The organism is Kitasatospora sp. NPDC001527, from assembly GCF_040298605.1.
Lineage (GTDB): Bacteria > Actinomycetota > Actinomycetes > Streptomycetales > Streptomycetaceae > Kitasatospora.
The window spans coordinates 1-113,803 of record NZ_JBEPAM010000025.1 but is presented as its reverse complement, the minus strand read 5'-3'; the positions used below and the strand labels follow the sequence as shown (position 1 = coordinate 113,803).

Below are 113,803 nucleotides of genomic sequence, written 5' to 3'. Positions count from 1 at the left end.
CGCCCTCTACCCCTGCGGGGCTCCGCCCCGCCGCCCCCCCCCCCCCCCCCGGCGCCCCCCCCCCCCCCCCCCCCCCCCCCCCCCCCGGCGCCCCCCCCCCCCCCCCCCCACGCCCGTGCCGGGCGGAGGACGGACCTCCGCCCGGCACGGGTGCGGTGAGCGGGCCGGGTCCCGGACCGCGCTCACGGCGGGAGGCCGTTCCCCGCGCGCGCTCGGTGAGGACACCGAGCGGCTGGACCGGATCCGGAAGGCCGGTCGCGGGTAGGCGTTCCTCGAAGGGTGTCTGGTGATCCGGGGGCCGGGCGGCGTTGCTGCCCGGCCCCCGGGTCGTGTCCGGGCACCCCCGCCCGCGGTGCGCCGGGGCGGATCGCGTGATCAAAATTGGTCTACTCCAATTCTGTCCTGAATAGGTCGTCACAACCGGCCCCCCTGTGCCGTTCACTGTGTCTCCCGAGCAGCCGGGTCCGCTGGCCGCACGACCGGTTGACATGGGAGACCGAATTGCTGACTGCCCTACGCTGTCTGATCGTTGGAGTGACCGCCGCCGCCGGTGCGGGTGTGCTGGTCGCCGTGCACGACGGCGGCCGGATGCCGCTGGTGGCCGCGCTGTGCGTGGACGGCTTCGTCGGGATCGGCTGGCTGTCGATCGCCGCGCTGGCCCTGCCGCGGCGGCGGCCCGCGGGCGGCCCGGCGGAGGACGGCGTCGATCTCCCGTACCGGACGAACGGCGAGCCGCGCGCCACCGTGCGCTGGAGAGCCCGCCACTGGCCGTGATCCCGACCGTTCGAAAACCGGCCGAGATCACTTCGCACCCTTTCCGCGGTGGTCGGCTCCTGCCACGATGGCGCGAGACCACAGAAGCGAGGGAGAGCTACGGTGCCGACGGTGCGCGTGAGTTCGGCGGTCATGACCCACCCGGTCCGCCTGGTCCAGGCCCGTGAGCTGGCCGACCGGCTCGGGCTGGACGGCCTGGCGCTCGACCCGGAGCCGGACGGTCCGCCCTCGGCGCTCCGCACGGCCCTGGTCGCCTGGGCGGCGGCGGACGCCGGGGGGAGCCATCACCTCGTCGTCCAGGACGACGTGACCGGCCCGGACAACCTGCTGGCGCTCGTCGGCCGCGCGGCCGCCCGGTTCCCCGACGAGGCCCTGGTGTTCTACACGAACTGGCACGCGCGCAACGGCGGCGCCTCCCGGCTCGCCGCGCTCGCCGGCGCCGCCTGGGTGCGCGCCGTGCCCGACGAGTTCACGCCGTCCCTCGCCGTCTGCCTGCCGCTCGACACGGCGGAGGACTTCCGCCGGTTCGCCACCGGCAGCGCCGAGCGGCACGACGACGAGCTCTTCTCCGTCTTCTTCCGCGCCCGCGGCCGGATGGGCCTGATCGCCGTGCCCAACGTGGTCGAGCACATCGGCACCAGCAGCATCAACGGCCATGCCACGCAGGGGATCCGGCTCGCCGTCTGCCCCACGGAGGCGGTCGACGCCGGTCCGCTGCTGGCGCGCGGCCGCGTCCTGGAGGAGCCGGGCTGGATCCCGTACATGCGGTACGGCGAGGGCTACATCCGGCTCGTCGGCCAGGAGAACGGCCCGGACGGCGGGCGCGGCCACCACCGGTGGCGCGACGCCCTGCCGGCGACCGGCATCGCCGAGGACGCCGTGCACGACGCGGTGGCGAAGGACATGCCGGCGGACCTCGCGGCCCAGGTGGCCGAGCGGTTCGGCCGCGGCTTCGCCGAGGAGCTGTGGATCCACTGCCTGCTGCTGGGCCGGCAGGCGGCCGAGGCCGCCCGCCGGCTGGGCGACGGCCCCGGCGACGTCCCGCCGGCCGTCCTCGCCCGGCTGCGGGACTCGGCGGTGTCCACCGCCGGTCCCGCCGGTCTGCCGCCGGAGCGCCGCCCGGAGGCCGGGCCGGACGAGGTGCGGCTGATGTCCGCCTTCGCCTGGACCGCCGTCAGGGCCGGGGAGAAGTGGCCCCCGGCGTGAGCTCCGGTGCGGCCTCGGGCGCGGCCGGGTGGGTGATCCACACCGCGGGCTCCCAGTACGAGCCGAGGTCGCGCTCACGCTCGATCCGCAGCGTGGTAAGGCCGCCGGGGAAGACGTAGTCGCCGTCCTCCGGGTAGGCGAGCCCGGTCCAGCGCTCCCATTCGGCCACCGTGCCGGTGATCCGGGACGAGCGCTCCGAGGCGCCGGCGACCGTACCGCCGGCGCCCACCTGGGTGCGGATCCAGGGGTCGAACGGGGCACCGTCCTCGCGCCGCCAGGCCGCGTAGCGCTCGATCGGCACCAGCGGGTACCGGTCCTTCCAGGTGGGCCGCACCGGCACCAGCACCGTCTCCAGTCCGGCCCGCCGCGCGACCTGGCGCATCCCGCCGAGGAGCACGCCGGAGAAGCCCCGGCGCTGGTAGTCCTCCGCGACCTCGATGCCCAGCGCCACCAGGGCGCCGGCGGGCCGGCCGGCCTCGCGGTCCGCGAACGCCCGGGCGATGGAGTCGTCCAGGCCGGGGCCGAGGTCGGCGGCCGTGCCGTCCCAGCCGCGCGGCAGCGAGCGCCCGGCGCCCGCCACCACCTCGCGCTCGTCGTCGTAGAGGACGAACTGGTACTCGGCGAAATCCGAGAACAGCCGGTCCCAGTAGGAGTCGTTGACGTCGCCGTGCAGGTTGTACTCGGGCACGATGCCGGCGAACCGTTCCGGCATGCGGTCCCACAGCTCGGGCTTCTCCGCGTGGGTCACCACGACCAGGGCCATCGGATCCTCCTCCTCTTCTCGTGGGCCTACGCGGGGACTTCGACGTCCCAGACGATGACGATCGGCAGCCCGTCCCAGGCCGCCCGGGCCGCGTCCGCGATGAACTCCTCGTAACCGCCGGGCGCCAGACGGCCGTTGAAGAGCGGCTCGTGACAGGCCCGGACCCGCAGCCCGGCCGCCGTGAACGCCTCCAGGTACCGCCCGGGGAGGTGGACGTGGTTGCGGACGAACGCGAGCTCGGAGCCGTGCACGAAGACGCACTGCCCCTGGAGGGCGATGACGAACGGGTGGAGGTCCGAGACGACGATCCGCCCGCCCGGGCGGACCACCCGGGCCAGCTCGGCGACGCCCGCCGCGAGGTCCGACAGGTGGGTCATGGCCAGCGAACAGACGGCGAGGTCCACCGAGTCGTCCTCGAGCGGCAGGCTCTCCAGGCGCCCGACCCGGAACTCCGCCTGCGGGGCGCGCTCCTCGGCCTTGGCCAGCATCTCGGGCGACTGGTCCACGCCGATGGTGCGGTGCCCGCGGGCGACCAGGGCGCCGGTCTGCCGCCCGGTGCCGCAGGCGGCGTCCAGGGCGGTGCCCGTGGGCAGGGTGTCGAGGATCCCGTGCAGCACCGGCTCCTCGACCTCGATGTACGAGCTGGGCAGCGAGTCGTACACCGCCGACCAGGAGGCGTAGCCCTCCGAGGCGCCGAGTTCGCTGATGCCGGCGCCCCCGTCCGGCAGCTCACCGTCGCCCCCCACGAAGCGCCGGATGTCCTCGACACGTTCCTTGAGGAACTTCTCGTCGCCGTCCAGGGCGTTGCGCAGCAGCGCCAGGCCCTCGATTCCCAGGACGAGTTCCCTCACTCGAAATTCATTGCTCATGCCAACGCCTCGTTCTTTGCCGGAGGTGACGGATTTGTGGAGGCCGGTCGGGATCGGCCGAATTCCGCCTACCCGGCCAGGCGGTAGAGGATTCTCCCCATCCGGTTCGCTGTCCGAAAAGGAAGCCCTGGATGACCGGTTTCACGGCACCGTTGCCCGAAATTCCCGCAACCCCCTACGATGGCGGGCCGAAGCGGCCGGACACCTATTCACCGGCCGACCGTTCTGCAGGGGAGACGGAATGATCGAGGGATATCTCGGCCGCGAAAGCGTCGCCTCCGGCGGGCGGCTGACCGTCCACGTCTCCACCGACGCCGCCCGGTTCCGGCTGCGGTTCCACCGGCTGGGCGGGAACGTGGAGCGGGTGGCGGAGAGCGACTGGTACCCCGGCTCGCTCCACCTGCCGCCCCCGCACCCCGACGGCGTCCCCGGCCGGGTCTCCCCCGCCCGGGCCTGGGACTGGCCGGCGCTCACCCTGCCCGTGCCCGAGGACTGGACCCCGGGCATGCACGTCGTCCAGTTCGTCGAGGACGGCGAGGACCCGCCGCCGCTGGACGCCGCGGGCCTTGAGGGCCCGGCCCGCGAGTTCTTCGTCGTGCGGCCCCGCCGGGCCGGCGGCCGCTCACGCATCCTCTACAAGAAGTCGACCTTCACCCGGCACGCCTACAACCGCGCCGACCGGCCGGGCGAGGACCGCGGCGCCAGCCTCTACGACCACCCGGTGTACCTGCCGGACGCCCTTCCCCGCGGACACCGGGTGAGCCTGCACCGGCCCGGTGGAATCATCGACCTCGCCTACTGGGACGCCCCGTTCATCGCCTGGCTGGAGCGCCACGGATACCCGGTCGAATTCTGCACGGATCTCGACCTGCACGAGGATCCGGATCTGCTCTCCTCGTACGATCTGCTGCTCAGCGTCGGCCATGACGAATACTGGAGCGAGGCGATGCGCGCCCACGCCGAACGATTCGTCCGGGACGGGGGGAACATCGCCTTCCTCAGTGCCAACACCTGCTGGTGGCGCATTCATCCGACCGAACGGAACACCGCCTTCGTCTCGGACACCGACCACCACGTGGGCGAGGAGTATCCGCATCTTCCCGCGAGCGACCAGTGGTGGCCGGCCGCGCCCGACGGGGTGGGCCGGCCGGAGAATTCCCTCACCGGGGTGAGTTTCCGCAACGGCGGCATGTGGGCGAGCACCGAATGGCCCGGGGACCGTCCGCGCGACGGGTACACCGTGCAGCACGCCGACCACTGGCTCTTCGAGGGCACCGGGCTGCGCGACGGCTCCGACGGCGGTGAGCCCGACCGGCTCGGCGCGGGCACCGCGCTCATCGGGTACGAGTGCGACGGCGCCGCCTACCGCCGGGACGAGCGCGGCGTCGCCCGGGCCACCGGCGAGGACGGCACTCCCGCCTCCTTCCTGATCCTCGGCATCCACGTCCTCGAACCGGTCCACGAGGACTTCCACGACTTCAAGTGGGACCACTGGAACGGCCCGGCCCGGGAGCCGGGCATCACCAGCCCCCGGGCCGCGACCATGGGCCTCTTCACCGCAGGCGGCACCGTGTTCAGCGCGGGCACCACCGACTGGCCGGTGGTCTGCGGGAAGGACGAGGACGCGGGCGTCACCCGCGTCACCCGCAACCTCCTGGACCGGCTGCGGCACCGCTCGCCCCGGCCCTGAGCAGTTCCCCGAGCCCGCGGATCCGGGCCGCCCCGTCCGGCAGGGGCGGCTCGGTCCCGAGCACCGCCGGGTCCGGCCGGCACAGGTGGACGGACCGCATCCCGGCCGCGAGCGGGCCGAGCACGTCCGGCGCCCACATGTCCCCGACGAACAGCACCTGCCCGGGCGGCAGTTCGCACCGCTCCAGCAGCGTCCGGTAGATCAGCGGGTGCGGCTTGCGCGCTCCCGCCCGGGCGGAGCCGACCACGAGGTCGACCGCCCCGGCGAGGCCGACGTCCTCGACGCGGTCCTCCAGGTTCCAGAACCAGTTGGAGCAGACACCGACCAGCAGCCCCCGCCCGCGGAGCTCTCCGAGGACGGCGCGGGCGTCCTCGAAGAGCTCCAGCCGGACGGCCTTCATGGCCCGGTCGATCTCCTCGACCAGTCCGTCCAGCTCGTGCCGCGGCACCCCGCAGCCCAGGGCCCTGCGCCGGAGCCGGTCCAACTCCCAGGCATGGTAGGTGAGTTCGGAGGCCGAGTAAGCCGCATGCTCCTCGCCCTCGGCGGGGCCCACCGCCCACTGGTCACCCCAGCGGGCGCCCTGGGCGGCCAGACCCCGGCGTTCGAAGATCGCCCCGTGGTCGGGCGGCAGCGGCTCGACCATCCGCACCAGCGTCCCGTAGAAGTCGAAGACGACGGCGCGGATCTCCGGCGCAAGCAGGGACGGCACGGGACCGGCCTCAGTACCGGCCGTGCCGGCGCGGGAAGTAGTCCTGCAGCCCGCCGTCCCGCTCGATGTCGACGGTCGCACAGTGCAGCCCGCCGCCGAACGGCCCGACCGCCCGGAACGGCACCGGGACGATCTCGAAGCCGTAGGAGGACAGCTGCTCCGAGAGCCGGACCTCCTTCTCCTCGATGCACAGGGTGTTCTCGTCCAGGTTCAGCATGTTCCCGGCGAGCCACGGGCTGCAGAAGGACAGCTTCGGCGGGTGGTCCCAGCTCGCCGGCTGCACCGCCTCGATGATCTCCCAGTCGTTGAGCCGGAAGAACTCCATCAGCTCGGCGTCCGCGAGCCGCTCGCCGCAGTGCAGCACGAGGCCGGGGCGCAGCGGCACCCAGGTGGCGTCGATGTGCAGCGGGTGGGTGTTGGTGGAGGTCACCACGTGCACCCGGTGGTCGGGGAAGTGGCGCTTGAGCCACTGGTGGCCGCTGCGGTTGGTGACGAAGGACAGCTGGACGAAGAGGTCCTTGCCGAAACGGGCGACGTCGGCGGCGTCGAACAGCGGCTCGGCCTCGGTCAGCGCGAGGTCGTAGTCGCGGACCCGGGCCAGCTGCTCCTCGGTCGGCAGGTCGTTGTAGGTGTCCCAGAACTTGGTGTTGTAGGAGGCGTCGGTGAGCCGCGGCTTCGGCGCGGCCTCCCAGCGCATGTTCTCGTCGGAGTCGAACAGGTTCTGCAGCACGGGCCGGTAGCACAGGTACTCGTGCCAGCGGCTGCGGTAGGACATCGTGGCCTCAAGGACCTCGTTGCCGACGGTCAGCAGCAGGTCCCGGGGCGGCATGCAGCCGAACATGGAGTCCTGGGTCCACTCGGGCGTGGAGACCTGCTGGTTGAAGTCGATGGGGGTGGGGCGGTCCACCCTGATGCCGCGGCGGCGCAGCATCTCGGAGAAGTTGTCGAGCTGCTCCTCGGCCTCGGCGACCATGTCCTCCGGCATCGGGCCGTAGGTGCCCAGGGGGAAGCCGTCCTCGGGGTAGTCCCGGCGCACGGCGTGCTCGGGAGCCTGGACCACGGTGCCCTCGGCGCGGCCGACGATCACGTGGCGCAGCGGGTCCCAGCCGTTCCAGGCGTTGACCCGGATCGGCCGGGCGGGGGCGTCGGGAGTCTCATCGGTCGAGGTGGTCGTCTGCTCGCTCACGTGACAGGCCCTTCGATCGGGATCATGGGGGACGCAGAGGCCTAACCTGCGGGTACCGCCCGGGCGGCGTCAAGCGTTGATCTCTATGCGGGACACTGAACGTCATCTTCCGGCCGAATGTCTAAACCTCTGCGACTCTTGGCGATCAGACGGGTAATCAGATGAGTACCCCCATAGCGAACTTGGAGACCTCATGGCCATTCGCATGTCCTATCGCCCCCTTATCCTCACGTTTCTCCTGTCTCTCGCCGCCACCGGCTGTAGCTCCGGGTCGGGCAGTGGCTCCGGGTCGGGCGGCAAACTGACGGTGTGGCTGGCCGTGGACGCCCAGGAGAGTTGGCCGCAATTGGTCCAGTCCACCAATGAGCGCTTCACCAAGGCCCACCCCGGGGTCTCGGTGGACGTCCAGTACCAGCAGTGGACGACGAAGAACCAGAAGCTGGACGCCGTCCTCGCCGGGAAGAACGTTCCCGACGTGGTCGAGATGGGCAACAGCGAGACCACCAACTACATCGTCAACAACGCCTTCGCCCCGGTGGACCCGGCGCGCTTCGACCAGTCGGACACCTGGCTGCCGGCGCTCGCCGACGCCTGCCGTGCCGACGGCAAGACGTATTGCGTGCCGTACTACGTCGGGGCCCGGATCGCCATCTACCGCACCGACCAGTTCGCCGCCGCCGGTGTCGCCGCCGCCCCGAAGAGCTACCCCGAGCTGCTCTCCGTGCTGGACAAGCTGAAGGCCACCCTGAGCCCCCAGGACCCCAACTACTCGGCGCTCTACCTCCCCGGCCGCTACTGGTACGCCGCCATGGCCTTCGTGAAGGACGCGGGCGGCGAGATCGCGGTGAAGGAGGGCGACAAGTGGAAGAGCACGCTGTCCTCGCCGAAGTCCGTGGCCGGGCTCACCGAGTGGAAGCGGCTGATCGACACGTACTACGTCGGTGACCGCGCCAAGGACAACAGCGACCAGCCGGCCGTCGTCGGCCAGGGCCGCGTGGGCGTCTTCTACGGCAACACCTGGGAGTCCGACATGGCCTCCGACGAGCGCTCCGGCGGCGACCCGAAGCTGAAGGACAAGTTCGGCACCTTCCCCTTCCCCGGCCCGTCCGGCAACCTGCTGCCGCCGTTCCTCGGCGGGTCCACCCTGGCGGTGCCGGCCAAGTCGACCCGCAAGGACCTGGCCGCCGACTGGATCAAGATGTTCACCGACCGGGAGTCGCAGAAGACCCTGATCGAGGTGAACACCCTGCCCAACAACACCGGCCAGCTGGCCGAGGTCGCGGCGGGCGGCATCAACGGCCCGGCGGCCCAGGCCGCGGCGACCGGCGGCTGGATGACCCCGTTCGCGCCCGGCTGGACGTCGGTGGAGAAGTCCAACATCCTGCCGGAGATGCTGGAGCGCATCGCCAACGGCAAGCAGTCCGTCGAGGAGGCCGCCCGTGCGGCCGACCAGCGGATCAACGAAGTGATCAATGAGCGCTGACCGGGGCCGGCGGCGGCGTCCCGCGCTGCTGCCGTACCTGCTGATCGCCCCCACCGTCCTGGCGCTCGTCCTGGTCCTCGGCTACCCGCTCGTGGACATGGTCGTGCTCTCCTTCCAGGACATGACCCGTGAGCAGCTCTTCAGCGGCGACGCGCCGCCGTGGGCGGGGCTCGACCAGTTCGGCAAGATCCTCGGGGACGGCTTCTTCTGGACGGTGGTGGGCCGCACGGTGCTCTTCACCGCGGTGACCGTCGTGCTCACCGTGGCCCTCGGGCTGTTCACGGCGCAGCTGATGCACCGGGTCTCCCCCTGGGTGCGCGCCGTCATCTCCGGTGTGCTGGTCACCGTGTGGGCGATGCCCGCGATGGTCGCGGCGTCGATCTTCCGCTGGCTCTTCGACACCGACTACGGCGTCACCAACTGGGTGCTCTCCAAACTGCCGGGGATCGACATGACCCACCACAACTGGTTCATCGACCCCTGGCAGGGGTTCTCCGTCATCGTCGCCGTCGTGGTGTGGGGCTCGCTGCCGTTCGCCGCCATCACCCTGCGGGCCGCGCTGGCGCAGGTCCCGCACGAACTGGAGGAGTCCGCGGTCCTGGACGGCGCCCGGCCGTGGCAGGTCTTCCGGCACGTCACCGTCCCGGTGATCAGACCGGTCCTGCTCATGGTCACCACGCTGAACGCGATCTGGAACTTCGGCGTCTTCAACCAGATCTGGCTGATGCGCGGCGGCCTGCCCGAGCGGGAGTACTACCTGCTCGGCGTCTACTCCTTCATCGAGTCCTTCGCGGTGAACCGGTACAGCACCGGGGCCGCGATCGCGATCGTGACCGTCGTGCTGCTGCTCGCCGGATCGGTCGTCTACCTGCGCCAGATGCTCAGGACGGGAGAGCTCGATTGAGACGGCAACGCTCGCTCGGCCACGACCTCCTCGGGCTTCTCGTCGCCGCGGTGATCGGCTTCCCCATCTACTGGATGGTGCTCACCGCGTTCCGGCCCGCCAACGAGATCCTCAGCCTGCCGCCGAGGTTCTGGCCGGGCCGGCCCTCGTGGGACAACTTCTCCCGGGCCCTGGGTTCGGAGACCTTCTGGGACAACGTCCGCTCCAGTGTGCTCATCGGCCTGGGCACCGTCGTGGTGTCGCTGGTCATCGGCACGCTCGCGGCGTTCGCCCTCGCCCGCTTCCGGTTCACGGGCCGCAAGGCCTTCGTCGTGGTGATCCTCGTCGTCCAGATGGTGCCGTTGACGGCACTGATCATCCCGCTGTACCTGCTGCTGAACGACGCCGGGCTGACCGACAGCCTCAGCGGGGTGATCCTCACCTACCTGGTGTTCACCCTGCCGTTCACGGTGTGGATGCTGCGCGGATTCATCGACGGGGTGCCCGTGGAACTGGAGGAGGCGGCCATGGTCGACGGCTGCGGCCGCCTGGGCGCGTTCCGCCGGGTGGTCCTGCCACTGCTCGCCCCCGGCATCGTCGCCACCTCGGTCTTCGCACTCGTCCAGGCCTGGAACGAATACGTCCTCGTCTACATCCTGTTGTCCACTCCCGAGAAGCAGACCGTCAGCATCTGGCTGGTCTCCTTCACGACCAGCCGAGGGACCGACTACGGCGGACTGATGGCGGGTGCCACACTCACCGCCCTGCCCGTCGTGGTCTTCTTCCTGATCATCCAGCGCCGGATCGCCTCCGGCCTCGCCGCCGGCGCGGTGAAGGGCTGACCCAGCACATCCGTACCCGGCTCCCCCCGGTCGCACCCCGTTCACGTCCACAGGAGGACACCGTGACGCACGACCGTCTCGACCTCGTCTCCAAGCTGTACCAGCCATCGGGCTGGCCCCGCGTCCTGCAGGTGGCCGAAGGTGCCGCCTCGGACGCTCCGCTCGTCGTCGACCTCGACCCGACGACCTTCTGCGATCTCGCCTGCCCCGAGTGCATCAGCGGCAAGCTGCTCAACCAGGGCCGCTTCACCCCCGAGCGGCTCGCCGCGCTCGCGGAGGAACTGGTCTCCATGTCCGTCCGCGCCGTGGTCCTCATCGGGGGCGGCGAACCGCTCGCCCACCGGGGCACCCGCCGGGTCCTGCGCATCCTCGGCGAGGCCGGCCTGGCCATCGGGGTCGTCACCAACGGCACCATGATCGACAAGAACCTCGACGAACTCGCCGCCTACGCCTCCTGGGTCCGTGTCTCCATGGACGCGGGCACCTCGGAGACGTACGGCCTCTTCCGACCCGACCGCAAGGGCCGCAGCGTCTTCGACAAGGTGGTCGCCAACATGCGGCTGCTCGCCGAGGCCAAGACCGGCGCCCTCGGCTACTCCTTCCTCGTCATGACCCGCCAGGAGCCGGACGGGCGGGTCGTCAGCAACCACACGGAGGTGCTGCAGGCGGCCGAACTCGCCCACGACATCGGCTGCGACTACTTCGAGACCAAGGCGATGTTCGACGAGGAGCACCACGTCATCCAGGTCTCCCAGGACCTCCTCGACTCGGTCGACAGCCAGCTCGCCGAGGCCGCCCGGCTGGAGAGCGACACCTTCCAGCTCATCAACTCCTCGACGCTCACCTCGCTGCGCCGGCACACCGGGCCGGTCCAGCCCAAGGACTACCACCGCTGCTCGATCGCCGAGCTGCGCACCCTGGTCACCCCGTCCGGGGTGTACATCTGCTCCTACCACCGGGGCAACCCGCTGGCCCGGATCGGCGACGCCGTCACCGACAGCCTGCCCGACATCTGGAAGACGTCGGACCGCGGCATCATCGACCCGAGCCGGGACTGCCGCTTCCACTGCGCCCGGCACCGCTCCAACCTGGAGCTGGAGCAGATAGCGGAAGGAACGGGCGCAGTCCCCCCTGGAGAGGACTACGACCCGTTCCTGTGACCGTGGCCGGGGCCGTCGTCAGCCGGTGCTGACGACGGCCCGGTTCCCCGCCCGGGCACTCCGGCTCCCCGGAGCCGCCCGGGCGGGGATCACGCGTGCCCCGGGGAAGGGGCCGCGCAGCGCGTCGGCGAGCCGCGCGGCCACCCCGGGCAGGTCGGCCGCCGGGCAGACGCCGACCAGTGAACCGCCGCCGCCGGCGCCGCTGAGCTTGAGCGGCAGCGCGGCGGAGCGCAGTGCCAGCGCCCGCAGCTCCTCCAGGAGCGGGGTCGACATGCCCTGGAAGTCCCGCATCGCCGCGTGCGCCCGGCTCATCGCCTCCCCCAGCGCCTCGTGGTCGCGCCGGCGCAGCGCCGCCCAGGCGGCGCCCGACGCGCGGTCGGCCTCCGCCCGGTAGGCGGCGAGGTCGGGGTCGCCCGCCGCGAGCTGCGCCCGCACCGTGCGGATGTGGTCGGCGGTGTTCTTCCGGGTCCCGGAATCCACCACGACCACCCCCCAGTCCTCCGGGAACTCCAGCCGCTCCCGGACCACCGGCAGACCGCGCTCACGGCCGTCGATCAGCAGGGCGCCGCCCTCGGCGACGGCGAGGTGGTCCATGCCGCCGCCGTTGAAGCGGGCGAACTCGAACTCGTACGCCCACTGGACGAGTACGGCGTCCGGCGTCCTGTCCGGCCCTGCCTCCTCCACCGCCTGCGCGAACGCCCGGAACAGCGCCACGATCAGCGCCGTGGACGAGGACAGCCCGCTGGCGGCGGGCGCCTCGCTGCCGACGCGCACGGCCGGCGGGGGGCCGGCCGCCCCGGCCAGCCGCTCGCCCAGGAACGCCCACACCTGCTCCGGCCAGTCGCCGTCCGTCCGCTCCGGCGCGCCGGACGGCCCGTCCGGCAGGACCTCCACCGTGGTCGGCAGGTCGAGGGCCAGGCTGACCGAGCGGCCGTCGCCCAGCCAGTCCAGGTCCTCCCCCGACAGACACGCCCGGCACGGCACCGCGACGCGGATCGGTTGTTCTTCGCTCACCTTGCCTGGAACCTCCCGTCGGTGACGAACGCGCGGTACATCCCGAGGACGATCCGCGTGGGCGGGTGCAGCGGCGCCGGCGGGTCGTCGAGGGACCGGAACTCCGCCCGGCGCACCTCGTCCGCCCCCGGGGAGAGCTCCCCCGACCAGCGCCGGGCCGCGAAGCACAGCGCGAAGCAGTGGTTGACGTCCCCGTTCGGGTAGGTCACGGTGTGCACGGCCGGCTCGGACAGCGACCCGAAGGCGACCAGGTCCTCCTTGGCGACCCGCAGCCCGGTCTCCTCCGCCACCTCCCGGACGGCGGCGTCGGCGAAGCCCCCGTCCTCCTCGCAGGCGCCCGCGGGAAGCTCCCACACACCGTTGTCGACCCGCTGCTGGAACAGCCCCCGGCCCGCCCCGTCGAGCAGCAGGACCTGGGCCCCCGGCACCAGGAGCCTGGCGCCGCCCATCTTCTGACGCAGCGACCAGACGTACGACCCGACGTAACCCATGCGCGCACCGCCTCCTCCGGCCTCCGCCCCACGGCGGACGGCCACGGCGCCACAGACTGTCACGCGCCGTCCTCGGCGAGCCAGCGCGGCACCGCCTCCGGCGTCTTCTCCAGCCAGCGCACGTACCGGTCCACGCCCTCCGCGACGCCGATCCGGGCCTGCCAGCGCAGCAGCTCCCGGCTCCGCTCGGTGTCGGCGAACCCGCCGAGCGGGTCGCCCTCGGGGCGCGGGGTGACGATCCGGCGGGCCTCCGGGAAGTAGGGCATCAGCAGGTCGGCGACCTCCCGGACCGCCGTCGGCCGCCCGGTCCCGACGTTCACCGTCTGCCCCGCCATCCCCTCCTCGACGAGCGCGAGCGCCGTCGCCTCGGCCACGTCCTGGACGTGGATCATGTCGCGCACCTGGACGCCGCCGCCGTTCAGGCGCATCGGCCGGCCGAGCTTGGCCTGCAGGGACAGCCAGGGCACCATCCAGGAGTGGCTGCCCGGCTTCGGGATCTGCGGATCGCCGTAGACGGAGAAGTAGCGGACGATCGCGTACTCGGTGGCGGACGAGGCCCCGAGCATCAGCCGGGTCTGGTGCTCCGCCCACAACTTGCCGTTGGCGTACACCGACAGCGGGAACAGCGCCTGGTCCTCGTGGAACATGTGCGGACCGGGCGAGTCGGTCGGGCCGTCGCCGTACACGGACGCGGAGGAGACCAGCACCAGGCGGCGCACGGCCGTCCGGGCCAGCTCCTCCAGGATCACCTGGGTGCCCTGCACATTGGCGCGGAAGGCGATGTCGGGGTCCCGGGTGCAGGCGGCCACGTCCGCGTAGGCGGCGGCGTGGACCACGTAGTCGGCGTCCCGGAGCAGCCCGGCGACCGCGTCGCGGTCGCAGACGTCCCCGACGACCAGCTTGGCCCCGGTCTTCTCGACCCCGAATATCGCGTGCCCGTCCTCGGGGTAGGCGTCCATCCGGTCCAGGACGGCCACTTCGGCACCGACCCGGCACAACAGGGCGGTGAGCCGGCTTCCCACCAGGCCCCCACCTCCGGTCACCACGATGCGGGCATCGCGGAGCTTCTCCAACCGGGACTCGACGCTCTCCCCCGCGTCGGGTGCGGACTCGTTCGACGGCGCGTGCGATCCAGCGGACATATGGGGTTCCCTCCGTGAAGACGGCGAACTCTAGAAAACGCGCTCACACACAGCCACATGCTTCCCACGGAAGGTGGCGTGTCCGTCCAGCATCCTTGGGACACCAACCGTGACGCCAGTGCCAATTCGGCACTCTTGCCAGCCCACGGCGCGATCCGTACTGTCCGGAATCGATGGCACCCGCAGTATTCGCTGGTTCCAGAAGTGCCATCAAATCCCGTATGTCCCACCGGTGAAAGGGTACAAAAGTGACGAGCCATCAGCTCAGCGGGGTGGTCATGACCCACCCCAAGCGCCGGCCGGACGCCGAGCGGATGGTCCAGACCTCTCCCCCGGGCGCGCTACGCGTCGTCATGGACCCGGACCCGACCGGGACTCCCTCGGTGCTGCGCACCGCGCTCGCCGCCTGGGAGGCCATCGAGGACGGCGCAACCCACCAACTCGTGATCCAGGACGACATGCTGTTGTCCGAATCGTTCTTCGAACGGGTCAACCTCGCCATCGAGGCGATGCCGGACGCGGCGCTGGCCCTGTTCGCCCTGTGGGACTCCCGCAACGGGGCCGCGATCCGCTTCGGCGCGATGGCCGGCGCCCGCTGGGCCGGCGCGGTCAACGAGTACTTCCCGTGCGTCGCGATCGTACTGCCCCGGGCCGTCGCCGACGGCTTCGTCCGCTACGGCCGCGCGCGGCTCGGCGCCTGGCCCGACGACATCCTGATGCACCGCTACCTCACCGACCTCGGCGTCCCCCGCTACGTCTCGGTGCCCAACCTCACCGAGCACCAGGACCACGGCTCGATCTCGGGCAACGCCTTCCGGGGGCCGCGCCGCTCGGTCTGCTTCCTGCCCGGCGACCGGCCCGGCGACGACGAGGGGCGCCGGCTGACCGGCCTGACCGTCCTGCCGTTCTTCAAGTACGGCGTCGCGCGCTGCGCCGTCCGGGTCCCCGGGCCGGGCCCCGAGCGGTGGCTGCACATGGACTGCGAGCAGTACCTGCGTGGTCTGGACCTGCCCGACTCGCTGTTCACGCCGCCCGGACCGGAGTCGGACGCGCCGGACGTCCGGGGGACGTGGCTCACCGCCCTCGCCATGGGCCACGAGGCCGCCCGCCTCGGCCTGGACGTCGACGGCTCCGCGCCGGAGGTGCGGCCCGAGGTGTACGCCGAGGCGGTCGCGACGATCGGGCCGGGCGGCATCAGCAACACCAGCACCGAGGAGCGGATCGCCGAACGCCGCGAGGCCCTGGCGGCCGTGGCCCGACGGGCCCTGACCGCCGGTCGCGAGGCCGCCGACCGCCCGGCCCCCCGCCGGCCCCGGCGGCGGGGCGGCCTCACCGTGCGCGGCGGCGCCTCACCGCTCGGCGAGCACCTCCTCCGGCGGCTGGCCGACCTCACCGACCCGGCCGACACCGGAGCACTCGACGCCGTCCTCGACCTGACCGGCCTGCGCGAGGGCGCCCCGGCCCGCGAGCTGCGCATCCACCTGCCCGGCGACCCGCGGCCGTACACCCTGGCCGTCGGCGAGGTGTACGGCCCCGGCTGCTCGCGCGACACCCTCATCGGCCGCATGGTGTGGGACGCCCTGCGCAGCCAGCCGGTGACCGTCCAGGGCGACCCCGACACCGAGATCCACCCCGTCTACGTCGACGACCTCGCCGACGCCGTCCTCACCGTGCTCCGCACCCGCCCGGCCACCCGCTCCCTCACCGTCGCCCCCGAGAAGCCCACCACCCTCGCCGACCTGGCGAACGCCGTCCACGCCTCCGTCCGCCCCGTCCCCGTCCACACCCACCCCACACCCCCCGCCCACCCCACCCCCGCCCCCGACCTCACCAACACCCCCCGCCCACCCGCCTGGACCCCCACCACCGCCCCCACCAAGGGCCTCCACGCCTACGCCCAATGGCTCGCCTACGAGGGCACCCTCCTCACCACCATGTGACCCCCGCCCCCACTCGCCGCTCTCGCCCGCTCGCCTCGGGCGGGAGCGCGGGCAGGGGTGGGCCCAGGCCGGGCGGGGGCCGGCCTGGGCCTGGGGGGGTGCGGGGTCAGGGCAGGTAGCCCTTGGAGGCGAGGTTCTCGCCGATCTCGTCGTAGACCGCGGGGTCGTCGGGGGTGATCGCGGCGAGGCCGTCGACGTAGCGGTTGTACATGCAGAACGCGGAGGCGATCAGCACGGTGTCGTGGATGGTCTCGTCGTCGGCGCCCGCCGCGCGGGCGGCGGCGATGTGCTCGTCGGTGACGGCCAGGCCGCTGACCTGGACGTGGCCCGCGAGTTCCAGCAGCGCGCGCATCTTCTCGCTGACCGGTGCGGTCGCCAGGTCGCGCTTGACGGCGTCGACCACGGTGTAGTCGCCTCCGCTCAGCGTGTGCGCGGCGGCCGCGCTGTGCGAGCCGGTGCAGTAGCGGGTCTCGTTGCGGGCGGAGACGAACGCGGCGATCAGCTCGCGCTCGCCCACGGTGAGCGGGGACTCGCCGCGGAGCAGCTGCTCCGCGAGCTCACTGAGTGCGCGCCCCGAGGCGGGCTTGCTGGCCATCAGCCCCCGGATGCCCGGTCGCTGGTGGGGGACGGCGATGTGCGGCATGCGAATCAGCCTCCGTAGCACGTTACTTGTTGAACCACGAGACGGTCGTCTCATCCGTGCTGAACTGGTTCAGCAGCATAGTGGCGACCTTCTGCTCGCCGGTGGGACCCGGGTGCACCAGGTCGCCTTCGAGGTCCGAGCACTTCCACTCCAGGCCGTCGCCGCGCCCGGGGACGCCGCCGGCCGCGTTGTCCGCGCCCAGGCCGTCGGCCCACAGGTACGGGCCCCAGGAGAGCCAGGGGGCGACGCCGCCGGCGCCGTACGCGAGGGTGGGGTCGCCGTTGATCTGCTGCTCGATCAGCCACTTGACGGAGAAGCCCTGCTGGTAGGCGCCGGCGCTGCGGGCGGGGTTGTAGGTGTAGATGCGGCTGGCGACGTAGCCGAGTGCCAGATTGGCGTACTCGGCGCGGGCGTTGCGGGCGATGGCGGCGAGGCTGTCGCGCAGGGACCGGGCACCGGCCGGGAAGGCGCCCAGGTTGTCGCCCACGTACTGCTCCTTGATCCAGACGGCCTGGACCTGGGCGGCGGTCACCCCTGCGGCGTTCAGCCGGCCGGCCAGCACCGACCAGGTGGCGCTCGCCGGGTCCTCCCAGGCGTGGGCGTCCTGACCGCCCTGGGCGCCGTCGACGATCACCAGCCGGCTGTTGAGGTCGGCGTACCGGGTGGTCCTGGCGATGAAGGCCTGGAACTCCTGGGTCGTGTTGGACATGCCGATCGAGATCAGCACCACCTTGCCGTTGACCGGGTCGACCTGGCCGGCGGCGTTGCGGGGAAGCACGTGCTGGAGCGCGATGTCCTTGCCGGCCCGGGTGTGCGCGGCCGGGCGGGTGTTGCTCGCGCCGGGGTACAGTCCGCCGGACTGGCCCTGGTAGGTCGAGCCGCCCATGTCCACCAGCGGGGTCTGGTTGCTGGAGGTGTAGGAGCAGCCGGCGGCGGCCGAGGTCGTCCCGGGTGCGACGACGACGGCCGCCGAGGCGGCGGTGAGCAGGAACGCGGTGAGTCCGTGGCGCAGCTTCATGCGGCATCCCTCCCTACGTGGCAGTGCCGGTTTCTCCGTACGGCCGGCCCGGACGCGCCCGGGGGCGCCGGAGGCGGGGGCGGCGGAACACCAGGTAGAGGGCGCTCGGGAGCAGGACCGCGTCGGCGCAGAGCAGCAGGACGTTCCAGGCCCCCTCGATCCCGTGCTCGTGGGTCGGGCTGCCCTCGTCCGCCGGGTCCGCGACGGGGCGGCTGTCGGTGGCGATGGCGGTGGCGGCGCCGACCCCGAAGGCCGTCGTGCCGGAGACCTCGCGGCCGCCGTCCAGGACGAGCCGGTAGGTGACCTGGTAGGTGCCCTCGGCGTCGATCCGGACCGGCGAGACCAGGCGCCGGCCGTCCAGCCGGGGGCTGCCGTCACTGACGGGCAGGCCGTTGGGCCCGTTGACCTGGAGATAGACCGATCCGGGCTGGAAGTCGTCGCCGGAGAAGGTCAGAGCGACCTCGCTCGGGGCCTGGGCGAGGCCGCTGCCGTCGGCCGGAGTGACGCTCGCCAGCCGGACCGGCTGGCGAGCGCTGATCCAGAGCAGCCCGACGAGGAGCAGCACGACCACACCGACGCCGAGCGCGACGGCGCGCTGGAAGGACTGCGTCGATCCGGTGCCACTCACGCGGTCGCCGCGGCCTCGTGACGGTGGACGGCGTGCTTGCAGCTGCACGTCATCTCGGACAGCTCGTCGTGGTTGGGCCGCAGGTGGTAGTACATGCCGATCACCATCGGGATGAAGACGACGGTGTTGTAGAAGAGGTGCAGCTCGACCCGGGGGAACACCAGCTGCAGCACCGAGACCGCCGCCGTCTTTCCGAACAGGAAGTGCCCGGTCTGCGCCTGCAGCAGCAGGAGCAGGTGCTCGATGTGGTGCCAGAACTGGATCACCAGCGCCACCGTCCACCAGGTGCGGCCCCGCCCGACGAACCCGGGGCGCAACAGGAACAGCCCGATGATCATCACCAGGGCGTAGCCGTAGTGCATCCACTCCGACGTCACCAGCCACGGGAACTGGAGCCCCAGCAGACCCTTGGACTTCGGAACCGACCAGCCGAGGCCCCAGATCTGGTACGCCTGGGTGAGGTGCTCGGCCCAGTGGGCGAGCACCACCACCATGAAGAGGTTCAGCGCGGCGCGGTGCGATCCGTGGCTCAGCCGGCTCAACAGCTTTCTCGAGCCGGGGTTCGACGGTGCGGTGTACGTCGTCATCAGTCTGGTTCTCCTACGGGGGGAGGATGCCTGGGAGCCCTCGCGCCGACGGGGCGGCGAGGCGGTGGGACGGCGGGGCGTGCCCCAGACTGATGGCCTCGCGCCGGAAGTGCTTCTCCCAACGTGCTCAGTTTGTCAGATCGACGCGCTCGGGATGCAGGACCCGGGTCAGTTCGGCGGTGCACATCATGTAGCCGTCGGGGGTCGGGAGTTGGGAGAGGTAGTGGGCGAGGTCGGTGCCGAGGGAGAAGACCCGGACCGGGATGCCGGCGGCGCGGGCGGCTTCGACGACCCGGCGGACGCCGTCGAGGACGGCGGGATGGCGGGTCTGGTAGGAGTCGGCGACGAGGTGGTTGCCGCGATCGGCGGCCAGGTAGAACTGGACCAGGTCCTTGACCCCGACGAAGAGCTCGCTGGCGCCGGCGGCGCAGATCTGCGGGGTGGCGTGGACCGCGGCCGGGGTCTCGATGAACGCGGAGAGCGAGACGGTGGCGGGGAGTTCGAGGTGGGCCCGTAACTGGGCGTACTCGTCCGCGTCGTTGAGGAACGGGACGGAGAGGTGGACGCGCGCCGCCTCGTCGCCGAGCCGGGTGCGCAGGGTGTCGAGCACCGTGTGCAGGGCGTCCCGGTAGGCGGTCGAGCCGAGCAGCCACCGGGCGCCGTGCAGGCCCAGCTCGGGGTTGGGTTCGACGGCGACGGCGGACTGTTCGGTGACGCTGGCGGCGTGGTCGGAGCGCAGGTCGAGCAGGCGCAGGATGAGGCGCTGGTCGGGGAGGAGCTCGTCGACGAAGGCGACGAGGCGCTCGGCGATGGCCCGCCCGTAGCGGGTGATCTCTTCGGGTCCTCCGTCGAGGGCGTCGAGCGGGCTGAGCCCGGCGGCCAGGCAGAGGAACTCCTCGCGGATGAAGAAGGAGTCGACGCGCTTCGCGTTCGGCCCGCAGGAGTTGACGGTCCGGATGTCCTGGAAGTCGGCGATGACCGCGCAGGCGGCGCCCAGCTGCTCCGCGGTGGGGGCGGCCGGACCCGGCGCGGGGGCGGACCCCGCGGCCGGGTCGGGTTCGAGCAGGATCGCCCCGTTCTCCAGGTCGAGGGTGACCTCGCCGACCAGGGCGGCGAGGTCGGCCTCGTCGACCCTGAGCACCGGAATGCCGCGGCCGCGGCAGAGCGACTGCATGTGGCCGGTCTGGCCGCCTCCGCCGCAGACCACGGCGTCGGCCGCGACGATGGCGTCGTACAGGCCCGCCTCCAGATGGGGGGCGATCAGGATGGATCCCGCCTGCGGGTGCCCGGTGCGGTTGCAGGTGCCGCGCAGGGTCGCTCGGGTGCCACCGGTGAGCATGAAGCCCTGGATCCGTCGCCCGTTCAATTAGTCCTCCATGGACTCGTAGGTGTCCGCGCTGTCCGGGATCCCCAGGTGAAGCCGAAGTTGGCGTGGCGTCACGGAGACGTCGGTGAGTCTCCGGACGGCCGACCGGCCGACCGCCGTCCGCAGTCGGCGGCGGTGTCCGGGGTCGTCCGGGGCGGTGGAGGAGCCGATCAGGGCGTCCAGGCGGGCGTCGATCCGCTCCCGTTGGGCACGGGTGCCGGTCGCCATCCTCCTCACCTCCAGGTTCACAGCCTGCTCGAACACGGGGTCGGCTGCTTCCTCGAACGTGCCGTCGGAGGTACCGGATCCGGCCAAGTCGCGCGCCCGTCCGGATTCCGGGGCGACGGGCCGGCCGGAGCCGGCGGCGGCGCCGGCCCCCGGACCGGCCGCGGGGACGGGCTCGGAGAAGGACTCGGAGACGGGCTCGGACAGCTCCAGTTGTTCGATGACGTGGGCCGCGACCGCGATGGAGTGGTTCTTGATGGCGGCGAGGTTGAAGGCGAAGGCACCGGTGCGGCCGTTGCGCACGATCTCGTCGCCCTCGCGCAGCGGGCCGACGGCGGTGAGCGGACCGCTGGGCGCCCCGGAGGGATCGAGCAGGACGCCGCGGTGGTCGACGTCGAGACCTCGGCCGGTGCGCTCGTGCGCGGTGGCCAGACCGCGCCGCAGCAGGTTGCGCCACAGCGGCTCCCCGACCCGCAGGTAGTCGCTCTCCCGGCCGAAGTTGGAGACCACCAGGTCCGCCTGGACGGCCAGCTTCCCGTCCGCGGTGGCGACGGCGACCTCCAGCCGGCCGGACTCGGCGGGGGTGACCGACTGGACGGCCCCGACCAGCAGCCGGAGCGGGCCGGATTCCATCGCCCGCTCGATGACCTCGATGGTGTACCGCACCGCGCCGACCCGCAGGGCGGCGACCGCGGTGCCGAACTCGTCCAGCAGGGAGCGCAGCTCGTCCGACGGGATCCGTTCGATGGCGGTGGGCAGGTGCGGCTCCCAGGCCTTGGCGACCCGTTCGGCGACCACCTCGGGGGCGACGTCCGGATACTCGCGGGCCACGGTCGCGCAGGCCGCCTTCCACTCCGCCCGGACCCGGCCGAGGAACTCCTCGCGGTTGCGGTAGGGCTCCAGCAGCGTGCTGGGACAGGAGAGTCGCAGCACACCGTGCTCGTGGGTGCCCGGATAGGTGCGGAACATCGTCCCGGTGCGGGAGACCAGCCGGATGCTTCCGGTGTGGCCGCGGCGCAGCAGCAGGCCCGCCGAGTCGTAGGCGCTGAGCACCGAGCCGACGACGACCACGTCGGCCCCGGGCGGCAGCGCCTCCAGCTTGCGCACGCCCTCGGCCGAATAGGGGTGGCGGACGAACCCCGGGTGCTCCAGCACCTCGGTGGCGAAGGGCAGGTCCTTCAGCTCCAGGCCGGTGGCGAGAACCACGTGCGCGGCGGCCATCACGTGCTCCGCGCCGTCGCCCCGCCGGACCGTCAGGTCGGCCCCGGTGGGGGTGAGGGCGAGGTCGACGGCGTCACCCTCGGCCTCGGTGAGCACGACGCCCGGGTAGGCCTCCCGGGCGGCCTCGGCGAGCCGCTGCTCCAGGTAGTCCTGGAAGATCCGCCGGGGCGCCGGCCCCGGCTCGGTGAACTCGTGGTCGGCCCACTGCGCGGGCCAGTCACCGCGATCGGCCTCCCGGTTGGCCCAGTGCACGAAGTCGAGGACGTCCTCCCTGAACACCGACATCCGCCCGGCCTGGATGTTGAAGACATGGTCCCAGGGGTTGCCGTCCCGGTGGTAGGCGACCCCGGCGGCGCGGTAGTCGGCGCGCCGCTCCAGCAGGACGATCTCGACCGGGCGGCGGGCGAAGCGGAGCATTCTGATGGTGGTGGCGGTGCCGGCCAGGCCCGCTCCCACCACGACGATCCTGGGGCTGGTCCCTGCGCGAGTCATGCTGGAGCCTCTCGGTCACGGAGTCGGAACGCGGGGCCCGACGCCGTCCACCGCGCCGGGCCGAGCTACTGGGCTGGATGGGGCGGAAGTGACGCGTGATGGAAGTTGATGCGACGTCAACGTCATTATCCATAACGCCCGTTCCGCTCGTAACCCGCAGGACGCGCGGCCGGCCGGGGAGGGGGCGGCACGAACCCCCGCAATCAGAGCATTCACGAAGAAGACCGCCTCCCGCGCCGGGGCTAGGCTTCCCGGCGGAGCGCTCGAACCGGCCCGGGATTCAGGCCGGGGCCGCCGCTCGCCCTCCATCTGCGCAGCAAGGGCCACGACACAGACCTTGGGAGCGAACACAGCATGATCTACGAGCTGCGCGAATACACCGCGGTCCCCGGCCGCATGCCCGCCCTGATCCGCAGGTTCAACGAGCATGCGCTGAAGGGGCTGGCCAGGCACGGGATGGAGGTCGTCTTCATCTCGCTGACCGAGTTCGGCACGAACACCATGAACGAGATCGTCTACGTCCTGAGATTCGATTCCTACGATGAACTCGAGCGCAAGTGGAACGCCCTGCTCGCCGATCCGGAGTGGATCGAGGCCAAGCGGCTCAGCGAGGTGGACGGCCCCCTCGTCGCCTCGCTGGGGCGCCGGATCCTCACCGGCAATCCGTTCGCCCAGGGCCGACCGTGATCATCCTCGCCGATACCACCGCGCGCGAACTCAAGGAGAGCCGCATGACCGAACTGAAGGTACTCAACGGAAGCGTCGGTCAGAGCGCCATATTCATCGCCTGCTCCCGGCGCATGGAAGGCCGCCGCCCCGATGCGCTGTTCCAGGACCCGTTCGCCGAGGCGATCCTGGAGATCCTGGCCGACGATCCCACCCTCGCCAGGATCGCCGCGGCGATCGGCCAGAGCATGGACAGCGACGAGAAGTTCACCACCGACTACTTCGCCGTCCGCACCCGGTTCCTGGACGACGGCATCCGGGCCGCGCTGCGCGGCGGGGTCCGGCAGGTCGTCTCCCTCGGCGCCGGGTTCGACGGTCGCACGCTGCGGCTGGACTGCCCGGAGGGCACCGACTGGTACGAGGTCGACCTGCCCGAGGTGGTCGAGCCGAAGTCGGCGCTGGTCGCGCGGTCCGGCCTCGCGCCGACGTGCGCGCGCCGCGACGTCGTCGCGGACCTGTCCGACGACTGGGTGCCCGCGCTCCTGACCGCGGGCTTCGACCCGGGCAGGCCCACGGTCTGGCTCCTTGAGGGTCTGGTGTTCTACCTGGCCGAGAGCGCCGTGGAGAGGCTCGTGACGGCACTGACCGCCCTGTCCGCGCCGGGAAGCGCGCTCCTGCTGGAGCATCTGGCGGTCAGGATGCTCGGCGAGGCGGGCCGGGAGCTGCGCGCGCTGAACAGGACCTACGGCATCGAGTGGCTGTCGGCCCACGACGAACTCGCCCCCTGGCTGGCCGGCCACGGCTGGGACGCCGAGGTCTTCGCCCACGACGACCGGCGGATCGGGCACGGCCGCACGGTGGCGGAGAACCCGGCGATGTGGCTGGCCACCGGCGTGCTGGCCGCCGCCTCCGGTCCCGCCGCCGCGCCCGCCGCACCCACGACGCCCTGACATCGAGACGTCGAGACGTCGAGACGTCGAGACGTCGAGACGTCGAGACGGCACCGGACCGACCGGCAGCCACCGCGCACACCGCCGCATACACCACGGCGACGACCATGTCCCACGGTTCGTCAGGAAGCCGTCCTCTGCGATAGATCAACTCACACCACGCGCCGTCCTCGAGTACGGTGTCCTCGGTCTGAGCAGAGAAGGAGCCTGGGCGTGACGACGAAGGATGAGGGCTTTGATCGCCTGATCGAGCCGTTCCGGCCGGAGTTGCTGGCGTACTGCTACCGCATGCTCGGCACGGTGCACGACGCCGAGGACCTGGTCCAGGACACGTACCTGAGGGCGTGGCGGGCGCGGGAGCAGTACGACGAGTCCCTCAGCTCGGTGCGCACCTGGCTCTACCGGATCGCGACGAACGCCTGCCTGACCGCCCTGAAGGCGCACGGCCGGCGGCCGCTGCCGTCGGGGCTGGTGGCGGAGTCGGAGCCGCTGGCCCCACTGGTCCTGGGGGACGACGTGCCCTGGCTCCAGCCCTTGCCGGACTCGTTGCTGAGGACGGCCGATCCGGCCGGGGCCGTGATCGACCGCAGCAGCCTGCGCCTGGCGTTCGCCGCGGCCCTGCAGCATCTGTCGGCGCGGCAGCGCGGTGCGCTGATCCTGCGGGACGTGCTCGGCTTCTCCTCCTCCGAGGCGGCGGAGATCCTCGGCAGCACCGTCGTGTCGGTGAACAGCTCCCTGCAGCGGGCACGGACCCGGCTGAAGGAGGTCGGGATCCAGGACGATGGCCTCAGCGAGCCGCCCGAGCTCGAGCAGCGGGCCTGGATCGAGCGCTACATGAAGGCCTTCGAGAACGCCGACGTCGAGAGCCTCAAGCGGCTGCTCACCGAGGACGTGCTCATGGAGATGCCGCCGATGCTCAACTGGTTCTCCGGCCGCCACAACTACGGCCTGTTCATGGAGTGGGTCTTCGACAAGGCCGGAACGGACTGGCGGCTGAGGACCGTCGCCGCCAACGGCCAGCCCGGGTTCGCCGCCTACTGCCGCGCCGGTGACGGCTACCGGCTGCACACGCTCCAGGTCTTCACCGTCACCGCCGCCGGCATCAGCCGGACGTCGGTGTTCCAGACGGCCGAGGTCTTCGCGCCCTTCGGTCTGCCGGCCGCGCTCGACGCGCGGGGGCTGCCCGTCGCGGTGTCCTGAGCCCGGATCCACCGGCCCGGCACCGCCCGGATCCGGGCCCCGGCCCGACCGCCGGAAGAGTCACCGATCTTTTTTCCGCGGGCGCGATGAGTTCCGGCCCCGCCGTCGGTATGTATTGGCGAGTTCGCCGGATCGTCCGGGCGAACCGATCGCAAGGGAGAATCGAATGTCGGACAAGCGTGCGGAAGACGTCGCCGCCATCGAGGCCGTTCTCGCCGACTCGTACAAGGCGTGGGAGGCCGGCGACGCCGACCGCATGGTCGCCAACTACACGGAGGACGCGACCGCCATCATGACCGGCTCGTTCCGCGACAGCCGTGACGTGATCCGCGAGAACATGGCCTTCGCGTTCGCGGGGCCGCTCAAGGGCAGCTCGACCTCCAACAAGCAGATCAGCCTGCGCTTCCTGGGACAGGACGCCGCGATCCTCGTCAGCGAGTCCGCGATCCTGTTCGGCGGCCAGACCGAGGCTCCGGAGGAGGGCAAGGTGACGGCGACCTGGGTGCTGGAGAAGCGGGACGGCCAGTGGCTGATCGCCGCCTACCACAACAGCCCGAAGCTGGCGCCCGCGCAGTAGGCCCTCCCACCGACCGGCGGTCCCCCGTGTAGCGGCGTGGGGCTCCGGCATCGCCACCCGCGATGCCGGAGCCCCACGAGGTCCGGGTCGGTCACAGGGCCCGTAGCTCGCGCCGGTAGTGGAGGGCCGCCGGCGGGTGCTCCCACACTCCCGGGGCGCCTTCGACCACGACGGGGATCGCCTGGATCATCGGGGCGGCGATGGCGTAGAAGCCGGGGGCGGTGGGGTCGTCGGCGTAGTGGAGCCTGTTGTCGCGCGTCGAGGCGCTGGCCACCACCGTCGTGCGCAGGGACGGGCGTCCCTCGATCTCGATGTACCAGCACGTGTCCGCGGTGACCTCGGCGGGCTTGAGGTCGTCGCCGCAGTAGAAGATGCCCTCCGAACGGTAGAACTCCTTGCCGCCGCTGATCCCCGACATCCGGATCACCCGGCCGCCGAGCGTTCCCGCGCGGATGGACGGCCCGTTGGACCGCTCGATGTCCGCGGGGGCGACCAGCTTCAGGCTGCTCGTCTCCACGGAGTCCAGGACCACTCCCATGTGCCGGGCGACGTTGCGGATGGACACCGAGTGGTAGCGCTCCAGCCCGGTCATCAGGAACTCCTCGCCCAGGGCCGCCTGGTCGAGGGGCTTGCCGAAGCCGAACTGGTCGAACAGGCCGCTGCCCACGGAGTCGGAGCGCCAGATCTCCTTCATCGTGATGTGCTCCACGTCGCTGCACAGCCCGGACAGCGTCGTGACCAGCCGTTCGCCGATGAAGTCGCCGTTCACTCCGGTGGCGTAGAGCGTCGCCCCGCCGGCCCCGGCCAGCCGCTCGAAGCGTTCCAGCGCGCCGTCGTCCCGGTAGCGCAGGCCCTCGTAGGCGAGGGAGGTGACGACGTTGATCCCGGCCTGCAGGAGCGACAGGATGTCGTCGTCGGTCCGCTTCCAGTCGACGGGGTCCAGCGGTGCGTACAGCACCACGTCGGGACGCGCGTCGATGAGCGCCGCCGGGTCCGCGGCGACCTCCACCCCCAGCGGGCCCATCCCGAGCACCTCGCCCACGTCGAGGCCCTGCTTCTCCACCCGGTACCCCAGGGCGCCGACGAGTTCGAGGGAATCGAGCCTGACGATCTCCCTGATCGCGGCTCCTCCCACCTGACCTGTCCCCCACACCGCTACCCGATACGGTTCACGCACGTTTTCCTCCACCCACGAGTGGTCCGATGACAGCCGGAACAGTGCGACTGTTGCACCGAACCGGCCGGCCGGAGTTCTCCGGGCTTGCCCTGTCGGCACCGGCTCGACTCCCGTGAACGACAGGGCAACCACGAAGATGGGTCCCGCGTCGCGCCGCCCTACGGTCGAAACCGCCAGGTTTTCCCCACCTTCACACTCAGGAGCAGCACGTGACGACTCTCGGGGCACCGCAGCATGACGAGCTCGTCGGCCGGGCGACGGAACTGGTCCCGCTGATCCGCAAGCACGCCGCCTGGCAGGAGGAGCACCGCGTCCTGCACGACGACGTGCTCCGGGCGGTGATCGACGCCGGCCTGCTCAGGATGCGGGTCCCGCACCGCTACGGCGGCTACGAATCGGACGCCCGCACCGTGTGCGCCGTGATCTCCGAACTCTCGCGCGGCGACGGCTCCCTCGGCTGGACCTCGGCCACGATGGCCATCGGCACCTGGCAGACCGGGCTGTTCCCGGACGAGGTGCAGGACGAGGTCTTCGCCGACCCGGACGTCCGGCTCGGCGGCAGCATCAGTCCGGGCGGCATCGCCGTCCCGACCGAGGGCGGCGTGATCCTCAACGGCCGGTGGCCGTTCTGCACCGGTGTCACGCAGAGCCAGTGGTTCGTCCACTCCGCCCTGCTGGCCGACGAGAACGGCGACCGCATCCCGGTCATCGTCCTCGTCCCGGTGTCCGACCTGGAGATCGTCGACGACTGGTTCACCTCGGGCCTGCGCGGCACGGGCAGCGTGACGACCATCGTGAAGGACCTGTTCGTCCCCGAGGCGCGCGTCCTGCCGATGACCCCGGTGATCCGCGAGGGCCGGCACCGCTCACTGAAGAACGCCGACTCCCCCGTGTGGAAGTCCCTGTTCTCCCCGATCGCCTCCGCCGGCGTCAGCGCGGTCCCGCTGGGCATGGTCCAGGCCGCGCGCGAGGTCTTCTTCGAGCGGCTGCCCACCCGGAAGATCACCTACACCGACTACAAGCGCCAGATCGACGCCCCGCTCACCCACCTCCAGGTGGCGGAGGCGGCCGTGAAGATCGACGAGGCCGAGTTCCACGTGCGCCGCGCGGCCGAGCGCCTGGACGGCAAGGCCGCGACCGGCGCGGACTGGACCCTGACGGAGCGGGGCCTGGCCCGCATGGACATGGGCGCCACGTGCATGCGCGCCAAGGAGGCGATGGACATCCTCAGGACCGCCAGCGGCGGCTCCTCCGTCTACTCCGACGTCCCGATCCAGCGCATCGACCGGGACCTCCAGACCATCTGCCTGCACGGAGTCCTGCACCCGAACACCAACCTCGAACTCTACGGCCGCATCCTGTGCGGGCTGGAGCCCAACTCGCACCTGATCTAGGGCCTGGTCCCCTCGCCGTGACCCCGGACGTACGAAAGGTTCGCCCATGACGAGCGAGCGCCGCTCCCTGACCTTCTTCGAGTCCTTGTTCTACTCCCGGCGCGTCGGTCCCGTCGTGGCGAGCGTCCGCCTGGAGGGCCCGGTGGACGCCTCGGTCATGGACCGGGCCGCACGGCTGCTGCAGCGCGACCATCCACTGCTGCGCTGTTCCCTGCTCCGGACCGATGACGACGTCGCCCTGGTGCTGTCCGACGAGGCGCCGGGGCTGGCCGTCGCAGCGCCGGACGCCAACTCCCTCGCGGACGAGCTGAACGTCCCCCTCCCCGGGAACCGTCCGCTCAGCCGGATCTCGCTGTCCCGGACCGCCGATTCGGCGGTGCTCAGCCTCGCCGGCGACCACGCCGGCACCGACGGCCGGCTGAACACGCTCCTGTTGCGCCGGCTGCTCGGCTACTACACCGATCTGTCGCGCGGCGTGGAACCCGCGCCGAGCGGTAGGTCCGCGTTCGAGGGGTCGCTGGAGGAGGCCCTGCTCGCGGCGTACGAACCGGGCCCGGTGCGGCTTCCGGCCGAGACCGCTCCGCCGCTGACGCTGGCCGGCGAACCCGGCGAACCGGGTGAACCGGGCCCGCAGGGCGTGCACGGCCTCGGCTACGACCGGGACACGACCGCGGCGCTGGTCGCCGCTGCCCGCAAGGGCGGGATCTCCCTCACCAGCCTGCTGGCCGGGGCCCTGGCCTGCGCGGTGCGCGCCCGGTTCCCCGGCGCCGGGCGGATGCCGGTCTCGGCGGCCTTCGCCGTCGACCTGCGCCCGCGCGTCACTCCCCCGATCCCTCCGGACGCCCCGTTCTGCTGTGTGGCGCGGCTGGTGTCCGCCACCGACGTCGACGCCGGCGAGCGGCCCGTCGAGGTGGGCCGTCGCATCGGCACGAAGCTGAAGGCGCTCCTGGAGCAGGAGGAGATCCAGCACAGGCTGGTGGCCCAGCGGCTGGCCGGCACGCCCACGCCGCTCCCGCCGATGTCCTTCATGGTGTCGAACATCGGCGTCATCGAGGACCATCCCGTGCCCGACGGCCTGCGGATCACGGACAGCCGCTGGGCCGGCACGTCCCGCGGACCGGTTCCCTCGCTCTACGGATCGACGGCGGACGGCAGGCTCACCCTCGACCTGGTCCACGACACGGCGTTCCACAGCGCCGAGGTGATCGGCGATGTCATCGGGCACTTCGAGGCCTCCCTGATGTCGGCGGCCTCGGACCCCGGCGCCGAAACCACCTGACGGCGTCCTCGCGAACGGAGTTCCTGTGAACAGCGGATTGAAGACCAGGCCCGGCCTGGCGGTCCAGGCCGGGACGGTGCCCCTGGCGGTGCGGATGGCGGTCGAGGCCGAACGGCGCGGGCTGCCGTCGTTCCACACGAGCGAGTTCTACGACCGCTCGGCGGTCGTGACCCTCGCCGCCGTGGCCCGGTCCACCTCCCGGATCCGGATCGGGTCGGCCGTGGCCTGGGCCATGGCCCGCACGCCGGTGACCCTCGCCACCGAGTTCCGTTCGCTCGCGGAACTCGCGCCGGGCCGGGTGCAGCTGGGCCTGGGCACCGGCAACCCCCAGGTGATCGCGGACTGGCACGGCCTCGACGAGCGCCGCCCGGCCGCCCGGCTGCGCGAACTGGTGCCGTTGGTCCGCAGGATCTGGGAGGTCGGAACGACCTCGGTCGACCACGACGGCGCGTTCTACCGCTGCCGCATTCCGGCCGACCCCCTGCTCCAGCCCTGGCCCGAGCCGGCGGACCCGGCGGCCGGCGACAGCCGCCCCCGGATCCTGGTGGCGGGCGGCCGCCTGCCGATGATCCGCACCGCGGGCACGGTCGGTGACGGCCTCCTGGGCCAGCCCATCTTCAGCCCGGCGTTCGTCGAGGAGGTGGTCCGCCCCGCGCTCGCCGACGCCGCGGAGCGGGCCGGGCGCGAGGCGCCGGTGCCGATCACCGGGATGATCACCTGTGCGGTGAGCGAGAACGCCGAGCAGGCGCGGACCCTCGCCGCGGTGCAGATCGGCGTGTTCGCGATCCTGCCCTCGGCGGCGCCGCTGATCTCCTTCCACGGCTTCGAGTCCGAACTCGCCGCGATCCGCGAGGCGTTCTCGCGGCGCGACATTCCGGGCGTGGCGGCCGCCGTCTCCGACCGGATGCTCGACACACTGACCGTCCACGGCACGCCCGCGGAGGCCAGGGAGCGGTTCGCGGCCGTCTTCGACGGCGTCTACGACGAGGCCCTGGTGTTCACCGCCGGCAAGGGCATGCCGGAGGGCGGCTTCGAGGAGAGCCTGCTGGGCGTCTGCGAGGCCTTCGGGGACTGACCGACTGCTCGGCTTCGCCGACTCCGGGGCGGCGGACCTCCCCGGCACCACGGTGGTGCCGGGGAGGTCCGCCGCCTTCGGCCTGCCGGGCGGGCTCGACGCCCGAGGCCCCCGGGATCGACCGCGATCGGCCGCGGGATCGACCGTCCGAGAGGGCACGTTGGGAGGAGTCGGCTCCCGGCGGCCCGCCCGACACTGGTGTCCACTCCCGGATACCCGCCCCGTCAACGGTGGCGCGCGGCTCGGACCGGATCGAAGGAGCGAACCCCATGAACGACCGTCTGAAGCGGCACCGGCTCCCGGAGTCCGCGCCCACCCCCGAGCAGAGCGAGTGGCTCGGCCGGGTCGACCGGGTCGCCCCGGTGGTCGAGGCGCACCGGGACGCGGCGGAGCGCGACCGGCAGATGCCGCGCGAGGTCTACGCGGCCCTGCGCGACGCCGGCTTCACCCGCATGTGGGTCTCCCACGCGTTCGGGGGCGAGCAGGTCTCGCTGACGGCCGGCATGTACGCACTGGAGGCGCTGGCCAGGCTCGACGCCTCGGTGTCCTGGCAGATCGGCGTCCAGGGCGCCATCGGCCGGCTGTCCGACTACCTGCCGGAGGAGACCTCCCGGGAGCTGTTCCGGGACTGCGAGGGCTTCGCGGTCGGCGGGGTCAAGCCGTCCGGCCTGGCCGAGCCGGTGGACGGCGGCTGGCTGCTGCGCGGCGAGTGGGCGATGGGTTCCGGCTCGGCGCACGCCGACTGGCTGGTCTGCACGGCGCTGGTCTGCGAGGACTGGCAGCCCGTGCAGACTCCGGCCGGCCCGGACATCGTGATGCTGTTCGTGCCCGCCTCCGAGGTCCGGATCGAGGACACCTGGTACACCGTCGGCCTGCGCGGCACCGGCAGCAACCACTTCCGGGTCGAGGAGCGGTTCGTCGCCGACGCGTACGCCGTCCGCAAGGGCCGCATGGCGCAGGCGCCGCCGGAGCGGGACTCCCGGGCCTACCCCGTCGGGTACTTCGACTTCGGGCCGTTCTCCACCGCGCCGGTCGCGCTCGGAGTGGCGCAGGACGCGCTGGACGCCTTCTGGACCACCGCGCACGCCAAGACCCCGGCCAGCGGCACCCAGCGGCTGGCCGCCAACCACGTCGTCCAGGAGCGGTTCGGGCGCGCCGAGGCGGCGCTGTACTCGGCGCGGCTGCTGCTGTTCGAGGCGGCCCGGCAGGTCGAGGAGTCCGGTACGGCCGGCGCCGACCTCAGCGCGCTGGTGCGGCTGGCCTCGGCCACGGTCGGCGAGGCCGCGACGGCCGCGGTGGACACCGTGTTCACGCTGGCCGGGACGTCCTCGATGTACGCCTCCAGCCGGCTGGAGCGGGCCTTCCGCGACATCAACGCGGTGACCAAGCACATCGCGCTCTCCTACTCGCACTTCGAGACGGTCGGCGCCTACCTGCTCAGCGAGGAACCACTGGTGATGCGCCGCTAGAGCGCAGGCCCGTCCCCCGACCCCGGCCGCCCGGCGGCCGGGGTCGCGGCCTTCCGCGCGGTCGGCCCCCGGTAGCGCGAAGAGCCGTACCGGGCCGCCTGGGCGGTCCGGTACGGCTCGCGGCGGGGCGCGGCGTCAGGCCTTGCGCGCCAGCCCGCACCACATCGGCATCGGCCGCGGGCCGGACTCGCCGGGATCCGGCCGCCAGTCGGGCAGTTCGGCCACGCCGGGCTCGACCGGCTCCAGGCCGGCGAAGTACAGGTCCGCGGCCTCCTGCCTGGTCCGGCGCACCACCGACTCGCCCCACTGCTGGTTGAGCAGCTCGAAGGCCTCGTCCATCGCGGCGTCCTCGCCGACCCGGGCGAACTGGGAGAACGCGACGTGGCTGCCCGCGGGGACGGCGTCCACGATGCGCTTCATCAGCTCGGCGGGGCCCTGGTCGTCGGGGAAGAAGTGCAGGATGCCGAAGAGGATCACGCCGATCGGCTGGTCGAAGTCCAGCACGGTCCGCGCCTCGTCGAGGATCCGGTCGACGTCCTTCATGTCGGCGTGCAGGTAGCGGACCTCGTCCTCGGGCAGGTCGGCCAGCAGGTGGCGGGCGTGCGCCACCACCACCGGGTCCTTGTCCACGTACACGGTGCGGGCGTCCGGGATGATGCCCCGCGCCACCTCGTGGGTGTTCTCCCTCGTGGGCAGGCCGGTGCCGATGTCGAGGAACTGCCGGATGCCCGCCTCGGCGGCCAGGTGGCGGACGATCCGGACCAGCGCGCCGCGCGCCGCCCGGATGTCCACCGCGACGTCGCCGCCCGGCCAGGAGGCGAACGCGTACTCGGCCGCGGCCCGGTCGGCCGCGAAGTTCGCGGTGCCGCCGAGCATCAGGTCGAACACCCGGGAGACGTGCGGGACCTCGGGGTCGACGCCCGGGATGTTCCCGGCGGCCGCGTTTTCCACTGTCATCGACGTTCCTTTCCGAAATGCCGCGCCGGAGCGGCGCGGACGTTTTTCCCGGTGACGAGAGAATCGTCCCAGCCGGGGCCGCGCCGGGAATACTCCGAGAATGCCCGGCGCCTTTTCCGACGGAATGTCAGACGGCCTGGAGCGCCTCGGCGACCCGCTCGCCGATCAGCACGGTGGTCAGCGCGGTGTTGGCGCACACCATCGACGGCATGACCGAGGCGTCGGCCACGTGCAGGCCGGCCACGCCGCGGACGGCGCCGAACTGGTCCACCACCGCGCCCGGGTCGTCGGCCGGGCCCATCCGCAGGGTGCCGGCCGGGTTGAAGGCGGTGTCGACGGTGGTCTCGACGTACTCCCGGAGCAGTTCGTCGTCCTCGACGGTCTTCTCGTCCAGCCCGACCACCCGCTCGGCGTGCGCGCCGATCCCGGCCGAGTTCGCCAGCTGCCAGCAGGTGCGCACCGCCTCGGCGAACAGGCCGTGATCGCGAGGGTCGGTGAGGTAACCGAGGTCGATCCGCGGCGCGGTGCGCGGGTCGGCGGAGGCGAGGGTGATCCGGCCCCGGGAGTACGCGCGGCGGACCACCGCCATGATGCCGAACACCCCGTCGGCGCCGGCGGCGGCGCGCAGCCGGGGGAAGTGGTGGGCCAGGTTGAAGTGGTTGACCATCGCGTAGTACATGTCGTTGAAGCGCTCCGTGCCGCCGGCCGGGGCCGGGGCGGTGGTGCGCAGCACGATCTGGCCGGTGGAGGCGCTCTCGTCCGCCGCGCCGGGCCTGGGGGTCAGGAAGACCCCGATCCGCGGCTGGTCGACCAGGCCCTCCCCGACGCCCGGCAGGTCCGCCCGCAGGGGGATGCCCAGCTCCGCCAGGTGCCCGGCGGGGCCTGCGCCGGAGCGCAGCAGGATCGCGGGCGAGCCGATCGCCCCTGCCGCGAGCACGGTCCGGCGCGCCGTCAGGACGCGTTCGGCGCCGCCCTCCAGGATCCGCACGCCGCGGGCGACGCCGTCCTCGATCAGCACCCGGTCGACCAGGGCGCCGGGGACGACGGTCAGGTTCGGGCGGCCGGCGGCGGGCCACAGGTAGGCCATGGCGGTGGAGACCCGCTCGCGGGCGTCGCGGCGGTTGGACGGGATCGGGCCCACGCCGGTGGACAGCGGATGGTTGTGGTCGGCGGCGTACGGGTGGCCCGCCTCCAGGCAGCCTTCGAGGAACAGGCTCTGCACGGTGGTGAGTTCCTCGGGGCGCCAGCGCCGGAGGGGGATCGGGCCGCCGGTGCCGTGGTACGGCTCGGTGCCGAAGTCGAGGTCGTCCTCGATCGCGCGCAGCCGGGGCAGCGCCTCGTCCCAGCTCCATGCCGGGTTGCCGAGGGCGGCCCACTCGTCGAGGTCGGCGGGGGTGGCGCGGATCATCACCGTGTTGCCGATGGCGGAGGAGCCGCCGGTGACCTTGCCCTGCGGGAAGGCGGTGCGGCGGTCCGCGGTGAGCTGCGCGGACAGGCCCCAGCCGTGCCGGGCCAGCGACATCGCGTTGCCGTTCAGCAGGTCGCCGGGGGTCTGCTCGCGGGTGGTGTAGTGCGGGCCGGCCTCGACCAGGGCCACCCGCCGGGTGCCGTCCTCGCTGAGCCGGGCCGCGACGACCGCGCCCGCGGTGCCCGCGCCCACCACGATGTCGTCGTAGGAATCTGAGGTGATCATGAAGGCGCTCCCCCGTTGGTGCCGTCGAATTCACCGCACCGTATCCCCGGGGACCTCTCGCGGACTTCTCGCCGATTGCCCGGCGACGGCGCCCGGAATTCGGGCGGGGGAGAATTGACCGCGGGGCGGGAATCGGCGCGGCCGGGAGGCCGGGAAGGGCATTCTCGGAGAAGCGGGGACGGCGGAGCGGGGGCGACGCTCGGCGCGGGAGGTGGACGCCGATGGGGTGACGGTGGCCCGGCGGCGGGACGCGGTGGTGCGGCCGGCGGTCCCGCCGCCGGGCGCCGTGACCGCGCCGTGCCCGGGGCCGCTCACCAGCGCGAGGGCACCCACTGCGCGTGGAACCCGTGCGGCACCCGCACCGGCAGCGGCACGACCGCGACCGGCGGACCGGTGAAGTCGGCGGTGTCCAGGACGAGCAGTTCGCTGCGGTCGGCGGCGGGGTCGTACACCAGGGTCAGCAGCCAGCCGTCGCCCTCCGGGGCCAGCGCGTCGCGCGGCACGAAGACCGCCTCGCCGCCCTCCCGGCCGCCGGCGAAGGCGTGCCGGTCGGTGCGGCCGGTCGCGAGGTCGTGCCGCAGCAGTGCGGGGCCGCACAGCGCCGCGCCCCGGCCGGGGACGAGTTCGACGGTGAAGGCGTAGCGGTACGGCAGGCCGGTGCGCCGTTCGTCGATGCGCGGGAACTCCTGCACCCGGCCGTCGAGCCGGCGTTCGAGCACGGCGCCCTCGCGGGGGTCGAGGGTCCACCGCCACAGGGTGGGGGCGGACTCGCTGGGGTGCAGCCGGTCGCGGTCGAAGGCCCGCTCGTGGCGGATCACGTCCACGGTGATCCGGCCGTCCGCGTCCTCGAAGGCGTTGACGGGGTGGAAGACGAAGCAGGGCGGCACGTCCAGCCAGAGCGCGGTGGCTCCCGGCCGGTCGCGGGGGACGATGCCGACCCGGGCGTCGCGGTCGGGCTGCCAGGTGTGGGGCACGGGCGAGCCGGCCCGGGCCTCGGCGGGGTCGTGGGCGACCGGCAGGTCGAACAGGACCGTGTGGCGCTCGGTGAGGGCGAAGGCGTGCATCCAGGGGCGGCCCTTGACCGGCACGGGCAGTGTGCTGCGGACCCGTCCCCCGGTGTCGACGGTGAGCAGGACGGCCCGGTCCCCGGCCGGGTCGACGGCGACGGCGTGGAGCTCGCCGGTCACCGGGTCGGTGAGCGGGTGGGCGCAGAACCCGCCGGGCAGGGTGCCGTCGAAGTCGGTGCGGGCGAGGGTGCGCAGTTCGGGGTCGAGGACGAGCGGCAGGGCGCCGCCGTCGGTGACGGCCAGGGTGCGGCCGGCGTGGCGGACCAGGTTGGCGTTGACGTTGCCGTCGAGGACCCCGCGCGGTCCGGGGGTGGGCAGTTCGCCGAGTTCGCGGCTGAGGGCGCCGTCGCGCAGCCAGCGGTTGCGGTACCAGTGGGCGCGGCCGCCGCCGAGGCGCAGTCCGTGCACCATGCCGGCGCCGGCGAAGGCGTGCTGCACGGCGGGGTCGTGCTCGCCGCGGGCGTTGGGGCCGATCCGCAGGAACGTGCCGTCCAGTTGCGGCGGCAGGGCGCCGCGGACGGTCAGCCCGGTGTGCGCGGTCTCGGCGGGCACCGGCCGGTAGCCGGGTCCGAGCAGGTGGGTGGTGCTGTGCGGGTGACTCCTCGTGCTGGGTCCGGTGGTGCCGGGCATGGCCGCCCCCTCAGTCGATATCACTGTTACATAACACCGTCATTGACCAGCGTTGCAGCCGGCTGACATACTGTCAAGGGTGAGTCCACGGCGAGTTGACCCCAACCTCAGTACGCAGCTGATCGAGGCGGCGGCGAAGCTGCTCAGCGAAGAAGGACCGGCCGCGCTGTCCACCCGCAAACTGGCGGCCACCGTCGGCACCTCGACCATGGCGGTGTACACGCACTTCGGCGGCATGGACGACCTGGTGCGGGCGGTGGTCCGCGAGGGCTTCACGCTGCTCAACCGGCGGCTGGAGGCGGTCGAGGAGACCGACGACCCGGTCGCCGACGTGGTCGCGCTCGGCTGGGCGTACCGGGCCAACGCCCGGGAGCACCGGCACCTCTACAACGTGATGTTCGGCGGCTCCAGCCTCAGCGGCTTCTCGCTCACCGACGCCGACCGGCAGCACGGCCGCTACACCCTGGACGCCCTGGTACGGGCGGTCAAGCGGTGCGTCGCCGCCGAGCGCTTCCTGCCCTCCGAGCCGGAACTGGTGGCCCATCAGCTCTGGATCGCCCTGCACGGCCTGGTCACCCTCGACCTCGGCGGCTACCTGGTGGAACCGCTCACCGCGGACGTCTGCTTCGAGGCGCAGGTGTGCGGCATGATCCTCGGCGCCGGCGACGACCCGGCACTCGCCCGGGAGTCGGTCGCCCGGGCGGCGGAACGGCCGGTCTGAGCCCGCACGGCGGCAGCCCGGGCAGCGGCGGCCCTCGACGGAACGGCGGCGGGCCCGGACCCGAGGGCCCGGACCCGCCGCCGCCGGCGCGAGCGGTGCGCGCCAGGACGCGCCTCAGCCGTTCCAGGGCGCCGTCGGCCACCAGATGTACCCGAGCCTGCCGAGCAGCCGGATGTCCCAGTAGATCACCGTGAACGCGCCCGCCACCAGGAACGCGGAGGCGGTCAGCGTCGCCGCCCGGCCCGGCTTGGTGGCCAGCCAGCGCTGCACGCGCGCGCCGAGGGCGAAGGACAGCAGCAGGAACAGCAGCGCCATCACCAGGATGTTGCCGATCGACTGGAGCGCGAACGCCACCGCCCCGTACAGCGGGTTGTGCTCCACCGCCGCGTGCCGGAACAGGTTGCGGAACAGCGGGTACGGGCGGCCGATCAGGAAGCCGCCGACCAGCGCGCCGACCAGCACCAGCGGGGCGTTCGGGAACCGGGCGGCCACCCGCGCCAGCGGGTCGGGCAGCACCCCGGCCGCGGCCAGCCCGATCACCAGCATCACCAGGCCGACCAGCCCGTACACGATCATCGCCTGGAGCATCCGCGGCGAGATCGTGCCGTGCGCGGACGCGGTCGAGAACTGCGGCATGTGGGTGCCGAACAGGCCGACCAGCACCCCGTACGCGGCGGAGACCGGCAGCATGCCGACCGTCAGCCAGCCCAGCGGGCGCAGCGCGTGCACCAGCCGCTGACGCCGGGTCAGGCTCATCTGCCCGACCAGCGGGCCGACCGCGCCGAACACCGCCACGTTGCAGGCCGTGAACGAGCCGGCCAGACCGGAGACGAAGGCGAACAGCACGCCGGCCGAGATGCCGCCCAGCGGCGTGTTCCTGGCGTCGTGACCGAGCAGCTCGTTCGCGGTGGTGAAGCCGATCTTGTCGTCGACCAGCTCCGAGGACCAGGCGTAGGCGAGCAGCAGCCCGCCGAGCAGGCCCAGCAGGACGACCAGGGCGCGGCGCTTCGGAAACAGGCCGTTGACGAACAGCGAAGTGGCGCGCGGGGGCGCCTTCACCGTCCGGCCCGTGATGGTGTCGGTCACGTGGGGTCTCCTCAGCTCACTGACGGGCCGGTCCTGACGAGAGGTCAGAAACCGGTGTGCGCGGGGCGTCACAGAGTGTCGTGGATCGACCCGGCCGGATGACTACTCCCGTGTTGCCCGGCATCGGCACGGTGGGAGTAGCCCCGCGTCGCCGGGGTCCGAAGCATGTAACCGGAGAGCTGCGGCCATCCGGGTACGCGGCGGGCTGGAGGCAGTGATGAGCGGGAGCTGGCGGGCGTTCAGGCGACGTCTGTTGACGCCGAGCCACAACGAGACGAAGTTGTCGACCCGGGGATTCCACGTGAAGGACCCCGAGGCGCGCACCAACCTGGAGACCGTCGGCGGGACCTTCCTCGACGGCTACGCGATCGCCGTCGAGGCCGCCGACCAGGACGAGGCGCACCGGCGGCTGGAACGGATACCGGTGCGCTACCGGGGCTTCGCCTACGAGGGCGCGGCGATGGGCCTGGCCATGCTGGACGGCCTGCCGATGCCCGGCCGGGGCCGGGTGGAGGAGTTCCTGGTGGGCCACGGCGCACCGCACAGCTACATGGTGCACGTCGGGGTCGGCTGGGCGATGGCCCGGCTGCCCCGCTTCCGCTGGTCGGCCATCGCCCCCGCCGACCCGCTGCTGCGCTGGCTCGCCCTGGACGGGTACGGCTTCCACCAGGCGTACTTCCGCACCGCGCGGTACGTGCACGAGCACCACCGGGAGAGCGCCTTCCCCTGGCCCGGCGACGAGACCAGGCGCTACGCCGGGCACGCCGTCGACCAGGGCATCGGCCGGGCCCTGTGGTTCATCGGCGGCACCGACCCCACCGTGGTCGCCGACCTGGTCGACGGCTACCAGGCCGACCGGCACGCCGACCTGTGGGCCGGGGTCGGCCTGGCCGCCTGCTACGCCGCCGGCGCCACCGAGGCCGAGCTGCACCTGCTGCTCGGCCGGGCCGGCCCGTACCGGCCCCAGCTCGCCCAGGGCGCGGCCTTCGCCGCCACCGCCCGGGTGGAGTCCGGTCTGCTCACCGAGCACGCCGAGGCCGCCGCCGGGGTGCTCTGCGGCCTCACCCCGCAGCAGGCCGCCGCGGTGTGCACGCAGGCCCGGCCGCGGCCGGCCGTCGACGGCGCGCTGACGGCCTACGAGGTGTGGCGGCGGGAGATCTCCGAACGGATCGTCAGCGGCGCCCCTGGAGCCAGGGCGTGACCGCCGCCGAACCGGCCCCCGCCGGGTCCGCCCCCGCCGCGGCCCGGCCCCGGCGCGGCGCGTCCCGCCGGCCCCCCGGGCCGTCCCGGGCCGCCACCCCGGTGCTGCTGGCCCGGATGGCCTCCGACCGGCTGGCCGTGATGACCGGGGCGGCGGCCGAGTACGGCGACGCGGTGCGCCTGCCGCTCGGCCCGAAGACCCTGTACTTCTTCAACCACCCCGACCACGTCCGCCGGGTGCTCACCGACAACAGCGCCAACTACCACAAGGGCATCGGCCTGGTGCACGCCCGGCGCGCCCTCGGCGACGGCCTGCTGACCAGCGAGGGCGAGCTGTGGCGCGCCCAGCGCAAGGTGATCCAGCCGGTGTTCCAGGCCCGCCGGATCAACCGGCAGGCCGGGGTGATCGCCGAGGAGGCGGCCCTGCTCGCCGACCGGCTGCTCCGCGCGGCGGGCACCGGCCCGCTGGACATCCGCCAGGAGATGACCTCGCTCACCCTGGGTGTGCTCGGCCGCTCCCTGCTGGACACCGACCTCGGCGCCTACGAGTCCATCGGCGAGGCGTTCGAGATCGTCCAGGACCAGGCCATCTTCGAGATGATGAGCCTGAGTTCGGTGCCCTCCTGGGTGCCGCTGCCGCTCCAGCTCCGGTTCCGCAAGGCCCGCGCCGAGCTGGACCGGATCGTCGCCGCGCTCGCCGACGAGCGGCGCCGCCGCCCCGCCGCCGACGGCACCCGCGACGACGTGCTCTCGCGGCTCGTCGACGCCACCGCCGACGAGCGCGACCCGGTGGCGCGGCGCACGCGGATGCGCGACGAGCTGGTCACCCTGCTGCTGGCCGGCCACGACACCACCGCGAGCACCCTCAGCTGGACCCTGTACCTGCTCGACCGGCACCCGGAGGTCGGCGACAGGGTCCGCGCCGAGGTGGACGAGGTGCTCGGCGACCGGCTGCCGGCCTTCGAGGACATGCACCGGCTCACCTACACCTCGATGGTCCTCCAGGAGGTGATGCGCCTGTACCCGGCGGTCTGGCTGCTGCCCCGCAAGGCGCTCGCCGAGGACGAGATCGGCGGCTTCCGGGTGCCCGCCGGCGCCGACGTCGTGCTGTGCCCCTACACCCTGCACCGGCACCCGGACTTCTGGGACGAGCCCGACCGCTTCGACCCCGAGCGCTTCGCCAAGGGCCGCACGGCGGGCCGCCACCGCTACGCGTACGTGCCCTTCGGCGCCGGCCCGCGGGTCTGCGTGGGCAGCAGCCTGGGGATGCTGGAGGCCACCGTGGTGCTCGCCGTCCTGCTGCGCCGGCTGCGGCTGGAGGTCCGGCCCGGCCACCGGGTGCGGGCCGAGCCGATGCTGACCCTGCGGGTCAAGGGCGGCCTGCCGATGACCGTGCGGCCGCGCGACTGACACACCGCGAGGAGGCCGGCGAGACGCCCGGCCGGGGTTCCCCCCGGCCGGGCGTCCGCGCACGGGCGGTCTGCTGCGGCTTCCGGTTCCCGGCGCGGGAACGCCGAACGCCCGGCCGGGAGGCTCCCGGCCGGGCGTCGGTGCGAGCGGTGCGCCGTCAGCCGGCGAGCCTGGCGAAGGCGCCGCCGTGGTAGAGCAGCGGGTCCCCGCCGTCGGAGCGGCCCGCCCCCAGCACCGTGCCGACGAAGATGGTGTGGTCACCCCCCTCGTGGACGGCGCCGAGCCGGCACTCCAGCCACGCCTGCACGTTGTCCAGGACGGGTGCCCCGGTGTGGCGCCCGCGCGTGTGGCCGATCCCCGCGAACTCCCGCACCCCGCGCGGGCGCCGGTGGTCGGCGAAGTGCCGCGCCACCCACTCCTGGTCGCGGGCGAGCACGGAGACCGCGAACGTCCCCTCGGCCAGCACGGCCGCGTGGACCGCCGCCGACTTGACCACGCAGACCAGCACCTGGGCCGGCTCCAGGGAGACCGACGTGAAGGAGTTGGCCGTCATGCCGCACGGCGTGTCGCGCCCCGCGGTCAGCACGGTCACCCCGGTGGCGAAGCGCCCCAGCACCCCGCGCAGCGCCCGGCCATCACGGATGTCGGCCTCGGGTGCCTGCGCCGGCAGCGGCGGCAGGTCGAGCGAGCCGGGCCGCGGTACGGAGGCGGGCGGGAAGGAGGACATGGTGATCACCCCACGATGGTGTTGCCGGTCAGGGAGGGTGCCGTCGCGGCGACGGCGTAGGGCTCCAGGGCGAGCCGCAGCGGCTCGGGCACCCTGGTGGGGCGGGTGTCGGTGTTGGGACCGCGCATGCAGGCGACCCGCTGCTGCCCGCGCGCGACCAGGTACTCGCCGCCGTCCGGGCCCAGCCGGACGTAGTCGAAGGTGAAGGCGACCTGGGTCTGGGTGAGGTCCGCCAGCCTCATCCGGATGGACAGCTCGTCGAAGGCGGTGATCTCGGCGAAGAACTCGCAGTCCACCTTGAGGGTGAACAGCTTGAGGTCGGCGCGGATGTCGGCGAGCACCTCGGGAGCCTTCTCCAGGAGGAACATCTCCCGGCAACGGCCCTGCCAGCGAAGGTAGTTGACGTAGTAGACGTTGCCGACGAGGTTGGTCTCCTCGAAGCCCACCAGGTGGCGGTACTCGTAGTGGTCCGGCACGGTCACCGGGCACCTCCCGTCAGGACGGTGAAGGCCACCGGATCGGCGACGCCGTCCAGGGCCGTCACGAAGCTCACGATCCGGTGCGCGCCGCCGCGGAAGGCCACCCAGCCGGCCGGGAGCCCGGAGGCGTCCTCCAGGCTGAGTGCCGCCACCGCGTGGCCCGCCTTGCGCAGCGTCTCCACCGCGCCCCACACCCTGGTCGCGGCCGTGCCGTACGGCTCGCCGCGCTCGGCGGCCAGCAGCCCGGCCAGCGCCGCGCCGTCCGCGCCCAGCAGCCCCTGCCACTGTTCGGCGGTCCGCTCGGCGGCCACCTCGACGTCGCAGCCGACGGTCTCGTCGGCGACCACCGTGAAGGTGACGCCGGCCGCGTGCGAGGAGGAGATCCGCCGCCCGTCGGCCAGTTCGGGCCGGCCGTCGGGACGGTGCTGCACCTCGGTGGTCCGGCCGAGCGCCCAGCTCGCCGCCTCGGCGGTGCGCCGGCGCCGGTCGTCGACCGAGGTGCCCGAGCCGTCGCCGCCGGGCAGCACCACGCACCGCACGGGGTGGCCGAGCGCCGCCTCGACGCGCCGTTCCAGGAACGGGCCGAGCAGCGCGGGCAGCCACGGTCCGGCGCCGTCCTGCTTGCGCACCGCCCGCAGCAGCAGGCCCTCCCACCGCTCGACCGGCAGGCCCGACTCGTCGCGGACCTCCAGGTCGTAGAGGTAGCTGTCGCCGTCCCTGGAACGCTCGCGGGCGTCCAGGAACAGCAGCCGGCCGGTGCGCGCGGCCTCGGCGTCGGCCAGGTGCAGCCGCTCGACGCTGACCGGCAGCAGGGTCGCCTCGGGGACGCACGCCTGGATGGAGTGCATCAGCGCGTCCCGGGTGCCCGGGTCGGCCAGCAGCAGGTCGCCGGGGTGGTAGCCGGCGAACCAGTCGGTGCGCGGGGTGTCGTCGATCTCGGCGAGGCAGTGCCGGGCCGCGAGGTCCCGGTAGCCGAGCAGCCGCTGGAAGCGGTCGCCCTGGAACAGCACCGGTCCGTACAGCTCGCCGGGCGCCAGCGGCACCCTCGGCACCTCGTCGGTGACCGGCGCCGGCTCGCCCTCCGGCCGGGCCGCGCCGAAGCGCAGAACGGCCCGGAAGTGGTCGGCCCGGAAGCCGGTCTCGCTGCTGCGCAGCACCGCCTCGACGGTGTCGGGCGCGGTGGCGAGGACGGCGATCCGCAGGGTCGTCGCGCCGCTCACCGGGACGACGATGGGCCGCAGGAACCTCATGTCCTCCAGCACCGGGACGCCCTGGTGGCCGGTCAGGGCGGTGGCCGCCTGGGTCATCGCCTCCATGCCGAGGACGGCGGGGAAGAGCAGGTCGCCGTCCAGCAGGTGGTCGGGCAGGTAGCGGTCGCCGCCGCCGGTGAGCTCGGCGTCCACGACCAGCTCGATCCCGGGGTAGTGCACCTGGGGACGCTCCAGGAAGCGCAGCAGCGGCAGTTCGGACCGCTCCAGGCTGATCGTCGGGAGTCCGCCGGCCCGGCCCATCACCACCAGCGCCGGAGCGGTGCCGGGGGTGGCGAGCAGCCGGCCGAGCAGCGCCACGCCGTCGTCGGCGGGGATCGGCTCGATGCCCTCGCGGACCAGGCCCTCCAGCACGCCGAGCCGCTCCCCCATCCCCGCGCCCGACCAGACCGACCACTCCAGGGCCAGGCAGCGGCAGTCGGGGTAGTCCTGCTGGAAGCGCACGGTCAGCTCGGTGAGCCAGTCGTTGGCGGTGGCGTAGTCGGCCTCGCCGCGCAGGCCGGCCCGGCCGATGATGCTGCCGAAGGTGACGAACAGGCGCAGCGCGGCCGGGTCGACGGCGGCCAGGACGGCCTCCACGCCGTCGATCTTGGTGGCGAGGGTGCGGCGGAACGAGGCCTCGTCGAGGGTGGCGAGCGCCTGCGGCTCGTTGCGGCCGGCACCGTGCAGCAGGCCGGTGACGGGGCCGAGCTCCCGGGTGATCTCGGCGACGGCGGCCTTGACCTGGTCGGCGGAGGTGACGTCGGCCCGGGCGTAGTGCACCCGCAAACCCGCGGCCGCCATCCGGGCGAGGTTGTCGGCGAGTTCGGTGTCCCGGGCGGGGTCGGAGCGGCCCATCAGACCGATGGCCGCGCCGTCGGCCCCGGCGAGGGCGATGGCGCACTCGGCGGTGATGCCCTTGCCGCCGCCGGTGACCAGCAGGACGTCCTGCGGACCGAGTGCCTGGTGCCCGGGGTCGGGCCGGAGGTCGACGGCGCGCAGCACCGGCACCCGCCGGGTGCCGTCGGCGTCGTAGTGCACCTCGGTGAACGCGGTGGTGGCCGCGGTGTCGGCGGCGATCCGGGCGCTGATCCGCTCGGCCTCCTCGGCCGACAGGTCCTCGGCGACCGGCAGGGTGACGACGGTGACGGGGATGTCGGGGGCCTCCAGGTGCAGGGTCTTGGCGAGCCCGGCCGCGCCCCGGCGGTCGCCGACCGCGACCAGCCGGGTGCCGGCGGAGCGCCGGGCCGGGTCGAGCGCGGCCCGGGCGGCGGCCAGCATCAGGCCGAGGTGGCGCTGGTCGCAGTCGCGGGGCAGGGCGAGCAGGACGCCGCCGCCGGGGCCGTCGGCCCCGAGCCGTTCGGCGAGCGGCCCGGCCAGCGGGTGCCGGTCGCTGGCGAAGACCTCCCAGTGGCCGCCCGGTCCGGCCGCCGGCGCGGGCGGGACGGTCTCCGTCAGGTCGACCAGGAACGGACGCACCCAGGACCCGACCCCCGCCGCCGCGGCCGGCGGGCGGCCGGCGTCCGGCGACTGCTCGGCCAGCTCGTCCAGCAGCTCGGCGAGCTGGCCGAGCGTCGAGGTGGCGAAGGCGGTGGTGACCGCCGGGGCCGCGATGCCGAGCTCCTGGGCGGCCTGGTTCATGATCTGGCCGACCGTGATGGAACTGAGGTGCAGTTCGTCCAGCGGGTTGGCGGCCGGGTCGACGGTGTCGACCGGCAGCTCGGCCCGCTCGGCGGCCAGCCTGATCAGCACCTCCAGGCTGGAGGCGCCCTCCCCGGCGCGAACGGCCGCGGGAGCGGCGGCGGAAGCGGCCGGCTGCGGCAGCGCGGCCTGCGCGGAGCGCTCCAGCACGAACTCCTCGCCGCCCGCCTCGCACGGGCTGGCGAAGAACCGGAACTCCTTGTCGAGCTCCAGCGGCCGGGTGAAGCGGTCGGCGAACAGCTGCTCGTGCCGGACGGGCGCGCCCATCGTCCAGGCGGCGGCGACGGCGCCGAGCAGCCCGGCCAGCGACATCGCGTCGGTCTCGGTGGCGACCGCGGGCACGCCGGGGAGGATCTCGGCGGCCAGCGACCTGAGGATCGTGCCGGGGCCGACCTCGATCAGCAGGTTCACCTGCCCGTCCATCGCCTCCAGCGCCTCGGTGAAACGCACCGGCTGGACGACCTGGCGGGTCAGCAGGTCCACCACGTCGGTGTCGGCGGGCAGCAGGTCGCCGGTGACGGTGGAGACCAGGCCCTCGCCGATCGCGCCGAATCGTTCCTGCGCCAGGTGTTCGGCCAGTCCGGCCGCGGCCGGGGCGACGGCCGGCGAGTGGAAGGCGTGCGAGACGTTGACCCGTCCCACCCCGATGCCCTGGCGTCCGGCCAGCGCGCAGACCCGTTCGACCGCGTCGACCGGGCCGGAGACCACGGTCTGCCCCGGGCTGTTGTAGCCGGCGATCACGACCGGCTCGCCGACGATCAGCGCCTCGGCGAGCGCCGGGGTGGTGGCGAGGGCGGCCATGGTGCCGCCGCCGTCACTGGCCGAGGCCATGATCCGGCCGCGGGCGCCCGCCGCACGCAGCACGGTGTCCTCGTCCATGGCACCCGCCCAGTGCAGGGCGGTGAGTTCGCCGAGGCTGTGGCCGGCGGCGCGGACGGCCCCGATGCCCAGCTCCTCCAGCACCCGCAGGCCCGCCACCGAGGCGGCGACGATCCGGGGCTGGGCGACGTCGGTGGCCACCTGGTCGCCGCCGGCCGGCAGGCCCAGGCGCTCGTACAGCTCCTCGACGGAGGAGAAGCGGCGGCGCAGCGCCCCGCCGTCGCCGCGCCGGCCGGCACCCTGGCCGGGGAAGAGGAACCCGATCCGGGGTGCCCGTCCGGCGCTGCCGAGGAAGACGCCCTGGGCGGGGGCGAGGGCCGCGCGGGTCCCGAAGTCCAGCAGCTGGGTCAGCGCGGCGAAGCGCTCCACGGCCTGCTCGGGCGAGGAGGCCAGCACGGCGGCGCGCAGCGGCCGGTCGTCCAGGTCGCGCTGCAGGGTGGCCGCCAGGTCGCCGAGTTCGGCGTACGACAGCTGCGCGCAGAACTCGCCCAGCCGGACCGCCTTGGCGCGCAGCTCGGCCGGGTCGGCGCCGTCCAGCAGGAACAGCTCGGTGTCCTGGCGGGAGGCGACCAGCCGGCGGGCCACGGCGGGCACGGCGGTGCGCCGCACGCCGTCGGCGTGCTCGACGACGACGTGCGCGTTGATGCCGCCGAAGCCCATGGAGGAGATCCCGGCCCGGATCGGCGCGCCCTGGGGCCACAGCTCGGCCCGGTCGGGGACGCGCACCGCCGGCTCGGGGCCGGTGAGTTCGGGGTGCGGGTCGACGTGGCTGGTGGCGGGCGGGATCACCTGGTGGCGGACCGCCAGGATCGCCTTGAGCAGCCCGGCGACACCGGCCGCGGCCTTGGTGTGGCCGAAGTTGCCCTTGACGGTGCTGAGCGCGGCGGGCGCCTGCGCCCCGGCGGCCCGGCGGGCCTCGGAGAACGCGCGCAGTTCGGTGGCGTCGCCGACGGCGGTGCCGGTGCCGTGCCCCTCGAAGTAGCCGACCGTCTCGATGCCGAAGCCCGCCGCGCGGTAGGCGCGGGTCAGGGCGAGCCGGTGGCCGCTCGCCTCGGGGCGGGTGATGCCGCCCTTGCCGTCGGAGGAGTAGCCCCAGCCGGGGATGGTGGCGTAGCGGAACCGGCCCTGGGCGCGGGCGTCCTCGTCGCGCATCAGGACGACCATGCCGCAGCCCTCGCCGGGCCAGAAGCCGTTGGAGCCCTTGTCGTAGACCCGCATCTCGCCGGTGGCCAGCGCCCCGGTCTTGGCGAAGCCGATGACCTCGAACGGGTCGATGCTGAGGTCCACGCCGCCGGCCACCGCGACGTCCATCCGGCCGTCGGTCAGGGCGTCGCACGCCGTGGAGACGGACAGCAGGGAGGAGGAGCAGGCACCGTCGACGGTGAAGCCGCCGCCCTTGAAGTCGAAGTGGTTGCAGATCCGGCCGGCGATGGTGTTGGCCAGGCCGCCGGCCAGGGTGTCCTCGCCGATCGGGGGGAACGCGCTCTTGTAGCGGCCCTCCAGTCCGTCCAGGAAGGCGGTCAGCGCGTCGTCGTCCCAGCCCTGCTCGCGCAGCGCGGCGCCCACGGTGCGGCGCACGTACGGCCAGCGCAGCCGCATCAGGTTGGCCCGGCTGAACTCGCCGGTGAGGGTGTTGCCGATGACGACGCCGGTGTTGGCGTCCTCCAGGCCCTCGCCGAACGGGAAGCCGGCGTCCTCCAGGGCGCGGGCGGCGGTGTCCAGGGCGAGCCAGTGGGTCATGTCGGTGGCGCGGAAGGTGCTGCCCGCGACGCGGTGGCGGACCCGGTCGAACTCGAAGCCCTCGATGACGGCGGCCTTGGCGCTGTAGAAGCGGTCGGGGGCGGCGGGGTCGGGCGAGTAGTAGTCCTCGGCCCGCATCCGCACGTCGGGCAGCCTGCGGAAGGCCCGGCGGCCCGCCAGCACGTTCTGCCACAGCTGTTCGGGGGTCTCGGCGTCGGGGTAGCGGCAGGCCATGCCCACCACCGCGATCCGCCCGCGGTCGGCCGGCTCGTCGCCGTTCCTCACCGACCGGAACCGGCTGTCCGTCACGCCGCCACCGCCTCGTTGCCCATGGGCCGCTCGGGCGCGGCCGACTGGACGGACCGGTCCCCGAAGGCACCGTCCGCCTGCTTGCGCTTGTTCCGGAAGTGCGCCACCCACCAGCCCAGGCCGCGCAGGCCGCAGACGAGCGTGGTGGCGAAGAACAGGGTGTAGACGACGTTGAAGAGCATCAGCACGCCGTAGACCATGGCCACCGAGGCGCCGAACATGAACTGGTTGCGGCCCTTGACCGGCGTGGTGCCCGGGTCGGTGATCATGTAGTTGGTGTAGAGCACGAAGGCGACGCCGCTCATCGGGCCCAGGGCGGAGAAGATCGCCACGTCCCAGATCCAGTGGCGCAGCAGCGCCTGGATGACGAAGCCGCCGAGCCAGCCCACGATCAGCGGGATGCGCTTGGTGAGCATGGCGTTGATGACGGTGCCGGCGGTGGTGATGATCAGCGGGATGGCGATCCGGAAGAAGGTGTTGGCGTTCTCGGTGAACTCGTACGGCGGGGCGATGCTGACCCAGGAGCCGAACAGCACCAGCGCCATGGTGATGCCGAAGTTCGACGGGTTCATGAAGTGCCGCATCCGGCCGTACACGGGGGCCTGGAGGACGTGCTTGGCGGCGACGCCGATGAACACGGCGAGCAGGATCGGCATCAGCCGGTCGTTCGCGTAGAGCAGCATGTTCGCGGCGAGGGCGGTGATGTGGGAGGGCAGCAGGAACTCGTACAGGCCGCGCAGGCCGTTGCCGCGGAAGCGCGGGGTGCGCTCCTGCGCCCAGGCGCTGATCATTTCGAGGACGATCTCGACGACGTAGCCGAACGGTGCGCAGATCAGCGGCCACAGCCAGGGCTGCTCGAAGCCGAGCAGGGTGTAACCGAAGATGTTGAAGACGGACATCGAGATGGCGAAGTTGCGCAGGGCGAGGTAGCGCGGGTCGCGGTTGGGCTTCTTCTTCTCGCGGCGGGGTCGGACGGCGTGGGCGGCCACGCCGGCGATGTCGGTCGCGGTCATCGGGCCGCCACCTCCTGGATGTCGTCGGTCAGCATGAGGGTGTGGCTCCCGGCGGTCAGCTGCTGGGTCTTGGTGTGCAGCGCGCCGGTGACGTCGCGCCAGGTGAACTCGGCGGTGACGGGGCCGCTCTGGTCGCCGAGGCCGAAGCGGACGTCGAAGCTGCGGAAGCCGCCGTGGCCGCCGCCGCCGTCGAGCTGGCCGATCTGCTTCTTGCCGTCGGGGGTGGTGATGCGGACGGTCGTGCCGTAGGCGGGCGTGCCGGTGGTGGCCAGGCCCTGGCCGGCGGTGGCGCCGGTGGCGGGCCGGTACAGCCGCAGCGTCAGGTCGCGGCCGAGCGCCGGGGACTGGTTGGCGTAGAAGGCCGGCGGCCCCCACTGGCGGGCGATCGCGAAGTCGAGGGCGCCGCGGCCGGTGGTGTCGGCGGTGGCGATGCCGCGGGTCGGGATCGGCACGTCGAGGCCGAGTTGCTTGCTGATGTTGGCGAACTTGCCGCTCTCGGTGCGGGCGTAGAAGGCCATCACGTCGTCGCCGGCCAGGTCGTCGCCGGGGCCGACGTTCGGCCAGATCTTCGGGTTGGAGAGCAGGTCGTCGTTGGTCATGGCCATCTCCTGCAGCCACGGCCAGCGGTCGATGTCGCCCTTGACGAAGCCGTCGGCCTGCAGGATGTTCTGCTGGCCGTTGTTGAGGAAGTCGCCCATCTTGGCGTCCCAGCCCCAGCCGGTCCAGGCGACGCCGTTGTCGGCGGCCTCCTGGGTGAACGGGGCGATGCCGGCGGCGAGCTTCCGCTTCGCCTCGGCCTGGTCCTTCGCCCGGTTGATCCAGAGGAAATTGCTCTCCTCCAGGCCCCAGGCGACGGTGATGTTGCTGACCATCATGTCGAAGCTGCCGTTGCCGTCCACGTCGCCGAAGTCGACGCCCATGCCCTTGAAGGAGCCCTTGCCGAGCACGAAGGACTTCGGGGTGGTCGGCGTGCGCTCGCCGGTGGCCTCCTCGAAGCGGATCCGGCCCGGGGTGGAGACGTTGTGCAGCAGGTGCGCGTGGCCGAAGTCGTTCGCGATGTACACGTCGGGCAGGCCGGAGCCGGTCAGGTCCGCACCGGCGATGGCCAGCGTCCAGCCGGTGGAGGCGTCGAACGGGATGGCGTCCTTCTCCTCGACGAACCGGGCGTCCGGCTCGGCTCCGGTGGTCGAGGAGTGGTAGCGCAGGACGTGGTCGCCGCCGGCGTTCTTCGCGCTCGACAGCGAGTCGTTCATCTCGACGTTGCGCAGACCGTTGGGGTCGAGCACGTCGGAGTCGGGGAAGTAGTTGCCGATCATGATCGACGGGTGGCCGCTGCCGTCCAGGTCGGCGACGTACGCGGCGTCGGTGTTCCAGCGCGGCCCGTGGTAGCGGCCGTCGAGGCTCTCCGAGGGGACGACCTCGCGCGGCACGTACGCCTCGGCGGAGGGCGTGCCGGCGTCGGCCTTGGCCATGAACAGCACCGGGGTGCGGCCCCAGTAGGTGACCAGGAAGTCGTTGCGGCCGTCACCGTTGAAGTCGCCGGGCGTGCAGCCGGTGGGCGCCATGGTGTCGTCCATCGGCAGCGGCTTGCCGTCGAGGATGAACGGGGTGAACCGGTCGGCCTCGGGCGCGGTCGGGGTCCAGGTGACCACGACGGCGTCGGTGCGGGTGTCCACGATGCACATGCCGTCGGCGAGGCCGTGGCCGGTGACGTCGTTGATGGCGATGCTGGCACCGACCGAGGAGATCCAGGCGCGGATCTTCTCGTAGGCCGGGTTCACCTTGCGGATCGTGTTCATCGGCCGCGACTCGTAGCCCGGCGGCATCGCGATCGGCATTTCCTTGAACCGGTAGGCCGCGGCCGCGTCGTCGGCGCCCGCGACCGCCACCGATGTACGGATCATGAAGAACATCGAGGCGGCCACCACTATGGTGACCAAGCCGGGCACGATCCTGCGGAATCGTCGTCGGTACGACATCCCAATTCCCTCCCGTGGGCGACGATAAATCGGCTGTCCGAGGCCGCCGTGAAAGAATTCGGCACCTACCCGCCACCGGACCTGACACTTGAGGATGTCCCGGGTCCGCAAGGCCTGCTTCTCTGACGTTGCCAGGGTTCGAAGGGCACCCCGAACACGGTCCGCGGAATTCCCGGACCGCGCGATCGGGCAGTCTCGGAGAAGACCGGGCACGGCCGGGCGGCGAAAATCGGGGGAGATCGAACCCACCGAATCCCCGTCTGGCGAGGTCTAATCCATGGTGCACACGTATGACGTGATAGTCGTCGGGTCCGGCTCGGCCGGCGCGGCCCTCGCGGCCCGGCTCAGCGAGGACCCGGGCCGTTCCGTGCTCCTCGTCGAGGCCGGCCCGGACTTTCCCGACCCGGCCGGCATTCCGCACGCCATCACCGACGGCAACGCGATGTCGATGTACGAGCACGACTGGCGCTTCCGCGCCGAGATCCTGGACGGCCGGCGCATCATCTTCCCGCGCGGGAAGATCGCCGGCGGCTCCTCCGCGGTCGGCGCGACGATCGCGCTGCGCGGCGTGCCGGAGAACTTCGACCGGTGGGCGGCGGCGGGCAACCCGGCGTGGACGTACGAGCAGGTGCTGCCGTACTACCGGCGGCTGGAGGACGACCTGGACTTCACGGACCGGTACCACGGAAGCGGCGGCCCGGTGCCGATCCGCCGCTTCCGGCCCGAGGAGATGACGCCGATGCAGGCCGCCTTCACCGAGGCGAGCCTGGAGGCCGGCTTCCCCGAGGTCGCCGACCACAACCACCCCGAGGCGACCGGCATCGGCCCGATCCCGTCCAACCGCCGTGACCCGCGCTTCCGGGTCTCCACCGCGATGGCGTACCTCACCGCCGACGTGCGGGCCCGCCCCAACCTGACGGTCGTCGGGGGCGTCCTGGTGCACGGGGTGCTGTTCGACGGCGACCGCACGGTGGGCGTGCTGGCCTCGGCCGAGGGCCGGGTGCCGGAGGAACTGCGGGCGCGCAAGGTGGTGCTGTCCGCCGGCGCGGTCAACTCCCCCACCCTGCTGATGCGTTCCGGCATCGGCCCGGCCGAGGACCTGACCCGCCTGGGCATCGGGGTGCGGCTCGACCGCCCCGGCGTCGGCGCCCACCTGCAGGACCACCCGCGCACCGGCGTCTTCCTGCGGCCCAAGGACGGCGTGGTCGCCGACGACGTGCCGTTCCTGCAGTCGATGGTGCGGACCACGTCCAAGGGCTCCGCGGACTTCAACGACCTGCAGTACTACATGGTCAACCACTTCGACCTGACGCTCTTCCCCGAGCTGCAGATGCTGGCCCAGGCGCCGATGATCTTCGGCGTGATGGTCGTGGACCAGCAGCCGGAGTCGGTGGGACGGCTGCGGCTGACCTCCACCGACCCGGCGGCCGGCCCCGACATCCGGCTGGACTTCCTCTCCACCGACCGCGACCTGGAGAAGCTGGTCGAGGGCGTGCGCACCTGCTGGGAGCTGGCCAACCACCCCGGCATCGCCTCGAAGGGCGACGGGTTCATCGTGCTGAGCGACCGGCTGGTCGAGAAGGACGCGATGGTCGAGCAGTACGTCAGGACCAGCCTGGACAGCGGCTACCACCCGGTCGGCACGGCCCGGATGGGCACCGCCGACGACGAGGGCGCGGTGGTGGACCAGCAGCTGCGGGTGCACGGCGTGGAGGGCCTGTACGTGGCCGACGCCTCGGTCATGCCGAGCATCGTCAACTGCAACACCAACCTGACCTCGATCATGATCGGCGAGCGGCTGGCGGACTGGCTCCGCGCCGAGTGACCCCACCCTCCCGGCCCGACGGCCGCCCCGGTGCCCGCGAGGCACCCGGGCGGCCGTCGGCGCGTCAGGGGCCTCCGCATCCAGGGCAATCTGAGAGACGAGAAGCCCGCGGAATTCCTGCCACCATGGGGAAAACCACGCCGCCGCCCGCCGGGCAGAAATACCGTGCATTCCCCCGGTATTCGAAAAGGCCCGCGGGGCGGTCCGCACCGTCCGAAGGGAAGGCGTTCACCCATGACCGATCCGAATGTGCTCAGCACCGTCCGCGTTCCGCTGGTGGAGGAGAACGAGGCCGAGGGACGGACGAAGGAGCTGTACGACGCGATCAAGTCGCGGATGGGCATCCCCTTCGTCCCGGACATGTTCCGGCTCGTCTCCAGCCGTCCCGACCTGCTGGAAGTCGTGATCGCCGGCTACGGCGGGGTCTTCAACGACGGCGTGCTGCCGCGCGCGACCCGCGAGATGATCTCCGCCTGGAGTTCCAAGGTCAACGGCTGCCCGTACTGCGTCGGCACCCACAACTGGTTCCTGGCCCAGTTCGGCGGCCCCGAGGAGCTGACCGACGCGATCGAGAACTCCCCCTCGGTGGAGGAGCTGCCGATCGACGAGCGCACCAAGGTGCTGATGCGCCTGGTCACCAAGGTCGGCACCGGCGCCTTCCGGATCACCGACGAGGACTGGGCCACCACCGAGGCCGCCGGCTGGAGCAACGAGGAGATGCTGGAGGCGGTCTTCACCGCCGCCCTGTTCGCCTTCATCAACCGCCTGGTGGACGGCCTGGGCCTGGGCAACTCGGTGGCCCGCAGCCGGGTCGCCTCGCAGCCGGAGGACGCCACCGTCTCCGCGGAGCGCCTGGCGGAGGGCAGGTGAGCGGGCGCTCGCGCGCGGTCCTGCTGACCGGTGCCTCCTCCAGCACCGGCATGTCCTCCGGCACCGGCCGGGCCGCCGCCCTGCGGCTGCACCGGGCCGGCTGGCCGGTGTACGCCACCGCCCGGCGCCCCGAGGCGCTGGCCGACCTGGCCGCCCAGGGCATCCGGGTCCTGCACCTGGACGTCAACGACGAGGAGTCGATGACCGCCGCGGTGGAGAAGATCGGCGCCGAGCACGGCGCGGTCGGCACCCTGATCAACAACGCGGCGTACAGCCTCAACGGCACCATCGGGGAAACCCCGATCGACGAGGTGCGCAGCCAGTTCGAGACCAACCTCTTCGGGCTGTGCCGGCTGACCCAGCTGGTCCTGCCCGGGATGCGGGAGCAGGGCGGCGGGCGGGTGGTCATGATGTCGTCCATCTTCGGCCAGTTCGCCACCCCCGGGCGCGGCTACTACCAGGCCACCAAGCACGCCCTGGAGGCCGTCAGCGACTCGCTGCGCCTTGAGGTGGCCAGGGACGGCATCAAGGTGGTGCTGATCGAGCCGTCACCGGTGCTCGGCGGCTTCGTGCCGATGTCGGTCGCCGACCTCGGCATGTCCGGGCAGGAACGGAACGGCCTGTACGACGAGTTCTGGAAGTACTTCGTCGACTGGCACGGTGCCTACCGGGAGACCGAACACCCCTCCGGCCGCGGCCGGATGGCGGTGCGCGCGGAGACCGTGGCGAAGGTCATCGAGAAGGCCGTCACCAGCGACAACCCGCGGATCCGGTACCGGATCGGGGTGCCGTCCCGGCTGCTGCCGCGGATGCGCTGGACCATCGGCGACGCGCTGTTCGAGCGCTTCGTCCGGGCGTTCTTCCCGGTCCCCTAGGCGTGTTTGACGATTCGCCTCTTGCGGGAATCGTCAAACACGCCCGGGCCTGCGCGGGCCCCGGCTCCCCGTTCCGGCGTCCTCCCGGGGCCGGGGCACAGCGCAAGGACGAAGAAGGAGGAGCCTGACCCTGATGTCACGATCGGGTGAAGCACCGACAGAAGACGCCGACGAGGCGAGGGGAGGACCCGCGGATGCCCACGAGCGACAGCGAGCCGACACATCGCGGTGGCCCGCGGAGCGGATCCGGAGCGGACTCGTGAGCGGCGGGCGGCGGCTCGTCCAGGCACCGCTCCGGGGACTGTCCCTGCTTCAGGTCCGGCACGTCTCGACCGTGTCGTTCGGCGAGGCCGCCGGCGACACGGCCCGGATCTACCGGGAGCTGGAACGGGACTTCGGGGTGCTCGCTCCGCCGGTGGCGCTGCACGCCCCGGTCCCGGAGCTGCTCGCCGCGTCCTGGGTGACCCTGCGCGAGACGATGCTGGCCGAGGGCCGCGCCCCCCGGACGGCCAAGGAGGCGGTGGCGGCGGCCGTCTCGGCGGGCAACCAGTGCCCGTTCTGCAGCACCATGCACAGCACCATCCTCGACTCGCTGTCCCTCCGGCCGGTCTCGCGCGGGCGGGCCGGCCGGCCCGGGCCGGCGGTCGGGGAACTGACGGAGTGGATCTCCACCGAGGGCAGGCCGCCGTTCCCGCCCGAGCTGCTCCCGGAACTGGCCGGAACGGCGCTGTGCCTGCAGTACCTCAACCGCATGGTCAACGTCTTCCTGGGTCCGCAGCCGCTGCCGCCGAACGCCCCTGACCAGGCGCTCGGACCGGTGCTCCGGGTGCTGACCGGCCTGATGCGCGCGTCCGTCCGCGCGAAGGCCGCACCGGGCACGTCGCTGTCGCTGCTGCCGTCCGCCGCACTGCCCCCGGACCTGGACTGGGCCGCGGGCGATCCGCGGATCGCGGACGCGCTGGCCCGCAGTGCGGCGGCCGTCGACCGGGTCGGCGCCGAACTCGTGTCCGACCCGGTCCGGAAGGTGGTGGCCGCCGAACTCGCCCGCTGGGACGGCACCGACCCCGGCCTCGGCCGGGCCTGGCTGGACGGCCCGCTGGGAGATCTGCCACCGGGCGAACGCCCGGTGGGCGAACTCGCCCTGCTCACCGCCATGGCCTCCTACCGGGTCGGCGAACGGGTCGTCGCCGCCGCCCGGCAGGCCGGCGCGGGCGACCGGGAGATCCTCGCGGCCACCTCCTGGGCGAGCCTGTGGGCGGCCCGCCGGCGGGTTCGGCACCTCCTGTCCGGCGACTGAACTCCCCGTCCGGCGACCGGATTCCGACCACCGGATTCCCGGCGCAACCGCTCCGCGGGAACCCGGTGGGAAGCCTCTCCACGGCGGCCCACCGGCGTTCCCGCACGTCTCCCGATTCGGCGATTTCTCCACGCGCCGGAACGCAGTTCCATCGATGTCCGCACACCCCCTGCTTCGCCTCCGGAAAACGGTGCGGTACCGGCCGGAGGAGCACCGCCGGAGCCACCGGTGGTTTCCGGAGGATTGCCCTCGATTCATCGACGAGCTTGGAGAGATGCCGTGCAGATCGCCGTTGAACGCGCGATAGAGACGATGTGGAACAGATACGAGGAACCACTCTCGCTGGACGAGATCGCGAACACGGCGATCCTCAGTAAATTCTATTTCTCCCGGGTTTTCCGGAATCTCACCGGCACCTCACCCGGGCGGTTCCTTTCGGCCGTCCGGCTGCACCAGGCGAAGACCATGCTGCTGGAGACCGATCTCAGCGTCACCGAAATCTCCTATCGCGTCGGGTACAACAGCCTCGGCACCTTCACCAGCCGCTTCACCCGCAGCGTCAGCCTCTCGCCCGCGCGCTACCGGGCGCTGGCGCGGGCCGGCCTGACCGAGCGCGCCGGCGCGGCGCTCTCCGGCGGCGACCGCCGCACCTGCGCGGTGCAGGGCAGCATCCACGCGCCGGAGACGGGCCGTCCCGTGCGGATCTACATCGGCGCGTTCCGCGAACCCATCGTGCAGGGACGCCCCGTCGCCTGCGAGATCCTGGACGGGCCCGGCCGGTTCACGCTGCGCGTTCCCGAGGGCGTCTGGTTCATCCGGGCCGCCGTGGTCGCCGCGAGCGACTTCCCGGCGCTGCCCTGGGAGCGGCGGCCGCTGCTGGTCGCCTCCGGCCCGGAGCTCTGCGTGCGCCACGGCCACGACAACGCACCCGTCCGGCTGGCCGCCCGCCCGCTCACCGCGCTGGACCTGCCGATCCTGCTGGCCCTGCCGGAGCTCGACTCCCCGCACCAGCCCGCCTGTTCCCTGCGCGACGCGAGCGCCCTCCTCGACCGGGAGGTGAGGAGCCTCCCCCACCGGGAGGTGGGGGCCCTGCGCACGGCGAACGGGCGGGACCGCTGAGCAGCAGCGGTCCCGCCCGTTCGCCGCGTCCCCACGACGCGCTCAGCGCCCGACGAGCGGCTCCACCTCGGCCGCGGGCGGCGCGAACGGGCCCCAGGCGAACGCCTCCGCCCACCTCCCGGGCGACTCGCCGGACCACTCCAGGCCCTCGATCTGCGGCCGGGTGCGGCGGCCGGTCAGCGATCGGAACAGGTCCACCGCCGCCCCGCTGACGGTCGCCGCGGGAGCGCCCTCACCCACCACCCAGGCCCTCCCGGGGGTCTCGATCCGCAGCGCCGGCAGCCCTCCGCCGTGCACCGCCAGACCGAAGCCCATGGTGGACAGGTCCAGCGCGCCGTCGAACGCGGGGTGGGCGGTCGGCTCGACGGGCGCGTCGAGCATCAGCCGCAGGTCGAGTTCGTGCGAGAACACGTCGAGCAGCAGGATCCGCCGGCGCAGCTCCGGGCTGTGGCCCAGGGCCTCCAGCAGCGCGCCGTCCAGCCCGTTCCAGCGCTCCAGCAGCTCGGCCACCGGGACGCCGGTCAGCGGCTCCTTGTCGATCTGGCTGTCCTCCTGGGCGACGAACGACTCGCAGATGTGCACCAGGTGCCCGACCAGGTCCCGTACGCTCCAGTCCGGACACGCCGGCACGCCGACGGCCTCCGGGTCCGGCAGCGCCGCCACCAGGCCGGCTATCGCCTCCCTGCTGCGCCGGTAGACCGCGTGCTGCTCCGCCGGGTCGTGCTGGGTCTGTGACGCTGTCACGGTCGTCTCCTCCGGTTCCGGGGCGCCTCGTGGGTGCCGCCGTCATGATGCGGTCCGTACGCTCGCCGCACCTGCCTGACGTTTCGTCAGCAAGCCGGTACGGTACATCCAGTGGACGGCGTCGGCCATGGTCTCCTCGACCGGCCGGGACGCCGGGGCGCCGACCGTGGCGTCCGCCGCGACGGGCACGGCGTGGACGCAGGTGTAGGCCGCGCCGTACTCGGCCGGGATGTGCCAGGGCCACACGCGCTGCAGGGCGTCGGCGAGCCGGGCCGCCGGGAGCATGGCCCGGCCGGGCAGCCGGGCGGCGGGCAGGGCGCGGCCGGTGGCCGCTCGCAGGGCCGCCAGGTAGTCGGCGGTGCCGAGGTAGTGGTTCGGGGTGAAGATCCGGTCCGGGGAGTCCGGCGCCGGCCCGGTGGCGAGGCCCGCCAGGGCGGCCGCGGTGTCCCGCACGTCGCCGAGCGGGAAGCCGCCGGTGGGCCAGACCGGCATGAGACCGCGCAACACGTCGCGCAGGCGGCCGGTCTGGTCGCCGAGCCCGGGGTCGTGCGGACCGAGCAGGGCCGGCGGGTAGGCGATGCGGACCGGGGCGCCCTCGTCCTGGAGCAGCCGGGCGACCCGTTCGCAGGCCGCTTTGCTGGCCAGGTACGGCTCCGCCGGCCGCCCCACGGCGCTGCCGGCGTGCAGCTCCGGGTCGGCGCTGGGGATCAGCGCGCCGACGGTCGACACGTGCACCACCGTGCCGGCGCCGGAGCGCACCGCGGCCCGCAGGACGGTCTCGGTGCCCAGCACGTTGGTGCGGGCGATGTCGTCGCGGCGCCTGCGGTCGAAGGAGTAGACCGACCCGAGGTGGACCACCGCGTCGGCGCCCTCGCACACCCGGCCCACCGCGGCCGGGTCGGTGACGTCTCCGACGACGGTCCCGACGGCGCCCGCGTCGACCCCGAGCGGGCCGAGCGCGGGCGCCACCCGCGCCGGGGTGCGGACCAGCAGCCGCACCCGGGCGCCCGCGGACACCAGGGCGGCGACGGTGTGCGAGCCGAGAAAGCCGGTCCCGCCGGTCACGGCGACCAGCCCGGCGGATCGACCGTTCGTTGCGGCCACGGACACCTGTGACTCCTCTGCTGCCGGACTGGCGTGACGGGGCGGTTGGTTCCGGTGGTTCGGGCGGTTCGGGTGATTCGGGCGGTCCAGGTGATTCGGGCGGGCGCCGGTCAGCCGACGCGCTCGCCCGGGGCGGAGCCGGGGCGGCGCGCGGAGTCCACCTGGACGTCCTTGGCGAAGGAGGCCATGAGCACCGGAACGGCCTCGGCCTGGAAGTCGACCTCGGAGTCGAACTCCTTGATCATTCCCTCCAGCACCAGCAGCGACAGCAGCGGGAAGGCGAACTCCGCCGCGGCGAACACCCCGAAGTCCCGCTGGAGTTTGAACAGGCGCGGCGCGAAGGCGCCGAGCTCGAAGTCCTTGGAGAGTGCTCCGGCGACCTCGTCCACCAGGTCGGTCACGGCCGTCCGGAAGGCCTCGCGGTCGAGGTCCCCGGGCAGCCGCGCGGCGCTGTCCAGGACGATGTCGGCGCACTTCGGCCCGTTGCCCTGCGCCATGTTGAGGAAGAAGCCGGCGAAGGAGCGCCGGACGGCGTCGGGCAGGCGCACCACGAACCCGGCGTCGAGGACCACCACCCGGCCCTCGCCGTCCAGACAGAGGTTTCCGGGGTGCAGGTCGCAGTGGACCAGCCCGTCGACGAAGAGCATCAGGTAGACCGCGTGGAGCACGTCGCGGACCACCTCCTGGCGGCGCTCGACGGTCATGCCCAGCGGCCGGAAGCGGCCGATGTCGGGGACGAACTCCATGGTGAGCACCTTCGGCCCGCACAGACCCTCGATCGGTGCCGGGATCCGCAGGTCGGTGTGGCCGGCGAGGTTGGCGCGCAGCAGCTGCAGGGACTCGCGCTCGGCGGTGAAGTCCAGCTGGTGGAGGACGGCGGTGCCGAGCTGACCGATCATCTCCTCGGCGGGCAGGTCCCGCATGCTCGGCAGCAGCCGTCCGGCCCGGGCGCCGAGCAGGGCGAGCCGCAGGTCGGCCTCCAGCACCGGGCGGATGCCGTGCCGCTGCACCTTGACGGCCACCTCGGTGCCGTCGGCGAGCCGGGCGCGGTGGACACTGGCGATGCTGCCGCAGGCCACCGGCTCCCACTCGAACTCGGCGAAGGCGTCGGTGAGTCCGGCCTCGGCGAGGGTGCGGGCCACCGCGGCGCGACGCGGCGGGCGCACCTCGTCGGCCAGTTCGGCGAGCGCGTCGCACCAGTGTTCCGGGAGGAGGTCGCGGCGGGTGCTGACCAGCTGCCCGGCCTTGACGAAGAACGGGCCGAGCGCGGTCAGCAGCCGCGGCGCCCGCTCCGCGAGCCGGGCCCGGCCGCCGCGGGTCGCCAGCCGCGGCAGGGCGGCGATCAGGTGTCCGGCGACGATCGACGCGGTGGCGCCGGCTCGTCTGACCAGCAGCCACCAACGCGTCCGTTGTTCCGGCACGGCACCTCCAGGTCTCTCGCTGTCGGGCGGGCCGAACCGGCCCGACAGCGAGGAAACCAGCCCGCCGACCGGCCGATCTATACGCGATATTGCTCAATCCGGTCGCGGCCCCCGCCGGGCGGGCCGAGGTAGGTCTGGGCGATGCCCAGCCAGTGGTCGGCCGCCGCGCCGACGGCGGTCAGCGCGAGGTCGTCGCGGTGCCTGCGCCGGGTGACGAGCAAGCAGAAGTCGGCGGCCGGGCCACCGATCCGCTGCGTGGCCTCCTCGGGGCCGAAGGCCCAGGAGACGCCGGACGGGCCGGTCAGCTCGAACCGGAACGGCTCGGCGGGGGGCTCCAGGCCGCGGGCCCGGTAGGCGAGGTCCCGGGTCCTGGTGCCGAGGAAGGCGATGTGGCCGATCCGGTCGGTGAAGACGTACGGGACGCCCACGGCCTCGTGGACGTCCTGGCCGTGCGCGAACACCTCCATCAGCGCCACCGCGGCGAGCACACTCGCCGGCAGCGGGCCGTCCAGCCAGGGCACCGGCTCGCGCCGGGGTGTGGCGGCGAGCCCCTTCTCGGCGGCGGCGCGCCGCTCGGCCCAGCGGCGCAGCAGGTCGGGGACGGGCTCGGCGAGGCCTTCGGCGAGCCGGGCCGCCATGCCGCTCTCGAAGTCCCCCCGGACGGGCGCGGTCTCGGCCTCGAAGGCGGCCGGGTCGCGCACCCCGAGGTCGATCAGGTGGCTGACCAGCGCCAGGTGCGCGATCTGGTGCCGGACCGTCCAGCCCGCGGCCGGAGTCGGCGCGGACCACTGCTCCGGCGACAGGCCGGCCACCAGTCGGGCGAGTTCGGCCCCTTCCGTCGCCAGGTCGGCGCAGACGTCGTTCATTGCCGTCATGTCGGCATTCCCTTCCCTGTTGAAGCGTTTTCAACCCGATCGCTCACATTCATTTTCCGGACGCGTCCCAGGGGCGGGCTTCTCCGTGCGTGCCGGTCGCATCCGGCACTGGACATTCAGGGACGTATAGGTTTCCGCCGCCCGGGGCAGATTGTCGACAACCGGCCCACACCGCAATCCAGAAGGTGCGAGAGTCACGCGTTGGCAAAACGATGTGTCTGCGCCAAAACCCGGCCGAGTCACCGCCCGGCCGGTTCCGACGAGAATGGGAGAAGCGCGCCGGTTCCGGGAGCCGCGAGGACGTCGAGCCTTGCGGCGCTCACCCCGCGTGGACAGGGACACACCGCCTGCGCCGCGCCGGGGAGACCGGCCCGCGATCCCACGAGGATCCGAGCGTCACCGGTCCAAGATATGGCATGCGAGATACCGACGAGCCCAAGGTAGGGAGATCCGGATGGCCATTGCTGCGGCGATTGAGCGAAGTATAGACGCCATGTGGCAGAATCACGCGGATCCGATTTCCCTCGAGCAGCTTGCTGATATTGCTTCCTACAGCAAATTTCACTACTGCCGGATGTTCAATGAACTGACCGGGACGTCACCCGGCCGGTTCCTCACCGCGATCCGGATCTTCATGGCCAAGCGGCACTTACTGGAGACCCCGGACAGCGTCACCGACATCACCTACCGGGTGGGCTACAACAGCCTGGGCACCTTCACCAGCCGTTTCACCCGCAGCGTCGGCGTCGCGCCGACCCGCTACCGCGCGCTGGCCCAGGAGGACGACCTGCCGCCGCTCACCCCGCCGGGCGCCGGGACCGGCCACGGCCTGTCCTCCGTCACCGGACAGCTCTTCTTCCCGTCCGAGGTCGGCCCGGTCCGGGTCTACGTGGGCGCGTTCAACACCCCGATCGTGGAGGGCTACCCGCAGGCCTGCGACATCCTGGACGAGGACCGCCCGTTCCGCCTGCACGTCCCCGACGGCCTGTGGTTCATCCGGGCCGCCGCCGTGGCCATGGACGACGACTCCCCCCGGAACCAGATCCGCCTGCCCAGGCTCTTCGGCACGGGCTGGGCGGTCCGGGCCCGCGGCGGCCGCGCCTACGTCGCCGACGTCCAGCTCCGCGAGGTGACCCCGTTCGACATGCCGATCCTGCTGGCCGTGCCGGAACTCGACGGCTCCAGACGCCTGACGCACGCCGCGACCCGCTAGCCGTCCCCCGCAGCCGAATGGATCTCCCCCGTCCACCCCACGACAGGCGTCCCTTCGGCAGGGGGCCTCACCCACGCCGTCCCGTCCGGACCCGGCCGGGACCCTCGCCCTCCCCGCGGGCACTCGGCCGAGGACTTCCCGGCCGGGTGCCCGCCCGGCGCGAGTCCGCGACACGGCTCGCGCCCAGCGCCCGTCGGTCCGGCCCGCCAGCCGAGCGGCCCTCAGCCCAGCCCGGCCCGTCAGCCCGGCCCGTCAGCCCAGCCCGTCGAGCGCGGCCAGGATGTCGGCCGGCTCGGCGCGGGTGGTGTAGTCCGTGTCGACGAAGGCCCAGCGGATGGCGCCCGAGCGGTCGATGACGTAGGTCGCCGGGATGGGCAGCGTCCGCGGGTGGCCCGCGTTGAAGCGGTCCAGGTCGATGCCCGCGCGGGCGTAGACGGCGGCGAGGTCGTCCGGCAGGTCGAAGGCGAGGCCGTACTGCACGGCGGTGCCGCAGCCGAGGTCGCTCAGCACGTCGAAGGCCAGCTCGTTCTTCTCCGCGTACGACAGGGACTCGTCCGGGTTCTGGGGCGAGACGGCGACCAGGCGGGCGCCGCGGGCCGCGATGGCGTCGTGGTGCCGCTGCAGGGAGCGCAGGGCGATGTTGCAGTAGGGGCACCAGGCGCCGCGGTAGAAGGTCAGCACCACCGGGCCGTCCGCGAGCAGTTCGGCCAGCTCGACGCTCCGGCCGGTGGCCGAGGGCAGGGCGAAGGACGGCGCCTTCGCACCGACGGTCAGCGCCCGGTCCGCCTGGCCGGAGTCGGCCAGCTCCCGGGCCGCCCGCTGCATCACGGCGCCGACTTCGGCGGGGATCTGCTGCCGGCGGCTCTCGAAGAAGGCGCGCAGCTCGGTGTTGACGCTCATGGATCTCTCCCGCGGTAATCTCGGAATGCCATCTTGGAACGTTCGTTTCAAGATAATGGCAACCCGCGTCTCCCGGTCAAGGGTGCGGCCGGATATCTTGGAATCATCGGTCCAAGACAGGTGGTGAAGCATGGCGGACGTCAAGCACTTTGATCCGGACGCGACGCTGGACACCGTGATGCGGCTGTTCTGGCGGCAGGGCGTGGCCACCACCGGCGTCCAGGACGTCGTCGACGCCACCGGGCTCAGCCGCTCCAGTCTGTACGCGACCTTCGGCGGCAAGCAGGAGCTCTACCGCGCGGCGCTCGAACGCTACGTCCGGGAGCGGTCGCGGCCCCTTCTCGGCCGCCTGGAGGAGGACGACCGCGGCCTGCCGGCCGTCGGCGAGTTCTTCGCCGTGCTGATCGAGAGGCGCTGCACCGGCGAGTTCGCCCAGTGGGGCTGCATGGTCTCCAACGCCCACGCCGGCACCGAGAACGGCAACCCCGCGGTGCGCGCCGTCCTCGACCGGCAGCACCGGTACCTGCGCGCCGCCCTGCACACCGCCCTCGTGTCGGCGCAGCGGCAGGGCCAGCTCGCCGAGGGCGCCGATCCGGACTCCGCGGCCGACGTCCTGGCCCTGCTGGCGCACGGGGTGAACCTGCGCTCCCGCGCCGGAGCGGACGCCCGGGAGCTGCGGGCCACCGTCACGGCGGCGATCGCCGCGTTCCGGGCCCCGGAGCGTTGCAGCGACGGCTGAGCTCCGGCGGACGACCGCAGGGGCAGTCGTCCGCCGGAGGCCCGCCGGCGCCGGGGCGGCGACACCACCGGCGACACCGCGACACTCATCGCGGATCCCCGCCGCCGGCGCGCCCCGGCCCGCGCTACTTGCTCACGGCGAAGCGCATCAGGTCCTTCTCGTCCCCCTGCTTGATCTTCCCCGTCTCGTTGATCACCTGGAGCTTCCAGCCCGCGCCCGCCCGTATCGCCTTGGCCACGGCGCAGCCGTTGTCGTTGGTGAGCATGCTGGGCCAGATGTCCGCGACCTGCTGGCTGCTGCCGCCCGTCGCGTCGTAGACCTTGAAGCTGATGTTGCGGGCGTTCTGGAAGGCGCTGCGCTTCTTGTACGCGGCGGCGACGAACACGATCGCGGTGATGTTGGCGGGCACCCGGGCGAACTCGACGGTGACCGTCTCGTCGTCACCGTCGCCGTGCCCCGTCTGGTTGTCACCGCTGTGGACCAGTGAGCCGTTCCCCAGAGGATCCAGCGAATCCAGGCCGGCGAGGCGCACGGGCTCGGCCCCCTGCATGGCGATGGCGATCAGGTCGAGGTCGGTGCCCTGCTTCTGCCGGATCTTGCCCAGCAGCCCGCCGCTGCTCCCTGCGGTCGGATCCCAGGAAACCCCGATGGACAGGTGGGTCACCCCGTCCAGATCCGCCGGGCCGTCTTCCTTCGTCAGCGTGATCATGCGCGGTCCTCTCGGTGGGGGAACTGTTGCGGATTCGAGTCTGCCTGGTGCGACGCCCATCGGCTCACCTGGGGCACGAGCGGCAGCCGGCGGTTCCGGCCCGCTCACCGGGTGACCCCGGGCGACGGACTTCGCGTACGACGTTGTGCGGTGCCGACCTGACATCCTCTGCGCTGTTGGACTCGGACATAGTTCGCCGGTGTGACCGGCTCGCGGCACTCCACCACCGCCGGGGCGAACCCGCCGAGTGGGCGGCACATCGTCCGACCAGGGCAGACACCGTTTCCTCAGCACAATACCCGCCGCCGTCCCGTCCGCCCGAGCCCCCGTCTCCACCGGGGACGAACTCCCCCGTGGCGGTCACCCACTCCCCGGCGCCGACCTGCCGAGCCGTCACGGCGCCGGCCCGCTGCCCGACCCGCCGGACCGCGGGGACGCCTCTCCGGCCGCCCCCGGTCACGGCAGCACGGGAGCGGCCGAGGAGGCAGCAGCCGTCCTCGCAGCGTCCTCCCGCGTCAGCGCACCCGTCCTCGGGCCTTCAGGGGGATGTCGGGAAGCTCCGGAGCCCGCAGCCGGGCCCCGTCGTAGCCGTGGACCTCGCCGAAGCGGGTGCCGGTTTCCCAGTCGTCGCGGGCCTGGAGGATCTCGTCACCGGTGCGGCCGATGAAGTTCCACCACATGACGAGTTTCTCGGCGAAGGGTTCGCCGCCGAGGAGGAGGAAGGCGGCGTCGGTGGGGGCGTGGAGGGGGAGTTCGCGGCGGCCGGTGCCGAGGTAGAGCATGGAGCCGGGGCCGAGGCGGACGCCGTCGACGTCGGTGGTGCCGGACATGGTGAGGACGGCGTACTCGAAGTCGGGGTCGAGGGGCAGGCGCAGGCCTGTGCCGGCGGTGAGGGTGAGGTCGGCGCCGACGAGGGGGGTGTGGGTGGTGCCCGGGGAGGTGGCGCCGTCGAGGGTGCCGAGGATGACGGTGGCGTGCAGGCCCGGGGCGGTGACGGTGGGTAGCTCGGCGTGGTGCTCGAAGGCGGGCTCGCGGTGGCGGTGGGCGTCCGGGAGGGCGACCCAGAGCTGGGCGCCGTGCAGGAATCGGGCGTGCGGGCGGGGGGACTCCTCGCTGTGGGAGATCGCCCGGCCGGAGGTCATCAGGCCCAGCTCGCGCGGGCGCACCGTCCGCAGGCTGCCCAGGCTGTCGCGGTGCAGCACCTCACCGGCGTGCAGCCAGCTGACCGTCTGCAGACCCATGTGCGGGTGCGGGGGCACCTGCATGCCCGGCTCGTCCGCGATGTCGTCCGGACCGTAATGGTCCACGAAGCACCACGCGCCCACCATCCGCCGGCCGAGGCTGGGCAGCAGGCGGCGCACCACCGTGCTCTCCCCCAGCCGCACCTGACGGGCCGGCAGCAGGTCCCGGACCGGGCCGGTGCCGGGCTCGCCGCCGCAGGTGGTCGGGGCGGGCTTGACGTCGAGGTTGCTCATGGGGCGGTCACCGCCGTGCGCGTCGGGCCGGGGAAGGTCGCGGGACCCGGATCCCGCGGCCGGAGGGGGTCGTCGCAACGATCCTCCTCCGGGGCGCGGCGATCCTCCACCCGGAACCGCCCGGCCGGGTCCCGCCCTGGTCCCCGGCCGCGTCCCGCGCGGGCTCAGTGCCCGCAGGCCCACCAGGCGTCGGCGGTCGCGCCCTCGGCGAGCGCGCGCAGCCCGGCGACCGCCCGGGCCGGGTCCTCGGCGCCGTACACGGCCGAACCGGCGACGAAGACGTCCGCGCCCGCCTCGGCGCAGCGCTCGATGGTGCTCGCCGAGACGCCGCCGTCGACCTGCAGCCACAGCTCCAGCCCGTGCTTGGCGATCAGCTGCCTGGTCCGGCGGATCTTCGGCAGCATGATGTCCAGGAACGCCTGGCCGCCGAAGCCCGGCTCGACGGTCATGATCAGCAGCATGTCCAGCTCGGGCAGCAGGTCCTCGTAGGGCTCGATCGGCGTGGCCGGCTTGAGCGCCATCGAGGCGCGGGCGCCCTTGGCCCGGATCTCGCGGGCGAGCCGGACGGGCGCGGCGGCGGCCTCCACGTGGAAGGTCACCGAGCCGGCGCCCGCCTCGACGTACTGGGGGGCCCAGCGGTCCGGGTCCTCGATCATCAGGTGGCAGTCGAGCGGGATGTCGGTGGCCCGGGCCAGCGACTCGACGACCGGCACGCCGAGGGTCAGGTTCGGCACGAAGTGGTTGTCCATCACGTCGACGTGCAGCCAGTCCGAGCCCCGCACGGCCTCGGCCTCCTGGGCGAGCCGGGCGAAGTCCGCGGACAGGATGCTGGGGTTGATCTGCGCCATGGGGCCTGTTACCTCTTCTGCCTTCGTGCTTCGTGCTTCTTGCTTCTTGCTTCTTGCTTCGCGCCATCGTGCCGAGGGAGCGGACGCGCGGGGCGCGCACCCCGGCCATCATCTCGTGCGCCGTCGGCCGCGCGTCACCACCGAGACCTCCCCGTGACCGTCATCACACCCCGGGCAGGGTTATCGTGACCGCCGCCGTGGTCATCAGCCTGTACGGAACACCCGTACGGCGCGCCCGCCCCTCACCAAGGAAGGTCCTCCCTTGGCCGATCTCGTCCATCCCGCCCGCGCTCTGTGGTGGCTCTTCGAACCCGTGCACGCCGTCACCTACTTCACCCCGGAGGGTCTCGGGGCGTTCGAGGAGGTGGGCCTGCGCGGCGTCGCGCGCAGCTACTTCGCCGGACGCGCCGCCCCGCTCGGCGCGGTGGACGCGCCGCCGGTGATCGCCGCCTTCTTCAACTTCGCACCCGCCCCGATCGAGCGCGCCCTGCCGGCGATCTGGAAGCTGGCCGACCCGGAGACGGCGCTCGCCGCCCGGGCCGCCGGCGCCTCGGCGGCGCTGGAGCGGCTGCTGGAGCACGTCGACCGGGCACAGGTCGAACTGGCGGCCGACCTCCTGGAGGACGCCGTCACCCGGCTGGACTGCGCGGGCCGGGTCCTGGCCGCCGCCAACGCGGCCCTCCCCCGCCCGTCCGGCCCGTACGGCCGCCTCTGGCAGGCCGCCACCGTGATGCGCGAGCACCGCGGCGACGGCCACATCGCCGCCCTGGTCTCGGCGGGCCTGGACGGCTGCGAGGCTCTGGTGGTCCGCTGCGCCCTGGACGTGCGGCGCGAGGCCCTGCAGCCGATGCGCGGCTGGACGGACGAGGAGTGGGACGCGGCCGCCGCCCGGCTGGCCGAGCGCGGCTGGCTCACCGAGCGCGGGACCATCACCGAGTGCGGGCGGATCCGCCACCAGTCCCTGGAGGCGGCCACCGACCTCGCCGCCGCCCGCGTCTGGGAGCGCCACCCGCGCGCCGACCTCGACCGCCTCGCCGCCGCCCTCAAGCCGATCTCGGCCCTCTGTCGTACCGCCCTGCCCCCGATCAACCCGATCGGCCTGCCCGCGACCACCACCGCCTGATCCCCTCCCGACGGCACGCCGCCCCCGCAGAACTCCTGCCGGGGGCGGCGTGCCGTTGTCGTTCTCCGCCGCCCAGCGCACCGACCCCCTCCGGAGGTTTCGTGATCATCACCAGCGCCGACGCCGGCCCCGTCCCTCCCGCCGCGGTCTTCGCCGCCACCTTCGCCGTCCTGTTCGTGTCCCACGTCTGGGCGGACCACTGCTGGCAGACCGACAAGTGGGCGGCCGCGAAGGGGCGGCCGGACCCCGCCGCCGACGGTCCCTCCACGGCCGAGTCCTGGCGTGCCCTGCTGGCCCATCTCGCCGTCTACCACCTGGTCATGGGCGGGATGCTGGTCCTGACGGCCGCGTTACTCGACCTTCCGGTGGGCTGGCCGGGAGTCGCGGCCGGTCTCGTGTTCTCGGCCGTCAGCCACGGCTTCTGGGACCGGCGCTGGCCCGTGCGGGCCTGGATGGTCCGCACGGGCAGCGCCGAGTTCGCGAAGAACCCGCAGGGCCGCTACGCCGTCGACCAGGCCCACCACGTCTTCTGTTTGTGGATATCGGCCCTGCTCATCACACTGGTGAGATAGTCGAACCGCGAGGTCCTCAGATGCCGAGCCGGCCGGCGAACCGCAGCATCTCGGCGGGCCTGACCCTGATCCGCCCGTTGCGGTGCCGGAGGACCTCACCGTAGGGGAAGTGCGCGAGCAGGCGTTCGGTCTCCGTGCGGCCCAGCCGCAGACCCTCCGCGATCCGTTGCCGGGTCACCGGGATGTCGAGCACTGATGCCGCCGCGCCGATCGAGGACCGGTACTGCGCGCGGACGAACGGGACCAGCAGCGCCGCCAGCCGGACGACGGGGTCGCCGAACCCCTGGACCAGCTCCGTCCCGCGATCGCGCTCCAACGCGTACTGCAGCACGGTCCACTCCCGCCGGTGCGCCCGGAAGAACTCCCGGAACAGCTCGGGGCCCGCCACGGCGACGCGGCAGTCGGTGTGGGCCCAGGCACTCGCCGACCGCGGGGCTCCGCTGAGGACCCCGGTCTCCCCGAACAGGTCCCCGAGACTGCGGAAGGCAAACGTGACGGCGCTCCCGCCTTCCTCGGCACCGCCCCGCCACCGTTCGAGCCTGACCACTCCGTCGACGCAGACCATCACGCCGTCCGAGGGCCCACCCTGGTGAAACAGCGCTTCGCCCTTGAGTTTCCTCCTCACCGTCCACCGCCGGATGAGTTCCCTCCAGAATCCGGCACCGGAAAGTTCGAGCAAGCTGCGGCCGGGCCCGAAGGGCGCGCCGGCCAGTCCTTCTGTCCTCATGGGCACAGGCTAGGAATCACGCGAGCGCCGCTGTCGAATTCCGCCGAGTCGCGGCGCGATCCCCTTCCGTCTGCTAGCCTCCCGCGCCCTCCACCTCGCCTTCCACCAGCCGTGACGGAACATCACCCGTGTTGCCGGTGGTGCGGGAAGCCGCTCCCCGAGGGCGCCCCGGAAACGGACCCGGGGAATTCTCTTCCACTTCTCGCGCGCACCTAGCACGCATTCCCCGAAGGGTTTTGCCGATCCGACAAAACCCTCCTCCGCCGGATCCGCAGACTTCCTGGTGCGGGTCGGCCCGCAGGCCACCGCCCGGCCCGCCGAACGGCCCGAACCCGCCCGTTCCCCCGTCCCCGGAAATCCCAGGAGGCTCAATGCCCATGTTCCCCGACCCCGACTCCCTCCCGAGCCGGCTCCTGCCCGAGTACATCGCCGTGGTGGCCGTCGACCAGGAGGGCTTCACCCGGCTGCCGGGCGCGCGGCTGGCCGACGCCAGTGCAGCGATCGGCCCGGCGGTCGACCGGGCGCTCACCGCGGCCGGGCTCGACGCCGTGCGCGACGCCAAGCTGTTCCCGCGCGACACCGGCGACGGTCTCGTGTTCGGGTGCGCGACGGGCTACGTCCCACAGCTGGTGGACTCCTTCCTCGACGCACTGGAGCGGGACCTCGCCCGGCACAACGCCACCCCGGACGGGCCGGCGCTGCGACTGCGGGTCGCCCTCACTCTCGGGCCGCTGCTGCTGGGCACCGGGCCCGGCGCGGGCAACGGGCCCGCCCGGAACGAGGCGCACCGGCTGCTCGACGCGGCCGAGCTCAAGCGGCTGCTGGCCCGGGCCAGTAGGCGGACCACCAACGTGGTGGCCATCGTCTCCGACACCGTCTACCGGGACTTCGTCCTCGCCGAGCACACCGAGCTGTCCCCCGAGCGCTTCCGGTCGGTGGTCGCCACGGTGGACTCCAAAGGGTTCGCCCAGCGTGCCTGGATCTACGTCCCCTCGCCGCCGGGCGACCTGCTCGACGACCCGGCGGCGGACGTCCCCGACGGCGGTGTCCCCGACCGTGCCGCGCCCCTCGTGCTCCCCGCGGTCGACGGCGCGCGGTCCGGGCCGGGCCTCCACCAGTACGCCGGCCAGGGCGTCGTGGTGGCCGGCGGGTTCAGCGGCGACCTCAGCCTGTCGTTCACGACGCCCTCCGGGGCCCCCGACGGCAGGGGGCCGGGCCGCCGGTGAACCCTCCCCCCGGCCGGGACGGCTTCTCCCAGTACGTCCAGCAGGGCGCGGCCGTCCAGATCAACAACGGCGTCATCCACCTCCACTTCCACGCCTCGGCCGGCGCCGCCCCGGCGCCGGCCACCGGCTGGCACGCGCTCAACCGGGCGCTGAACGACCTCACCACCACCCTGCGCGGCAGCTGGCGCGCGCTGATCGGCCCACCGCCGGACCAACCCGGCTCCCACCGCGTCACCGGAGGTACCGAACCATGGAACTGAGCACGTGCCGACCCGCCGGCGCGTTCGCGCTCGTGCACCAGCGGATGACGGGGCCGTCCGCGCCCCACCCCGGCGGCGTGGTCCTCGGCGACGGCGCCGCGTACCCGCTCGGGGCCGCGCGCGACCTCCTCTACGTCCCCGGGCTCGGCCAGGCCGTCCGCCGGGAGGTCTGGCAGCACGCCGTCGGACTCGCGCAGCGGGAATCCGACTGGCGGCTCGTCCCGGTCTGGTTCGCCCTGCCTCGGCTGCGGTCGACGGTGTGGCGCACGTCCCTGGCGTTCCGCCTCGACCGTGCGGACGCCGAGTCGGAGGCGGTGCTCGCCCTGTTGGAACAGCTGGGGTCGGTGGAGCCCGACCAGCCGGACGTCGACGACCTCCTGGTGCGGGCGGCCGTCCGGAGGGTCTGGGCGCTCGCCCGCCGCGGCGCCGCCGAGCGCAGCGTGGCCGACGTCGCCCTCATCGCGGCGCTCCGGCACAGGAACGGCGCGGCCGTGGCGGACGGGCCCGACGCGGCCGCCCCCGATGTCGACGAGCGGGACTGGGAGCTCTCCATCGATCCACCGGCCCACCCGGACGGCCTCGCCGCGCAGCTCCGGTTCACGGTGTCGCGCGAAAGCGTCGAGGGTGTGCGGCTGGGCGCCCTCGCCGGGCGGCTCGGGCTCCAGGACGTCCTGTACCGGGCGCGCCGCCCGCTGCGCGGACGCCGGATCGGCACGCTCTCCCTGCGCCCCGCCGGAGCTGCCAGGTGAGCCGGGGGACGGACCGCGGACTGAGCTTCGCCGAGGCCTTCGACCTGCCGCTCTCGGTCGACCTCCGCACCGCCGCCCGTGCGTTCGGCATCTGCCCCGGCACCGCCTACCGGCTGATCGCCGGCGATGCCTTTCCCTGCCCGGTGCTGCGGGTCGGCCGGCAGTTCCGAGTGCCGACCGCCGCCATGCTCCGCGCCCTCGGCATCGAGGAGCGGCCCGTCTACGCCGTCGACCTGACCACGGGCACGGAGTACGCCGCCCGCGCCGAGCACGAACCGCTCACCCTCGACCTCTACGCCCCGGAGGACCTCGCATGACCACGCGCACGCCGGCCGCCGCGCACGTTCCGGCCTTCGCCCACCTGCCCACCCCGGCCGGGGTGACCGGCCCGGGCGGCGGCGGCCCGTCACAGCCGCGGACGTGTTTCGTGATCGGCCCGATCGGAGACGGCCTGGCCGACCACGACACCCCCGCGCGGCAGTCCTACGACCAGGCGATGGAGACCTTCGAGGAGATCATCCAGCCCGCCTGCGAGTCCCTGGGGATCGAACCCGTCCGGGCCGACCAGATCACCCAGTCCGGCGAGATCAGCGAACAGATCTTCCGGCACCTGCTCGAGGCCGAGGTCGTGATCGCCGACCTCACCGGGGCCAACCCCAACGTCACCTACGAGTTGGCGCTGCGCCACCTCACCGGCCGCGCCGTCATCCACATCTCCGAGCACGGCCAGCTCCCGTTCGACATCGCCGCGGTGCGGACGATCCTGTTCAAGCGCACGCCCAACGGCCTGGCCGGCGCCCGCAGGCAGCTGGCGGAGGTGCTCACCCGCACCCTGGACAACGGATTCACGCCGCTGGCGCCGGCGCGGATCCTGTTCGGCCTCGGCTCGACCGACGACGGGACGGACGGAGACGGGGAGCCGACGCCCCGCGCCGGGGGCGGCGACCCCGTGGGGCTCATGGAACGGTTCGCCGACGTCGAGGAGGGGATGGCCGCGATGTCCGAGGACATCACCGCGATGACCGTGCACATCAGCGCCGTCGCCGCGCTCTTCCAGGAGTTCTTCCCCGAACTCCAGCGCGGCGGCGCCGCGCGCGTCCAGCTCGCGGTCACCCTCCGGCTCTCGCGGGAGCTCACCCGGCCGGCCGCCGAACTCAAGGTTCACGCCGGCCGGTTCGCCGGCCGGATGAACGACATCGACGCGGCCGTCCACGCCGCGCTCGACCTCTTCGAGACGGCGCCCCCCACCCTCTGGCAGGGCCAGGACCGTGCGTTTCTGACCCAGATCATCGACATGGCGGTGGAGACCCGCGGCGGCGCCGAGACCCTCCAGCTCTTCCGCACCCTCCTCCAGATGATGATCGCCATGTCCCGGCAGCTGAAGGAGCCGTGCGGTGACATCATCGCGGCCGTCGAGCTGCTGACCGGGACGGCGCGGCAGTTCGAGGCCTGGGAGCAGCGCGCGCGGGCCCTCGTCGCCCGCGTGCCCGTCGGCTGAGGCATCCGGCCGCCCCAAGGCCCCCGTGGTCCGGCCGCCGTCCTCGCCCCTCTCGGGGAGAGGACGGCGGCCGGACGTCTACTCGCCCGCCCCTTCCGGGTCCGAGCGGTAGGCGAAGCGCTGCCTGGCAGTCCGTCCGCGGCCCTCCACCGGGAGCACGCCGGTCGCGCCCGCGAGGCCGAACGGCGGCATGTCGAAGTAGATGCACTCGTAGGAGCCCTCCGGCACGACGTAGGCCTCGTGCCAGAGGCCCACCCGCCCACGCAGGCGGCCGTCCTTGATCTTCTTGTTGACGAGCTTCCACACCTGGTGGTGGAAGGCGTCCGGCGCGGCCGCGTACCGGTACAGCTTCTCCTTGGACTCCCAGTACTGGACGACGTAGTAGGTGCGCGGCGAGGCGGTCAGCATGAGCTTCCCGCGCAGGCCGCGCTCGGGCTCCCGGCCCAGTTCGTGGAGCATCCGGAACATCGCCAGCATCACCGGCGCCCACTGGTGGACGGCCCAGAACCGGTTGACCCGCATGCCGATGAGCAGCACGACGGTATCCCCGGTGGCGGCCGCGGTGGTGAGGCCCGGTATCGGTTTCGCGAACACGTCTACCCCCAGCCTGTCGGCTCTTCCGGCCATTCCGCCACTTTCGCTACTCGCGGGTAGAGGCCGATGTAATCGGCGATTACATCAGCGCGGACCGACCCGGTCAACCCTCCGCGCACGCGAAGTGCCGTTCTTTCAACGGGTGTTGGCGATTCCCCGGCCGAAGGTGTCGAGCACCTGCCCGACCACCTGCTCCGCCTTCTCGACCGGCAGGTACCCGTCCACGATCATCTGCGCGAGCCCGTACACCAGCGCCTGCCCGGCGAGCCCCACCACCGCCGGGTCGCCCGGCCGCAGCAGCCCGGCCGCCTGGTCCGCGACGATCACCTCGGTGTAGGCGCGGTCGATCCCCGACAGCCGCTCCAGCAGCTCCGGCTGCGGGGCCGGCGCGAACACCCGGGACCGCACCAGCTCGAAGCGGTGCGGGTGGCGGATCGCGTACCGGACGAACCCGAGCCCGAGCGCGCGCAGCACCGCCCGCTGGTCGCCCTCGCCCGTGGCGCCCTCCTCCGTGGCGGCCGCCGTCTGCGCGCGCTGCCACTGCTCGTAGTCCGCCAGCACCCGGTCCGCCACCGCCGTCAGCAGCGCCCGCCGGTCCGCGAAGTGCCGGAAGGGCGCCCCCGGCGACACGCCCGCCCGCCGGGCCACCTCCCGCATGGTGACCTTCTCCTGCCCCCGCTCGTCCAGCAGCTCGAACGCCGCGGCGACCAGCGCCTCGGGCAGCGCGCCGTGGTGGTAGCTCCCGCGCTCCGCGGGCCTCTCCGTCATGCGGGCAGTGCTATCACACCGCCGGGAGGTCCAGCAGGTGCCGCGGCACGGCGGAGGGTGGTGCGCTGCCCCGCTCCGCCCCGGCGCCCGCCGGTTCCAGGAGCGGCGTCCACTCTTCGGCCGCCACCGGCTCGGTCAGCGCCCTTCTCCCGAACCCCGCACCGGAGTTCCCCACCACCTGGTCAACGCGGCCTCCAGCTCGCGCTGCCCGTCCCCGGCCCAGACCACATGCCCGTCCGGGCGCAGCAGCACCGCGGGCGCGTCCACCTCGGCGCCCTCGCCGTCGACGTGGTCGACGCGGTCCTCCCAGCCGTCCACCGTGAGCCGGCCGCCGGTGCGGTCGAGCAGCAGCCCGCGGCCGCCGTGCATCAGCGCGTAGAGCCGGCGGCCCCGCGACAGCGGCACGTCGCGCAGCCGCCGGCCGAGCAACTCATGGCCACCGTCCTGGAGTTCGCCACCGACGTCGTAACGGACGTCGACCGCGGTGATCATGCCGGTGACGTAGCGGTTGACCTCCTCGACCTCCATCAGCCGGGTGAACAGCTCCCGCAGCGCGGTCGGCCCCGGCTCGGCGCCGAGCAGCGTCATCTGCGCGCGGGTGTTCGTCAGCACGCGGGCGCCGACCGGGTGGCGCTCGGTGTGGTAGCTGTCCAGCAGGCCCTCGGGCGCCCAGCCCGCGACCTCGGCGGCGAGCTTCCAGCCGAGGTTGAACGCGTCCTGCACACCGAGGTTGAGGCCCTGCCCGCCGGTCGGCGGGTGGATGTGCGCGGCGTCGCCGGCCAGCAGCACCCGGCCGACCCGGTAGCGCTCGGCCTGCCGGGTGGCGTCGCCGAACCGGGAGAGCCAGTGCGGGGTGTGGGCGCCGAAGTCGGTGCCCGCGACGGCCCGCAGCCGCTCCTTGAACTCCTCCAGCGTCGGCGGCGTCGCCCGGTCCTCGGCGACGCCCGCCGCCGGCACGATCATCCGGGCGACCCCCGGCCGGCCGTCCACGTCGGGGGCCACGCCGAACCGCGGCTCGGTCCGGCGCACCCGCGCCACCACGGCGGCCACCTCCGCCGGGTCCCCGGTCAGCTCCAGGTCGCCGATCAGCGTCTCGACCGTGGAGGGCTCACCGGGGAAGCCCACGCCGAGCGCCTTGCGGACCGTGCTGCGCCCGCCGTCGCAGCCGACCAGGTAGCGCGAGCGCAGCCGGGCGCCGTCCGCCAGTTCGACGCTCACGCCGTCCGCGTCCTGGTCCAGGCCGGTGACCTCGCACCCGCGCCTGATCACCGCCCCGAGTTCGAGGGCGCGCTCCTCCAGCAGCCGCTCGGTGACCTCCTGCGGGGTGGCCAGGCCGTAGGGGTGGGCGGTGTCCAGGCTGTCCGGCCAGGGCGCCATGACGCCGCCGAACAGCCCGCCCACCCGGAACTTCTCGCTCACCGCGAGGAACCGCTCCAGCAGCCCCCGCTGGTCCATGACCTCCACGCTGCGGGCGTGCAACCCCCGCCCGCGCGACTCCTTCGACCGCTCCGCCCGGCGTTCCAGCACGGCCACGCCGACCCCGTGCAGGCGCAGCTCGCACGCCAGCATCAGCCCGGTCGGCCCGCCGCCGACCACGATCACATCCATCACCGAACGCCCCGTCCCGCTGTTCCCCGACACTCACCGGAAGGGGAGAAGACCGGCGAACCAGCACTGATCCGTGGTTTTCGCCCACTCCCGTTCCAGGCCGGTCATTCTGCGCCACCCCCACCCCCTTGCGGCAAGGCCCCCCGTCCGCTATACGTTGAGAGTGGCAACGAGTGGGAACTCCTCGTTGCCGTTGTCGTTTCCGGGCCCCGACGGGACACGTCCGGCCCCGCGCCCGCCGGGGAACAGGCGAGGGCGCGGGGCTCGGCCGGAGCGGTCCACCACCGGAGCGGTCTACCAGGCGTAGTCCTCCGGGGCCGGGCGGCGGCCCGGGAAGAGGGTGTCGAGGCGGGCGAGGACCTCGTCGTCGAGCTTGATGTCGAGCGTGCGGACGGCGGCGTCCAGGTGGGCGGGGGTGCGCGGGCCGACGATCGGGGCGGTCACGGCGGGGCGGGAGAGCAGCCAGGCGAGCGCGAGGTCCGCGGGGTCCACGCCGATCTCGGCGGCGAGGTCCTCGTAGGCCTGGATGCGCGGCCGGTTGGCCTCCAGGATCTCGCCGGCGTGCGGGAGCGCGCCACGGACGCGGGCGCCTTCGCGCTCCTTGCGCAGGGCACTGCCGAGGACGCCGCTGCGCAGCGGGGACCACGGCAGCAGGCCGAGCCCGTAGTGCTCGACGGCGGGGATCACCTCCAGCTCGATGGTGCGGTCGAGCAGGTTGTAGAGGGACTGCTCGCTGACCAGGCCGAGGAAGTTCCGGCTGCGGGCCGCCTCCTGGGCCTGGGCGAGGTGCCAGCCGGCGAAGTTGCTGGAGCCGACGTAGATGATCTTGCCCTGGGCGACCAGGACCTCCATCGCCTGCCAGATCTCCTCCCAGGGCGTGTCCCGGTCGATGTGGTGCATCTGGTAGAGGTCGATGTGGTCGGTGCCGAGGCGGCGCAGGCTGGCCTCGACGGCGCGCCGGATGGCGAGGGCGGAGAGCCGGCCCTCGTTCGGCCAGTCCCCCATCGGGGCGTAGGCCTTGGTGGCGAGCACGGTGCGCTCGCGGCGGCCGTCGCCCTTGGCGAACCAGCGGCCGATGATCTCCTCGGTGCGTCCCTTGTGGTTGCCTTCGAGGTCACGGCCGTAACTGTTCGAGGTGTCGAAGAAGTTGATGCCCTGTTCGTGGGCTCTGTCCATGATCAGGTGGGCGTCGGACTCCTCGGTGTGCGGGCCGAAGTTCATGGTGCCCAGGCAGAGTCGGGAGACGGTGAGGCCGGTGCGGCCGAGGTGGGTGAACTCCATGCCGCCCACCCTGAGCCGCACCGGCCGTGCTGTCCAGCACATTCCGCCCCGTGGAACGCGGGTCGTCCAGGTCCGCAGGGTCGGTGCCCCCGGGTGCCGTCCAGGTCCGGGGCGTCAGCGCCCGCGGGTGCCGTCCAGCTGCGCAGGGTCAGCGCCCGCGGGTGCCGTGCGTGGCGAACTTCCGTACCGCGAGCGGCCCGCAGAGCAGCAGCAGAAGCGCGCACCAGGCCAGGGAGACCGGGCCGGCGTGCTGCGTCGGCCAGGCGGTGGCCGGGGCGGACGGGTTGCCGAACAGCTCGCGTCCGGCCTGGACGACGGCGCTCATCGGGTTCCAGTCGGCCACCGCGGCGAGCCAGCCGGGCATGCCGCCGGTGGGCACGTACGCGTTGGTGACCATCGCCAACGGGAAGACGGCGACCGCCAGTTGTCCGGCCGCGTCCTCCTTGCCGACGGCCAGGCCGAGCAGCAGGCCGACCCAGGTCATGGCGAACCGGAAGAGCAGCAGCAGGCCGAACGCCGCCGCCGCGTCGGCCGCTCCGCCGCGGATCCGCCAGCCGACGGCGAGCCCGACCCCCGCCAGCAGCGCCAGCACCACCACGCTGACCAGCAGGTCGGCGAGGGTCTGGCCGAGCAGCAGGCCGGTGCGGGAGACCGGCATCGCGCGGAGCCGGTCGGTGACGCCGCGCCCGACGTCGCGGGCGGCGCCGACCATGGTGGGCATGATGCCGTTGACCGCGACCATGGCGAACAGGCCGGGCATCAGGAACTCCCGGTAGCCGCCGGACGCGCCGGATCCGCCGGAGGCGCCGGGCCCACCGGACGCGCCGGGGACGGTGATGGCGCTGCCGAACACGTAGCCGAACACCACCACCATCACCACGGGCACGCCCAGCGAGACGGCCAGCAGCCCGGGCGAGCGGCGGTAGGCGAGCAGGACGCGGAGCATCGAGGACCAGCTGTCGGCGACCAGGCGCGCGGGTACGGACATCAGGCGGCCCTCCCCCGGGCGTCGGCGTCGCTCCCGCGCCCGGTGAGCGCGAGGAAGACGTCGTCCAGCGACGGCGGCCGCAGCGCGGCGTCCCGGGCGACCACCCCCACCGCGTCCAGCTCCCGGACCAGCCTGGGCAGCAGCACCTCCACCCCGGGCCGGGAGACCACCTCGACGGTCCGCTCGTCCTGGTCCACCACCACGTCGCCCGTCCCGGCGAGCGCGGCCAGCACCACGGCGGCCTGGCCGAGTTGGGCGGCGTCGGCGAGGGTGACCGAGACCCGGGTGCCGATCGACGCCTTGAGCCGCTGTGGCGGGCCGGTGGCGATGGCGGCGCCGTGGTCGACGACCACGACGGTGTCGGCCAGCCGGTCGGCCTCCTCCAGGTACTGGGTGGTGAGCAGCACGGTGGTGCCGTCGGCCGCCAGCTCCCGCACCGCGTCCCAGATCTGCTGACGGCTGCGCGGGTCCAGGCCGGTGGTGGGCTCGTCGAGGAAGAGCACCGGCGGGGCGGTGACCAGGCTGGCGACCAGGTCGAGGCGCCGGCGCGTGCCGCCGGAGTAGGTGCGGACCAGGCGGTCCGCGGCCTCGGCGAGCCCGAAGCGGTCGAGGAGGTCCCCGGCGCGGGCCCGGGCGCCGCGGGCGCCGAGGTGGTGCAGCCGGCCGAAGAGGTGCAGGTTGTCGCGGCCGGTGAGGCCCTCGTCGACGGCGGCGTGCTGGCCGGCCAGGCCGATGCTGCGGCGCACGGCGTCCGGCTCGCAGACCACGTCGTGGCCGGCCACCCGGGCGGTGCCGCGGTCGGGGGCGACGAGGGTCGAGAGGACGCGGACGGCGGTGGTCTTGCCGGCGCCGTTGGGGCCGAGCAGGCCGCAGACGGCGCCGGCCGGGACGGTCAGGTCGAGCCCGCGCAGCGCGCGGGTGGCGCCGAAGTGTTTCTCCACCCCGGCCATCTCGACGGCGGCGTGGTTCCAGACGGTGTCGGACATGGCTCTGCCCACTCCCCTCACTAGGTACAGCGTACGTAGAAGAACCTGCACGCGCATCGTACTACGTACGCCGTACGTATCTAAGATGGGGAACCGAGGTGATCAACCAGTGCCGTCCAGCAATCCCCCGAACAGCAGCTCCACCGCCCCCGCCCCGCAGCCCGGCGAGGTGCCCGAGCTGATCTGGCTGCGCCCGGAGCGCACCGGCCGCGGCCCCCGGCCGGCCCACAGCCGGACGTCGATCGCCGCCGCCGCCATCGCCGTCGCCGACGCGGAGGGGCTGGACGCGGTCTCCATGCGCCGGGTCGCCGCGGCGCTCGGCGCGGGCACCATGTCGCTCTACAACTACGTGCCGAAGAAGGAGCACCTGCTCGACCTCATGCTCGACGCCGTCGCGGGCGAGTACGACTACACCGCCCTCGCCCCGACCGGCGACTGCCGCACCGACCTGCGCCGGCTCGCGCACGAGCAGCTCGCCGCGCTGCGCCGCCACCCCTGGGTCGCGGGCCTGGTGATCGCGCGCCCGGGCCTCGGCCCCAACGCCCTGCGCTACACCGACCACTTCCTCGCCGTCACCGAACCCAGCGGCCTGGACGGCGCCACCCGGCTGGAGGCGCTCGCCCTGCTCAACGGCTTCGTCTGCCAGTACGCCCAGTACGAGCGCACGGCGGCGGCCGGCGCCAAGTGGCAGGCGGAACTGGCCGGTTACCTCGGCCGCGCCGCGATGAGCGGCCAGTACCCGCACCTGGCCGCCGCATTCGCCACCACCGGGGGCCCACCCGCCGACCCCGACGCGGTCTTCGACCGCTCACTCAACCGCGTGATCACCGCCGCACTGGCCCCACCCGCCAACTGACGGACCGTCACTGGAGTGTCTGCCCGCGCGCCGGCAGCGACCCCGACGCCGCCTACCACGGCCCGGCCGGCGAGGGCTTCGGCGCGGTCGCCGAAGCCCTCCGCACAGCTCTCAGCGCCTGACCGCCACCCCCTTAGATATCAGCTACCTCCGGTAGCCGCAAAATCTGTCACGAAGTAACCAGAATAAATCGAACTCTTAGCACGCGAGCCCCACCTCCGGATTCCTCGCACAGAACCAGGGGGCGGGGACCGGAGGCAGGGCTCGCGTGGCTAGGCTAGGCGCGCCACTGATATTGCGCCAAGGGAACCGACTCCCGCTATTGAATTACCAAGCGATAATTCGGCACATCCTCTTGCCCTCGAAGCACTCGCTCCGCGCCCTCCGGCACGAGGGAGAAATTAGGCGCCAGCCCCTTCTGGCAGGACTCGCACCAGAACGCGAAGAGACCTTCCTCGGCATCGATCCGGCTTACCATATAGATCAGCCTAAGAGCCGTATCATCACAGGATGGACACTTCTTCACCGAGACGGAAGGAGCATCACCCATCAGCTCGTCGTACAAATTCAACCATGCGAAGTAACTATCCACCTTGAATTTCACTCCCGATCGAATCCCACCATTGCACTGCATGCGCCTCCGCCGCCAGTTCAAAACTGTGCTGCGCATCATAGGTGGAAGGGTACGGCATTCCGCCTCGCAGATCGTCGACGTGGTACTTCTCATGAACAAGCGTCTTCGCCAACTGCTCCTCGTTCTTGAAAGCCGGAGAATAAAGAGTTACCTGCTGGTTCGGGGCGGTGGAGCCTCGAATGCCACGCTTGTTCCTGTCGAATACAATTCGAAAGTCCAGGTCGATATTGTATTTCGCCGCGACCTCGCAGACGCAGTCCATTGTCATCGGGAGCCGACCCGCCCAATGGCCCTTGCCCCCGGTCCTCAGCAATGTGTCCGCGCTGGCCGTTCCCCGGGCAGGTGGCGCCTGCACAGCCAAGGCACCTTCACCCAGGCCAGCCAAAAGGTAGGTTCCCGAGGCGAAGTTGGCGGATTCGAGATCCACCCCCTTGCTCACCGCCCACTTGGAGTAGCTTTCCAGGATGGTCGGCTGCTTCGGGTCGAAATCTCCCCCCTGGATTGCCTTGTTATGATAGAGGAACTTAAATGCAGCCGATACCGGCGCAATGATGGACGCTCCGGCTCCAGCCAAGAAATCCCGGTTATTTCCTTCGTAGCTCCGCTTCGGGGGCGGGCCGATCGGGACCAGGGGCTTGAACGAGGGTGCACTGTCCTGGAGACGCTTCAGTGCCGACTCCGAGACGTTCTCGCCAGTGGTCTGGGCCGCGTTGCTCATCGTGATGGTGCCAGCCGAGCCGCACTTGTAGAGAGTCCCGCATTCCTCGGACTTGAGGCCGTTGGGGTCGCTGCGGTTGACGGGGTTGTTGTTGCTGTAGGCGTAGGCGTTCCACTGGAGAGGGTCGCCGGCGTCGAGGATGGGGTCGGGGCTGAGGAAGCGGCCGGTGCTGGGCTGGTATTGGCGGGCGCCCAGGTTGGTGAAGCCGGTGATGTCGTCCTTGAGGCCGTTGACGAAGCCCTTGTCGCCGGCCCACGGGGTGGACAGGGAGGCGGGGCCGCGGAGGGCTCCGAAGGGGTCGGTGGCGCGGCGGGACTCGGCCAGGGTGGTGCGGTCGATGGACAGCGAGTTGGTGCCGTGGTGGTCGGCGAACTGGTAGGACAGCTTGGTCGGGCCCTGGCGGACCAGCGTGATGCCACCGGGGATGCCGTAGTAGCGGGTGCCGGTACTGACCTTGCTGTTGGTGTCGTAGGTGAGTTCGTCACCGCTACCCAGGTTGACGGTCACCTTGCCGGGGTTGCGGCGCACCAACTGGTTGCCGTCCGCGTCGTAGACGTACGTCGTGGTAGCGGTGCCCTGGGTGAGCGAGGCGAGCTTGCCCTCGACATCCCAGGTCATGGACGTGCCGTTGGCCGAATCGGCGGCGTTCCAGGTCGGGGTCCCCCACTTGGACTGCCAACCCGGGGCGTAGACCACGAAGTTGCCGTCGGCCTGCATGGAGAGCTGGACGCTGTTGGAACGCGCCGACTCGCCCGACTTCAGGACGAAGCCCGCCTTCAGCTCCCTGTTGCCACCCGGGTTGGTGATCCGGGTGGTGTTGCCGGCGGCGTCGTACTGGTTGCCGCCGGCACCCCACCCGGACCAGCCGTACGTGCTGCTCGTGCTCGCCAACGCGTGCGGACCGCCGGTGCCGCCACCGGTTCCCGCCGCCGTGGTGGGCGTGTTGCGGGTACCCGGAGCGGGGGAGGTCTGGGTGACCGTGAGGTCCTTGGCCGGGTCACCGGCGGGGTCGCGGTTCACCACCTTGGTGCGGTTGCCGGTCAGGTCGTAGGTGTACTCCTGCCAGTAGGCGGCGCTGCCCCCGACCGTGGTCTTCGCCGGCGCCACGGCGCCGCTGGTCGGCGTCGCGTTCGCGCAGGCCCCCTGGCCCGCGAGCGAGGGCGTGGGCTGCTCCAGCCTGCCGGTGTCGCTCCACGCCGTCTTCAGCCGCCCGAGGTAGTCGTACGTGAAGCACTGGAGGTCGGTCGCGGACGGGGTGTTGTTCGGGACGGTCCGGATCGCGGTGATCTGGCCGGCCTGGTTGTAGGCGTACGTGGTGTTCTGGACCGTACCGGTGGTCGCGGTCTGCTTGTCGACGTACTGGGTGAGGACGCGCCCGGTGGGCTCGTCATACGTGTTGGTGGCGACGATCTGGGTGCCCCACGGGTTCACCGTCGAGCGGATGTTGCGGCCGTAGGCGTCCCAGTCGATGAGGGAGGTGTTGGGGCCAGCCCGTTCAGGCACGCGCCGCACCGGAGCGCCGCCATGCCGGACTCCGCGTCGAGTGGCTCCTGGAGCACGTAGAGCAGCCGGAGATTCGACGGTTCGCCGCAGGACGGGCACCGTCTCGTCGACACGGACGGAGCGTCGAGCATCAGCTCGTCGTAGAGCGCTCCCCACGCCTGGTGCTGGTCCACCTGAGGGGCCTCCGTTCGAGCGGTCGGGATCGGATCGGATCGCGGAGGAACAGTTCCGGGCGGCCGGTCCGGGGGCCCTTGTCAGGGGTGGTCGCCGAGGGGACCATGGCGGGCATGGAGGTGGGGGCGGGGGCTGCGGCCAGGCGGGTGCTCCGGGAGGAGGACGAGCTGGTCTGCCGGCGGCTGTACGGACTTCTGGCGAACCGTGCGCAGGAGGCGCGCGAGGTCACCGCGTACCTCCGGCCGTGGCGCCGGGACGGTATCGGGCTGCTGGGGCGGCCGAAGCCGGACGCCGTCAACGCCGTCCGGCGCGCCTGCCGGTGGGCGCTGCGCGACCAGATGCCGCCCGGGTACGACGCCGTCGTCTACCGCTACACCTTCGACGGATCGTGGTCCGACGGGGCGCTGTTCGCGCTCTCGGCGCTGGACCGCCAGCGCTTCCAGGCGGCAAGCGCCGGTATCGCCTCGCGCCGGGAGTTCGAGGCCGCGCTGAACACGGCCCTCCACCGTGCCCAGTGGATCGCCGAGCTGTGCTCCGGGCTGGCCATCGAACGGCCGGTGCTCGACATCCCCGCGGAGCGGAACCCACCGCGCCACGGCCTGCTGCGGCACGGCATCGTCGGGCGCGCGCTGTGCGAGGAGATCGCCGAACAGCGCGCCGCCGGCGAGGCGTTGCGCCACGCGGCGGCCGCCGGGCACCCGGTGGTGCCCGCGATCCGGGCCTGGGTGGCGGCGACCGCCGGCGTCCTCGACCGGGGCCTCACCGACGAGGACGCCGGCCAGGGCCTGCGGCAGCTGACCGACGGGCTGCGGCACTGCGTCAGACGGACCGTCCCCCACCCGCCGGCCGCGGCCGGCGCCTACCTCACCCTCGGCCTGGAATACCTAGAGAAGCTGGAGCAGCGGATGCCCGACCACATCGAAGCCTCCGGCCAGGGCCCGCAGCCCGCGCCGGTCACCGTCCACGGCAACGTCGGCGCGATCAACAGCCAGGTGACGGGCAGCAGCATCGTCGTGGCCGAGACGGTCCGCGGCATCGAGGTCAGCATCGGCGCCCTGGACCGCGACGGCCGAGGCGACCTCGCCACCGCCCTCCAGCAGCTCACCGCCGCCGTCCAGTTGGAGCGCGCGTTCGCCGAGGACCTGCGCGCCCGGCTTCTCGACCACGTCGCCGACGTCGCCGAAGCCGCCGCCGAACCCGAACGCCCCCGCGCCCTCAGCCGCGCCCGCCTCGCCATGGCCGCCCTCACCGGCGCCGCCGCCACCTCCTCCCAGCTCGCCCAGACCCTCACCACCTGGCACGACGTCTTCAACCGCTTCGCCTGAGCGAGCCGAGCCGGGTCGGGTCGGGTCGGGTCGGGCCGGGTCGGGTCGGGTCGGGTCGGACGCGGTCTACTCGACGAAGTCGCGCCAGAAGGCGACGGTGGCGACCGGATCCCAGCCGGCCGGGAACCGGTAGGCGGCGTCGAACTCACGGGAGACGTAGTCCGCGAGGTCCTCGCCGTAGGAGATGATGTCCGTTCCCCAGACCGACAGCACCGGGTGGCCGTGGGTCCCGCTGCCGGCGGGGAGGAAGCGGTGGCCGTAGAGGGGGACGAGCCGGGGCACCCCGGCCAGCCGCTGTTCGGCGACCGACCGGGCGGCGGCCGGGTCGGCGGGCCGCTCGCCCCAGGATTCGTGCCAGTAGCCGTGGTCGACCGAGGAGAGCACTCCGCCGGCGGGCAGGGCGAGGCGGCGGCGGAGGTCGTCGGGGTCGCCGTTGCGCCAGTCCGGCCAGGGCTGCTTCCAGGTGGCACCGTCCTGCGGCGGCGAGGCGACCGGCAGCCCGGCGGCCAGGAAGGCGCGGTGGTCGTCGGCGAACCGGAAGCCGTACGAGGCCTCGATCCGGTCGAACTCCTCGCCGGAGAGGCCCGGCTCGATGGTGCAGCAGTCCGCGTCCCGCAGGCGGCGGGCGGCCTCGGCCCCGAGACGGGCCGCGTCGTTGCTGATCATGCTCGGACTGTAGCCAGACGACACCGGCGCGCGCCAAGGATTTCGCGCCCCCGTGATGGGGTTCACCCCAGGGCGCGGGGGAGGGTGGTGCGGACCCATGCCTCGGGTTCGGACAGATGCGGAGCGTGACCGGCGTGGGCGTAGACGTGGCGTTCGGGCTTGGGGAGGGAGAGGTCGATCAGGTCGAGGATCTCGCCGTACATGGGCTCGCTGTCGTCGCTCTGGGTGAGCAGGACGCGTTCGGTGAAGCGGTTGAGGGCGGTGAGGTCGAGGTCGAGGGCGTCCGGGTCGCGCAGTTCGTCGAGGTAGGTCGGCGCGTTGCGGATGTAGGTGTGCCGGACGGGCGCGGGGAGCTGCTCCCACGCCCCCGGGCCGAGGGCGATGGTGTCGACGTAGCGCTCGGCGCCGGCCGCCGATTCGGCCTGTTCGAGGAGTTCGCGGACGGCCGAGATCCGTTCGGCGAAGGCGACGCCCAGCGGGCGCAGCTCCGGATCGGCGAGCAGGGTGCCGGTCGCCGGGGGTTCGTGGACGGCCACGCCGCGCAGCAGGTCGGGGCGGGCGGCGGCCAGCCGGAGCGCGATCAGGCCGCCGTAGGAGTCGCCGCAGACGTAGGCGGGCGCGAGGCCCAGGCCGACGATCAGACCGGCCAGGTCGGCGGCGTCCTCGTACACGGAACCCTGGGTGAGCAGGTCCTCGCTGCGGCTGTGCCCGCGCCGGTCGTAGGCCACCGCGGTCGTCTCCTCGGCGAGCCCCGGCAGCACCCGCGACCAGCTGTCGGCGTCCGTCCACGACCCGTGCACCAGCACCAGTCCCGGCCCGGCACCCCGGGTCTCGTAGTACAGCGACACCCCGTTCACCCTGATCTCGGCCATCGCGAGCCTCCCGACCTCGGTCGTGCACCGGCACCGCCCCATCCACCAGCGTGACACACCCCCGTCACCCCGGTCGGATGAGCGGACCGAAGAGCCCCCGGTCCCCCGTGGCCGAGCCAGGAGGCGGTCACGGAGGGCAGCGGCCGCTCCGCCGTCGACTCGTCGTACGGCAGCACGGCGGTGGGCGCGAACCACCCCTCACCGGGGTCGATCCGCAGCACTTGATGTCGGTGTCGGCGAGGAGGAGGTGGCTGCTGCCGGGCCCGAGGTTCACGCAGAGCCGCCGGCGGGCCCCTTCTCGCGTTCCCGCTACGGGAGCGGCTGGTGGTTGTCGACGTGCAGCAGGCCGAGGCGCAGGCCGAGGCGCAGGCCGGAGGCGGGGTCGCGAACCGCTCCGGGTAGCCGTCCGGGAGCGGCTGCCAGGCGTCGTCGGGGACGACGACGGTGGTCTCGCACCCCGGCCGGAGGGTGAGGCGTCGGACGCCCGCCATCTCCCAGCGCGCGTGCAGCCGGGCGGGGTCTGGAAGGCGATGGCGGCGGGGTGCATGGTCAGCGACTCCGGAGCGGTGGTGGCGGACTGGCGTCGGGGGCGAGCAACACCCGTACCCACACCCGCTTTCCGGTGCCCCGGCGGACGACGACGCCGAAGTCGAAGGCGAGTCGGCGGACCAGGTCGATGCCGCGCCCGCCCTCGTGAAGCCGGTGCGGCCGGCGCTCCCGGCGCTCCCGCAGCGGGAGGTCGGGGCGCGGGTCCCAGACTTCGAGGCGGCAGTCGCCGTCGAACTCCTGGAGGTAGAGCCGGACTTCGCCGTGGCCCTGGCAGGCGTGGACGACGGCGTTGGTGACCAGCTCGGAGGCGATGAGAACGAGGTCGTCGACCCGCTCGCCGGATCATCCCCAGGAGGTGAGCCGGTCACGGATCTGGTGGCGGGCGGCCCGCACCGAGGTGCCGTGCTCGGTGCGGGAGGTCTCCCAGGTGCGGAGGACAGGTCTGCTCAAAGTGGACATGGCGAGGCCCCTTCAGGAGCGTGTCCGTTCGGTCACGTTGAGTGTGGGGCATCCGAAATCGAAACTGCAACAGCATTGCCAGAAGAAATTAATTGATCTTGAACCGGACTTGAGCGCACGGCCTCGATCTGGTGAGACTGGACATCCATACCCGAAGGGAGGGGCACCACTTGAGCAAGCAACTGTCGGCGATCAGGCAGATCCGTCTCGGCGACGAGCTGCGCGCCTGGCGGCTGGAGAACAACAGGACCCTCGTCGACATGACGGAGGGCCTGAAGGGTTGGAGCCCCGGTCGGCTGAGCAGAATCGAACGAGCGCAGCAACAGATCGCCCGCGCCGACCTCACCAAGCTGCTCGACCACGCCGGTGTCACGGGTCAGGATCGTGAGGACCTGGAGAGTCTGCTCGGAGACGGCCCGCCCAAGCAGTGGTGGCGCGACCTGGACTACGCGGAAACCATCACGCCGGCCTTCGCCGAGTACCTGGCGTTGGAAGCCGACGCATCCCACATACAGAACTACTTCCCGTCCGCGTTCCCCGGTCTCGTCCAGACCGAGGGATACGCGCGCGAGATGATCGCGGCGGGCGTCGATGCACCCAATGACGAGCTTGTCGAGGCCGGAGCCGAGGTCCGCGTCCTGCGTCAACGGAGGCTGACCGAGGATCCGACACTCGACTTCAAGGCCTACTTCGGCGAGGTCGCTCTGCTCATCGCGGGCGACCAAACGGTTCTGGCCGACCAGATCCGGCATGCGATCGAGGTCGCCAACTACCCGAATGTGACCCTGCGCATGGTGCCGCTGAGCGCCGGACGGCCCGGCGTTCTGGCCTCGGGAATTACCCTCATGCACTTCCCTGACGACCATTCCGACGGCTTCGTCTTCGTGGAAGCCATCGGCGGTATGCTCCCCAGGCGAACGGGACGCGACGTCAAACGGGCCGAGAGGACCTTCGTGCGCGTCGAGCAGTTCGCGTTGTCGCCGGAAGACACCATCGCCGCCCTCGAACGCAAGCTGGAAGAGCTGACGTGAGCAAGAAGCACGACCCCTACAACCACAACCCCGCCGAAGCCTCCTGGACCAAGTCCCCCTTCTCTGCCGAAGGCAACGGCGACTGCGTGATCATCGCCCGCTTTCCCAACGGCGACGTCTGGCTCGGCGACGACAAGAACCCCACCCGGCCCCACCTCGCCTTCGACCACGCCGAGTGGGCCGCCTTCGTCAAGGCCATCGAGAACCACTCCCCCGACTTCACCGCCTGACCCGGAGTGGGAAGTCGGCCCCGCCGACTTCCCACTCCCTCGCCTCACCGCTCCACGGGCTCCAGCCTCAGCCGCCGCGCCCGCCACGGAGGCGACTCCGCCGGGCCGAACCACACCCGCACGTCCTCGCCCTCCCGCACCGGCAGGGCCGGGAAGTCGTTCACCGCGTGCTCACTGCGGTGGAGGGCGTGCGACGGGGCCAAGTGGCGGGCGGCGTAAGCGTCGAAGGCCTCCGCCTCCGCAGGGTGGCAGACGGTCGCGAGCACCTCGCCCGCACCGCGCACGGGCGTGAAGCCCGGCCCCCGCAGCAGCAGCACGTCGTCGCTGTCCACCATCGTCGCGTTCGCCGCCTCCCGGTGCGCCCGCCAGACCGGGCCGCCGTAGAAGGCCTCCAGCGACCGCCGACGGCTCGCCATGTCCGGGAACGCCCGCAGCCACACGAAGCGGTCGGGGTCGTCCAGGTCACGGAACCGCCCGCCCACCGCGATGCCGGCGGCCTCCTGTCCTCCCACGAACTCGCGCTCGAACAGCTCGATCAGCGTCTCGCGCGCCCCCGGGTGCAGGGTGTACTGACGGAGTTCAACGATCATCATGCGCCGCAGGCTAGCCACGCTCCACTGACACCTCCTGTCAGCAGAACCGGATACTTCTCCCCATGCGCGCGAGCCGACTCCTCACTCTCCTCCTCCTGCTCCAGAACCGCGGCCGGATGACCGCCCAGCAGCTCGCCGCCGAACTGGAAGTCTCCGTCCGCACCGTCTACCGGGACGTCGACGCCCTCGCCGCCGCCGGGATCCCGCTGTACGGCGCCGCCGGACACGCGGGCGGCTACCGGCTCGTCGACGGCTACCGCACCCGCCTGACCGGGCTCACCGGCGAGGAGGCGCAGGCGGCGTTCCTCGCCGCGCTCCCCGGCGCCGCCGCGCAGCTCGGCCTCGGCGAGGCGCTCGCCACCGCCCAGCTCAAGCTGCACGCCGCCCTCCCCGCCGAGCCGCGCGCGCACGCCGGGCGGATCCGCGAACGCTTCCTGCTCGACGCGCCCGGCTGGTACGGCGACGCCGACCGCGCGCCGCACCCGCACCTCGGCGAGGTCGCCGGCGCCGTCTGGGAGCGGAGGGCGCTCCTGCTGCGCTACCGGCGCTGGCGGGCCCCGGAGGAGATCGAGCGGCGGGTGGAGCCGTACGGACTCGTGCTCAAGGCCGGCCGCTGGTACCTGGTCGCGGGCGGGGCGACCGGCCCGCGCACCTACCGGGTGGACCAGATCCTCTCCCTCCGCCGCCTCGACGAGGAGTTCACCGCCCCCGACGGCTTCGACCTCCCCGCCCACTGGCGCGCCCACCTCGCCGACTTCCGGGCCCGGCTGCACACCGGCGAGGCCCTCGTCCGGGTGACGGCCGAGGGCGCGCGCCGGCTCGGCGTCATCCCTTCGGGCGAGGGCGGCTGGACGCAGGCGCGGGTGCCCATCGAGTCGGTCGAGCACGCGCACGGGGAGTTCCTGCGGCTCGGCGCCGAGATCGAAGTCCTGTCCCCTCCCGAACTCCGCGACCGCATCGCCGCGACCGTCCGCACGCTCGCCGCCCGCTACCAGGAGTGACCGGTCACCGACCGCACCAGACCGCGGCACAGGAAGTCGGACCGGCCGACTTCCCACTCCGATCCGCCGGCGAGCCGTGACCGGTCCGGCGGCGGATCGTTGCGTCGGGCGTGAAGACGACCCGAGCCCTCGCCCTCCTCGCGACCGCCCTGTTCACCGCCGGTTTCGCGGGCACCGCCAACGCCATCACCCCCGTCCCGTTCCCCGCCCCCGGCACCGGCGTCACCTCCTCCGCGCCCGCCGCACCGGCCACCGCGCCCGCCGCCGCGCAGGCCGAGGCCAGTCTCAGGCTCACGGTGACACACGGCCGGACCCCGACCTCCGGTACGCCCCACGTCGCCATCCTCGACTGCCCGCCGGACAGCGTCACCACCCACCCCGACCCGGTCACGGCCTGCCGCCTGCTGGAGTCCGTCAACGGCGACCTCGACCAGCTGAACGTCAACCCGGGCGTCTGCACCGACCTCTACGACCCGTACACCGTGACCGCCACCGGCACCTACCGGGGCCGGCCGTTGTCGTACCAGCACACCTACGGCAACCACTGCGTCCTGCTCCGCACCGCCGGCGCGTTCTTCGACTTCTGACCCGACCCCGGCCGGCCCGGCTCCGGTTGACCGACCCGGACCGACCGACCCCGCCGACGGCCGGGGAGCGCGACCTGGAATGCTCTCCTCGGCCGTCGTGGTCGTGACAGGAGCGGGGGAAGAGCATGGAGACCGGGGAGATCGACGCGTACCTGCGGGCGCGGGACGAGCGGGCGTGGCAACGCGCCTACCGTGCACAGGGGTGGGGGGTGCACGCGCTGGGGCTGCTGGCGCTCGCCGTGTGGCTGTGGGCGGTCGGGCTGGCCTTCCTCCCGCTCTCCCACACCTACCCGAACGGCTACAGCGTGCACTGCGGTTCGCCGGTGTTCTTCGACTTCACCTCGAGCGGCGAGGACATCGACACGTGCGCCGGCTTCGCGAAGAACCGGATGCGCGACGCGTTCGGCGTCGGGCTGGTGACGCTGCCGCTCTCGGTGGGCTGGCTCTGGCGGTCGGTCGGCATGCGCGTCCAGCGGGTGGCGGGCCGGCTCTGACGGGCGGCCCCCGGCACCTCGTCAGAAGGACCGGCCCGCCCCCTCCGGGACCGCCGGCGAGCGGAAGGCGCGGCGGTACTCGGTGGGGGTGACGCCGACGCGCGCGGTGAAATGACGCCGCAGGTTGGTGGCGCTGCCGAGGCCGCCGCGCTCGCCGATCCGCTCCACCGGCAGGTCGGTGGCCTCCAGCAGGGACTGCTCGCGGGCGAGGCGCTGGTTGAGCAGCCACTGGAGCGGGGTGGTCCCGGTGGCGGCCTGGAGCCGGCGGAAGAAGGTGCGCGGGCCAGCCCCGGGAACCGCCGGATCGCCACCTCACCACCCGGCACGGAGCCTGACTCCTGGGCCCCGGGGCGTCCGGGCGCGCGGGGGCCCGGGGCGCAGCGGGGCCAACGGGGTCGCAGGGCGTCGCACCACCGGCGTCCCGCCGCCCCTGACGACATGACCGGCCCGGGAGCAGGCACTCGCTCTCCGCCCCGTGCCGCCGTCCGGCCCCGTCCCGGACAGGTCTGTGACCGGCCCGGGACAGCAACACTCCGTCCGGGACAGCTCGTTCACCTTGATCCGCTGCTCCCGTAGTGCCAATCTCCGTCGGGCAGGAGCAAGGAGGCCGCGACACGAACCCGCAGCCCGGGTCGGCCGCACTGTGCCCGTCCCGTCCGGGCCCTCCGGCCGGCGACGACGGGCGACTCGCGCGGAGGCAGGCGAACCGACCGCCCCCGCCGCCCCCAAGGGCCGCAGTCACCACGAGGGCCGTCAAGCGCCCACTCGTCGTGTCCTCGCACGAGAAACGTACGCAGAAGGGAATCACATGCAGCGCAAGTTCCGTCTGGGCGTCTCCGCGTCAGCCATGGTGCTGGGCGTGGCCGTCACCACGTTCGGCGCGGCCGGCTCCGCCAACGCGGCAGGCTATGAGACCAACTATGCCGGCGTGACCTCCGATGGCGCCGCCCAGTGCGCGTACCAGCTCACGTACCCGGGCAGCGGGCTCGGCTGGGTCTGCTTCGAGAAGTACGGCGACATCCTGTGGGTGACCAGGTCGTTCTACGAGGACAGTCAAACGTCCATGCGATGGGTGAACCAGCTCAAGAACTCGAGCGGCAGCTGGGTGGACTACCGGTCGGGCGAGTGCATCAACAACCTCGGCGAGAGCACCTGGGGCGTCTGCAACAAGGACTTCTACGAGAACAGCAGCCTCAACGCGCTCGGCGGCTACGGCAGCAGGATCGCCTACAAGGCCTGCACCGCGACCTCGTGCAGTGCCCTGAGCCCCTGGGTCTACAACGACGGCTGACGAGACCGTTGCTCCACGCCCCGAAGCTCCCTCCCATGACTGCACGGCGGGACGCGCCGCCGCGCGCGGTCGGATGCCTTCCGTGCCGCGAAGCCTGCCCGCTCACCGCCACACGGTGTGCGGGCAGGACCTCGGGCCGTACTAGTCGCCGTCGCCGCCGTTGCCGCTGCTGGCCTGGTGGCGGTTGGCCTTCTGGTAGCCGCGCACCATCCGGCCGGCGCCGACGGTGGCGACCGCCACGGCGCGGGTCCACCGAGGGCCGCCGCGGTCGGCCCACACCACGCAGACGCAGCCTCCGACGGTCAGTGCGAGGATGCCGATCAGCAGAACACCGATCATGCCGCCCGCCTCCCTGCCTCATTCTTCGTTCCCGTACGGTTGCGGAGATGCTCCCAGGCGCGGCGCCGGTTCCGCTACTCGAACACGCAGGCCGGACACGCAGGCCGGACACGGGGCTACCGCGCGGGCGCCCGAAATCGTTTACGCCCGACCGGTCCCGCCGGATAGGAAGCTCGCATGATTCGAGGCGACAGGATCGGGCTGCGGGCCCGCCACGAGGACGACATCCCGATCCTGCGGACCGAGCTCTACGACGACGTGGTCAACTCCGCACGCGCCGAAGGCCGGCCGTGGCGGCCGATCACGCCCGGCTCGAAGGACCCGCGGCTCGTCGGTGACGACTCGAACCCGGCTCACGTCCCCTTCTCCGTGGTGGAGTTGGAGGGCGGCACGCTGGTCGGCACGGCGACGCTGTGGGGCATCGACACCCACAACCGGTGCGCGTACGTCGGGCTGGGCCTGCTGCCGTCCACCCGCGGCAAGGGCTACGGCACCGACGTGGTCGCGGCGCTCTGTCACTACGGCTTCGTCGTTCGGGGCCTGCACCGGCTGCAGGTCGAGACGCTGTCGGACAACACCGCGATGCTGCGCGCCGCCGAGCGCAACGGCTTCGTCCGCGAGGGCGTCCTGCGCTCCTCGGCCTGGGTGCTGGGCGAGTTCCTGGACCAGGTGGTGCTCGGCCTCCTCGCCCGGGACTGGAAGCCGGGCTCGCAGGCCTGAAGCCTGAAGGCGGTCGTGGAGGGCCTCCCGCCGCTCCCGGCTCCCTGTCCTTGGAGATGTTTCGCCAGGTGTCGATCCCCAGCTTCCGCTTGACCTCTGCCTCGTCCGCGCCGCCCATACCCTGGCTCCGTCCGCCGTCCCACGACACCTCCCGGATACTGGCGGCGCCCACCGACCTGCCCATCCGCGGACTTCTGCAACACGCTTCAGGGTGCGGCAGCGGTGATCAGCTGGCGCAGGGCGACGTAGTAGACCTCGTGGTCGGTCACCACCGGCAGGAACTCCGTGAGGTGGCCGGTCAGGGCGGGGAACTCCTCGGGGTCCAGGGCGGCGAGGGCGGTGCGGGTCGCGGCGCGGCCGGCGGCGGGGTCGCGGTGGTCGACGAAGCTCGCGCTGCCGAGGGTGAGCAGGTACATCCGCCGGTAGGCGGCCATCGCCTCGGCGGGGGCCAGGCCGGCGGCGAGGCTGTCGGCGAGCTGCGGTTCCACCAGGCGGGCGAGCAGGTTGCGGCCGAGCCACGGGCGGCTGCCGCGCAGGGCGACGAGGCCGGGGTGGGCGGTCAGCAGGCGGTAGAGCGCGGTGAACCGGGCCTCGGTGGCGTCGGCCCAGGCCGTCCCCGGCGCGATGACCGGCAGCCGTTCGGCGAGGTGGTCGGTGACCAGGTCGAGAAGGCCCGCGAGGTCGGTGCAGCGGCGCTGGAGCGAGGCGACGGAGATGTCCAGCCGGGCGGCGAGGGTGCGGAAGCTGAGGGCGGCCGGCCCCTGTCCGTCGACGATCGCCAGGGCTGCGACGGCGATGCGTTCGGGCGTGGCACGGTCGAGGGCTGAGGATTGCCGAGGCATACGGGACAGCGTACGGTACGCCGTACCGGTACGGCGGAACGCGAAGGTGAAGGCGGCGCACCATGGGGCAGCAGCAGCTCGGCTACGACGACATCAAGGCGGCCGCGGAGCGGATCGCGGGGCGGGTACGGCCGGTGGCGCTCGCCCCGGGCAGCGGCGCCGGGGACGGCCGTGGCCCGTGGTTCGCCCTGGAGTACCTGCAGCACACCGGCTCCTTCAAGGCCCGCGGGGCGCAGAACTTCCTGCAGGCCCACCGGGAGGACGGCTCGCTGCCGGACGCCGGGGTCACCATCGCCTCCGGCGGCAACGCCGGGCTGGCCTGCGCGTGGGCGGCGCGGCAGCAGGGCGTGCGGGCCACCGTGTTCCTGCCCGCCACCGCGCCGCAGGTGAAGATCGCCCGGCTGCGCCCGTACGGCGCGGACGTCCGGCTGGTCGGCGCGGAGTACGCCGAGGCACTGGCCGCCTGCGAGGAGTTCGCCGCCTCCTCCGGGGCGCTGGCGAGCCACGCCTACGACCACCCGCTGATCGCGGCGGGCGCGGGCACCCTGCTGGAGGAGATCCACGAGCGGCTGCCCGGCCTGGACACGGTGCTGGTCGCGGTCGGCGGCGGCGGGCTCTTCGCGGGGGTGGCCGCGGCCGCCCGCGAGCACGGCGTCCGCGTGGTGGCGGTCGAACCGGAGCGCTCCCGCGCGCTGCACGCCGCCCTCGCGGCGGGCCGGCCGGTGGACGTCACGGTCGACTCGGTGGCCGGGGACTCGCTCGGCGCCCGCCGTGCCACCGCGCTGGCCGTGGAGGCGGCGCGCGGCGAGGGCGTCCGGTCCGTGCTCGTCCCGGACGCGGCGATCGTCCGGGCCCGGCAGGCGCTCTGGGAGGACCACCGGATCGCCGTCGAGCACGGCGCCGCCACGGCCCTCGCCGCCCTGCTCACCGAGCCGAACGGCGGTAGCGGCGAAAGCGAGGGCGACGACGGCGAGCACGGCTACCGCCCCGCCGACGGCGAACGCGTCTGCGTCGTCCTGTGCGGCGCCAACACCGACCCGGCCACCCTCGCCACCCCGGCCGCGCCGTGACCACTCCCGACGGCCGAACCGCCGCGCCGCGCCGCTCCCTGAACGCGCAGCGGTGCGGGGAGCGGCGAGCCCGGGCTCGCGCAGGCTGAGCACGGTCTCGTGCGGCGGCGTACGGGTGCCCCGCCCGCCGCCCGGTCGCCGGGCAGGAACGGCCCGCCACCGACCCGGCCGCGCTGCGCCGGGCGCTGGGGGCCGTGGTCGAGGAGGGCGGCTCCTCGGCGGTACTGGCGGAGGTCCGGCAGGACGGCCGCACGGCGTGGCGCGGGACGGCGGGGGTCGCGGACCTGACGACCGGCGCGCCGGTGCCCGACGGTGCCCGGTTCCGGATCGGCAGCGTCACCAAGACCTTCGCCGCCACCGTGGTGCTCCAGCTCGTGGGCGAGCGCCGGATCGGGCTCGACGACCCGGTCGAACGCCACCTCCCCGGGCTCGTCCCGAACGGCGCCGCGATCACCGTGCGCCACCTGCTCAACCACACCAGCGGGATCCACAACTTCACCGACGACCCGCGGTTCGACACCGACGGCGAGGAGGCCCTGGACCGGTGGCTGACCGTCGGCCGCTGGACGACCTACCGGCCGCTGGACGTCGTGCGGATCGCCACCGCTCAACCGCCGTACGGCAGTCCGGGCACCGGCTGGTGGTACTCCAACACCAACTACGTGCTGCTCGGCCTGATCGTCGAACGGGTCACGGGGCGCACCTGGGCGGAGGAGACCGAGCGCCGGATCATCCGGCCGCTGGGCCTGCGCGACACCTCGATGCCCGACACCTCCACGGTCATCCCCGGGCCGCACGCGCACGGCTACGTCGAACGCCCCGGCGGACCGGCCGACGTCACCCTGCAGAACCCGTCGGCGTACGGCCCGGCCGGTGCCGGCATCTCGTCCACCCGGGACCTCGCCCGCTTCAACGCGGCGCTGCTCGGCGGCCGGCTGCTGCGGCCGGCGGAGCTCGACGCGATGAAGCAGCAGGTCGACACCGGGCAGGGCTTCACCTACGGCCTCGGGCTCAGCCGCCACCCCGGCGCGTGCGGCGAGTTCTGGGGCCTGACCGGCGGCATCGCCGGCTACGGCACGCTCGTGACGGGCAGCGCCGACGGGCGGCGGCAGGTCGTCGTGTCGGTGAACCCGTACCACCTGTCCGAGGCCACCGGCCGCACCTTCCAGGCCCTCGTCGACACGGCGACCTGCGGCAGCCCGGAGGCCGCCGGACCGTCCGCAGGCTGAAGCGGCGAGGCCCGGGCCGGTGAGCTCTCCTCGCTCCCCGGCCCGCGCCCGTCCGTTCCCGCCCTCGGCGCGACGGCGACATCGGGGATCGGGAACAGGCCGTGGTTGACCGATCGCCACCGAAGGCTGACGGACGCGCGGTTCAGCCACGGGAGCCTGACCGGTACCGGGCAGTACTACCCTGCCAGCTTCGCCTGCCATGGATGACCGGGGTGCACGAGCTCCAGCCACCCGCCGAGGACGTTCCGCCGCGCCCGGCTCAGCAACGGCAGCACACCGTCGAAATCCGCCTGGTCCTTGGGCCGCGTCGCCTTTGCTTTGAACAGCAGCACCAACTCCGGCACCAGGTAGGGGATCCCGTCCGCTGTCCGTTCGATGATCGCGTCGTACGGCAGCCGCAGACTCGCGTCCCGCCGGCAGATCCACGTCCCGCCCTCGTGCGGCTCACGGAAGACGTCGAACAGGAACCGACCGCTTGCCGGATCCCGCAACCAGGTCTGGTGCGTGGCTGCCAGCGCCTCGGCTCCCGCCCCCGCCCAGACACGCCCCGAACCCACCGCGTCCCACACGTACTCCGGGAAGCGGTTCCGAATCTCCGGGAATCCCGCCGCAGGCACGGCGATCTCCAGATCGCCGTGTGGCCGTGACCGCCTCCCGCGGAACAGATCCAGCGCCCACCCTGCCGCGATGCACCAGGTGGCACCGACCCCGCCCAACCGCTCCGCGACCTGCTCCGGCCGCCATGCGTTCGCCCATCGGGCATCCAACTCGTCCGTATCGAGTACAACACCGCCGGGCGGCAGGGATTCGGTCATCGTGACAACGTACTGCCGCAAGCCGCCCTGGTCGGTCAGTCTTCAGTGGCAGAAACTCGCCTCCGTCAAGCTTCGGTGGCAACCTGCCAAGGTTCGATGGCGCGGGGCACAGGACTTCGGCGCGCCGCTGCGCTGCGCAGGCCGAGAATAGCCGTCGGATGTCGGCCATTGAAGCCGATCAACCAATCGATCAAGGAGTTTGACTGATCGTCAGGTTCGGGCGACGGCAGGGCGGGCGGGCCCCGGGGGCCCGAGCGGCGCCGCCGGCTTCGGCTCCGCCCGGGGGTCCGATCCGGAGCGCGCGCTTCTCCTGTCGGCGGCAGCACCGGGCCGCTAGAGTCGCGTCCATGACAATCATGCCCCCGGCCGACAAACCCGGCCCGGCGGCCCGGTAGCGTCGCCCTGGTCCCGTCCGCCCGCTCCACCCCGACCGGAGGTCGCCCGTGGCCCGGCTCTTCGTCCGCAGCGGCATCAACCCCGACGACCCGGACGCGCCCGTGGTGGCACTGCTCGTCGACCCGGACGGCCCGCCCGGGGAGCAGGCCGTCGCCAAGCTGGGCTGGTACGGGCACGAGGGGGACGGCGCGTTCTTCCTGCTGGCCACCGACGGCTGGGCGGAGCACTCCCTGGACGGCGACCGGCTGACCGTCGCGGTGGCGGCGTACCCGTTCACGCTCCAGCAGATCGGCGCCGACCCGGAGGCCTTCCCGGAGCGCTCGCCCGCGGTGCCCGAGGCCGCGCTGGTACTGCGCGCGGACGCGGCGGTCGACCCGGGGCTGTACGCCCGGGCCGCCGCCGCGACCGCCGTGTTCACTGCCGGCCCGGAGCTCGCGCTGGACGACGTGCTGGCCGGCGAGGACGCCTGGCCGGTCGTCCTCGCCCCGCCGCCGGCCGAGGCCTGAGGCGCCCGGCGCGCGCCGGGCGCTCCGCTACGCCCCGCTGTGCCGGAGCATGTCCTCGCGCTCCACGACCTTGACCCGCTCGCGCCCCTCCGCCGCGCCCAGCGCGCGCTCGGCGGCGTCGAGTTCGTACCAGCCCTGCCAGGTGGTGAACCGCACCCCGCGCTCCCGCAGGTGGGTGACCACGGCCTCCGGCTCGGGCTCGGCGGCGCCGGGCAGCCGGCCCTCGGTGTGGTCGGCGAGCAGGCAGGCGACGGTCTCGTTGGCGTCGCCCTTGGTGTGCCCGATCAGGCCGACCGGCCCGCGCTTGATCCAGCCGGTCACGTAGGTGGCGTCCTGGTGCGAGCCGTCGGCGGCGAGCACCCGGCCGGCCGCGTTCGGGACGGTGCCGGAGACCGGGTCGAAGGGCAGCTTCGGCAGCTCGTCGGAGTAGTAGCCGATCGCACGGTAGACGGACTGGACGTCCCAGTCGGTGAACCGGCCGGTGCCGCGGACGTTGCCGGTGCCGTCGAGCTCGGTGCGCTCGGTGCGCAGCCCGGTCACCCGGCCGTCCTCGCCCAGCACCTCCACCGGGGACTCGAAGAAGTGCAGGTAGAGCCGGTGCGGGCGGTCGCCGACGTCGCGGATGGCCCAGTTCTCGATGGTCGAGGCGACCATGTCGACGTGCTTGGCGCCGCGCCGCTCGGCGATCGAGCCGTCGTCGTACTCGATGTCCTCGGGGTTGACGATCACCTCGATGTTGGGCGAGTGGTCGAGCTCGCGCAGCTCCATCGGGCTGAACTTGGCCTGGGCCGGGCCGCGACGGCCGAAGACGTGGACCTCCAGCGCCCGGTTGCGCTTCAGGCCCTCGTGGACGTTCGGCGGGATCTCGGTGGGCAGCAGCTCGTCGGCGGTCTTGGCGAGGATGCGGGCGACGTCCAGGGCGACGTTGCCGGCGCCGAGCACTGCGACCTTCTCGGCCTCCAGCGGCCAGGTGCGCGGCACGTCCGGGTGGCCGTCGTACCAGGAGACGAAGTCGGCGGCGCCGTAGGAGCCGTCGAGGCCGACACCGGGGATGTCGAGCGAGCGGTCGGCCATCGCGCCGGTGGAGAAGACCACGGCGTCGTAGAACCGGTGCAGGTCGTCCAGGGTGACGTCGGAGGGGTAGTCGACGTTGCCGAACAAACGTATCTGCGGCTTGTCCAGCACCTGGTGGAGCGCGGTGATGATGCCCTTGATCCGCGGGTGGTCGGGCGCGACGCCGTACCGGATCAGCCCGAACGGCGCGGGCATCCGCTCGAAGAGGTCGATGGAGACCCCGGGCTGCTGGGCGGCGTCGGACTTCAGCAGGGCGTCGGCGGCGTAGATGCCGGCGGGGCCGGCGCCGACGATCGCGACGCGGATCGGGCGGGTCATGGCGGGGCGATCCTCCGGAACGGGAACGGACACAACAGGACTGAACATGGCTGAACAGGGCTGAACCCGGTCCGGCCAGGGCGGACGGGGGCGAGGGTCACCCGCTCCCAGCCAACCCGGCCGGACCTCGCCACTGTAGGCGGTGCCCATCTATGGCCCCATAGAGCGAACCTATGGCCGATCCGGGAACAATCGCGTCTCCCCCCGTACGCACAAGGTCCAAAAAGTGACGCCCCGCGGCCGGCCCCGTGCCCTAGCGTTGCCCTCGCACCACGCATGAGGTCTAGACCACAGAGTGGGGAATCATGAACTCGCGCATGAGGAAAGCCCGTTGGACTTCGACCCTGGCGGCCACCGCGGCGCTCCTGCTGGCCGGGGCCGGTGCCGGGGCAGCCGCCGCCGACCCGGCACCGCAGGCCGCCGCCGGCACCGCCGTGGGCTGGCGGGCGCTCGGGCTGGCCGTCGGGCCGGAGGGAACGAAAGCGTACGTGGTGGCGGCCGACCGGGCCGGCGAGCGCACGCCGGTCGTGCTGCGGACCGTCGACCTGCGCAGCGGCGCGGTCGTCGCCGAGCTGCCGCTCGCCGAGGACGGCGCGGCCGGCCGGCCCGTGGTGAGCCAGGACGGCCGCCGGCTCTACGTCGTCGTGGCGGACCGGCTGGTGGCGGTCGACACCGCCGCCGGCACCGTGCTCTCGCGCACCCCGGCACCGGAGCAGGCCCACCCGGCCGGCTGGGCGCCGGGCACGCTCACCGGGCTGGCGGTGAGCCCGGACGGATCGAAGGTCTACGCCGGCCAGAACGGCCCGGCCGGGGACGGACAGGGGGTGCTGCCCGGCCGGGTCCTGGTGTTCGGCGCCGACCGGGGCGCGTTCACCGGCTCGCTGCCGCTGCGCGGCCACGGCGTGAACGGGCTCGCGCTCCAGGCGGGCGGCGCCACCGGCTACGTCGCCACCGACCTCGGCGTCGAGCACCTCGACACCACCACCCCGGTGCCGACCGCCCTGCGCACCGTCGAGCGGCTCGGCGCCGCCACCGAGCTGGCCGCCTCGCCGGACGGCCTGCGGGTGTACGCGCTGGGCGCGCAGGCCTCCGCCGGGACGGGGTACGCCGTCGACACCACCACCGATGTCGCCCGGCCGGTCTTCACCTTCGCGAACGCTCCGGTCGACCTCCACTACGTGGCGGTGAGCCCGGACGGCGGGCGGCTCTACCTGCTCAAGGACAGCTGGACGCCGCAGGCCTCGGTGCTCGCCTACGACACCGCGGGCGACGTGAACCTCCCGGGCGAGACCCGCACCGGCTTCGGCCTGGAGGGCGTGTCGGCCGCGGCGGTCGCCCCGGGCGGCCACGCCCTCCTGCTGGCCGGCATCCGCGGCACCGGCTCGTACCTGACGACCGTCGCGATCTGACCCGCACCGCTCCTCCCGGACCTGGACCCGGCCTCGCCCTGGCCCCGGCTCGGCCCGGCCCGGCCCGGCCCGGGAGGAGCGGACCTCAGTGCCGCCCCTGCACCGCCGGGTCGGTGAAGCCCACCGCGAACACCGTGCGCAGCGAGGCCGTGGTGGTCCCGCTGTACGACGCGCAGACGCCGGAGTCGTCGGCGCCGGTGGCGAAGTGCTTGTCGCCCCTGGGGCGGCAGATGCCCTCGGTCAGTCCCCACAGCTCGTCGACCTGCTCGGTGCCCAGCTTGGGCCAGTAGCTGAGCGCCTGGGGCGAGCCGGCGCCCCAGTTGCCGCCCCAGGCGCTCTCGCTGCCGCAGCCGGTGACCGGGCGGGTGTCGCCGGTCCAGGTGTGCGAGAGCACCGCCGGCTTGGTGCCGCAGCCCTTGGAGAAGGCGAAGTTGACCACGCCCTGGGCGTCGGTCCAGGTCATGCCGCCCTGCAGTCCGCGGTAGGCGGGGGTGGTGAAGGCGTCCTGGACGACGGTGCGCTCGCCCGAGGTGGTGAGCAGGCCGGGGTCGGTGGCCGAGCTCGCCGGGTTGAGCCGGTAGCGGACCACCCGGGAGCCGTAGGTCTCGCCGTACCACTCGCCGGTGACCAGCTTGAAGGTGGAGCCGCCGCCGGTCTTGTCGAGGGCGAGCCAGGAGAAGCAGAGCGAGGCGGGGTCGATCGGCGCGTTCGCGGCGCAGCTGGGCGCCTTCCTCGCCTGGAAGTAGCGGTGCGTCTCGGGCAGCACGTACGGGTAGCCGCAGGCGCTGGACCTGCCGCCGTTCATGCCGTAGGTGCCGACGCCGGAGCCGTAGGTGTCGACCTTGGCGAGCTTGTCGAGGTCGAACACCCGGATGCCGTTGGCGGTGTCCGTGACGTACAGGTGGTTGGCGTACCAGGCGATGCCGCCGCCGTGGCCGGTGACGAAGGTGAAGTCGGAGGCGGTGGCGGAGGTGCCGGTGGGCTCCACCAGGAGGACGTGGCGGTACTTCCCGGTGGCCCGGTCGACGAGGGTGAGCTTCAGCAGGTTGTTGGTCTTGCAGCCGTCGGTGACCGGGTCGTCGGCGTAGGTGGTGTAGTGCCAGGCGACGGCGGTCACGCTGCGGCCCTGGATCGCGCCGTCGCCGCCGTCGGCGGTGCCGGTGGTGCTGAGGCCCTGCGGGTACCAGTGCTGGGTGGTGTCGTCGCCGTAGGCGCTGGACCAGCACCAGGCGGTCTTCTTGTCGACGTCGGCGGGCGGCAGGCCGGCCTGCTCCAGGCCCGCGCAGGGGCGCATCTGCCGCAGGCGGAGCCAACCGTCGTCCTGTCCCGCCGAGTCGGTGGTGTAGTCGGTCGTGACGACGTCGGCCAGGCCGGCGTGCCGGGTGAGCTGGTGGCTGTAGAGGTTGGCGGTGGCGGCCGTGTAGTCGGTGTCGGTCAGCCGGAACTGGTCCGCGCCCGCGGTGAGCGGCTGCACCACGGGCGTCTCGACGGCGGCCGCGGGGCCCGTGGCCGGCCCGGCGAGCACCGCGGTGCAGGCGGCGGCCAGGGCGGCGAGGGCGGCCTTCCACCGTGCCGCGCGGATGCGTGCCATCAGGGGTCCTCCTTGCGCGATGATCGACAACAGCGGGCAGATGATCGCACGCCCACCGGATGTCAGGTACACATCGCGCCCAACCTGCACAGCACCCCCGGATTCACCACCCGCCCCCCGCCGCACCGGCCCACCCCCGCCGCACCGCCGCGCGCCGGCCCGGCCGCGTGACTCAGGAACCGAGCACCGCGCAGGCGGCCGCCTTCTCCACCCCGGCGAACACCTCGTCGACGTCGCGGTGGCCGTACTGGCCGGCCGCCACGACGGCCTGCCGCCGGCCGTCCCCGGTGCCGAGCTGCGGCAATCCCTCCTCCCCGGAGGGGGGTTGCCCCCATCCACGCCGAGGTCACGTCAGACCGCCGACCCGGTCGCGCAGTTGCCTCTTGACGCACCGGCGGATGCCCGATGGGGCAAGCCTGCCGCCCGTTCGTCCGCCCGTCGCGCCGAACGTCCCCGGCCGTCCCGGCCCGGGCTCCGGCGCAGGTCACGGCCGGTCGTCCACCCACCGACGGGGCGTCTGGCGGGGCCGGAGAGACGAGGGTTGACACCACAAGTTGGTCTAGTCCACCGTAGGGGAACACGCGTTTGACGAGGCCGGAACAGTCAGCGGCACCCCTTGCCGGGACGAGCGAGCCACCCTCCCCTCCGCCCGCCCGGACCGCCCGGCCCTCCCCGCCGTGTTCCACGGCGCCCGCCCCTCCGTCCCCGCGGGCCGCCGCACGGCCCCGACCGACGCCCCGACCCGAACTTGGAGTGACCTGATGCCGAAGCCCGACGGGTACCTGTTCCGGGCCGCTTCGGAGCGCCCCTACTTCAGCAACGACGGCGAGTCCTACCTCGCCGCCACCGCGCTGAAGGACATCAGGAAGCAGCGCCCCCTGCGGGTGCTGACCGAGGAGCAGTTCACCTTCTGGCAGACCTACGGCTACGTCGTCGTTCCGCAGGCGATCCCCGCCGAGGCCGCCCGCAGGCTGCTCGACTTCGCCTGGGAGTTCCAGGGACTCGACCCCGAGCGCCCCGAAACCTGGTACGAGGAGCGGGAGTTCCGCGACGAGCTGGACCGGCACCTGCACATCTACGGCTTCGTCGAGGCCTACCAGCACCAGCTCCTCTGGGACAGCCGGCAGGCCCGCCGGGTGTACGACGCCTTCGTCGACGTCTGGGACTGCGAGGAGCTCTGGGTGACCCTCGACCGGCTCAACCTCAACCCGCCGAACGTCGGGAACCGCGACCGCGCGCTGATCGAACCCACCGACGAGGGCTTCGACATCGAGCTGCACTGGGACGTCGACTCCACGGCCGGCATGCTGCCGCAGCGCGTCCAGGGCATCATCGCGCTCAACGACACCGAGCCGGACCACGGCGGCTTCCAGTGCAACCCTGAGCTGTTCCGCCGGTTCAACACCTGGCAGGCCGCCCAGCCGGCCGACCGCGACCCGATCCGCCCGGCCGTCGACCGCGCCGAGTTCCCGGTCGTACGGCCCGAGTTGAAGGCCGGCGACCTGCTGATCTGGAACGGCATGCTGGCCCACGGCGTCACCGCCAACACCTCCGAACGCGGGGTGCGCTCGGTCCAGTACCTGTCGATGATGCCCGCGCTGGAGGAGCACGACGAGCTCCGGGAGTCGCGCATCGAATCCTGGCGTCACCTGTCCACGCCGACCTGGAACCGCACCCTGGTCGGCGACCACCGCGAGCACGAGTCGCTGCGCTACGGCCCGGCCGAACTCACCGGCCTCGGCGCCAGGCTGCTCGGCCTGGAGTCCTGGCACGCCGCCGCCCCGGCCCGCGAGGACGGCGAGGAGTGAACGGGGACACCGCCGTGCGCGACATCTGCCTCGCGCTGCCCACCAACCGGTCCTGCGGGCCGGCCATCGCCGCCGTCGGCGAGGAAGCCGCCTGGGCCGCCCGCGAGTTCGGCGTCCGGGTGCACCTGCTGATCCTCGACTCGGCGGACGCCGCGACCCGCACCGAGCACGCCAAGGCGGTCGCCGACCTGCCCACCGCCCCCGGCGTCCTCGTCCACCACCTCGACGAGGAGCAGCAGCGCGCCTTCCTGCGCGCGGCGATCGACCGGGCCCGCGCCGGGGACCCCGCCCTGGCCGCCGCCGCCGGCGCCGACCGGCTGCTCGCCCTGATGCTGCCGGACACCGTCTCCTACGGCGCCTGCACCAACCGGGCGTTCCTGCTCGCCGCCGCGCTCGGCTGCTCCTCCGTGCACCGCCGCGACTCCGACAGCAGCTACCAGTGGCTGGACGGCGCACCGGTGTTCCCGGTCCACCACGAGCTGCGCTCGATCGGCCGGCGCGCCGCCGACGCCGCGTCCGGCGTCACCCACCCCACCCTCGACCCGGTGCACGCCGAGAAGCCGGTCGCCCTGGTCGGCAGCTCCTTCGTCGGTGAGCTCTCCGTCGACCTCGGGGAGATCCGCGCGCTGGACCCGGCGCTCTACGAGGAGGTCGTGGGCCTGTGGGCGCCCGCCGACCACACCCCCGAGCAGCGCCGCGAGCTGGTCGCGGACTCCTTCGTCGGCAACGGCACCGCCCCCTTCACCCACGACCGCGCGGTGCTCGACCTGCCCGACATCTGGCGGATCGACATGTGCAACATCGCCCTGGACCGCGAGGTGTACGAGCGCGTGCCGCTGCCGCCCGCGACCGACACCATCGGCAGCGACTACCTGCTGCACCACCTGGTGCTGCACGCCGCGCTGCCCGCGGTCACCCACAACCGCAACATCGTCAACCACTACACGCCCGAGCGGCGCACCGACGCCGGGTTCACCGCCTACCAGCTGCGGTTCACCAAGTTCCTGCTGTCGATGCTCTACCTCTACCCGGTCTACGACGCGATGGAGGAGGCCGGCGGGGCGCTGCTGGACGCGGAGCACCACCTCCGGTCCGCCGCGGTGGCCGAGGCCGCCCGCCGGGCGGCCGGCGCGGACCGGGCGGAGAACCACCGCCGGCTGGCCGTCGTCGACCGCGCCTACCGTGAACTCGGCGGCCGGTACGCCGCGTTCGCCGACCACCTGGTACCGCTGCGCGAACGCCTGCTGGACGAGGCGCAGGCGGACATCGAGGCCTTCGCCCTGCTCGTCGACGCCTGGACGCCGCTGGTCCGCGCCGCCCGCGCCACCCCGCTCGACCACCTCGGCCCGGTGCCGGTGGACGGCTCCGCCCCGGTCCGGCCCGACCCCGCCCGGCCCGCCGCCACCCGCCCCGCCGCCGGCCGGAGCGCCCACGATGCCTGACTACGCACGCCTGCGCACCGCCCTGGCCGCCACCGAGGACGACCGGATCGTCTTCGACCTCGACGGCATCGAGGGCCAGTACGACACTCTGCTGCGCGAACTGCCGGGCATCGACGTCCGGTTCGCGATGAAGGCCTGCCCGGTCGACGAGGTGCTCGACTGCCTGGCCGCCCGCGGCGCCGGCTTCGACGCCGCCGGTCCGCAGGAGATCGCCCAGGCGCTGCGCACCGGCGTCCCGGCCGAGCGGATCCACTACGGCAACACCGTCAAGTCCGACCGCCAGATCGCCGAGGCGTACCGGCTCGGGGTGCGCGACTTCGCCACCGACAGCCTCGCCGACGTCGCCGCGATCGCCGAACACGCCCCCGGCGCAAGGGTGTTCTGCCGCCTCGCCACCACCGGCGAGGGCGCCCTGTGGGGGCTGAGCCGCAAGTTCGGCTGCTCGCCCGAGGACGCCGTCCGGGTGCTGACCGCGGCCCGGGACGCCGGACTGGTCCCGGCTGGCCTGTCGGTGCACGTCGGCTCCCAGCAACTCACCTCCGAGGCCTGGCAGGACGCGCTGGAGACGCTCGCCCCGGTGATCGAGGAGGCCGGCCGGCGCGGCATCCCGCTGGACCACGTCAACCTCGGCGGCGGTCTGCCCGCGCTCGGCGTGCTCGACCGGCGCGGCATCCCGCTCGACCCGCCGCTCGACAAGATGTTCGCGGTGCTCCGGGACGGCATGCGGTACCTGCGCGAAGTCTCCTCCGCGCCACTGCGGTTCCTCCTGGAGCCGGGCCGCCACCTGGTCGCCGACCACGGCGCGATCCGGGCCCACGTCGTGCGATTGACGGACCGTCAGCAACTGGACGGGAAGCGGGCCCACTGGCTCTACCTGAGCTGCGGCAAGTTCAACGGCCTGTACGAGATGGACGAGCTGCGCTACCGGCTGGAGTTCCCCACCCACGCCGGAGCCCCGACCGTGCCCGCCGTGATCGCCGGCCCGACCTGCGACAGCGACGACGCCTACGCCGACGAGGGCGCCGGCCTGCCCGTCCCCCGGGACACCGCCTCGGGCGACCCGGTGTGGATCCTCTCCTGCGGCGCCTACGCCACCGCCTACACCACCCGGGGATTCAACGGGTTCCCCCCGCTCCCCTACAGCTGCGTCCGCGCCGATCTCCCGCCCGACGCACCCGGCCCCGAGAGAGAACCGCACCCCGAGAGAGAACCGCAGTAGATGTCCGCACACCCCATCCTCGTCGACGACACCGTGCTCGGCGAGGACCTCCTGGTCCGCCCCGTCGCCGAGCACGACTGGGCCGAGATCGTGCCCCTGGAGGCCCGCGCCTACGCCGAGAGCGGCCTCTCCGAGGGCGGCGAGGCCCTGCGCTCGCGCCACCGGGCCGCCCCCGACTGCTGCTTCACCGTGGAGCACAAGGGCGAGTTCGGCGGCTACCTGCTCGCCCTGCCCTACCCGCTCGGCCACTGCCCCGACCTCGCCCGCGCGGAGTCCCCGGCCACCCGCGCCTCCACCAACCTGCACGCCCACGACCTGGTCGTCACCGAACGGCTGCGCGGCCGCGGCCTCGCCCCCCGGCTGCTCACCTTCCTCGCCGACACCGCCCGCGCCCGCGGCTACGCGACCGTCTCCCTGGTCGCCGTGCGCGGCAGCGAGGTCCTCTGGGCCCCGCTCGGCTACCGCCCCCACCCCGGGGTGGACCTGCCCGCGAGCTACGGCGAGCGCGCCGTCTACATGTCGATGCCGCTCCGCTAGCAGGACACTTCGCCGACCGGCCGCACCACCGACAGGCCCCCACCGTTCCTCCCCCCTTCTTCCCCCACCAACGAATCGGGCTGATGCACATGCTCCGCGTGCGCGATGACTTCCTGCGGGCACACCTGGCCATCGCAGCGCTGTTCTGCTTCCTCGGCTTCCAGTACGCGACCTGGGTCTCCCGCCTCCCCACCCTGAAGACCCGGCTCGGCCTGGACGACGGCCGGATCGGCCTGCTGCTGATGGTCTGCGGCATCGGCGCCGCCGTCTCCTTCCCGCTCGTCGCCTCGGCGATGAAGCGGTTCGGCTCGCGCGCCCTCGCCACCCTCTCGGCGATCGGCCTCGGCCTCGTCCTGGCCGGCCTCACCCTGGCGCCGAACTACCCGGTCCTGCTGGTGGTGGCCTGCCTCGACGGCGTCGCGGTCGGGTTCCTGAACGTCGCGATGAACGCCCAGGGAGCCGCCCTGGAGGTCCGCTTCCAGCGCACCGCGATGTCCAGGCTGCACGCCACCTTCAGCGCCGGCTCCCTGCTCGCGGCCCTGCTCGCCTCCGGCGTCACCGCCGTCACCACCACCCTGTCCGCGCACTTCGCCGTCGCCGTCGCCGTCCTCGCCGTGCTGCTGCTCCTCGCCCAGACCGGCATGCTGGCGGACGAGCCGGCCGCCGCCCCCGCCGAGGCCGGCACGACCGCCGAGGCCGCCGAGACCGCCGCCCCGGCCAAGCGCCGCGGCATCCCGCTCCCCTCCCGGATCACCGTCTGGATGGGCCTCGCGATGGTCTTCGGCACCGTCACCGAGGGCGCCATGAACGACTGGTCCGCCCTCTACCTGGAGAACGTCGTCGAGGCCTCGCACCAGCTGGCCCCGATGGGCATCGCCGTCGTCTCGGTGATGATGGTGCTCGCCCGGCTGTTCGCCGACGGCTGGCGCACCCGCTTCGGCGACGGCCTGATCGTGCGCGTCGGCAGCACGGTGGCCGGGCTCGGCCTGGCACTCGCCCTGCTGGTCGGCGGCGTGGTGCCGACCCTGGTCGGCTTCGCCTGCGTGGGCCTGGGCGTCGCCGCCGTCACCCCGTGCGTCTACGTCGCCGCCGCCCGCCAGGGCTCCGACGCGCTCGCCCTGGTCGCCGCCACCGGCACCACCGGCCTGCTCGCCGGTCCCGCCCTGATCGGCTTCATCGCCGACGCGAGCAGCCTGGTGTGGGGCATGGCCGTGGTCGCCGCCTCGGCGCTGGTCGTCGCCCTCTGCGCCACGCGGATCCGCTGGCCCTCCCTCGACACCGGGACCGACACGGAGACCAGCACCGCGACCGACACCGCCCCCGGCACCACCGAGGACGCCGCGCCCACCGCGCCCACGGACCCCGCCCTCAGCGAGGCCTGAGCCCGCCCCGCCTCCGGCGCCCCCGCGACCGACCGCGCGGGGGTGCCGCCCGCTCCCCCGAAAACCCGTCGCCCACCCGTCACCGCGCGGCATACGCTCGCCGGATGACCACCCGCACCTTCCGGATCACCGTCCGCGGCGTCTTCGACGGCCTCACCCCCGAGCAGCACGCCGAACTGCGGTCCCGCGCCGCCGGGCACGACATCCTCTTCGCCGCCTTCACCCCCGAGGGCCACCTCAGCTACGACCTGAGCGCCCGCGCCGTCTTCACCTTCCGCTACCAGGACACCGGCGAGGCCGAGGAGGACATCCTCGACGCCACCGAGCGCGCCGAGAGCGCCGCCCGCGGCTGGCTCGACGAACGCGGCTACGGCTACAAGAACCTCCGTTCCCAGGCCGAGGACCTCTCCCAGGCCCCGCTCGGCAAGCGTCAGCGCCGCGCCGCCCGCGAGGTCTGAGCCCACCCGGGCCCCCCGGCTCCCGAGGCCCCGGAGGCCGCGATGAACCCGCCGAGCCCGCACAGCCCGCCGAATCCGCACAGGCCGCCGAATCCGCAGGCCGGCCCGGCCCCGCTCGCCACCGAGCTGCTCGGCCACCCGCCGGGCACCCGCCTGCCGCTCCTCAACTGCGACGACTTCGGACTCGACGAGGACGTCAACCTCGCCGTCGTCGAGGCGGTCGAACACGGCGTCGCCGCCTCCTGCAGCCTGATGACCTGCTGCCCGGGATCCGCGCACGCGCTGCGCCTGCTGCGCGAGCGGCCCGGGCTGCCGTTCGGGATCCACCTCACCCTGGTCTGCGACACCGACGCGCCCGGCCCGCGGTGGGGCCCGGTCGCCCCGGCCGCCGCCGTGCCCTCGCTGCTCGACGCGACCGGCCGCCTGCTGCCCGCCACCCCCGACGGCCGGGCCCGGCTGCTCGACCGGGCCCGGCCGGCCGAGGTGGAACGGGAGTTCCGCGCCCAGATCGAGGCCGCCACCGGCCCGGGGCTGCATCCGACCCACCTCGACTTCCACTGCCTGGCCGACGCCGCCGCCCGGACCTCCTCGACCTCGCGCTCGCACTCGGCGCCGAGTACGGCCTGGCCGTCCGGGTCTGGCTCGCGCCCGCCCTGGAACGCCTGCGCGCCCGGGGGCTGCCGGTGGTCGACCACCCCTTCCTGGACAGCTTCACCGTCCCGCTGGACGACAAGCCCGCCCACTACGCCCGGCTGCTCGCCGCCCTCCCGCCGGGCCTGAGCGAGTGGGCCGTCCACCCCGGCCTCGCCACCCCCACCACCCGCCCCGGCGACGACGACCGGCGGGTGCGCCGCTCCGACCACGCCTTCCTGGTCGACCCGCGCACCCGCGAGCTGCTCGCCGAGCACGGCATCACGGTGACCGACTACCGCCCGCTGCAGGCCCACTGGCCCCGGCCGGCCGACCGCGACACCACGCCGGCCGTGTCCGATTCCTTCAATACCGCCGCCCCGGCGCCGCCTACGGTCGAGCCATGACCCGCACCACACGCCTCACCGACACCCGGCTCGACGCCGCCGCGCGCTTCCTCTGGACCTCCGGGCGCGTCCTCGAACAACGCCGCTTCGCCCACCTGTTCGGCCCCCGGCCCGATCCCGTCGGCGTCCTCGCCGCCCTGGGCGCCCACTGCGCCCCCGACGGCGGATTCGCCTACGGCCTCGAACCGGACGTCCGGGGACCGGCCCCCCAGCCCATCGCCGTCCCGGCCGCACTGCTCGCCCTGGAGGAGGCCGGGGCCCTGGACGCGGCCCGTGCCCTGCCCGTCTGCACATGGCTGGCCGAGGTCGCCGCACCCGACGGCGGCGTGCCCGTCGTCCTGCCGAGCCTGCGGCCCTATCCGCGCCCGCCGTTCATTCCGGTGCCCGAGGTGGGCGCGGAACCGGTCGGCGAACTGCTGAGCACCGGGCAGATCGTCGCCCCGCTGCTGCGCCAGGGCATCGAACACCCGTGGCTCACCGCCGCCACCGCGTTCTGCCGCGCCGCCGTCGAGAACCTGGGCGAGACACATCCCTACGAGGCCGGCGCCGCGCTGCGCTTCCTCGACGCCGTCCCGGACACCGCCTGGGCCCGCAAGGCCGCGGCCCGCCTCGGCGAACTCGTCCGCGAGCAGCGGATCGTGCTGCTCGACCCGGACCGGCCGGAGGAGGCGCAGCTCTCCCCGGGCTACGCGCCGGGCGAGTACCACCTGCCGCACGACTACGCCCGGGCACCCGGCAGCCTGGCCCGCGGCTGGTTCACCGACCGGGAGCTGGCCCGTGGCCTCGACCACCTCGCCGCCGCCCAGCAGCCGGACGGCGGCTGGCCGATCCACTGGGCGCGCTGGTCGCCGTTCACCGAGTCCGAGGCCCGCCCCGGCGTGACCCTCCAGGCGCTGCTGGTCCTCCGCGCCTACGACGCCGCGCCGGAGTCCTGACCCACCGCCCCACCCGGCCGGGCCGTGCGGCCCAGCAGCACCGTCGGCGGCACCCCCGCCCACCGGCGCACCTCCCTGGTGAGGTGCGCCTGGTCGGCGTACCCGGCGCGCACCGCCACCTCCGCCAGCCCGCTCCCCGCACCGGCGCCGTACCCGGCCGCGCACCGATCCGCACACGCGCCCCGCTCCCGTTCCCGTTCCCCGGCCACGCCCCCGTCCCCGGCCACGGCCCCGTCCCGGTCCGCGCGCGCGAAGGCCAAGGCCCGCTGGAAGCGCAGCACGGCGTGCAGGGTCTTCGGCCCGTAGCCGACCGCGTCGGTCACCCGACGGCGCAGCTGCCGCTCCGAGAGCCCCAGTTCCGCCGCCAGCTCCGGCACCCGCGCCCCCTGCGCCCGCCCCAGGGCGGCCACCGCCCGCTCGACCACCCGGTCCGGCGGCCGGCCGGGCGCCAGCGAGGCCGCGAAGGCGTCCAGCTCCGCCGCCGCCTCCCGCAGTCCGGGCGCCCGGGCCAGCCGCTCCCCGAGCCGCTCGGCCGTCGCCGCACCGGCCAGTTCGGCCAGCGGGACCTGGCGGTCGCACAGCTCCCGGACCGGCACCTCCCCCAGCAGCAGGCCCCCCGCCCCTGGCCGTAGCCGCAGCCCGGCCAGCTCCGCCCCGCTGCGCACCGGGACGCTGCGCGGCGCGTTGTCGGGGCCGACCACCTCCAGCCCCGCCTCCGACCACACCAGGTCCACGCACCCGTCCGGCACGACGAGCTGGCCGTACTCCGCTCCCCCGGCGTTGCGCCGTGTCCAGAGGCAGGCCACCTGCCGCCCCGGCGCGAGGGCCGGGCGCCATTCCGTGTACGCGCGGGAGCTCACCACCGCGCTCCGGATCGCACGACGCGCCGCGCGCCGCCCCGAGCCGGGCGCACTCCGGCGCCAGGGCGCCGACCCGTGCCACCCGACCGCACCGGCCGGCGCACGCCGTCGGCCACCGGGAAGGTCGGCACACGGCCTCCTTGGCAGGCATCCACCAACATGTCATTGTCAATCATCACGTCAGATCCTTTACTCCCCAGGGGAGTTCTGGCGATCGACGCTAGATGCCGAGTCGTCATGCGCTCCCGCGAAAAGCCAGGTCAGCACACTTTTCACTTCCGGTCATCCCCCACCCCCGCACCCCCACACCCCCACCCAGCCGACCGACCACCAGCGGAGAACCCCATGCCGGACCTCGATCTCAACCTGCTCGTCGCCCTGGACGCCCTGCTGGAGGAGGGCAGCGTGACCGGTGCCGCCGAACGGCTGCACACCTCGGCCCCGGCGATGAGCCGCACGCTCGGACGGCTGCGCCGGGTGCTCGGCGACCCGCTCCTGGTCCGCGCCGGGCGCGGGCTGGTGCCGACGCCGCGCGCGGTGGAGCTGCGCGCCGAGGTCCGCGCCCTGGTCAGCCGGGGCCAGGCGCTGCTGATACCGCCCCCCGCCGCCGAACCGGCCGGGCTCAGCCGCCGCTTCACCCTCCAGACCGGCGACGTCCTGCTGACCACGATCGGCGCCGCCCTGCTGGCGACGGTCCGCGCGCAGGCCCCGGCGGTGACCCTGCGCTTCCTCGGGGACGACCTGGAGGGCACCAGCGCGATGCGCGACGGCGTGATCGACCTGGAGGTCGGTGTCACCGACCACCTGGACCCGGAGACCCGCACCGAGCCGCTCACCACCACCCGCCTGGTGGGCATCACCCGCGCCGGACACCCGCTGGCCGTCAGCGGCCCGCCGACCGCCGAGGAGTTCGCCGCCGCCGACCACCTCACGGTCTCCCGGCACGGCCGGGGCCCCGGCCAGGTGGACCAGCGCCTCGCCCAACTCGGCCTCACCCGAAGGGTGGTGGCCACCGTGCCGAGCTACCCGGCGGCGCTCTTCCTGCTCCGCGACACCGACCTCGTCGGCCTCGCCCCGGCCCGCCTGGGCACCCCGGCGGCCGAGGCCCTCGGCCTGGCCACCTTCGCGCTCCCGGTCGACCTGCCCGACGTGGTGCTCAGCATGGCCTGGCACCCGCGCAACGACCAGGACGCCGGCCACCGCTGGCTGCGCGACCTGGTCCGCGGCGTCGTCACCGCCCACGGCGGCACCCACCGCGCTCTTGCGGGCTTCCCCCTGCCCGCGCCCCCGCGCCCGGCCCCGCACCCCGCCCTGACCGCCCACTGACCCGCACCCGAAGCGCACCGACGGCGCACCGGACTACCCACCGACGGCTCGCCGGCAGCACGGCGGCGGGGCCGCGCGGGGCCCCCGCGGCGGCGCGGCCCCCCCCCCCCCCGACAGCCCCGCCCGCGGCCCGCGGGCGACGCACCACCCCCCACG

At 73.2% G+C, this 113,803-nt stretch carries 104 protein-coding genes and 3 pseudogenes; 56 read left to right on the top strand and 51 right to left on the bottom strand.

Going from position 1 to position 113,803, the window contains the following annotated elements; all coding sequences use genetic code 11:
• Nucleotides 1-534: 534 nt before the first annotated feature.
• Both ABT238_RS22615 and ABT238_RS22610 read left to right on the top strand, forming a co-directional pair.
• Nucleotides 535-774 (top strand): hypothetical protein, encoded by a 240-nt coding sequence (locus ABT238_RS22615; protein WP_350564415.1) that lies wholly within the window; start codon nt 535-537, stop codon nt 772-774.
• A gap of 111 nt (nt 775-885) precedes the next feature.
• Nucleotides 886-1,980, top strand: coding sequence for a hypothetical protein (locus ABT238_RS22610; protein ID WP_350564416.1), 1,095 nt, complete (start codon nt 886-888; stop codon nt 1,978-1,980).
• Here ABT238_RS22610 and ABT238_RS22605 read toward each other — a convergent pair.
• Nucleotides 1,949-2,743 carry an N-acetyltransferase gene (locus ABT238_RS22605; RefSeq protein WP_350564418.1) on the bottom strand — a complete coding sequence of 265 codons (795 nt, stop codon included), beginning with the start codon at nt 2,741-2,743 and terminating at the stop codon, nt 1,949-1,951. The genes ABT238_RS22610 and ABT238_RS22605 overlap by 32 nt on opposite strands.
• 26 nt (nt 2,744-2,769) lie before the next feature.
• Entirely contained in the window at nt 2,770-3,612 is an 843-nt protein-coding gene (locus ABT238_RS22600; RefSeq protein WP_350564420.1) for a class I SAM-dependent methyltransferase, read from the bottom strand.
• A 241-nt stretch (nt 3,613-3,853) separates the two neighbouring features.
• Between ABT238_RS22600 and ABT238_RS22595 the strand changes: the two genes are divergently transcribed.
• On the top strand, nt 3,854-5,302 hold the full coding sequence (locus tag ABT238_RS22595) for a N,N-dimethylformamidase beta subunit family domain-containing protein (RefSeq protein ID WP_350780942.1): 1,449 nt from the start codon (nt 3,854-3,856) through the stop codon (nt 5,300-5,302).
• On the opposite strand, the gene ABT238_RS22590 is transcribed toward ABT238_RS22595, so the two are convergent.
• On the bottom strand, nt 5,253-6,011 hold the full coding sequence (locus tag ABT238_RS22590; protein ID WP_350564423.1) for an HAD family hydrolase: 759 nt from the start codon (nt 6,009-6,011) through the stop codon (nt 5,253-5,255). The two genes, ABT238_RS22595 and ABT238_RS22590, sit on opposite strands and share 50 nt — an antisense overlap.
• A gap of 10 nt (nt 6,012-6,021) precedes the next feature.
• Nucleotides 6,022-7,197: a serine/threonine protein kinase gene (locus tag ABT238_RS22585; protein WP_350564425.1), complete on the bottom strand. Its 1,176-nt coding sequence runs from the start codon at nt 7,195-7,197 to the stop codon at nt 6,022-6,024.
• A gap of 319 nt (nt 7,198-7,516) precedes the next feature.
• Here ABT238_RS22585 and ABT238_RS22580 point away from each other — a divergent pair, with 319 nt between their 5' ends.
• The 4 genes from ABT238_RS22580 (at nt 7,517) to ABT238_RS22565 (ending at nt 11,565) form a co-directional block, all read left to right on the top strand.
• Nucleotides 7,517-8,680 carry an extracellular solute-binding protein gene (locus ABT238_RS22580; protein ID WP_350564426.1) on the top strand — a complete coding sequence of 388 codons (1,164 nt, stop codon included), beginning with the start codon at nt 7,517-7,519 and terminating at the stop codon, nt 8,678-8,680.
• Nucleotides 8,670-9,584, top strand: a complete 915-nt coding sequence (locus ABT238_RS22575; RefSeq protein WP_350564428.1) for a carbohydrate ABC transporter permease — start codon at nt 8,670-8,672, stop codon at nt 9,582-9,584. The genes ABT238_RS22580 and ABT238_RS22575 overlap by 11 nt, the downstream gene beginning before the upstream one ends.
• Nucleotides 9,581-10,405, top strand: coding sequence for a carbohydrate ABC transporter permease (locus ABT238_RS22570; protein WP_350564430.1), 825 nt, complete (start codon nt 9,581-9,583; stop codon nt 10,403-10,405). Before ABT238_RS22575 ends, ABT238_RS22570 begins: the two co-directional genes overlap by 4 nt.
• A gap of 62 nt (nt 10,406-10,467) precedes the next feature.
• The gene (locus ABT238_RS22565; RefSeq protein ID WP_350564431.1) at nt 10,468-11,565 is read left to right on the top strand and encodes a radical SAM protein; all 1,098 of its coding nucleotides are present in this window, start codon (nt 10,468-10,470) and stop codon (nt 11,563-11,565) included.
• A gap of 18 nt (nt 11,566-11,583) precedes the next feature.
• On the opposite strand, the gene ABT238_RS22560 is transcribed toward ABT238_RS22565, so the two are convergent.
• From ABT238_RS22560 to ABT238_RS22550, 3 genes are read right to left on the bottom strand one after another with little or no spacing between them, the layout of a single operon-like run.
• A complete protein-coding gene (locus tag ABT238_RS22560) occupies nt 11,584-12,579 on the bottom strand; it encodes a GHMP family kinase ATP-binding protein (RefSeq protein WP_350780802.1) in 996 nt (331 codons plus the stop codon).
• Nucleotides 12,576-13,070, bottom strand: a complete 495-nt coding sequence (locus ABT238_RS22555; RefSeq protein WP_350567154.1) for an NUDIX domain-containing protein — start codon at nt 13,068-13,070, stop codon at nt 12,576-12,578. The genes ABT238_RS22560 and ABT238_RS22555 overlap by 4 nt, the downstream gene beginning before the upstream one ends.
• A 59-nt stretch (nt 13,071-13,129) precedes the next feature.
• A complete protein-coding gene (locus tag ABT238_RS22550; RefSeq protein ID WP_350567151.1) occupies nt 13,130-14,212 on the bottom strand; it encodes an NAD-dependent epimerase/dehydratase family protein in 1,083 nt (360 codons plus the stop codon).
• Nucleotides 14,213-14,460: 248 nt separating this feature from the next.
• Between ABT238_RS22550 and ABT238_RS22545 the strand changes: the two genes are divergently transcribed.
• Nucleotides 14,461-16,152, top strand: a complete 1,692-nt coding sequence (locus ABT238_RS22545) for an NAD-dependent epimerase/dehydratase family protein (protein WP_350567148.1) — start codon at nt 14,461-14,463, stop codon at nt 16,150-16,152.
• 106 nt (nt 16,153-16,258) lie between these two features.
• Here the strand turns inward: ABT238_RS22545 and ABT238_RS22540 are convergent, their stop codons facing one another.
• The 6 genes from ABT238_RS22540 to ABT238_RS22515 form a co-directional block, all read right to left on the bottom strand.
• Nucleotides 16,259-16,795, bottom strand: coding sequence for a carboxymuconolactone decarboxylase family protein (locus ABT238_RS22540; protein ID WP_350567146.1), 537 nt, complete (start codon nt 16,793-16,795; stop codon nt 16,259-16,261).
• A 22-nt stretch (nt 16,796-16,817) separates the two neighbouring features.
• Nucleotides 16,818-17,813, bottom strand: a complete 996-nt coding sequence (locus ABT238_RS22535) for a hypothetical protein (RefSeq protein WP_350567143.1) — start codon at nt 17,811-17,813, stop codon at nt 16,818-16,820.
• 13 nt (nt 17,814-17,826) lie between these two features.
• Entirely contained in the window at nt 17,827-18,441 is a 615-nt protein-coding gene (locus tag ABT238_RS22530; protein WP_350567140.1) for a copper resistance CopC family protein, read from the bottom strand.
• The gene (locus tag ABT238_RS22525; RefSeq protein ID WP_350567137.1) at nt 18,438-19,028 is read right to left on the bottom strand and encodes a hypothetical protein; all 591 of its coding nucleotides are present in this window, start codon (nt 19,026-19,028) and stop codon (nt 18,438-18,440) included. Before ABT238_RS22525 ends, ABT238_RS22530 begins: the two co-directional genes overlap by 4 nt.
• A 127-nt stretch (nt 19,029-19,155) precedes the next feature.
• Nucleotides 19,156-20,394: a putative PEP-binding protein gene (locus ABT238_RS22520; protein WP_350567134.1), complete on the bottom strand. Its 1,239-nt coding sequence runs from the start codon at nt 20,392-20,394 to the stop codon at nt 19,156-19,158.
• A complete protein-coding gene (locus tag ABT238_RS22515) occupies nt 20,395-22,332 on the bottom strand; it encodes an FAD/NAD(P)-binding protein (protein WP_350567131.1) in 1,938 nt (645 codons plus the stop codon).
• 354 nt (nt 22,333-22,686) lie between these two features.
• Between ABT238_RS22515 and ABT238_RS22510 the strand changes: the two genes are divergently transcribed.
• The 4 genes from ABT238_RS22510 to ABT238_RS22495 all read left to right on the top strand — a co-directional run bounded on the left by ABT238_RS22510 (nt 22,687) and on the right by ABT238_RS22495 (nt 25,725).
• Nucleotides 22,687-23,019 carry an NIPSNAP family protein gene (locus tag ABT238_RS22510; RefSeq protein WP_350567129.1) on the top strand — a complete coding sequence of 111 codons (333 nt, stop codon included), beginning with the start codon at nt 22,687-22,689 and terminating at the stop codon, nt 23,017-23,019.
• 44 nt (nt 23,020-23,063) lie between these two features.
• Entirely contained in the window at nt 23,064-23,948 is an 885-nt protein-coding gene (locus ABT238_RS22505; RefSeq protein ID WP_350567127.1) for an SAM-dependent methyltransferase, read from the top strand.
• 213 nt (nt 23,949-24,161) lie between these two features.
• Nucleotides 24,162-25,148: a sigma-70 family RNA polymerase sigma factor gene (locus ABT238_RS22500; protein ID WP_350567125.1), complete on the top strand. Its 987-nt coding sequence runs from the start codon at nt 24,162-24,164 to the stop codon at nt 25,146-25,148.
• Between the two features lie 166 nt (nt 25,149-25,314).
• Entirely contained in the window at nt 25,315-25,725 is a 411-nt protein-coding gene (locus ABT238_RS22495; protein ID WP_350567123.1) for an SgcJ/EcaC family oxidoreductase, read from the top strand.
• 91 nt (nt 25,726-25,816) lie between these two features.
• Here ABT238_RS22495 and ABT238_RS22490 read toward each other — a convergent pair whose 3' ends face one another.
• Nucleotides 25,817-26,878: a hypothetical protein gene (locus ABT238_RS22490; protein ID WP_350567170.1), complete on the bottom strand. Its 1,062-nt coding sequence runs from the start codon at nt 26,876-26,878 to the stop codon at nt 25,817-25,819.
• Nucleotides 26,879-27,111: 233 nt separating this feature from the next.
• On the opposite strand from ABT238_RS22490, the gene ABT238_RS22485 reads away from it, so the two are divergent.
• From ABT238_RS22485 to ABT238_RS22470, 4 genes are all read left to right on the top strand, one after another.
• Complete coding sequence (locus tag ABT238_RS22485) at nt 27,112-28,296, top strand: acyl-CoA dehydrogenase family protein (RefSeq protein ID WP_350567120.1); 1,185 nt, start codon at nt 27,112-27,114, stop codon at nt 28,294-28,296.
• 46 nt (nt 28,297-28,342) lie between these two features.
• A complete protein-coding gene (locus ABT238_RS22480; protein ID WP_350780534.1) occupies nt 28,343-29,575 on the top strand; it encodes a phthiocerol/phthiodiolone dimycocerosyl transferase family protein in 1,233 nt (410 codons plus the stop codon).
• 25 nt (nt 29,576-29,600) lie between these two features.
• Nucleotides 29,601-30,650 carry an LLM class flavin-dependent oxidoreductase gene (locus ABT238_RS22475; RefSeq protein WP_350567115.1) on the top strand — a complete coding sequence of 350 codons (1,050 nt, stop codon included), beginning with the start codon at nt 29,601-29,603 and terminating at the stop codon, nt 30,648-30,650.
• 269 nt (nt 30,651-30,919) lie between these two features.
• Nucleotides 30,920-32,119, top strand: coding sequence for an acyl-CoA dehydrogenase family protein (locus tag ABT238_RS22470; protein WP_350567113.1), 1,200 nt, complete (start codon nt 30,920-30,922; stop codon nt 32,117-32,119).
• 135 nt (nt 32,120-32,254) lie between these two features.
• Here the strand turns inward: ABT238_RS22470 and ABT238_RS22465 are convergent, their stop codons facing one another.
• From ABT238_RS22465 to ABT238_RS22455, 3 genes are all read right to left on the bottom strand, one after another.
• Nucleotides 32,255-33,076 (bottom strand): SAM-dependent methyltransferase, encoded by an 822-nt coding sequence (locus tag ABT238_RS22465; protein WP_350567110.1) that lies wholly within the window; start codon nt 33,074-33,076, stop codon nt 32,255-32,257.
• A 127-nt stretch (nt 33,077-33,203) separates the two neighbouring features.
• On the bottom strand, nt 33,204-34,769 hold the full coding sequence (locus ABT238_RS22460; protein WP_350780440.1) for a GMC family oxidoreductase: 1,566 nt from the start codon (nt 34,767-34,769) through the stop codon (nt 33,204-33,206).
• A gap of 311 nt (nt 34,770-35,080) precedes the next feature.
• Nucleotides 35,081-36,466 (bottom strand): carotenoid oxygenase family protein, encoded by a 1,386-nt coding sequence (locus tag ABT238_RS22455; RefSeq protein WP_350780417.1) that lies wholly within the window; start codon nt 36,464-36,466, stop codon nt 35,081-35,083.
• A 79-nt stretch (nt 36,467-36,545) separates the two neighbouring features.
• Between ABT238_RS22455 and ABT238_RS22450 the strand changes: the two genes are divergently transcribed.
• Nucleotides 36,546-37,187: a TetR/AcrR family transcriptional regulator gene (locus ABT238_RS22450; protein WP_350567102.1), complete on the top strand. Its 642-nt coding sequence runs from the start codon at nt 36,546-36,548 to the stop codon at nt 37,185-37,187.
• Between the two features lie 114 nt (nt 37,188-37,301).
• On the opposite strand, the gene ABT238_RS22445 is transcribed toward ABT238_RS22450, so the two are convergent.
• A complete protein-coding gene (locus ABT238_RS22445; protein ID WP_350567099.1) occupies nt 37,302-38,273 on the bottom strand; it encodes a hypothetical protein in 972 nt (323 codons plus the stop codon).
• 217 nt (nt 38,274-38,490) lie between these two features.
• Here ABT238_RS22445 and ABT238_RS22440 point away from each other — a divergent pair, with 217 nt between their 5' ends.
• On the top strand, nt 38,491-39,474 hold the full coding sequence (locus ABT238_RS22440) for a DUF1702 family protein (RefSeq protein WP_350567097.1): 984 nt from the start codon (nt 38,491-38,493) through the stop codon (nt 39,472-39,474).
• Between the two features lie 116 nt (nt 39,475-39,590).
• Nucleotides 39,591-40,883: a cytochrome P450 gene (locus tag ABT238_RS22435; protein WP_350567168.1), complete on the top strand. Its 1,293-nt coding sequence runs from the start codon at nt 39,591-39,593 to the stop codon at nt 40,881-40,883.
• Between the two features lie 157 nt (nt 40,884-41,040).
• Here the strand turns inward: ABT238_RS22435 and ABT238_RS22430 are convergent, their stop codons facing one another.
• From ABT238_RS22430 to ABT238_RS22410, 5 genes are read right to left on the bottom strand one after another with little or no spacing between them, the layout of a single operon-like run.
• A complete protein-coding gene (locus ABT238_RS22430) occupies nt 41,041-41,610 on the bottom strand; it encodes a flavin reductase family protein (protein WP_502884292.1) in 570 nt (189 codons plus the stop codon).
• A gap of 5 nt (nt 41,611-41,615) precedes the next feature.
• A complete protein-coding gene (locus ABT238_RS22425) occupies nt 41,616-42,086 on the bottom strand; it encodes an acyl-CoA thioesterase (protein WP_350567166.1) in 471 nt (156 codons plus the stop codon).
• A gap of 2 nt (nt 42,087-42,088) precedes the next feature.
• On the bottom strand, nt 42,089-47,965 hold the full coding sequence (locus ABT238_RS22420) for a type I polyketide synthase (RefSeq protein WP_350567092.1): 5,877 nt from the start codon (nt 47,963-47,965) through the stop codon (nt 42,089-42,091).
• Nucleotides 47,962-48,978, bottom strand: a complete 1,017-nt coding sequence (locus tag ABT238_RS22415; protein ID WP_350780288.1) for an enediyne biosynthesis protein — start codon at nt 48,976-48,978, stop codon at nt 47,962-47,964. Before ABT238_RS22415 ends, ABT238_RS22420 begins: the two co-directional genes overlap by 4 nt.
• Nucleotides 48,975-50,957, bottom strand: coding sequence for an FG-GAP repeat domain-containing protein (locus ABT238_RS22410; RefSeq protein WP_502884291.1), 1,983 nt, complete (start codon nt 50,955-50,957; stop codon nt 48,975-48,977). The genes ABT238_RS22415 and ABT238_RS22410 overlap by 4 nt, the downstream gene beginning before the upstream one ends.
• Before the next feature lie 277 nt (nt 50,958-51,234).
• Here ABT238_RS22410 and ABT238_RS22405 point away from each other — a divergent pair, with 277 nt between their 5' ends.
• The 5 genes from ABT238_RS22405 (at nt 51,235) to ABT238_RS22385 (ending at nt 56,943) form a co-directional block, all read left to right on the top strand.
• The gene (locus ABT238_RS22405; protein WP_350780267.1) at nt 51,235-52,782 is read left to right on the top strand and encodes a GMC family oxidoreductase; all 1,548 of its coding nucleotides are present in this window, start codon (nt 51,235-51,237) and stop codon (nt 52,780-52,782) included.
• 234 nt (nt 52,783-53,016) lie between these two features.
• On the top strand, nt 53,017-53,652 hold the full coding sequence (locus ABT238_RS22400; protein ID WP_350567084.1) for a carboxymuconolactone decarboxylase family protein: 636 nt from the start codon (nt 53,017-53,019) through the stop codon (nt 53,650-53,652).
• A complete protein-coding gene (locus ABT238_RS22395; RefSeq protein WP_350567082.1) occupies nt 53,649-54,527 on the top strand; it encodes an SDR family NAD(P)-dependent oxidoreductase in 879 nt (292 codons plus the stop codon). The genes ABT238_RS22400 and ABT238_RS22395 overlap by 4 nt, the downstream gene beginning before the upstream one ends.
• 259 nt (nt 54,528-54,786) lie before the next feature.
• Nucleotides 54,787-55,824 carry a carboxymuconolactone decarboxylase family protein gene (locus ABT238_RS22390; protein ID WP_350780195.1) on the top strand — a complete coding sequence of 346 codons (1,038 nt, stop codon included), beginning with the start codon at nt 54,787-54,789 and terminating at the stop codon, nt 55,822-55,824.
• Nucleotides 55,825-56,103: 279 nt separating this feature from the next.
• The gene (locus ABT238_RS22385) at nt 56,104-56,943 is read left to right on the top strand and encodes a helix-turn-helix domain-containing protein (RefSeq protein WP_350567077.1); all 840 of its coding nucleotides are present in this window, start codon (nt 56,104-56,106) and stop codon (nt 56,941-56,943) included.
• A gap of 42 nt (nt 56,944-56,985) precedes the next feature.
• Here ABT238_RS22385 and ABT238_RS22380 read toward each other — a convergent pair whose 3' ends face one another.
• The 4 genes from ABT238_RS22380 to ABT238_RS22365 all read right to left on the bottom strand — a co-directional run bounded on the left by ABT238_RS22380 (nt 56,986) and on the right by ABT238_RS22365 (nt 61,087).
• On the bottom strand, nt 56,986-57,687 hold the full coding sequence (locus tag ABT238_RS22380; RefSeq protein WP_350780143.1) for a maleylpyruvate isomerase family mycothiol-dependent enzyme: 702 nt from the start codon (nt 57,685-57,687) through the stop codon (nt 56,986-56,988).
• Nucleotides 57,688-57,729: 42 nt separating this feature from the next.
• A complete protein-coding gene (locus ABT238_RS22375) occupies nt 57,730-58,797 on the bottom strand; it encodes an SDR family NAD(P)-dependent oxidoreductase (RefSeq protein ID WP_350567072.1) in 1,068 nt (355 codons plus the stop codon).
• A 104-nt stretch (nt 58,798-58,901) separates the two neighbouring features.
• Nucleotides 58,902-60,212 carry an ABC1 kinase family protein gene (locus ABT238_RS22370; RefSeq protein WP_350567069.1) on the bottom strand — a complete coding sequence of 437 codons (1,311 nt, stop codon included), beginning with the start codon at nt 60,210-60,212 and terminating at the stop codon, nt 58,902-58,904.
• A 77-nt stretch (nt 60,213-60,289) separates the two neighbouring features.
• Nucleotides 60,290-61,087, bottom strand: a complete 798-nt coding sequence (locus ABT238_RS22365) for a TIGR03084 family metal-binding protein (protein WP_350567066.1) — start codon at nt 61,085-61,087, stop codon at nt 60,290-60,292.
• Nucleotides 61,088-61,541: 454 nt separating this feature from the next.
• Between ABT238_RS22365 and ABT238_RS22360 the strand changes: the two genes are divergently transcribed.
• A complete protein-coding gene (locus tag ABT238_RS22360; RefSeq protein WP_350567063.1) occupies nt 61,542-62,300 on the top strand; it encodes a helix-turn-helix domain-containing protein in 759 nt (252 codons plus the stop codon).
• A gap of 252 nt (nt 62,301-62,552) precedes the next feature.
• Here the strand turns inward: ABT238_RS22360 and ABT238_RS22355 are convergent, their stop codons facing one another.
• Nucleotides 62,553-63,200, bottom strand: coding sequence for a peroxiredoxin-like family protein (locus ABT238_RS22355; RefSeq protein WP_350780039.1), 648 nt, complete (start codon nt 63,198-63,200; stop codon nt 62,553-62,555).
• Nucleotides 63,201-63,330: 130 nt separating this feature from the next.
• Between ABT238_RS22355 and ABT238_RS22350 the strand changes: the two genes are divergently transcribed.
• A complete protein-coding gene (locus ABT238_RS22350) occupies nt 63,331-63,939 on the top strand; it encodes a TetR/AcrR family transcriptional regulator (RefSeq protein ID WP_350567058.1) in 609 nt (202 codons plus the stop codon).
• Nucleotides 63,940-64,063: 124 nt separating this feature from the next.
• Here ABT238_RS22350 and ABT238_RS22345 read toward each other — a convergent pair whose 3' ends face one another.
• The 3 genes from ABT238_RS22345 to rpe all read right to left on the bottom strand — a co-directional run bounded on the left by ABT238_RS22345 (nt 64,064) and on the right by rpe (nt 66,971).
• The gene (locus ABT238_RS22345) at nt 64,064-64,648 is read right to left on the bottom strand and encodes a TerD family protein (protein WP_350567055.1); all 585 of its coding nucleotides are present in this window, start codon (nt 64,646-64,648) and stop codon (nt 64,064-64,066) included.
• A 515-nt stretch (nt 64,649-65,163) separates the two neighbouring features.
• Nucleotides 65,164-66,123 carry a pirin family protein gene (locus ABT238_RS22340; RefSeq protein WP_350779982.1) on the bottom strand — a complete coding sequence of 320 codons (960 nt, stop codon included), beginning with the start codon at nt 66,121-66,123 and terminating at the stop codon, nt 65,164-65,166.
• A 164-nt stretch (nt 66,124-66,287) separates the two neighbouring features.
• Nucleotides 66,288-66,971 carry a ribulose-phosphate 3-epimerase gene (rpe, locus tag ABT238_RS22335; RefSeq protein ID WP_350567050.1) on the bottom strand — a complete coding sequence of 228 codons (684 nt, stop codon included), beginning with the start codon at nt 66,969-66,971 and terminating at the stop codon, nt 66,288-66,290.
• A 262-nt stretch (nt 66,972-67,233) separates the two neighbouring features.
• Between rpe and ABT238_RS22330 the strand changes: the two genes are divergently transcribed.
• On the top strand, nt 67,234-68,094 hold the full coding sequence (locus ABT238_RS22330) for an SCO6745 family protein (RefSeq protein ID WP_350567047.1): 861 nt from the start codon (nt 67,234-67,236) through the stop codon (nt 68,092-68,094).
• Nucleotides 68,095-68,195: 101 nt separating this feature from the next.
• Entirely contained in the window at nt 68,196-68,666 is a 471-nt protein-coding gene (locus ABT238_RS22325) for a DUF3307 domain-containing protein (RefSeq protein ID WP_350567045.1), read from the top strand.
• A 16-nt stretch (nt 68,667-68,682) separates the two neighbouring features.
• Here the strand turns inward: ABT238_RS22325 and ABT238_RS22320 are convergent, their stop codons facing one another.
• Nucleotides 68,683-69,393 (bottom strand): Crp/Fnr family transcriptional regulator, encoded by a 711-nt coding sequence (locus tag ABT238_RS22320; RefSeq protein ID WP_350567042.1) that lies wholly within the window; start codon nt 69,391-69,393, stop codon nt 68,683-68,685.
• 371 nt (nt 69,394-69,764) lie between these two features.
• Here ABT238_RS22320 and ABT238_RS22315 point away from each other — a divergent pair, with 371 nt between their 5' ends.
• Genes ABT238_RS22315 through ABT238_RS22295 form a run of 5 tightly spaced genes read left to right on the top strand, consistent with a single transcriptional unit; the run spans nt 69,765 to nt 73,126 of the window.
• Complete coding sequence (locus ABT238_RS22315) at nt 69,765-70,619, top strand: hypothetical protein (RefSeq protein ID WP_350779882.1); 855 nt, start codon at nt 69,765-69,767, stop codon at nt 70,617-70,619.
• Nucleotides 70,616-70,879 (top strand): hypothetical protein, encoded by a 264-nt coding sequence (locus ABT238_RS22310; RefSeq protein WP_350779829.1) that lies wholly within the window; start codon nt 70,616-70,618, stop codon nt 70,877-70,879. The genes ABT238_RS22315 and ABT238_RS22310 overlap by 4 nt, the downstream gene beginning before the upstream one ends.
• On the top strand, nt 70,870-71,628 hold the full coding sequence (locus ABT238_RS22305; protein WP_350567034.1) for a hypothetical protein: 759 nt from the start codon (nt 70,870-70,872) through the stop codon (nt 71,626-71,628). Before ABT238_RS22310 ends, ABT238_RS22305 begins: the two co-directional genes overlap by 10 nt.
• Entirely contained in the window at nt 71,625-71,945 is a 321-nt protein-coding gene (locus ABT238_RS22300; RefSeq protein WP_350567032.1) for a DNA-binding protein, read from the top strand. The genes ABT238_RS22305 and ABT238_RS22300 overlap by 4 nt, the downstream gene beginning before the upstream one ends.
• Nucleotides 71,942-73,126, top strand: coding sequence for a hypothetical protein (locus ABT238_RS22295; RefSeq protein WP_350779777.1), 1,185 nt, complete (start codon nt 71,942-71,944; stop codon nt 73,124-73,126). The genes ABT238_RS22300 and ABT238_RS22295 overlap by 4 nt, the downstream gene beginning before the upstream one ends.
• 78 nt (nt 73,127-73,204) lie before the next feature.
• Here ABT238_RS22295 and ABT238_RS22290 read toward each other — a convergent pair whose 3' ends face one another.
• From ABT238_RS22290 to ABT238_RS22265, 6 genes are all read right to left on the bottom strand, one after another.
• Entirely contained in the window at nt 73,205-73,720 is a 516-nt protein-coding gene (locus ABT238_RS22290) for a DUF4188 domain-containing protein (RefSeq protein ID WP_350567026.1), read from the bottom strand.
• 135 nt (nt 73,721-73,855) lie between these two features.
• Entirely contained in the window at nt 73,856-74,488 is a 633-nt protein-coding gene (locus ABT238_RS22285; RefSeq protein WP_350779749.1) for a TetR/AcrR family transcriptional regulator, read from the bottom strand.
• Between the two features lie 135 nt (nt 74,489-74,623).
• Nucleotides 74,624-76,099 carry an FAD-dependent monooxygenase gene (locus ABT238_RS22280; RefSeq protein ID WP_350779721.1) on the bottom strand — a complete coding sequence of 492 codons (1,476 nt, stop codon included), beginning with the start codon at nt 76,097-76,099 and terminating at the stop codon, nt 74,624-74,626.
• Nucleotides 76,100-76,390: 291 nt separating this feature from the next.
• Nucleotides 76,391-77,377, bottom strand: coding sequence for an aldo/keto reductase (locus ABT238_RS22275; protein ID WP_350779690.1), 987 nt, complete (start codon nt 77,375-77,377; stop codon nt 76,391-76,393).
• Nucleotides 77,378-77,525: 148 nt separating this feature from the next.
• The gene (locus ABT238_RS22270; protein ID WP_350567016.1) at nt 77,526-78,365 is read right to left on the bottom strand and encodes an ABC transporter permease; all 840 of its coding nucleotides are present in this window, start codon (nt 78,363-78,365) and stop codon (nt 77,526-77,528) included.
• The gene (locus ABT238_RS22265; RefSeq protein WP_350779639.1) at nt 78,365-79,351 is read right to left on the bottom strand and encodes an ATP-binding cassette domain-containing protein; all 987 of its coding nucleotides are present in this window, start codon (nt 79,349-79,351) and stop codon (nt 78,365-78,367) included. The genes ABT238_RS22270 and ABT238_RS22265 overlap by 1 nt, the downstream gene beginning before the upstream one ends.
• 109 nt (nt 79,352-79,460) lie before the next feature.
• Here ABT238_RS22265 and ABT238_RS22260 point away from each other — a divergent pair, with 109 nt between their 5' ends.
• Nucleotides 79,461-80,207: a TetR/AcrR family transcriptional regulator gene (locus ABT238_RS22260; RefSeq protein WP_350779598.1), complete on the top strand. Its 747-nt coding sequence runs from the start codon at nt 79,461-79,463 to the stop codon at nt 80,205-80,207.
• Between the two features lie 584 nt (nt 80,208-80,791).
• Here ABT238_RS22260 and ABT238_RS22255 read toward each other — a convergent pair.
• Complete coding sequence (locus ABT238_RS22255; protein ID WP_350779569.1) at nt 80,792-83,062, bottom strand: RHS repeat-associated core domain-containing protein; 2,271 nt, start codon at nt 83,060-83,062, stop codon at nt 80,792-80,794.
• Between the two features lie 287 nt (nt 83,063-83,349).
• On the opposite strand from ABT238_RS22255, the gene ABT238_RS22250 reads away from it, so the two are divergent.
• On the top strand, nt 83,350-84,561 hold the full coding sequence (locus ABT238_RS22250; RefSeq protein ID WP_350779539.1) for a hypothetical protein: 1,212 nt from the start codon (nt 83,350-83,352) through the stop codon (nt 84,559-84,561).
• A gap of 66 nt (nt 84,562-84,627) precedes the next feature.
• Here ABT238_RS22250 and ABT238_RS22245 read toward each other — a convergent pair whose 3' ends face one another.
• The 3 genes and pseudogenes from ABT238_RS22245 to ABT238_RS22235 form a co-directional block, all read right to left on the bottom strand.
• Nucleotides 84,628-85,227, bottom strand: a complete 600-nt coding sequence (locus tag ABT238_RS22245; RefSeq protein ID WP_350566992.1) for a hypothetical protein — start codon at nt 85,225-85,227, stop codon at nt 84,628-84,630.
• 62 nt (nt 85,228-85,289) lie between these two features.
• Nucleotides 85,290-86,099 (bottom strand): alpha/beta fold hydrolase, encoded by an 810-nt coding sequence (locus ABT238_RS22240; RefSeq protein ID WP_350566989.1) that lies wholly within the window; start codon nt 86,097-86,099, stop codon nt 85,290-85,292.
• 549 nt (nt 86,100-86,648) lie between these two features.
• Nucleotides 86,649-86,972 (bottom strand): annotated as a pseudogene (locus ABT238_RS22235) (ATP-binding protein); the annotation flags it as partial.
• 305 nt (nt 86,973-87,277) lie between these two features.
• Here ABT238_RS22235 and ABT238_RS22230 point away from each other — a divergent pair.
• Nucleotides 87,278-88,138, top strand: a complete 861-nt coding sequence (locus ABT238_RS22230) for a helix-turn-helix domain-containing protein (RefSeq protein WP_350566987.1) — start codon at nt 87,278-87,280, stop codon at nt 88,136-88,138.
• On the top strand, nt 88,135-88,368 hold the full coding sequence (locus ABT238_RS22225) for a DUF397 domain-containing protein (protein WP_350566985.1): 234 nt from the start codon (nt 88,135-88,137) through the stop codon (nt 88,366-88,368). The genes ABT238_RS22230 and ABT238_RS22225 overlap by 4 nt, the downstream gene beginning before the upstream one ends.
• A gap of 44 nt (nt 88,369-88,412) precedes the next feature.
• Here ABT238_RS22225 and ABT238_RS22220 read toward each other — a convergent pair whose 3' ends face one another.
• Nucleotides 88,413-88,961 carry an NIPSNAP family protein gene (locus ABT238_RS22220; protein ID WP_350566982.1) on the bottom strand — a complete coding sequence of 183 codons (549 nt, stop codon included), beginning with the start codon at nt 88,959-88,961 and terminating at the stop codon, nt 88,413-88,415.
• A 62-nt stretch (nt 88,962-89,023) separates the two neighbouring features.
• On the opposite strand from ABT238_RS22220, the gene ABT238_RS22215 reads away from it, so the two are divergent.
• From ABT238_RS22215 to ABT238_RS22205, 3 genes are all read left to right on the top strand, one after another.
• On the top strand, nt 89,024-89,962 hold the full coding sequence (locus ABT238_RS22215; protein ID WP_350779420.1) for a helix-turn-helix transcriptional regulator: 939 nt from the start codon (nt 89,024-89,026) through the stop codon (nt 89,960-89,962).
• A gap of 110 nt (nt 89,963-90,072) precedes the next feature.
• Nucleotides 90,073-90,549 (top strand): SSI family serine proteinase inhibitor, encoded by a 477-nt coding sequence (locus tag ABT238_RS22210; protein ID WP_350566977.1) that lies wholly within the window; start codon nt 90,073-90,075, stop codon nt 90,547-90,549.
• Between the two features lie 125 nt (nt 90,550-90,674).
• The gene (locus tag ABT238_RS22205) at nt 90,675-91,043 is read left to right on the top strand and encodes a hypothetical protein (RefSeq protein WP_350779368.1); all 369 of its coding nucleotides are present in this window, start codon (nt 90,675-90,677) and stop codon (nt 91,041-91,043) included.
• Nucleotides 91,044-91,064: 21 nt separating this feature from the next.
• Here the strand turns inward: ABT238_RS22205 and ABT238_RS22200 are convergent.
• A pseudogene (locus tag ABT238_RS22200) lies at nt 91,065-91,334 on the bottom strand (helix-turn-helix domain-containing protein); the annotation flags it as partial.
• Between the two features lie 637 nt (nt 91,335-91,971).
• Here ABT238_RS22200 and ABT238_RS22195 point away from each other — a divergent pair.
• The gene (locus ABT238_RS22195; protein WP_350779347.1) at nt 91,972-92,334 is read left to right on the top strand and encodes a hypothetical protein; all 363 of its coding nucleotides are present in this window, start codon (nt 91,972-91,974) and stop codon (nt 92,332-92,334) included.
• 141 nt (nt 92,335-92,475) lie between these two features.
• Here the strand turns inward: ABT238_RS22195 and ABT238_RS22190 are convergent, their stop codons facing one another.
• Nucleotides 92,476-92,673: a hypothetical protein gene (locus ABT238_RS22190; RefSeq protein ID WP_350566969.1), complete on the bottom strand. Its 198-nt coding sequence runs from the start codon at nt 92,671-92,673 to the stop codon at nt 92,476-92,478.
• Between the two features lie 177 nt (nt 92,674-92,850).
• Between ABT238_RS22190 and ABT238_RS22185 the strand changes: the two genes are divergently transcribed.
• Nucleotides 92,851-93,393 (top strand): GNAT family N-acetyltransferase, encoded by a 543-nt coding sequence (locus ABT238_RS22185; RefSeq protein ID WP_350779311.1) that lies wholly within the window; start codon nt 92,851-92,853, stop codon nt 93,391-93,393.
• A gap of 206 nt (nt 93,394-93,599) precedes the next feature.
• On the opposite strand, the gene ABT238_RS22180 is transcribed toward ABT238_RS22185, so the two are convergent.
• Nucleotides 93,600-94,235, bottom strand: coding sequence for a TetR/AcrR family transcriptional regulator (locus ABT238_RS22180; RefSeq protein WP_350566963.1), 636 nt, complete (start codon nt 94,233-94,235; stop codon nt 93,600-93,602).
• Nucleotides 94,236-94,297: 62 nt separating this feature from the next.
• On the opposite strand from ABT238_RS22180, the gene ABT238_RS22175 reads away from it, so the two are divergent.
• Both ABT238_RS22175 and ABT238_RS22170 read left to right on the top strand, forming a co-directional pair.
• Nucleotides 94,298-95,305, top strand: a complete 1,008-nt coding sequence (locus tag ABT238_RS22175) for a threonine/serine dehydratase (protein WP_350779269.1) — start codon at nt 94,298-94,300, stop codon at nt 95,303-95,305.
• A 194-nt stretch (nt 95,306-95,499) separates the two neighbouring features.
• A complete protein-coding gene (locus ABT238_RS22170; protein WP_502891457.1) occupies nt 95,500-96,534 on the top strand; it encodes a serine hydrolase domain-containing protein in 1,035 nt (344 codons plus the stop codon).
• Nucleotides 96,535-96,710: 176 nt separating this feature from the next.
• Here the strand turns inward: ABT238_RS22170 and ABT238_RS22165 are convergent, their stop codons facing one another.
• Entirely contained in the window at nt 96,711-97,349 is a 639-nt protein-coding gene (locus ABT238_RS22165; protein ID WP_350566954.1) for a nucleotidyltransferase domain-containing protein, read from the bottom strand.
• Between the two features lie 443 nt (nt 97,350-97,792).
• Between ABT238_RS22165 and ABT238_RS22160 the strand changes: the two genes are divergently transcribed.
• Complete coding sequence (locus ABT238_RS22160; protein WP_350566952.1) at nt 97,793-98,251, top strand: hypothetical protein; 459 nt, start codon at nt 97,793-97,795, stop codon at nt 98,249-98,251.
• A gap of 27 nt (nt 98,252-98,278) precedes the next feature.
• Here the strand turns inward: ABT238_RS22160 and ABT238_RS22155 are convergent, their stop codons facing one another.
• A complete protein-coding gene (locus ABT238_RS22155; protein WP_350779219.1) occupies nt 98,279-99,643 on the bottom strand; it encodes an FAD-dependent oxidoreductase in 1,365 nt (454 codons plus the stop codon).
• A 317-nt stretch (nt 99,644-99,960) separates the two neighbouring features.
• Here ABT238_RS22155 and ABT238_RS22150 point away from each other — a divergent pair, with 317 nt between their 5' ends.
• Nucleotides 99,961-101,052, top strand: a complete 1,092-nt coding sequence (locus tag ABT238_RS22150; protein ID WP_350779193.1) for a hypothetical protein — start codon at nt 99,961-99,963, stop codon at nt 101,050-101,052.
• An 85-nt stretch (nt 101,053-101,137) separates the two neighbouring features.
• On the opposite strand, the gene ABT238_RS22145 is transcribed toward ABT238_RS22150, so the two are convergent.
• Together ABT238_RS22145 and ABT238_RS22140 are read right to left on the bottom strand one after the other, a co-directional pair.
• A complete protein-coding gene (locus tag ABT238_RS22145) occupies nt 101,138-102,643 on the bottom strand; it encodes a hypothetical protein (RefSeq protein WP_350779174.1) in 1,506 nt (501 codons plus the stop codon).
• 172 nt (nt 102,644-102,815) lie between these two features.
• Nucleotides 102,816-102,947: a hypothetical protein gene (locus ABT238_RS22140; protein WP_350566941.1), complete on the bottom strand. Its 132-nt coding sequence runs from the start codon at nt 102,945-102,947 to the stop codon at nt 102,816-102,818.
• 457 nt (nt 102,948-103,404) lie between these two features.
• Between ABT238_RS22140 and ABT238_RS22135 the strand changes: the two genes are divergently transcribed.
• From ABT238_RS22135 to ABT238_RS22095, 9 genes and pseudogenes are all read left to right on the top strand, one after another.
• Nucleotides 103,405-104,451 carry a phytanoyl-CoA dioxygenase family protein gene (locus tag ABT238_RS22135; RefSeq protein ID WP_350779141.1) on the top strand — a complete coding sequence of 349 codons (1,047 nt, stop codon included), beginning with the start codon at nt 103,405-103,407 and terminating at the stop codon, nt 104,449-104,451.
• Nucleotides 104,452-104,465: 14 nt separating this feature from the next.
• Nucleotides 104,466-105,893, top strand: a complete 1,428-nt coding sequence (locus tag ABT238_RS22130) for a DUF6271 family protein (protein WP_350781085.1) — start codon at nt 104,466-104,468, stop codon at nt 105,891-105,893.
• Nucleotides 105,886-107,112 carry a type III PLP-dependent enzyme gene (locus ABT238_RS22125; protein WP_350779103.1) on the top strand — a complete coding sequence of 409 codons (1,227 nt, stop codon included), beginning with the start codon at nt 105,886-105,888 and terminating at the stop codon, nt 107,110-107,112. Before ABT238_RS22130 ends, ABT238_RS22125 begins: the two co-directional genes overlap by 8 nt.
• Nucleotides 107,113-107,649 (top strand): GNAT family N-acetyltransferase, encoded by a 537-nt coding sequence (locus ABT238_RS22120; protein ID WP_350566934.1) that lies wholly within the window; start codon nt 107,113-107,115, stop codon nt 107,647-107,649.
• An 89-nt stretch (nt 107,650-107,738) separates the two neighbouring features.
• Entirely contained in the window at nt 107,739-109,031 is a 1,293-nt protein-coding gene (locus tag ABT238_RS22115) for an MFS transporter (RefSeq protein ID WP_350781053.1), read from the top strand.
• A gap of 104 nt (nt 109,032-109,135) precedes the next feature.
• The gene (locus tag ABT238_RS22110; protein ID WP_350779053.1) at nt 109,136-109,489 is read left to right on the top strand and encodes a DUF6204 family protein; all 354 of its coding nucleotides are present in this window, start codon (nt 109,136-109,138) and stop codon (nt 109,487-109,489) included.
• A gap of 42 nt (nt 109,490-109,531) precedes the next feature.
• Nucleotides 109,532-109,993 (top strand): annotated as a pseudogene (locus tag ABT238_RS22105) (ChbG/HpnK family deacetylase); the annotation flags it as partial.
• Between the two features lie 53 nt (nt 109,994-110,046).
• Nucleotides 110,047-110,526, top strand: coding sequence for a ChbG/HpnK family deacetylase (locus tag ABT238_RS22100; protein WP_350781021.1), 480 nt, complete (start codon nt 110,047-110,049; stop codon nt 110,524-110,526).
• Entirely contained in the window at nt 110,523-111,461 is a 939-nt protein-coding gene (locus tag ABT238_RS22095; protein WP_350779014.1) for a hypothetical protein, read from the top strand. The genes ABT238_RS22100 and ABT238_RS22095 overlap by 4 nt, the downstream gene beginning before the upstream one ends.
• Here the strand turns inward: ABT238_RS22095 and ABT238_RS22090 are convergent.
• Nucleotides 111,437-112,321: a DUF6597 domain-containing transcriptional factor gene (locus tag ABT238_RS22090; protein ID WP_350778984.1), complete on the bottom strand. Its 885-nt coding sequence runs from the start codon at nt 112,319-112,321 to the stop codon at nt 111,437-111,439. The two genes, ABT238_RS22095 and ABT238_RS22090, sit on opposite strands and share 25 nt — an antisense overlap.
• A gap of 345 nt (nt 112,322-112,666) precedes the next feature.
• Here ABT238_RS22090 and ABT238_RS22085 point away from each other — a divergent pair, with 345 nt between their 5' ends.
• Nucleotides 112,667-113,647, top strand: coding sequence for a LysR family transcriptional regulator (locus tag ABT238_RS22085; RefSeq protein WP_350778946.1), 981 nt, complete (start codon nt 112,667-112,669; stop codon nt 113,645-113,647).
• The last annotated feature ends 156 nt before the right edge of the window (nt 113,648-113,803 follow it).

Bases quoted from the DNA above. Each gene is read 5' to 3' on its own strand.
- ABT238_RS22605 (WP_350564418.1), bottom strand. From the start codon at position 2,743: ATGGCCCTGGTCGTGGTGACCCACGCGGAGAAGCCCGAGCTGTGGGAC.
- ABT238_RS22600 (WP_350564420.1), bottom strand. From the start codon at position 3,612: ATGAGCAATGAATTTCGAGTGAGGGAACTCGTCCTGGGAATCGAGGGC.
- ABT238_RS22595 (WP_350780942.1), top strand. From the start codon at position 3,854: ATGATCGAGGGATATCTCGGCCGCGAAAGCGTCGCCTCCGGCGGGCGG.
- ABT238_RS22575 (WP_350564428.1), top strand. From the start codon at position 8,670: ATGAGCGCTGACCGGGGCCGGCGGCGGCGTCCCGCGCTGCTGCCGTAC.
- ABT238_RS22555 (WP_350567154.1), bottom strand. From the start codon at position 13,070: ATGGGTTACGTCGGGTCGTACGTCTGGTCGCTGCGTCAGAAGATGGGC.
- ABT238_RS22550 (WP_350567151.1), bottom strand. From the start codon at position 14,212: ATGTCCGCTGGATCGCACGCGCCGTCGAACGAGTCCGCACCCGACGCG.
- ABT238_RS22540 (WP_350567146.1), bottom strand. From the start codon at position 16,795: ATGCCGCACATCGCCGTCCCCCACCAGCGACCGGGCATCCGGGGGCTG.
- ABT238_RS22535 (WP_350567143.1), bottom strand. From the start codon at position 17,813: ATGAAGCTGCGCCACGGACTCACCGCGTTCCTGCTCACCGCCGCCTCG.
- ABT238_RS22525 (WP_350567137.1), bottom strand. From the start codon at position 19,028: ATGACGACGTACACCGCACCGTCGAACCCCGGCTCGAGAAAGCTGTTG.
- ABT238_RS22515 (WP_350567131.1), bottom strand. From the start codon at position 22,332: ATGACTCGCGCAGGGACCAGCCCCAGGATCGTCGTGGTGGGAGCGGGC.
- ABT238_RS22510 (WP_350567129.1), top strand. From the start codon at position 22,687: ATGATCTACGAGCTGCGCGAATACACCGCGGTCCCCGGCCGCATGCCC.
- ABT238_RS22505 (WP_350567127.1), top strand. From the start codon at position 23,064: ATGACCGAACTGAAGGTACTCAACGGAAGCGTCGGTCAGAGCGCCATA.
- ABT238_RS22495 (WP_350567123.1), top strand. From the start codon at position 25,315: ATGTCGGACAAGCGTGCGGAAGACGTCGCCGCCATCGAGGCCGTTCTC.
- ABT238_RS22480 (WP_350780534.1), top strand. From the start codon at position 28,343: ATGACGAGCGAGCGCCGCTCCCTGACCTTCTTCGAGTCCTTGTTCTAC.
- ABT238_RS22470 (WP_350567113.1), top strand. From the start codon at position 30,920: ATGAACGACCGTCTGAAGCGGCACCGGCTCCCGGAGTCCGCGCCCACC.
- ABT238_RS22465 (WP_350567110.1), bottom strand. From the start codon at position 33,076: ATGACAGTGGAAAACGCGGCCGCCGGGAACATCCCGGGCGTCGACCCC.
- ABT238_RS22460 (WP_350780440.1), bottom strand. From the start codon at position 34,769: ATGATCACCTCAGATTCCTACGACGACATCGTGGTGGGCGCGGGCACC.
- ABT238_RS22455 (WP_350780417.1), bottom strand. From the start codon at position 36,466: ATGCCCGGCACCACCGGACCCAGCACGAGGAGTCACCCGCACAGCACC.
- ABT238_RS22440 (WP_350567097.1), top strand. From the start codon at position 38,491: ATGAGCGGGAGCTGGCGGGCGTTCAGGCGACGTCTGTTGACGCCGAGC.
- ABT238_RS22435 (WP_350567168.1), top strand. From the start codon at position 39,591: ATGGCCTCCGACCGGCTGGCCGTGATGACCGGGGCGGCGGCCGAGTAC.
- ABT238_RS22430 (WP_502884292.1), bottom strand. From the start codon at position 41,610: ATGTCCTCCTTCCCGCCCGCCTCCGTACCGCGGCCCGGCTCGCTCGAC.
- ABT238_RS22415 (WP_350780288.1), bottom strand. From the start codon at position 48,978: ATGACCGCGACCGACATCGCCGGCGTGGCCGCCCACGCCGTCCGACCC.
- ABT238_RS22410 (WP_502884291.1), bottom strand. From the start codon at position 50,957: ATGTCGTACCGACGACGATTCCGCAGGATCGTGCCCGGCTTGGTCACC.
- ABT238_RS22405 (WP_350780267.1), top strand. From the start codon at position 51,235: ATGGTGCACACGTATGACGTGATAGTCGTCGGGTCCGGCTCGGCCGGC.
- ABT238_RS22400 (WP_350567084.1), top strand. From the start codon at position 53,017: ATGACCGATCCGAATGTGCTCAGCACCGTCCGCGTTCCGCTGGTGGAG.
- ABT238_RS22365 (WP_350567066.1), bottom strand. From the start codon at position 61,087: ATGACGGCAATGAACGACGTCTGCGCCGACCTGGCGACGGAAGGGGCC.
- ABT238_RS22360 (WP_350567063.1), top strand. From the start codon at position 61,542: ATGGCCATTGCTGCGGCGATTGAGCGAAGTATAGACGCCATGTGGCAG.
- ABT238_RS22355 (WP_350780039.1), bottom strand. From the start codon at position 63,200: ATGAGCGTCAACACCGAGCTGCGCGCCTTCTTCGAGAGCCGCCGGCAG.
- ABT238_RS22350 (WP_350567058.1), top strand. From the start codon at position 63,331: ATGGCGGACGTCAAGCACTTTGATCCGGACGCGACGCTGGACACCGTG.
- ABT238_RS22345 (WP_350567055.1), bottom strand. From the start codon at position 64,648: ATGATCACGCTGACGAAGGAAGACGGCCCGGCGGATCTGGACGGGGTG.
- ABT238_RS22340 (WP_350779982.1), bottom strand. From the start codon at position 66,123: ATGAGCAACCTCGACGTCAAGCCCGCCCCGACCACCTGCGGCGGCGAG.
- rpe (WP_350567050.1), bottom strand. From the start codon at position 66,971: ATGGCGCAGATCAACCCCAGCATCCTGTCCGCGGACTTCGCCCGGCTC.
- ABT238_RS22320 (WP_350567042.1), bottom strand. From the start codon at position 69,393: ATGAGGACAGAAGGACTGGCCGGCGCGCCCTTCGGGCCCGGCCGCAGC.
- ABT238_RS22315 (WP_350779882.1), top strand. From the start codon at position 69,765: ATGCCCATGTTCCCCGACCCCGACTCCCTCCCGAGCCGGCTCCTGCCC.
- ABT238_RS22305 (WP_350567034.1), top strand. From the start codon at position 70,870: ATGGAACTGAGCACGTGCCGACCCGCCGGCGCGTTCGCGCTCGTGCAC.
- ABT238_RS22295 (WP_350779777.1), top strand. From the start codon at position 71,942: ATGACCACGCGCACGCCGGCCGCCGCGCACGTTCCGGCCTTCGCCCAC.
- ABT238_RS22285 (WP_350779749.1), bottom strand. From the start codon at position 74,488: ATGACGGAGAGGCCCGCGGAGCGCGGGAGCTACCACCACGGCGCGCTG.
- ABT238_RS22275 (WP_350779690.1), bottom strand. From the start codon at position 77,377: ATGGAGTTCACCCACCTCGGCCGCACCGGCCTCACCGTCTCCCGACTC.
- ABT238_RS22270 (WP_350567016.1), bottom strand. From the start codon at position 78,365: ATGTCCGTACCCGCGCGCCTGGTCGCCGACAGCTGGTCCTCGATGCTC.
- ABT238_RS22265 (WP_350779639.1), bottom strand. From the start codon at position 79,351: ATGTCCGACACCGTCTGGAACCACGCCGCCGTCGAGATGGCCGGGGTG.
- ABT238_RS22250 (WP_350779539.1), top strand. From the start codon at position 83,350: ATGGAGGTGGGGGCGGGGGCTGCGGCCAGGCGGGTGCTCCGGGAGGAG.
- ABT238_RS22245 (WP_350566992.1), bottom strand. From the start codon at position 85,227: ATGATCAGCAACGACGCGGCCCGTCTCGGGGCCGAGGCCGCCCGCCGC.
- ABT238_RS22240 (WP_350566989.1), bottom strand. From the start codon at position 86,099: ATGGCCGAGATCAGGGTGAACGGGGTGTCGCTGTACTACGAGACCCGG.
- ABT238_RS22220 (WP_350566982.1), bottom strand. From the start codon at position 88,961: ATGATGATCGTTGAACTCCGTCAGTACACCCTGCACCCGGGGGCGCGC.
- ABT238_RS22215 (WP_350779420.1), top strand. From the start codon at position 89,024: ATGCGCGCGAGCCGACTCCTCACTCTCCTCCTCCTGCTCCAGAACCGC.
- ABT238_RS22205 (WP_350779368.1), top strand. From the start codon at position 90,675: ATGGAGACCGGGGAGATCGACGCGTACCTGCGGGCGCGGGACGAGCGG.
- ABT238_RS22190 (WP_350566969.1), bottom strand. From the start codon at position 92,673: ATGATCGGTGTTCTGCTGATCGGCATCCTCGCACTGACCGTCGGAGGC.
- ABT238_RS22185 (WP_350779311.1), top strand. From the start codon at position 92,851: ATGATTCGAGGCGACAGGATCGGGCTGCGGGCCCGCCACGAGGACGAC.
- ABT238_RS22180 (WP_350566963.1), bottom strand. From the start codon at position 94,235: ATGCCTCGGCAATCCTCAGCCCTCGACCGTGCCACGCCCGAACGCATC.
- ABT238_RS22175 (WP_350779269.1), top strand. From the start codon at position 94,298: ATGGGGCAGCAGCAGCTCGGCTACGACGACATCAAGGCGGCCGCGGAG.
- ABT238_RS22165 (WP_350566954.1), bottom strand. From the start codon at position 97,349: ATGACCGAATCCCTGCCGCCCGGCGGTGTTGTACTCGATACGGACGAG.
- ABT238_RS22155 (WP_350779219.1), bottom strand. From the start codon at position 99,643: ATGACCCGCCCGATCCGCGTCGCGATCGTCGGCGCCGGCCCCGCCGGC.
- ABT238_RS22150 (WP_350779193.1), top strand. From the start codon at position 99,961: ATGAGGAAAGCCCGTTGGACTTCGACCCTGGCGGCCACCGCGGCGCTC.
- ABT238_RS22145 (WP_350779174.1), bottom strand. From the start codon at position 102,643: ATGGCACGCATCCGCGCGGCACGGTGGAAGGCCGCCCTCGCCGCCCTG.
- ABT238_RS22135 (WP_350779141.1), top strand. From the start codon at position 103,405: ATGCCGAAGCCCGACGGGTACCTGTTCCGGGCCGCTTCGGAGCGCCCC.
- ABT238_RS22125 (WP_350779103.1), top strand. From the start codon at position 105,886: ATGCCTGACTACGCACGCCTGCGCACCGCCCTGGCCGCCACCGAGGAC.
- ABT238_RS22120 (WP_350566934.1), top strand. From the start codon at position 107,113: ATGTCCGCACACCCCATCCTCGTCGACGACACCGTGCTCGGCGAGGAC.
- ABT238_RS22115 (WP_350781053.1), top strand. From the start codon at position 107,739: ATGCTCCGCGTGCGCGATGACTTCCTGCGGGCACACCTGGCCATCGCA.
- ABT238_RS22110 (WP_350779053.1), top strand. From the start codon at position 109,136: ATGACCACCCGCACCTTCCGGATCACCGTCCGCGGCGTCTTCGACGGC.
- ABT238_RS22095 (WP_350779014.1), top strand. From the start codon at position 110,523: ATGACCCGCACCACACGCCTCACCGACACCCGGCTCGACGCCGCCGCG.
- ABT238_RS22085 (WP_350778946.1), top strand. From the start codon at position 112,667: ATGCCGGACCTCGATCTCAACCTGCTCGTCGCCCTGGACGCCCTGCTG.